We start from the raw sequence: 115343 nt of genomic DNA, 5'->3' as shown, positions 1-115343 counted from the left end.
ACCTGCCAGCTCGATGCGATCGACACCGCCTTCCGGGGCTTCCACACCGACGACATCCACGCCGATCTTCCCCATCTCGCTCTGCCCATGCGCCTCGTCGTCGCGGGGGCAGCGCCCGTGATCGGCGAGGAGGATGTCGCCGAGATCCGGTCGCTCGCCCCGAAGATCGAGGTGCGCACCGTCGAGGGGGCGGGACACATGATCCCCTGGGACGATCTCGAAGGATTTCTTTCCGCCGTCCGGGGCTTCGGGACCGCCTGAAGGCCAGCAAGCGCAGACGCCACTTATTCGGATCAAGGACGAGACAACGATGGATCAGTTCAGCTTCACCGAAATCTGCCTGCATCAGCTGAAGATGTCGGGCGTCCACGAGGGCGAGAAGCTCGTCGTCCTGACGCAGGGCTCCGAGCGCCTCGACTATGCCGACGCCTTCATGGCCGCCGGCCAGCGCCTCGGCGCGAAGATGTATCACATGCGCCTTCCCGCCCCTCCGGTTGCGGGCGCCTGGGCGGTCGGCCAGACGGGGCTCGCCGCCATGCCCGACGCGGTCGAGGCCCTGAAGCGCGCCGACATGCTGATCGACTGCATCTTCCTCCTCTTCTCGCCCGAACAGTTCGCGATCCAGGAGGCCGGCACGCGCATCCTCACCGCCGTCGAGCCGCCGGAGCTCCTCGCCCGCATGCTGCCCTCGAAGGAACTGCGCGAGAAGGTGGAGATCGGCGCCGAATATCTGGCGAAGGCCAAGGTCATGCGGATCACCTCCCCGCATGGCACCGACGTCACCTACAAGCTGAACACCTATCCGACGATCGCCGAATATGCCTGCACCGACGAGCCGGGCCGCTGGGACCACTGGCCCTCGGGCTTCGTCTTCACCGGCGCGGACGACGACGGGGTGGACGGGCAGATCGTGGTCGCCCCCGGCGACATTCTCCTGCCCCAGAACATGTATGTGCGCGATCCGATCACCTACACGATCGAGAAGGGCTGGATCACCGATATCCGGGGCGGCCTCGATGCCGAACTCGTCAAGTCGTACATGGCCGGCTTCAACGATCCGCGCGGCATGGGCATGAGCCATGTGGGCTGGGGCATGAACCCTGCCGCCAAGTGGCACGGAATGGTGCCGGGCGAATTCCCGGGCGGCATGGGCATGGAGCCGCGCTCCTTCTACGGCAATGTGATGTTCTCGACCGGCCCGAACAACGAACTCGGCGGGCCGAACGACACCGCCTGCCATCTCGACATCCCGATGCGCGGCTGTTCGCTCTTCCTCGACGACGAGCCGATCGTCCTCGATGGCGATCTCGTCGTGGACGAGATGAAGATGGCGCGCCACTGAGTAGGCGAGCGCGGCGGCTTGATGGCCGCCCGCCGCACGACCCGCTTTTGACCGGCGGACCGATGAAGGCATCGCTTGCGAATGTCCGCCGGCAGCCCGAGCGGCGTCCGAGCCCCTCGCCGAACGGGAATTGACCCAAGGGGTCGGTTCATTCGTCCGGCGGCATCAGAGATGAGACGAAAGAACCCGCGATGAGCCAGGAGAAGGTTTACGAACAGGCCGGTTTCGGCGCGAGCGTGCCGCGCGGATCGCGCCCGGCGATCCTCGTCGTCGATTTCAGCTACGGCTTCACCGATACGCGCTATCCGACGGCCGCCGAGATGGGCGCCGAGATCGCGGCGACCCGCCGGCTCACCGATTTCGCCCGCTCGGCCGGCATGCCCGTCCTCTACACGACGATCGCCTATACGCCGCTTGAGGCCCGCAGCCTGCCCTGGCTGAAGAAGGCGACCGGCATGGCCGCGCTCGAAGTCGGATCGCGCCTCGTCGAGATCGACGAGCGCTGCGGGGCGGGCGAGGAGGACGCCCTCGTCGTCAAGCACGGCGCCTCAGCCTTCTTCGGCACCAATCTCGCCGCAATCCTGACGGGGGCCGGCGTCGACACGCTGGTCGTCACCGGCGCCACCACATCGGGCTGCGTGCGCGCGAGCGTCGTCGATGCGGTGCAGTCCGGCTTCAACACCCTGGTGCCCGCCGATTGCTGCGCCGACCGCGCTCAGGCGCCGCACGAGGCAAGCCTCTACGACATGCACCAGAAATATGCCGACGTGACCGACAGCACCGACATTCTGGAATGGCTGCGATCCGTTCCGGCCCGTTGAAAGGCAGAAGTCCGCGGACGATGATTTCCGGCCGCCGCGACATCGGTCTGGCGGCAGCGCCTGAAAATCGAGATGATCATCCGAACGCGGCCGTCCCAGGCCCCGTCGGACATGCAGGAAAACGAGGAATCGAGGTCTAGGGAGACCCCTCCCGACGCCGTTCAACCGGGTCGCGGACGCTGTGTCCGCTTAGAGAGAAGAGGTCAAACCATGCTCCGCAAACTCAGTCTCGGACTGATGCTGCTCCTCATCGCCGCCTGTTACGTGGTTCCCTACGGCATGCTCGGCGAGACCGCCAGCTGGACCGGCGCCTTCCTCTTCTGGACCATTGCGGGCGTCGTCGTGATCGCCCTCAACGCCATGGCCACCGCCCGCTTCGGAGATCAGGACCAGTGACCACGACCTATATCCTCATCGGCATCGCGATCTACGTCGTCGCTTCCGTCGTCGTCGCCTACATGTCGCGCTCGGGCGAATCGGCCTCGATGTCCGAATACTTCATCGGCGGGCGCTCGATGGGCGGCCTCGTCTCCGCCCTCTCCTACTCGGCCACCACCTATTCGGCCTTCATGATGGTCGGCCTCGCCGGCCTCACCTACAAGGGCGGCGTCGGCGCCCTCGGCTTCGAGATCGTCTATTTCGCGGGCGTCTCCCTCGTCGCCATCTTCGGCCCCCGCTTCTGGGCCGTCGGCAAGGCCTACGGCTTCGTCACGCCCTCCGAGATGCTCGGCGCACGCTACGGAAGCCGCTGGGTCGCGATCTCGGCCGCGGTCGCCAGCTGCATCTTCCTCATTCCCTATTCGGCCGTGCAGCTCGCCGGCGTCGGCTATCTCCTCGCCGGCATGAGCGGCGGCGCGATCTCCTTCGGCATCGGCATCGTGGTCGCCACGGTCCTCGCGATCGCCTTCTCCTACATCGCCGGCATCCGATCGGTGATGTGGACCGACAGTCTCCAGGCTCTCCTGATGATCGTCGCCTCCGTCGCGGTCGTGGCGCTGGTCGTTGCCGAACTCGGCGGCTTCACCGCGCTCTTCGACGCGGTCGCCGAGCGCAATTCCGCAATGCTCACGGTGCCGGGTCCGGGCCTCTTCTCCTTCACCACCTTCCTCGGCCTGACGATCCCGTGGTTCTTCTTCGCGATCTCGAACCCGCAGGTCTCCCAGCGCCTCTACATGCCCGCATCGCTCGGGGCGCTCCGCCGCATGCTGATGATCTTCCTGGTCTTCGGCCTCATCTACACGCTGGTCTCGGTGATGTGGGGCTTCTCGGCCTTCGTCGCCTTCCCCGATCTCGCCCAGCCCGATCTCGCCACCTCCACGCTGCTCTCCTCCGACTTCGTGCCGCCGCTTCTCGGCGTCGCGGTGATGGTGGGCATCCTGGCGGCCGCGGTCTCGACGATCGACTCGATCCTCCTCACCCTCTCCTCCATGCTGGCGCGGGACGTCTATGCGAACGTGAAGACCGGCAGCGACGATCGCCGCCAGCTGACGATCGGCAAGATCGTCATCCCGGTGATCTCCCTTATCGCTCTCGGCTTCGCCGCCATGGAGTTCAGCCTGATCGCGGTTCTCGCCGTCGCGGCCTCCACCGGCCTCGTGGTGATCGTGCCGGTGATCGTCGGCGCCTTCTTCTGGAAGCGCGGCACGGCGGCCGGCGCCCTCGCCTCGATCCTGGGCGGCAGCGTCTTCGTGGTCGCGATGTATCTGACGGGCAATTCCCTGATGGGGCTGAATGCCGGCATCCTCGGACTCCCCGTCTCCGCGCTCCTCTTCGTCGCCGTCAGCCTCGCCACGAAGCCGCAGACGGCGGAAGCCGCACGGTTCATGGCGATCGCGAACGCTCCCCTGAGGCCGGCAGGCGAGCCTGCCCCCGCCGGCGCGAATCTCGCCGGCTGATCCCGGCGCAATCAGCATTCGAAAAGCGTGCAAGGCCCGCCGTTCCGAACCCAACGGAACGGCGGGCCTTCGTTTGCCGGATGGCATTGAGGGGCGGGGGACGTGCCGTGAATCGAGGCCGGCCCCGAAAGAAGACCGCTTCGGAAAGCCGATCGAGCGGGGCGGAAACTCTCGCCCTCGCTCGCTCTCACGTCCTGGCTAGGATCGGGTCGATGGCGACCCGGCCTAAGCGAGGCCCGGCGATCTAAGGCATCGGACCGAAACGTGGACCCGGTGTTCGGACCATCCGATGGATGCGCAAGAAAACCGGAGCCTCGAACCCGACCCTTGCATCGGGTCCGAGTCTCTAGCGGTCCACCCTCTCCGGCCGCACCGCATCGATCTTCGTCCCGATCAGGCGGTCGAGCAGCCAGTAGGCGAGGAAGGCCGCGAGGATCGCATTCACCGGCGGCACGCCCGGCGAGACGAGGCCGGCGACACAGCCGATGGCATAGGCCGCGAGACCGGGCCAGTTGAAGGCGGGGATCGCGGCCGTCGCGAGCGCCGGATAGCGGCCGCGATGCCTGACGAAGAAGTCCGCCATGATGACCCCGCCGATCGGCGGAATGAACGTCCCCAGCGCCAGGAGGAACGGGACGAGATGGAGGTCGATGCGCATGAGCGCGAGGCCTGTCCCGATCAACGCCCCGATCACGGTGACGAGGCGCCGGCGCGGCGTGGCGAAGGCCGCGCATCCGACGACCGAGAAGTTGTAGATCGTGTTGTCCTGCGTGGTCCAGAGGTTCAGGAACAGCATAGCGATGCCGAACAGGGTCAGGCCCTGGAGGACAAGAACGTCCACCACGTCCGGCTGCTGATAGACGAGGGCGCCGATCGCGCCGGTGGCCACCATCAGTCCGTTCCCGATGAAGAAGGCGAGAAACGCGCCGCCGACCGCATGGCTCGACTTGGCGGCGAAGCGCGTCCAGTTCGTCGCCTGGGTGCCGCCCGAGACGAAGGTTCCGAAGACGATCGCGATCGCAGCGCCGATACCGAGGCTGGTGGTGGGCTCGCCCGATGCCAGCCCGGCGATCCCGCCGGCATCGCGCAGGGCCAGAACGATCGACAGGGCGAGCAGGACGAGGATGGCCGGCACCGCGACGATCGAGAGAAGCTCGAGGCCGCGATAGCCGACATAGGCGGTGAGGCAGAAGGCGAGGCCGAAGAAGACGATCAGCCCGTTGAGCATCAGGGGGCTCTGGTCGGGATCGGCGCCGGCCATGCGCAGGAGAACGACGGCGATCGTCGCCGTGCCCCATCCGTACCAGGCGATCTGTGTGAAGCCGAGGAGCAGGTCCGACAGGCGGGCACCGATCCGGCCGAAGCCGAAGCGGCTGAGAAGTGCCGTGTTGAGACCGGTCTTGAAGCCGATATGGCTGAGAACGGCCACATAGAGGCCGAGAAGCAGGTTGCCCGCGAAGATGACGAGGACGAGGTCCGGCCAGAAAGGAAATGCGGTTCCGATCTGCCCACCCGCGAACATGGTCGCGGTGAAGAAGGTGAAGCCGAGAAGGATGATGGCGAGAGACCAGAAGCTCTTGCGGTCGCCCATCGGCACTTCGGAGAGGGGGTAGTCTTCGTTCGGCTTGGGAGCCGCGGGATGAGTGCTCATCGGAGCCCTTTCTTGAAAACATCCTCCCGGTCTCGTCTAAGGGCGGGGAAGCGCGCCTTGCGTCCTTCCCCGCCCCGGTTCGGCATGCGATGCGTCGTCAATCCTCCGCGATATCCTCGTTCCACAACGCGTCGTTGCCCGGCTTTGCGAGGAAACGACGCATCACATCCTTGCATCCCTCGTCGTCGAGAAGGACGACCTCCACGCCGCGCTCGCGCAGGAAATCGATATTGCCGTCGAAGTTCTCCGCCTCGCCGACGACGACCTTCGGGATGCCGAACTGCACGATCGTCCCGGAGCACATCATGCAGGGGCTGAGCGTGGTGTAGAGAACGGTGTCGCGATAGGTCTTCTGGCGCCCTGCCTTGCGCAGGCAGTCCATCTCGCCATGGGCGATCGGATCGCCCGCCTGGACGCGCTGATTGCATCCCGAAGCCACCAGTTCGCCGTCCCGAACGAGCGCCGCCCCGATCGGCAGGCCGCCATCGGCAAGGCCGGCTTCGGCCTCCCGAAGCGCGATTCCCATGAAATATTCGTCCTCTTGCGTCATCGGCTTCCTCGATCCTTTCCTTGTCTTCGGCCCGCCGCTGACTGCGGGCCTCGTCGTCTCAGCGGTTCGTCCGCTCCTGCCGGCCACGAAGACCGCCGATCACAGATCGTCGCGCTTCCAGGCGCCGGCCGGGATGCGGTCCGTGGGCACGCGGTGGAAGGCGCCGTCCTGGTAGACCCAGTTGAGGCCGACGCTCGTCGCCAGATACCTCTCGTCGTCCGGGTTCTCGATCTCGGCCTGCCGGTAGCGCGGCGCGATCCAGAAGCGCATGAGGAGATAGTAGGCGAGGAAGGCGAGCGGGAAGCCCACGAGATAGGCGTAGTCGAGGGCGAGGAGCGCCGCGCCCCCGCCGATCCCCCAGGCGATGAGCCCGGCCGGGTTGAAGCCGCCCGCATAGGCGAACTGCCCGTCCGCCCGGTAGAGATCGGGCACGTTGAGGCGCCGTTTGCGGATCACGAAGTAGTCGCAGATCATGATGCCGCCGACCGCCGACAGAAGCGCGCCGTAGAGCCCGAGATAGAAGAACAGGTTGTTGAGGATCAGCCAGGGCATCGCCAGCGTGCCGACGATGCCGGCGATGACGAGGGCCATGGTGTAGCTGATCTTCGGCGCCCCCACATTGACGAAAGTCAGCGCCGCCGGGATGAGATTGGCCGAGTTGTTGGTGGACCACTGGGCCAGAACCACCATGACGAGAAGGATGACGAGGGTCACGCCGCCGCCCTGGCTCTGGATGACGTTGATCGGGTTCCAGTCGCCGGCGACGATGAAGGAGGCCGCGCCGATCAGCGCGATCCAGGCCTGGGTCACCGGCAGGGCCACGAATTGCGCGATCCAGATATTGCGGTTGCGCCGGACATAGCTCTTCGTGCCGGCCTCCACCTTCAGGAAGCGGGTGATGTTCGGAATGTCGACGGCAAGCGTCGACCAGAAGGCCATGTTGGCGACGAAGAGGGCGACGAGATTGATGTCGGCATCGCCCGCGAAGGTCCAGATGTTCAGCCCTTGCGTGTCCGCGACCCCGGTGAGCGTGAAGTACATCCAGACCGAAATGGCGACTATGGCGGGCGCGGCGACCGCCGCGAGCTTCTCCACCGCCCTGATGCCGAGCGCGGTATTGGCGATCTGGAGAATGGCGAACAGCGCGTACCAGAGCGGCCAGCTCTCGAAGCCGGTCAGATAGCCGATGATGCCGTTGAGCGCGAGCGCGCCGAGATAGGTCTGGATGCCGAACCAGATCGCCGCCACGATCCCGCGCGAGACGGACGGAAAGTGGGTGCCCAGCACGCCGAAGGGTGCCCGCAGATAGACCGCGAAGCTCAGGCCGTGCTCGGTGCCGATATCGGCCGTCATCGCCATGATGATGCCGAGCAGGAGATTGGCGAGGAAGATCGTCACGATGGTGGTGGTGAGCGACAGGCCGGCGACGCCGCTCGCGCCCAGCTGGAAGGTGGCGATGATCACCGCCATGCCGATCCATAACCCGATATAGCCGAGGGCGCCGATCGTGCGCTGGTTCAGCCAGACCGGAAGAATCGATTCCTCAATGAGATGGGAATCGGCCCGCCGGGATGCGCCTGCCACCGTGCTCATGAAAGGCTCCTTTGCCTGATACTGACCATAGGGGTCACGCCCGGCCGAGCCCTTGATGCGGCCCGGCCGTGCGCCATCTCACATTTGCGCGCCGCGAGCCATGTCATCGGGCTCGGCGATCCTTGAGGATCAGACGCCGGCCGGAATGCCCGAGCGCTCCACCTTGCGCGGGGCGACGAGTTCCTTCCAGGTCGACAGCGCCCGGCTCGCCGGCGCATCCGCCGGCCGCTCGACGAAGCGCCCGTCGCCCGTTTCGGCGCGCACTTCTCCGTCGCGATAGGCGACGCGCCCGCGCGACAGGGTGACGACCGGAAGGCCCGTGACCTCGATCCCCTCGAAGACGTTGTATTCGATGACCGAATGCTGCCTTGCGGCGGTGATCGTCTTCGTCGCGGCCGGATCGAAGACGATCAGATCGGCCTCGGCCCCGACGAGGATCGCGCCCTTTCGCGGATAGATGTTGAGGATCTTCGCGATATTGGTGGAGGTGACGGCGACGAACTCGTTCATGGTGAGCCGTCCCGTCCGCACGCCCTTGGTCCACAGAACCGAGAGCCGGTCCTCCAGCCCGCCGGTGCCGTTCGGGATCTTGCGGAAGTCGCCGACGCCCATCCGCTTCTGCTCGTCGGTGAAGGCACAGTGATCGGTCGCGACCACCTGAAGGGAGCCCGCCGAAAGGCCGGCCCAGAGCGAATCCTGATTGGCCTTGTCGCGGAAAGGCGGCGACATCACGCGCCGGGCGGCGTGCTGCCAGTCGGGGTTCTGATACTCGCTCTCGTCGAGAACGAGATGCTGGATCAGCGGCTCGCCATAGACCCGCATGCCCTTTTGCCGCGCCCGGCGAATGGCCTCGTGCGCCTGTTCGCAGGAGGTGTGCACCACGTAGAGCGGGACGCCCGCCTGGTCGGCGAGCATGATCGCCCGGTTCACGGCCTCGCCTTCCACCTCCGGCGGCCGCGAATAGGCGTGGGCCTCGGGTCCGGTCTGTCCGACATCCATCAGCTTCTGTTGGAGCGCTGCGACCACATCGCCGTTCTCGGCATGGACGAGGGGCAGCGCGCCGATCTCGGCGCAGCGGGTGAACGAGGCGAAGAGCTCGTCGTCGTTCACCATCAGGGCGCCCTTATAGGCCATGAAGTGCTTGAACGAGTTGATCCCCTTCTCGACGACCTTCGGCATCTCGTCGAAGACCTGCTCGCCCCACCAGGTGATGCCCATGTGGAAGGAGTAGTCGGTGCGGGCCGGCCCCGCCTTCTGGAACCAGGCCTGCGCCGTGTCGACGAGCCCCTGGCCCGGCGAGGGCAGCGCGAAGTCAACCGTCATCGTCGTGCCGCCGGCGAGCGCTGCGGCCGTGCCGCTGTCGAAGTCGTCGGCCGAATGGGTGCCCATGAAGGGCATTTCCATATGGGTGTGAGGGTCGATCCCGCCCGGCATCACATAGGCGCCGGAGGCGTCGATCACCTCGTCGCCCTCGAGATCCTGTCCGATTTCGGCGATCCTCTCGCCATCGATCAGAATATCGGCCTTGTAGGTCAGGTCGGCGGTGACGATCGTGCCGCCCTTGATGACGAGAGTCATGTCTGAATCCCTAAACCAGATGCTATTGGAAGCGCCTTTTGAAGGCTGAGAACGTTGATTAAAGCGAACTTGATACGCGCAATGTCTTCCGCTTCGAGGTGACCGATCCTCGTCCCGATCCTTTCAGGCAACGCCGCAGACAATCGATCCACCATTGCCTGCGATATCTCTCGCAAGCCGTTCGTGGGCGTTGGACGAATGGTCACGCGTATCATCGAAGCATCGGCAAGTATGCTCGTCAGCGGACAAACGATGATCGGCCGCTCGGGAAGAATGAATTCGTTGGCTTGAACAACGACCGATGGTCGCGGCTTGGATGCCGTTCCTTTGATGGAAGCGATGAAAACGTCACCGCGTTTCACGCCGTGTCGCCATCCGGTAGCCCGGACTGCATATGTTCGAGCCAGCGATCGATCTCGCCGTCCTGCAGATCGGCGTCTGCCGCGTTTCGTGCCTGTCGTGCAGCTTCCGTTCGATAGGTCTCACTGTCGCGATCGATCACCCAGACTTCGATCGGGCGCCACCCTCGCGACTGCAGGCTCTCGCGTTCTTCCGATGTCAATTCCTGCGGACGTCCCATGCGCCTATCCTCATCACCGTTACTCGATCCTATTCCACGATCTCCGCCGTCTCCACCACCGCATGAAGGAGCACATCGGTGCCGGCCTTGGCCCAGTCCTTCGTGATCTCCTCGGCCTCGTTGTGGGAGAGGCCGCCGACGCAGGGGCACATGATCATGGCGGTGGGCGCGACATTGTTGATCCAGCAGGCGTCGTGGCCCGCGCCCGAGACGATGTCGATATGGCTGTAGCCGAGCCTGTCCGCGCCGTCCCGGATCGACTGCAACAGCCCGGGATCGAATGCCGGCGGGTCGAACTGGCCGACGATCTCGTGGGAGAGCTCCACGCCGAGCGCCTCGCACAGCTTCGGCGCTTCCGCCTCGAAGCGCTCGACCATGGCGTTCAGCCGGTCGAGTTCGTGGCTGCGGAAGTCGATCGTGAAGACGACCTTGCCGGGAATGATATTGCGGGAATTGGGATAGACGTCGATATGGCCGATCGCCCCGACGGCATTCGGCGCATTGTCCATGGCGATCGCGTGGACGAGCTCGGTGATCTGGGCAAGGCCGCGCCCGGCATTGCGGCGGAGCGGCATGGGCGTCGAGCCGGTATGGCTCTCCTTGCCCGTCACGATGCACTGGATCCAGCGCAGGCCCTGACCATGGGTGACGACGCCGATATCCTTGCCCTCGGCTTCGAGGATCGGACCCTGCTCGATGTGAAGCTCCAGGAAGGCATGCATCCTGCGCGCGCCGACCTCCTCCTCGCCCTTCCAGCCGATCCGCTCCAATTCGTCGCCGAAGGCGAGGCCCTTCGCATCGGTCTTGGCATAGGCCTCTTCCAGGGAAAGAACGCCGGCGAACACCGCCGAGGCCATCATTGCGGGGGGAAAGCGCGCGCCCTCCTCGTTCGTCCAGTTGGTGACGACGATCGGGTGCTTCGTCCTGATGCCGAGATCGTTGAGGGTGCGCACGACCTCCAGTCCGCCCAGAACGCCGAGCACGCCGTCATAGCGTCCGCCCGTCGGCTGGGTGTCGAGATGGCTTCCCACATAGACCGGCAGGGCATCGGGGTCCGTTCCCTCGCGCCGCGCGAACATGTTGCCCATGGCGTCGGTCGCCAGGGTAAGGCCCGCCGCCTCGCACCAGCGCTTGAAGAGATGGCGCCCCTCGCCGTCCTCGTCGGTTAGGGTCTGGCGGTTCGAGCCGCCCGCGATGCCGGGACCGATCTCCGCCATTTCATGGATCGAGGCCCACAGCCGGTCGGCGTCGATGGTGATGTTCGTGGGGCTGGGCATGGCGGATCCTTCGGCGGGTGGTCTTTGCGTGGCGGGCGGGACCTCAGCGCCTAATCGATCGAGCGAAGCACGGATCTCAGCCCCTCGACGATCCGTCCGATATCGTCCTTCGAAACGATCAGCGGCGGCGAGAGGGCGATGATATCGCCCGTCACGCGGATCAGAAGCCCGGTCTCGAAGGCCCGCACGAAGGCCGAATAGGCCCGCTTCGTCGGCCCGTCCTCATGGGGTTTCAGCTCGATCGCACCGATCAGACCAATCGTGCGGATGTCGATCACGTGGGGCTCGTCGCGCAGGGAGTGGATCGCATCGGCCCAGACCTCCTCGAGGCTCGCGGCATGCTCGAAAAGACCCTCCTCCTGATAGGTCTCGAGGGTGGCGAGCCCTGCGGCGGCGGCCACCGGATTGCCGGAATAGGTGTAGCCGTGGGCGAACTCGATCATGTGCTCGGGCCCGTTCACGATCGCGTCGTGGACCGTGTTGGAGGCGATGACCGCGCCCATGGGGATGACGCCGTTGGTGAGGCCCTTGGCGGTGACGAGGATATCCGGCGTCACGCCGAAGCGCTCGGCGGCGAAGGCCGCACCCAGACGCCCGTATCCGGTGATCACCTCGTCGAAGATGAGGAGGATGCCGTGCTGGTCGCAGATCTCGCGCAGCCGCTTCAGATAGCCCTTGGGCGGCGGCAGGACGCCCGTCGATCCGGCGACCGGCTCGACGATGACGGCGGCGATGGTCGAGGGGTCGTGCAGGGTCGCCAGCCGCACCAGATCCTCGGCGAGTTCGGCGCCATGCTCGGTCTCGCCGCGCGAGAAGCCGTTGCGGGCCGGGTCGTGGGTGTGGCGCATATGGTCGACGCCGGCCAGAAGCGTGCCGAACATCTTGCGATTGCCGACGATGCCGCCGACCGATATGCCGCCGAAATTGGTGCCGTGATAGCCGCGCTCGCGGCCGATGAGGCGGGTGCGCTGCCCCTCGCCGCACGCCCGGTGAAAAGCGAGCGCGATCTTCAGCGCGGTCTCGACCGATTCCGAACCGGAATTGGTGAAGAACACCCGGTCGAGGCCTTCCGGCGCGATCGATGCGAGGCGCGAGGCGAGTTCGAAGGCGAGCGGATGGCCCATCTGGAAGGTCGGCGCGAAGTCGAGTTCGCCCACCTGCCGCCGGATCGCCTCGGTGATCGTCTCGCGGCAATGGCCGGCATTCACGCACCACAGGCCCGCCGTCCCGTCGATCACCTCGCGTCCGTCGGTCGTGCGGTAGTGCATGTCCTTGGCCGAGGCGAACATGCGCGGCGCCGCCTTGAACTGCCGGTTGGCGGTGAACGGCATCCAGAACGCTTCGAGATCGTTCGGATTGGATCGCACGGGCTGGTTCATGGCATGAAAGCTTTCGATGGACTGCGGGGGCGGGTCGCCATATTTGACTAATTGGTCAAAACGCTAGGCCCGCGGCACGGGATGCGTCAAGGACTTTGTGCTCGTTCTAAGCACTTTTCGCAACGCACAATTTTTAACCATGTCGAGCCAGGCTCCGGGCGGTCCCTGGCCGCTGCCGGCGGCCCGGCGACGATCCACCCGCATCCGTTTTTGCGCCATCCGCCGAAAACCCGCATCCACTTTCGGCGCCAATGCTGTAGAGGCAGGCCATGACCATGCAACCGGGCAAGACGGCGGGCAAGACCGCCGAGGCGAAGAGACCGCGCACGCGGACCCAGGCAGTCAACCGGGAGATCATCCTGGAGGCCGCCCTGTCGGTCTTCGCCAAGCATGGCCTGCGCGGCTCGACCGTCGACCAGATCGCCAGCGAAGCGGAGATGTCGAAGCCCAATCTCCTCTACTATTTCCGGCGCAAGCAGGACATCTATCGCGCGCTTCTGGAGGCGACGCTCGATGCCTGGCTGGAACCCCTCGCCGCGATCGATCCGGACGGTGAGCCCGTGGAGGAACTGCGCCGCTACATCTCCGCCAAGCTCGATCTGGCAAGACGCCGGCCCGAGGCCTCGCGCCTCTTCGCCAACGAGATCCTCTCCGGCGCGCCGGTGGTCGAGGACTTCCTCAAAGGCCCTCTCAAGGCGCTCGTCGACGAGAAGGCGGCGATCGTGCGCGGCTGGGTCGGCGAGGGACGGCTCGCCCCCGTCGACCCGCATCACCTGATCTTCGCGATCTGGGCGACGACCCAGCACTATGCCGACTTCGACGTCCAGATCCGCGCGCTTCTCGGCACCCAGGTGGACGGGCCGGGCTTTTCCGACCAGGCCGCCCAGGCGGTGCTGACGATCATCCTGTCGGGCGTGCGCCCGAGAGACTAGGTTCGCCGCGTCCTACTCCGCCGCGTCCGCGACCACCGGTTCGGGCGCGAACTGCAGGCGCTCGGCGGCCGACGGGTTGTTCGGATGCTGCGTCCAGTTGGCGTAGGTCTCGGGGATCGCCTTCCCGGTGCGCGGATCGGTTCCCGAAATGCGCTCCATGGTGATGCAGTCCTCGACCGGGCAGACCTCGACGCACAGATTGCAGCCGACGCATTCCTCGTCGATCACCTCGAAATGGCGCCGCCCGTCCTTCATGGCGGTGATCGCCTGATGGGAGGTATCCTCGCAGGCGATATGGCAGCGCCCGCAGGAGATGCACTTGTCCTGGTCGATCCGCGCCTTGGTCACGTAGTTGAGGTTGAGATACTGCCAGTCGGTGACGTTCGGCGCGGCCCGGCCGCGGAAGTCCTCAATGCTGGCGTAGCCCTTCTCGTCCATCCAGCGGGCGAGCCCCGCCTTCATCTCCTCGACCACGCGGAAGCCGTAGGTCATGGCCGCCGTGCAGACCTGGACCGTGCCGCAGCCGAGCGCGATGAACTCGGCCGCGTCCCGCCATGTGGTCACCCCGCCGATGCCGGAGATCGGAATGCCGGCGGTCTGAGGGTCCCGGGCGATCTCGGCCGTCATGTTGAGGGCGATAGGCTTGACCGCCGGCCCGCAATAGCCGCCATGGCTGCCCTTGCCGTCGATCGAGGGCTGCGGGGCGAAATTGTCGAGGTCGATCGAGACGATCGAGGAGATGGTGTTGATGAGGGAGACCGCGTCCGCACCGCCGGCCTTGGCGGCCCGGGCCGGAAATCGGATATCGGTGATGTTCGGCGTCAGCTTGACGATCACCGGCAGGCGCGAATGGGTTTTGCACCAGCGGGTGACCATCTCGATATATTCGGGCACCTGACCCACGGCCGAGCCCATGCCGCGCTCGGACATGCCGTGCGGGCAGCCGAAATTGAGCTCCAGCCCGTCCGCTCCCGTCGCCTCGACCCGGGGCAGGATCGCCTTCCAGGCCTCCTCCTCGCACGGCACCATCAGCGAGACGACGACCGCATGGTCCGGATAGTCGCGCTTGACCCGCTCGATCTCGGCAAGGTTCGTCTCAAGCGAGCGGTCGGTGATGAGCTCGATATTGTTGAAGCCGAGAAGCCGGCGGCCCGCCCCGTGGATCGCGCCATAGCGCGGGCCGTTCACGTTCACCACCGCCGGATCCTGGCCGAGGGTCTTCCAGACGACGCCGCCCCAGCCGGCCTCGAAGGCGCGGCGCACGTTGTATTCCTTGTCCGTCGGTGGCGCGGAGGCGAGCCAGAACGGATTGGGCGAACGGATTCCGATGAAATTCGTCGAGAGATCGGCCATGACGTCTACTCCGCCGCCTGTTGCTGTCCGGCCGAAAGGGCCGCGTGGATGTCGTTCGCCGCGATCTTGCCGTCTTCCACGGCGGTCACGGTCAGATCCTCGCCGCCGGCCACGCAGTCGCCGCCGGCCCAGATGCCGGCGCGGCTCGTGCGCCGGGAGGCATCGACCCGGATGCGCCCGCCCTCGAGCGCGAGCCCCTCGCCCTCCCCGCCGCTGCAGCCTTCGGGCACGAAAGCCTGGCCGATCGCCTTGAACACCTGATCGGCCTCGATCGTCACGATCTCTCCCGTGGCAGCAAGGCGTCCATCGGCATCGAGACGCGTGCGTTCGAGTTCGATCGCCCGCACGGATCCGTCCTCGACGACGACGCGCCTCGGCTGGAGGTTCGTGCGGATCGTCACGCCCCGGGTCTGGGCGAGTTCCTGCTCGTAAGCCGAGGCGTTCATCGCCTCCTGACCGCGCCGATAGGCGATCGTCACCTCCTCGGCGCCCAGCGCCTTGGCCTGGATCGCGGCGTCGATCGCGGTCATGCCGCCGCCGATGACGACCACGCGCCGGCCGATCGGCAGTTCGGCGAGATCGCGGGTCTGGCGCAGATCGGCGATCCAGGCGACCGCATCGCGGCTTTCGCCATGGTCGGCGCCCTCGGCCGCAAGGGCGTTGACGGCGCCGAGACCCAGGCCGAGAAACACCCCGTCATAGTCCCGGACGAGATCGCCGAGATGGATATCCCGGCCGAGGGCGGTGCCGGTCCTCACCTCGATGCCGCCGATCGAGAGAACGAACTCCACCTCGCGCCGGGCGAACTCCTCCGTCGCCTTGTAGGCGGCGATGCCGTACTCGTTGAGCCCGCCGAGCTTGTCGCGGGCATCGAACAGGGTGACCGCATGGCCGTTGACGGCGAGGCGGTGGGCGCAGGAGAGGCCGGCGGGCCCGGCGCCGACGACCGCGACGCGCCGGCCCGTCTCGGGCGCGCGCTCGAAGGGATGCTCGCCCGTCTCGATCAGGCGATCGGTCGCGTGGCGCTGCAATTCGCCGATCTTCACCGGCTTGCCCTCCGCCACCTCGCGAACGCAGACCTCCTCGCACAGGGTCTCGGTCGGACAGACCCTCGCGCACATGCCGCCGAGGATATTGGCCTCGAAGATCGTCTCGGCTGCGCTCTGCGGCAGGCCGGTCTGGATCTGGCGGATGAAGAGGGGGATGTCGATGCCGGTCGGGCAGGCCTGAACGCAGGGCGCGTCATAGCAGAAATAGCACCGATCGGCCTCGACGACCGCCTCGTGGGCGGTCAGCGGGGGGTGGAGATCGGAGAAGTTCGCGCGCAGCCCGTCGGCACTGACGCGGCCGGCCGCGATGTCGGGGGGAGAGCGTCTCTGGGGGCTGTGCGACATGGGATGCGGTCCTTCGATGGCCTCGACGGAGCGGCTTCGCACGGGTGGCAAAGCGACCCTCTGGCAAAAGATTAGAACCATTCCGATGAAGCCGTCAAACCGTCCGGTCAAAAATTTTATCGGATGGTCAAATCGCGCATGGCCGCGGATGCGCCTTCGACGACGAAGGCCCGCGCCGGTGATCGGTGGGCGATCCTCGTGCGCGGGCCCGGACACGGCGCCGGCGTTACGCCGCAAGGTCGAGCCGCATCTCCTCCCATAGAAGGCCCGGCCGATAGCGGGCCTCGATCCCTCCCTCCTTGAGGGCGAAGAGATGCAGCCAGCCCTGGTCGAACAGGGTGCGAACCTCGGGGTGGCGGGCCAGAACATCCGCAATCGCCTCGCGCGGTGCCTCGATCATCACCGTGAGGCGCAAGGGCTCGTGCATCAGCCGTTCGCCGTCATGGACCGACTGCCAGGGCAGGCCCGGCCGCAGCCGGCCCGAATTGCCCTCGATGACGCCGATGCCGCCGACCACGTTGTGGATGAGCTTGTTACCGCCGCCGAAGACCTCCGGCATCACGGACGAGCCGTAATATTGCAGGCTGATCCAGCTCGCGACGACGACGGGCGCGGTGAGGATCAGTTGCAGGGTGGCGAAGTGATCGTCGGCCCTCCAGTCATAGGTGTGGAGGAAGGCCCGCCCGCCGAGATCCCTTCCGCAGGTCGCCTCGCGCGGGGCGGCGAGGAAGGCGGCGCAGCCGGCGAGCCCCCATTCCGGGCGCGTCTGCGCCCAGTCGAGCGCCCGTGCGGCGAGCGTCCCGGCGCTCGCCCCCGGCAGGCTCGCGGCCCGCTCGGCGCGCGCGGCAGCGCCCGCTTCGTCGAGCCAGCGGACGATACGGCCGATCCCGTGGGCCCGGCCCGGCGGCAGATCCTCGGCGTAGATCGTGACCGCGTCGGTCGTCGTGTCGTGGAGGCCTGCGACGAAGAGCGTATCTTCGGGAACCCCGATGCCCCGCTCGACAAGTCCCGTCCGCGTCTCGGGATCGTTGAGGAGGGCGGCGAGGAGCCTTGCCGAGACCTCGCCCGTATGTCCGCCGCAGGCGCCGCAGTGATAGGCGCTCTCATGGGGATTGTTCGTCACCCTGGCGCCATGGCCGAGGAGGAGGACGATCTCGCCATGGCCTTCGGTGAGGCTCATGGCGCGCAGCACCGCCGCCGCCGTATCGGCCTTGGCCTCGGCATCGAGGCCGCCGACGACCCTCGGCGCGGGCGAAGGCTTGGAGCCCTTGCCTCCCTTGCCGAGGGCATCGCGCACCAGCTTGGCCGCATAGACGAGGCCCGCCGCCTCCACGAAGGCGAAGGAGGAGACCGCCGCCTGCCGGAACCGGCCCCAGGCCCTGACGGTGCGCGCGGCGATCCGCGCTTGCCTCTCGCCGCCGCCTTCCGCATGGCTCACGGTCTCGATCGCAGGGTTCAGGAGAACCGGCAGATGCGCCTCCACGACGTCGGAGGCATGGGCCTTGTGCGCGAGAGGCAGACCGAAGAAGCCGGCAAAGCCGATGGTCTCGATGCCCGGATCGACGCTTTCCAGCGCCCGCCGGAAGACCTCCGAGCGCACATCGATGCAGAAGGCCGCCTGTAGGGCGGGACGCCCCCTCGCCGGCGCCTCGCCATCGAGAAGCGAGGCGAGCCGGCGTTGATGCGCCCGCTCGCGCGCATCCTGGAGGATCGCCAGCGCCACGTCCTCGCGCGAAGGCTCAACCGGCGCCTCTTGGGCGCGCACGGTCTCGGCCCATCTGCCGGCGATCGCGGGAACATGGGCGAAGAGCGCCTCCTCGAAGATCAGGCGGATCGCCAGGAGATCGGCGAGCGTCCGGTCCGTCCCACCCCGGAGTTCGGCCTGCCACAGGAGCCAGCGGGCGTGCTGCGACCAGCCGCCGAGATCCATGTAGAGCCGGTGGAAGGCGGTCTCGGCCCCTTGCGCGTCGATACCGAGCGTCCTTGCGGCCCGCAGGATCGCGCGTTCGGCGGTATCGGGAACCTCCGTCACGAAGCTGCAGAAGCCGGAAAGGCCCGCGATCTCCGGCGTCAGGTCGCTCGTCGCCCAGGCCCGCCAGGAGGCGAAGGCCTCGATGCCCGGCCGCGGCGACCAGAGGGCCTGCCCCCGGTCGAAGTGACCGGCCGCCCAGACGCCGACGGTCTTCTCGATGATCGAGGGCCAGTCGACGCCCGTCGCCTCCAGGGCGAGATCGGCGATGGTCGGCAGGGCCCGGGATGCCGGGCCTGCCCCGGTCGCGGCGAAGGCGGCGAGGAGGATGGGGCTTGCGGGCTTGAGCGGCGAGGACGAGGCGGCGAGCGCCTCTTCGAGATCGGCATGGGCGATCTCGCCCCTCTCGATCGCCTCGGCGTAGTCCGAACCCGGAAGCGTCGCCGAGACGCCCGCGACCCGCCGCAGGCGCGCGCTCGCCGCCGCGAGGTCCTCGCCGCTCTGGCCGAGGAAGGGATTGACCGCGACGGTCGCCTCCAGGGGAAAGGCCGGCGGAATGCGCCGGGCGGCGGTCTCGGCGCTCTTCAGGATCGCCGACATCAGGGACGGCGCGATCGGGGACTGGGTCGTGAACATATCGGTCTCCTCGATGTCAGGGAGTTGCGGGATCAGTTCGTTGCGGGTCTGCGAAAGCCGCCGATCGCCCGGTCGAGAAGGGCGTTGAGGTAGAGGCCGTTCGCCAGATGCACCCTGAGGCCGGCGGCGGCGGGGTGATGGGCCCAGAGCGGGAAGAGGGCCTGGGCGAAGGCGACGAGGCCGAAGGAGAGGAGCGCTAGCACGATCAGCGCCCATTCGAGCGGGCCCGGCACTGGCGCTGCCGGCAGGAAGGGTCCCCAGATCGCGTGAGCGCCCGCCTGGAAGACGAAATAGGCAAGGGTCGCGCCGAGCGAGGCGAGCGCGGTGCGCCGCGTCAGGTCCGCAGGGGCGAGATCGGCCATCCCCTGGGCCACGAGATAGGACACACCGAAGACGAGGATCGTGCCGAGCGCGAGCGCCTGAGGTGTCTTTGCGCCCAGAACCAGGGTGAAGAGCGCCGCGATCAGAGCGTAGAGGGCGAGAGCCAGGGCGAAAGACTTCATCACCGCCCCGATGCTCGGAACCGCGATGGGTCCCGGGCGGCGAAGCCCCGCGACGGCCTTCACCGCGCCGCCCGAGGAAAGGAAGGCATGGGCCTTGTAGAGCGAGTGGGCGAGGATGTGCAGCATGGCGAGGGCCCAAAGGCCGAGCCCGCATTGCAGGAGGAGGAAGCCCATCTGGGAGACGGTGGACCAGGCGAGCGACGTCTTCACCGCGCTCTGGGTAAGCATCACCGCCGCGCCGAAGAGCGCCGTGAAGCCGCCGACGATCACCAAAGCGGCCATGGCACCGGGGCTCAGTTGGACGAGGCCCGAAAACGAGATCAGAAGAACGCCGCCCGAATTGATGATGCCGGCGTGAAGGAGGGCCGAGACCGGCGTCGGCGCCTCCATCACCTCGGTGAGCCAGCCATGCAGGGGAAAGGCCGCCGTCTTCAGCGCGGCCGCCAGAACGATCAGCGCGACGGCGACAGAGCCTGCCCAGGTGAGGCCGGACGCTTCGGCAAGCGTCGCAATCTCGCCGAGGCGTCCGGTGCCGTAGCTCAAGGCCAGCAGAAGCGAGGCGAGAAGCAGCGCGACGTCGCCGCCATGCCAGACCAGCGCGAACTTGGTCGCCGCGCGCCGGGCCTCGGCCCGCTCGCCGTAGAAGAGAAGCAGGCGTCTCAGCCCGAGCCCCACGAGCGCGGTGGAGAGAGCGAGCACGGCAAGGCTGCCCGACTGGACGAAGACGAGCACGCAGGCGAGCGTCGCCAGCATCAGGGCGTGGAACCGCCCCTCCCTCGCCTCGCCGTCGAGATAGGTGCGGCTGTAGCGGGTCACGATCCAGCCGACGAAGCCGACGAGGAGCGCCAGCGTCACCCCCACGGGCCCGGCATTAAGAGCGAGGGCGGCCGGACCCGAGCCGAGCGAGAGAGAGGCCGGGCCTGACAGAAGAAGGCCGACAAGGCCGAGAGCGGTGAGCGCGAAGGCGCAGAGCGCCGCAGCTTCGGCGATCTTCGGCACGCCCGCCGGACGGCGGCCCGGCCTCGACGCGGCAAGGCATGCGGCCGCAAGAAGGACGCAAGGGGCGATGAACGAGAACGAAAACATGATGAGGCTTCTCCATGCCGGGTTCGCAGCCTGGATACGCCATGGCGATCATTCGGAAAATTTCATATATTTTGCAAAATCGTTCTGTTTTATGGAATTAATGCCGTGCTGAACCTCCATCATCTGCGCCTCTTCCGGGCCGTGGCACGGGACGGAACCCTGACCGGGGCCGCGAAGGCGCTGCACATCTCCCAGTCGGCGGTCTCCACGCAGATCCGGTCGCTGGAGGCTTCCCTCGGCCACGACCTCTTCGAGCGCAGCGGACGCAGTCTCGTCCTGTCGGAAGCGGGCCGGATCGCGCTCGACCATGCCGAGGAGATCTTCCGCGCGGCCGACAACCTGACCGCGACCCTGAAGCGGGCCGAGGCCAAGCGGCGCGCCCTGAGGATCGGCGCGCTCGCCACCCTGTCGCGCAATTTCCAGATCTCGTTCCTCGATCCCCTGATCGGGCGCGACGATGTGGAGGTGATCCTGCGATCGGGAAGCCAGGACACGCTCTTACGTGGGCTGGAGGCCCAGTCGCTCGACATCGTCCTCACCAATCTCGTGCCGGCGCGCGACGCATCGAGCCCCTTCCTCGTCCACACCATCGCCGACCAGCCGGTGAGCCTCATCGGCACGCCGGGCAGGCTCGCCGGGCCGATGAGCGTCGAGGAGATCCTCGCCACCCGGCCCTTGATCCTGCCGACACCCGAATCCTCCCTGCGCGCCGGCTTCGAGGCGCTTCTCGAACGTCTCGGCATCGTGCCGAAGATCGCAGCGGAGGCCGACGACATGGCGATGCTGCGCCTTCTTGCGCGCGCGGATGCCGGCATCGCAGTGATCCCGCCCATCGTCGTCCAGGACGAACTCGAGGCGGGGCTCCTGAAGGAGTTCGCGCGCCTCGACGATGTGAGGGAGACCTTCTCGGCCGTCACGATCGGCCGGAAATTCCCCAATCCGCTGATCCGCGAGGTGCTGCACGCGGTGACCCTGCCCGAGGCCGCGCTCCAGGCAAACTGAGGGCACGAGCCCCGGCGTGCAAAGCTCCTCGTGCGAGACCGCGTCCGCCCCCGATCCTGCCGGACGGGAAGCGCCGTGTCGCCGTCAGCGCTCCTGCGCCGCGCCAGCCGGTGCCCGCGGCGCTCTCTTGAGGCTCACGAGGGAGCCGGCGAGGATCAGCGGGGCGGCGAGGAGGAAGCTCCAGTTCGGCACCTCTCCGAAGAAGGTGAAGCCCGCGCCGGCCGCCCAGAGGATCGAGAGATATTCGAAGGGCGCGAGCGCGCTCGCCTCGGCATGGCGGAAGGAGAGCGTCATCAGGATATGGGCGGCGCCTCCGGCAAGGCCGGCGCCGACGAGCAGCGCCAGTTGATCGGGGTCCGGCATCACCCAGCCGAGGGGAAGGGTCGCAAGCCCCGCGATGGAGCAGACGACCGCGAACCAGAAGGCGATGGCACCGGCGTTCTCGCCGGCAAGCGTCAGCCGGCGGACCTGGATCAGCGCGCCGGCCGTGAGCACCGCCGTCGCGAGCCCGAGGATCAGTCCGAGCGTCGCGCCCTCGGGCACCTCGCCCGAAAGCGCCGGCAGGCAGAAGGCGGCACCGCCCGCAAGGCCGAGTGCCACGCCACCGATGCGCCGCGCGCTCGGCGCCTCGCGCAGCAATATCCATCCCATGAGGGCGAGCATGACCGGCGCCAGATAGGAAAGCAGCGTCGCCTCGGCCAGCGGCAGGAGGCGGATCGTGGCGAAGGAGGTGAACATGGCGACGGCGCCGAAGACGCAGCGGACGATGTGGCCGAAGGGGTTCTTCGTCGCGAGCCCCTTGGGAAACGCGCCCGACCATCTGAGGAAGAGGACCAGCGGCACGAGGGCGACGGCGGACCGGAAGAACACCACCTGGCCGAGCGGCACGCCCTCGCCGAGCGCCTTGATGCAGACGCCCATCCCCGCGAAGGCGAGCGTCGAGGCGATGCGCAGGCCGATACCCAGCGGCTCGCTCGCGCTCGGCAGGGCGCGCGCCTGCGAAACCGGTCCCGTCACAGGGCGAACCGGATGTGCGGGCGCCCGCAGGATGCCTCGCAGCTGATCTCGGCATCGACGCGGAAGACCCGGCGCAGGAGCGGCGCGGTCAGCACCTCTTCGGGCGTTCCGCAGGCGACCGCCGTCCCGCCCTGCATCACCATGATCCGGTCGCAGAACATGGCCGCCAGATTGAGATCGTGAAGCGCGACGATGCTGGTGAGGTCGAGATCGCGCACCATGCGCAGGATCTCGATCTGGTGGTGGATGTCGAGATGGTTGGTCGGCTCGTCGAGGAACATCACGTTCGGCGTCTGGGCGAGCGCGCGGGCAATGTGGACGCGCTGGCGCTCGCCGCCCGAAAGGGTCTGCCAGGCCTGGCTGCTGTGCCCCGCCATGTCGACGCGTTCGAGCGCGCCGCGAACGGCGTCCTCGTCCTCCCTCGACCAGCCGGCCAGCGCCGAGCGGTGGGGCGTGCGGCCGAGCTTGACCACGTCGCGGACCGAGACGCTGGTCTCGGTCGAGGCGCTCTGCTGGACGAAGGCGACCTCGCGGGCGAGACTGCGGCGGCTGACGCCCGAAATGTCGCGTCCGTTGATCTCCACCGTGCCCGAACGCGGACGCCTCAGCCCCGCGATCAGGCGCAGGAGCGAGGACTTGCCCGATCCGTTCGGGCCGATGAGGCCGAGCGTCTCGCCCTCCTTCACCGAAAGGGAGATGCCGGTGACGATGGTCTTCTGACCGACGCCCCAGGACAGGTCTCTGGCAAGGACACTCATGATTGCGGCCGCGAGCGATAGAGGATGAGGGCGAAGAAGGGCACGCCGACCAGTGCGGTGACGACGCCGATCGGCACGGTCTGCTGCTCGGCGACGACGCGCGAGGCGATATCGGCGAGCACCATGAAGACGGCGCCGACGGCCGCGCAGGCGGGCAGAAGGCGCAGATGCATCGGCCCCACCACATAGCGGGCCGCATGGGGCACGACGAGCCCGACGAAGCCGATCGCCCCGACCATGCTGACGATGGTCGCGGTGACGAGGGCGGTGACCGCGAAGAGGATGAGGCGGATGCGGCCGACCGGCACGCCGAGAGAGGCCGCGTCCTCGTCGCCGAAAGTGAAGGCGTCGAGCGCGCGCGCCATCATGAGGCAGACGAGGAGGCCAGCCAGAACCACGCCGAGGAGAAGGTAGAAGTCCGGCCAGCGCACGCCGCCGAAGCTGCCGAGCAGCCAGAACATGACGTCGCGCGCCTGCTGGGCGTTGCCCGAGGTGGTGACGATATAGGAGGTGAGCGCGTTGAAGAGCTGTGCCGTCGCAACGCCCGCGAGGATCGTATGGTTCGGGCCGCTGGTCGCCCCGTTGGAGAGCGCCGCCACGAGCCCGAAGGCCGCGAAGGCGCCTGCGAAGGCACCCATGGAGAGCGACAGGCCGCCCGCGCCGATGCCGAGCACGATGACGCAGACCGCGCCCGTCGAGGCGCCGGCCGAGACACCCAGCACGAAGGGCTCGGCCAGCGGATTGCGCAGGAGCGCCTGGAGGATAGCCCCGCACAGCGCGAGGCCGGCACCGGCGAGCGCCGCGACGAGGGCGCGGCTGAGACGCAGGTCCCAGACGACGCTTTCCTGAAGCGCGTTGACGTTTGCCGAGGTCAGCCCCAGGCGATTGGTGACCGCGAGGACCACCGTCCCAAGATCGATATGGAAGTCACCGATCGCGGTCGCCAGCGCGACGACGAAGGCGAGGACGACGAGAACGAGCACGAGGACCGCTGCGAGGCGGCCCGGCCGTTCCCATGCGTCGCCGGAATGCACGGTCACTTGAGGTCGCTGGCCCGCAGCTGTTCGGCCAGCTGCTCGGCCCCGTAGAGCGTCTGGATGCTGGCATTGGTTGCCGCGCCGCTCATCGTGAAGATGTGGCCTTCCTTCACCGCCCGCATCTGGCTGACGGTCGGATCGGTGGTCAGGAACTCGATCTTGTTCTTGGCCTCGTCGAGATCCCAACGCTTGCGGTCGACCTGCGTGGCGACGATGACGGTGGGATCGGCGGCGATGATGCCCTCCCATCCGAGCGAAGGCCATTCGCTGGTCGTCTTGATGGCATTGGAACCGCCGAGGAGATCGGCGATATAGCCGGACGGACCGTTTCCGCCCGCCAGATAGGCGTCGTCGGCGGGAGAGGGACTGGAGAACCAGAAGAGGAAGGTGAGGTCGTCGCGCTTGGCGAATTCCTCGCGAAGGGCGGCTTCGCGCGCCTTGAAGTCGGCGATGACCTCCTCGCCGCGATCGGCGACGTCGAAGATCTTCGCCATGTCCCGGATCTCCTTGTAGAGGAGGTCCATGTTCCACAGGGTGTCGCGCCGGCCGTAGACGTCCTTGGCGTCCTCTTCCACGCTGCAGGCGCTGGGCGAGAGATAGGTCGGGATGCCGAGGCTTTCGAAATCGTCGCGCTTGGCCACCTTGCTGTCGGGGCCCATCAGCGTCACCAGCATGGCGGCGACGAAATCGGGCTGCTTGGCGAGGACCGATTCCAGCGAGGGGAACTCGACCGACAGGGTCTCGACCTTGTCATTGGCCTCCTTCAGCTGCGGCAGAACCCGGTTCGGCCAGAAGGCGGTGCCGACCATGTGGTCCTCGAGGCCGAGGAGGTAGAGGACTTCGGCGGTGTTCTGTCCGAGCGCCACCGTGCGCTCGGGCGCCTTTTCGAAGGTGATCTCGCGTCCGCAGTTCTCGATCGTCAGCGGATACTGCGTCGGCTCGGCCTGAGCCGAGGTGCAGAACAGGGCGCCCGCGAGGGCGCACAGGGCGATCAATCTTCCGTTCGGCATGGGTCCCATCCCTCTCTTGAGTCGTGTGAAGCGGGCTTTGCCTACTGCCGCACCCGTTCAAAAACAAGATCGGAAATCTCAAGATTAATGTTTCAGCGCGAGAAGGCGCAAAAGCCTGTGTAGCTTGGGTTTAGACCGTAAGAGAGCCTGTCAATGCACCGGGCTAGGAACGGCTCCGGCGCGTGTCCACCGCAACGACAGGTGTGATCGAAAACAGCGGCCACCCTGTAGCTTGCGCGATAGTTATGTTATATCATTACGTCTCTCTTCGAAATCGCGTGCGACGGCAGACGAACGCGCAAGCAAGGGGACGAAGTCCGTGCCGCAAGAAGCCCCGTCCCTCCGCCGTCCCAAGGGCCCGCCATCACCTCGTCCGGCAGATCCTCCGCGATATTCCATGAGACGCCCCCGGATGCGCGCGCCGTCGCCATGCGAACCGCCATCGCGCATCCACCGGGTCGCACGGGTCCTTGAAGCCCCCTTCGGGCAGTGCACGGCCGCGCTGGCGAAGGCTGGGCGATGACGACCCTCCTCGCCGGCTTCGCTGCCGTCGTCCTCCTGTGGTGGCTCTCCACCGGGCTGATCCTTCTCGCGGTCAGGCGGTTTGCACCGGGCGGCCACGGCTTTGCCGGTCTCCTCTGCGCGCTCCTCGTCCTCGCCCTTCTTCTCGCCGCGCCCGCTCCCGGCCTCGACGAGGCGACCCGCGTCAAGCTCGGCTTTCTCTCGGGCCTGACGCTCTGGGGCCTGCACGAACTCCTGTTTCTCGCCGGCTGGCTCACCGGCCCGAGGCGCGAGGCCGCGCCCGGATGGCGCCATGCGACGTTTCGCGAGGCCGCGGCGACGGTAAGCGACCGGCATCTCGCCCTCGCCCTCACCGCCGCACTTCTCGCCCTTTCAACGCTTGCCGGCGCCGAGGCCATGGCGCTCTGGTCGTTCCTTCTTCTCTGGGGCCTGCGGGTGCTCGCCGAGATCAACCTCTTCCTCGGCGCGCCCCATGCGCCCACCGGCCTCGTTCCGCCCCGCCTTCGCTATCTCGCCACCTATTTCCGAAGGGATCGCGTGAGCCCGCTCTTTCCCCTGACGGTCAACCTCATCCTGCCGGCCGCGATCGTGTCGATGAACCGGAGCGTCTCGGCGACGGACGAGGCCGAAGCGGTCGCGGCCGCGCTTCTCGGCGCTCTCCTCGCGCTCGGCATTCTGGAGATGTTCTTTCTCGTCCTGCCCTTCGGCGAAGACCGGCTGTGGCGCTGGGCAGGTCCGCCGGCCACCGGGCGAACACCTCGCAAGGGGTGATACGGGTCAGACCGGCCACGCGCCCGCAGCTCCGGCGCACCTATCTGAGGAGCGGCCTCGCGCCCTTTAGGGCGAGAACGCGACCGGATCCCCGGCCCCCCTCTTCGCACGCATCCTCCGGCTCACCCCCAGGCTCATAGTCCGGCTCTCCCAAGAAACCCACGGGAGCTGCGACACCAAAGTCTGCCCCCGACCGGTCCGGCACGACCCGCCCCCCTTCCATCCGCAGGATGCGATCGCCGAATTCGTGGGCGAGATCGGGCTGGTGGAGGGTGCACAGGACGGCAAGGCCCGTCTCGCGGCCAAGCTCGCGCATCAGTCCCAGAACCCGGCGCGCGTTCGCCGGATCGAGGCTCGCCACCGGCTCGTCGGCGAGGAGAACCCGGCTCCCCTGAGCGATCGCGCGGGCGATCGCCACCCGCTGCTGCTGGCCGCCCGACAGGGTATCGGCGCGCTGATGAGCCTGCGGCAAGAGACCCACGCGATCGAGCGCAAGGGCGGCGCGCTCCCGGTCCTCCTCCGTGAAACGGCGCAAGGCGACGCGCCAGAACGGCGTCGTCGCGAGGCGTCCGGCGAGAACGTTGTCGAGGGCCGAAAGGCGGCGCACCAGGTTGAACTGCTGGAAGACGACGCCGACCGAGCGCCGGGCATCGGCGAGCCTGCGGCCGTAAAGATCGTGAAAGGGGTGCCCCGCGATGCGGATCGTGCCCTTGTCGGGTTCCTCAAGACGGGTGAGGCAGCGAAACAGCGTCGACTTGCCGGCCCCGCTCGGGCCGAGCAGAGCCACGAACTCGCCCGCCGCGACCTCGAGCGAAGCGCCGCGGAGCACCTGGCGCTCGCCGAAGCGCTTCCACAGCCCCTCGGCTTCGAGCGCCGCAGGCTCTCCCTTCCCTTTTGCCGCCGCGACCCTCATGCGAGGCGTCGGCGCGCAAACGCGCTGATCTGGTCGATGACGGTGACCATTGCGAGAATGATGAGGATGATCGCGAAGACGCGGTCGAACATCAGGAGGTCGACGCTGTTCTTCAGCTCCTGCCCGATGCCGCCGGCCCCGACGATGCCGAGCACCGTGGAGGCGCGCACGTTGAATTCCCACATGTAGAGGATCGTCGAGGCGAGACTCGGCAGAACGTCGGGGACGAGGGCGAAGGAGACGATCTTCAGACGGCTCGCCCCGCTCATGGTCGCCGCCTCGATCGGCCCCGGCGCCGCCGTCTCGATCGCCTCGGACCACAGCTTGGCGATGGAGCCGGCGGTGTGCAGGCCGACGCCGAGGACGCCGGCGAAGGGGCCAAGCCCCACGGCCGCCACGAAGATGATCGCGAAGACGAAGACGTCGATGCCGCGCAGGAGATTGAGGAGGAACCGGGCCGGGTAGTAGACCCAGCCGCCCGCCGAGGTGTTGCGCGCGGCCATCAGGCAGAGCGGCACGGCGATGAGGGCGCCGAGCGTCGTCCCGATGGTCGCCATGGCGACCGTCTCGGCCGCGCGCTGCAAAAGCACCGGATATTCGGAGAAGTCGAGCGGCCAAGCCCGGCTCGTCCAGGTCCACAACCGGGGAAGCCCCTTCCATAGAGCCGAGAGGTCGACCTGCGAATAATGCAGGCAGACCGCATAGAACAGGACGACGAGCACGAGCCCGCCCGAAAAGCGCAGACGGGCCGCAAGGCTGCGCTCCTTGCGCGGAAGGAGGCTCGAACGGGAGGTCGCGAGGCTCACCTCTTCTGGAGCTTGCCGACGGCGAGCCCGGCGTCCTCGATCATCCGGTAGCTGGAATGATCGGCCGCGACCCAGCCCGTGTAGTGCTCGGGCATGATGGTCTTCGCTTCCTCGGGCGTGATCGCGGTGACGATCTCCCGGATCTTCTGCGTCAGCGCGGGATCGAAGTCCTTGCGCACGACGAGCGGATCGTTGGGCAGCGGATCGGAGGTCCAGACAACCTTGGCGGCATCCGGATCGACGGCTCCGCTCTCCACCATCACGTTCCGGTTGCGGTCGTAATCGGTGGCGAGATCCGTCTGCCCGTCCGAGACGGCGATCTCGTTGGCGGCATGGGAGGCGCCCTCGCGGTACTGGAAGAAGGTCTTCGGATCGATGCCCTGCGTCTGGAACCAGTAGGTCGGGATCAGCCAGCCCGAGGTCGATCCCACATCGGCGAAGGAGATGCTCATGCCCTTAGCATCCGCCGGGAAGGTCCCGATCTCCTTCTCGGCATTGGCGAGGATGATCGCGTGATAGGTCGGCTTGCCGTCGTATTTCACAGTCGCGATCGCCTCCGCGCCGCCCTCGTTATTGGCCAGGACATAGCCCCACGGCCCCATCCAGGCGATATCCACCTGTTCGTTGGCGAGCGCGATCGCGATGCCGGCCCAGTCGTTCGTCACCGTCAGCTCGTAGTCCCGGCCGAGTTCGTCCGCGATATGCTTGAAGAACGGCTCGTAGGCAGTGCGTGTGTCGCTCGCGGTCGGCTGGAACGGCCCGACGGCGAAGCGCAGGGGCTCGTCCGATCCGCCGTCCTGGGCATGGGCCGAGGATGCGGGCATCAGCCCGGCCGCAAGGGTCAGAACCGACAGGCCCGTGAGGAGGCGCGCGATGCGTGTCTGGAAGGCGCGGCGGGTGAGCGGTCGGGTCATGGGCGTCCTGTGCATGGATCTCGGGTTTCGACTTGGGTCTGCCCGAAGGTTCGAACCGATGGCCGGTTTCGATAACAATCGGGACGATCACCTTCCCGTGATCGGATCGCCCATTCGATCGACCTTCGTGCGGGGCTCTGCCAGATTCGCCCGCCTGTAGCCGATCCTTCGAAGAGACGACCGGGAATGACACGAGGAATGGCAATGCCCGTCCCCGAAATCTCAGCACGCGGTCCGGTCCTCGTCTTCGGGGGGCCCTATGGCAATCTGCAGGCCACGCGAGCCGTCCTCGAAGAGGCGCGCGCCCTCGGCCTCTCCCCCGACCACATCCTGTGCACCGGCGATGTCATCGCCTATTGCGCGGAGCCGGCCGAGACCGTCGACCTCATCCGCGCGGCCGGCATTCGCGTGGTCGCCGGCAATTGCGAGGAGCAGATCGCAGGCGACGCGGACGATTGCGGCTGCGGGTTCGGCGAGGGCTCGGCCTGCGACGCGCTGTCTGCCGCCTGGTATCCCTTCGCCAAGGCGCGGATCGACGCGGACGCGAAGCGCTGGATGGCCGAGCTTCCCCGTCGCATCGACCTCGTCTTCGAGATCGGCGGGGGCCGGACCTTGCGGCTCGCAGCCGTCCATGCCGCCCCCTCCTCGATCAACCGCTTCCTGTTCGCCTCGAGCCCGGAGGCCGAGATCGCAATGACCAATGCCGATGGCGTCGTCGCCGGTCATTGCGGACTGCCGTTCACCCGCATGGCCGGCGGCCGGCTCTGGCACAATGCCGGCGTCGTCGGCATGCCCGCCAATGACGGCACGCCCCGCGTCTGGTTCAGCCTGATGACGCCCGAAGACGGCGGCCTTCGCATCGAGCACCGCGCGCTCGCCTACGACCACGAGGCGGCGGCGAGCGCCATGGCCGCGGCACGGCTTCCCGCCGGCTATCGCGAGGCGCTGTCGAGCGGGCTCTGGCCGAACATGGACATCCTGCCGAAGCGCGAACGCGAAGCGCGCGGGCAGCCGATCGCCGAAACCGGCATCGTCTGGACACCCGTACGGGACGACGGATCCCCGGGGCTTGTAATGTCCGCGAACGGGCGCGAGGACCGGGGGCTTTCCGTCAGTCCTTGACGAGGATCGTGCCGGCGACTTCGATGCCGAAGCCGGTGAGGCCCACATAGGCGCGCTCGTGGCTCGCGATCTCGCGGATCGAGCGGATCTTCAGGTCGCGCAGGATCTGGGCTCCGAGCCCGACCTCGCGCCAGCGCTTGCGCCGCGAGACGGCCGACTGGTGCTTCTCGCCATCGGCATGGTCGACGACCGTCTCGCCGCCCCCCATGCCGCCGAGAACCTGGTTGCCCACGTCGAAATCGTCGACCTCGGGCGTGCGCAGCAACATCAGCACGCCGTGCCCGATCGAGCCGATCTCGTCGACGGCGATCTCGACCCAGGTGCGCGCATTGCGCGTGCGCCCGAAGAGATCGGTCACCGGCTGCTCGCGGTGGATGCGCACGGGCACGCGCTCGCCGCCATGCACGTCGCCGAAGACGGCGACCACGTGCTGCAGGTCGTCGAAGGGCGTCTCGTAGATCCTGATCTGGCCGGTCAGCCCGCCGATCACCATGGTCTCCTCGCGCACCGCGGTCACGAAGCTCTCGCGCCTGACGCGCCAGGCGATCATGTCCTCGATGGAGACGATCCTCAGCCCGTTCCTGCGCGCGAAGGGCACGAGCTCGGGAAGGCGCATCACGGTGCCGTCGTCGTTGACCACTTCGGCAAGAACACCCAGCTCGGGAAGACCCGCGAGCCGGGCGAGATCGCAGCCCGCCTCGGTGTGGCCGGAGCGGGTGAGGACGCCGCCGTCGCGCGCGATCAGCGGGAACATGTGGCCCGGCCGCAGGAAATCGGACGCCGCGGCGTTGTCGTTGGCGAGAGCGCGCGCCGTGTTGCTGCGCTCCTCGGCCGAGATGCCCGTCGTCATGCCGTGCTTGTAGTCGACCGAGACCGTGAAGGCGGTGCGCATCGGATCGAGATTGTTCGCCACCATCGGCGGCAGGTTGAGTTCCTCCGCCCGCTCGCCCGTCATCGGCACGCAGATGATGCCGCTCGTATGGCGGATCATGAAGGCCATGGTCTCCGGCGTCGCCTTGGACGCCGCCATGATCAGATCGCCCTCGTTCTCCCGGTCCGCATCGTCCACCACGACGACGAGTTCGCCGTTGCGGATGGCCTCGATCGCATCCTCGACCCGGTCGAGAGCAAGCTCGTTTTCGCTCATGGTTGAACCGCCTTCATCACTGTGCCGATCGGGCCGGCTGCCGAACTTCGTGGTCCCGTCTCGGCCCGGATCCTCGATGAGCACCCAGGGATCGCAAGATTGGGTCCACGTTCCGGCCCGATGCTGTAACCCGTTTGACGAGGCAAATGGAAGCCGCGACACCGGGGGTTATGAGCGCTTTTCGCGGGGCGCGGCATCCGTGCTGCTCTCGCGGTTGTGAACGCATCTGCGAGATTGGACGCGATCCGACACCTTCGCGGAACCATCATGCCGTATAACGAACACGAATGTCCTGCTGGCTGACGACCGGCACATCGGCCCCGATCTCTTCAAGCAACTTCCCCGAACGGACCTGGATGATTTCGCTTCTCAAACAGCTCGTCATGACGGTGCTCGTCCTTCTCGTCGGCCTTGCCGGCCTCGTCTGGATCAAGCCCGATATCGGTCGCGAGATCCTTGCCAGCGACATCCCCATGAAGGAGGAGGTCCGCCAGGCGATCCTTCTCGTCGCACCCGAGGCGGGCGAGCCCGCGCCCGAACGGGCCGGCGCGCCGGGCCGGGGCGCCTTCGGAGCGGGCGGCGACACCCCGGTGGTCGCGGCACCCGTCACCGAGATGCGGGCCCAGAGCGAGCTGAAGGCGCTCGCCAGCGCCCAGGCCGTGCGCTCGGTCACGGTCTATGCCGACAACACCTCCGGCGTCATCGAGGAGGTGCTGGTCGCCTCCGGCGAGGCGGTCGAGGCCGGCCAGCCCCTGGTGCGCCTCGAGCGATCGAGCCAGACCGTCGCCCTCGACCGGGCGGAGCTCGCCGTGCGCTCGGCCGAGGACAAGCTCACCCGCTTCCGCCAGCTTCTCCAGCGCAATGCGGCGACGAGCGTCGAACTCTCCGATGTCGAGCGCGAGCGCGATGCCGCCATGCTCGACCTGCGCGAGGCCCGGATCGCCCTGTCCAAGCGCGAGATCCGCGCCCCGATCGACGGACGGGTCGGCATTCTCGACGTGGAACGCGGCACCCTCGTCGAGTCCTCCACGGTGATCGCGACGATCGATGCGCGCGACGAGCTGAAGCTCGTCTTCTACACCCCGGAGCGCTTCCTGTCGGATATCGACATCGGAACCACGCTCTCCGCCGTCTCGGTCGCCCGGCCCCAGGAGGTCTATTCCGGCCGAATCACCGCGATCGACAGCCGGGTGGCCGAGGACAGCCGCACGGTGCGCACCGAAGGCGTCATCGCCAACGAGGGCGACCGGTTGCGACCGGGCATGGCCTTCGCCGTCACCATGCCGCTCGAAGGCGAGACCTATCTCGCCACCGATCCTCTCGCCGTCGTCTGGGAGCGGACCGGACCCTTCGTCTGGGCGGTGCGCGAGGACAAGGCCGTCAAGGCGCCGGTGCGCATCGTGGAGCGCCAGGTCGACCACGTTCTCGTCGTCTCCGACAATCTAAAGGCCGGCGACATCGTGGTCGTGGAGGGCGTCCAGTCCATGCGCGACGGTCTCGACGTCGATGTGGAGCTGCGCGATGTCGGGGAGGCCCCGCAGACCGCGGAGCGTCCCGAAGGCACGGATGTCTCGTCCGCGGCCTCTCCCGCTCCCGCCCCCGCCCTTGCAGCCGCCGCCGCAACGTCCGACCAGTCGGCCGGTGCCTCGCCGCAAGCGGGCGGAGAGGGCGCGATGGTGCCGCTGCCCCGCAACGCCGACAGGAGCGGTTCGTGAGCGCGCGCGAAGACAAGCCGAGCGCCCTCGGCAGCTTCGCCGCCCTCGTCGTCACCCGTCCGGTGCTGACGATCGTCCTCAACCTCCTCATCGTCGTGGCGGGCCTTGCCGCCTTCAACGCCGTCGAGGTGCGCGAACTTCCGAACGTCGACCGTCCGGTCGTCACGGTCCGCGTGGATTTCGAGGGCGCCTCGCCCGAAACCGTCGACCGCCAGCTGACCAGCCTTCTCGAAAGCGCGGTCTCGCGCGTCTCCGGCATCGTCTCGATCTCGTCGAGCTCGGAATTCGGCGAATCGCGGGTGACGATCGAATTCGACGACGCCGTCGATCTCAACGTGGCGGCGAGCGACGTGCGCGACGCGGTCTCGCGCATCGCCGACAATCTGCCGGAAAACGCCGAGGCACCCCAGGTGGTGAAGGCCGATGCGGACGCCCAGGCGATCATGCGCCTTGCCGTCACCGCGCCCGGCATGGCGATCGAGGACCTGACCACGCTCGTCGAGGACCGGATCGCCGATCAGCTCGCCGCCGTTCCGGGCGTCGCGGACCTGCAGATCTACGGCGACCGCGAACGCCAGATCTTCGTCGACGTGCAGCCCGATCGCCTGGCCACGCGCGGCCTGACCGTCGGCGACATCGCGACGGCCCTCGCCAACGCCAATCTCGACGTGCCGGCGGGCCAGCTCGAATCCTCCTCACAGTCGCTCATCGTGCGCGCCGATGCCAACATCTCGCAGCCCGAAGAGTTCGAGGCGATCTATCTCAACGACCGCACCCGGCTCGGCGACGTGGCGAGCGTGCGGTTCGGCCCCGACGACGCGGCCTCCTCGCTGCGCGTCAGCGGCGTCACCGGCATCGGCATGGCCGTCATCCGCCAGGCCGGCTCCTCGACCCTCGAAATCTCCGAGCGCATCCGCGCGGAGGTCGCGAACCTCAATGCCGGCCTGCCGGGCGATGTCCGCATCCAGGTCACCAGCGACGACGCGATCTTCATCAACGGGGCGATCTCGGAGGTCCAGCACACGATCATCCTCGCCGTCCTCATCGTGACGGCGGTCATCTTCCTGTTCCTCCTCAATTTCCGCGCGACGCTGATCCCCGCGCTCACCATGCCGATCGCCCTCATCGGCGTCGTCGCCTTCATCTACATGGCGGGATTCTCGATCAACATCCTCAGCCTCCTCGCCCTCGTGCTGGCGACCGGCATGGTGGTCGACGACGCGATCATCGTCCTGGAAAACATCGTGCGGCGGCGGGACATGGGAATGAGCCCGCGCGCGGCCGCGGTCGTCGGCGCGCGCGAGATGTTCTTCGCGGTCGTCTCCACCACCGCGACGCTCGCCGCCGTCTTCGTGCCGATCTCGTTCCTGCCCGGTCAGGCGGGCGGCCTCTTCCGCGAATTCGGCTACGTGCTCGCCGCAGCCGTGACGATCTCCTCCTTCATCGCCCTCACCCTCTGCCCGATGATGGCGGCCTTCCTCCTGAAGGACGTCGCCCACAACCGGCGGCCCAATCTCGCCGCCCGCGCCGTCATGGGCCTCGGCACGTGGCTCGCCGGGCTCTATGCCGTGACCCTGCGCTGGGCGCTGAACTTCCCACTGGCGACCATCGGCATCGCCGCCATCTTCTCCTTCGCGGCCTATCTGAGCTTCCTCCAGCTTCCCCAGGAGCTGACGCCCCAGGAGGACCGGGCCGTCGCGCTGCTGCGGCTCTCGGCGCCGCAAGGGGCGAGCCTCGACTACACCTCGGCGCAGATGCGCAAGGTCGAAGCCCTGCTGATGCCCTATGTGGAGAGCGGAGAGGCGCGCAACGTCTTTGCGATCTCCGGGAACGGCGGCTCGAATTCCGGCTTCATGGTCCTGTCGCTTGCCGGCTGGGAGGAGCGGGTCCGCTCCCAGAGCGAGATCGTCGCCGAGATCAACCGCAATCTGCGCAAGGTGCCGGGCGTCCAGGCCTTCGCCATCCAGCCCAATTCGCTCGGCATCCGGGGCGGCGGCCAGGGCCTGCGCTTCGCCGTGGCCGGCCAGGACTTCCGCACCCTCGACGAGACGGGCGACGCGATCGTCACCGCCATGAAGGAGGACGGCCGCTTCGGCCGCGTGACCCTCGGCTCCGAATCCACCCAGCCCCAGCTCTCGGTCTCGATCGACCGGGAACGGGCCTCCGATCTCGGCATCCCGATCGATGGGCTCGCCGTCGCCATCCAGGCGCTTCTCGACGGCCGGCAGATCGGCCAGACCTATGTCGGCGACAAGGAGGTGCCGATCCGGCTCATCGCCTCCACCGATCCGATCAACGATCCGGGCGATCTGCAGAACGTCTTCGTGAAGGCCGCCGGAGACCGCATCGTGCCGATCTCCACCATCGCCAGCATATCGGAAGAGGCCGTCGCACCGGAGCTTGCGCGCGAGAACCGGACGCGGGCGGTCTCGATCACGGCCGACCTGCCGCCCAATCTTGCCATGCAGGATGCCTGGATCGAGGTGCAGGCGCTCGCCACCGACTATCTGGAGCCCGGCCAGCGCCTCATCCCCCTCGGCGAGCTTGCGACCATCGGCGAGACCAATTCCGGCCTCGGCCTCGTCTTCGCCTTCGCGATCGTGGTGATTCTCCTGGTGCTCGCGGCCCAGTTCGAGAGCTTCGTCTCGGCGCTGATCATCATCGCGACAGTGCCGCTCGGCGTCGCCTGCGCGGTCTTCGCCCTCGAATTCTTCGGCGCGACCCTCAATCTCTACAGCCAGATCGGCCTCGTCCTCCTCGTCGGCATCATGGCCAAGAACGGCATCCTGGTGGTCGAGTTCGCCAACCAGCTGCGCGAGGAGGGACAGGGCGTGCGCGAGGCGGCGGAGGGCGCGGCGATCATCCGCCTTCGTCCGGTGATGATGACCATGGTCGCGACCGTGGTCGGCGGCGTGCCGCTGATCCTGTCTTCGGGCGCGGGCTCGGAAGCGCGCGAGGCTCTCGGCATCGTCATCGTCGGCGGACTGGGTCTTGCCACCCTCTCCACCCTCTATCTCACGCCCGTGGTCTATCTTCTCCTCGGCCGCTTCTCCGCGCCCAATGCCGAACGGCTGGCAAAGCTGGAACGGGATCTTCGGGCGGCCGAGGGTCAGGTCACGCCGGCCGAATAGGGCAGGCCGGCGGACCCGGACAAAAGCCGCGAAGGCGGCAGGGGCACTCGCAGAGGGTCCGGCGTCAGCCTTCGGGCGCGCCGGGCGTCAGTCCTTTTCGAGCTTGTCGAGGGGACAGGGAGCCTCCTTCTTCTCGCAGCGCCGCCGGTAGACATGCTTCCAGCGGGCGAGCCGGCCGGTCTCGTCGAGCCGCGCCATGATGGTGCGGAAGAGCTTCTTGCGCTCGCCCTTCTTGCGGCTCTTCTTGAAGTCCTTCTTCTCGCGCTTGGTCATGCCGCAGCCGATGCAGGCTCCCCCGCCCGGACGCTTGCAGATGCTGATGCAGGGAGACGGCGCCTTGCGCCACACACTCGCCATGAACTGTCCCTTCTTGCGCGCTTCGCCCGCCCGGTCCGCTCAGCGGAACCAGTCGGACGCGCCCTTGTCTATCCTTGCCGGCGCGTGCCGGGTTTTGCCTTTACTGTCGCCGGTGCCTGCCGGCCCGCTCGTCCGAAATTCGAGCTTCGCCGGCCTGAAGCCCACACGCCCGCTCCATAAGTCCGCAAGCGCTCCCGCCGGGCAATGGGGTCCTCGTCCAGGCGGGCGAAATGGCCGCATCCCGGGGGCGCGGCAAGCCGGTCCACCGATTGCCGCCGCGAACGCGATTTGCTATGTTTCATGATAGTGACTGTCAAGTTTAGAATTGTTCGAAACTTGCAGACGTCCATACCGAGCTCCGTGGAGCGTGCCGTTCATGACCGCATCTTCCCTCCGCATCGATTCTCACGGCCCCGATACGGGCGCTGCCGGTGCGACCGTCATCCCCTTCACCCGCCAGGGATGTCCCACCAGCGCCCGCATGCGGCCCGATCTGCCCGCCGGCGATCTCGACCGCCTCAACCGCCTGCGCTGGCTGGCGCTGAAGAGCCGCCTCGCGCCCCGGCCCGATATCGAGCGGGCCTGCTATCTTCTCGCCGCCGACCGGGTCAAGGCGATCGAGCCCGTGGCGAACGCCTTCTTCCGGGGGCTCGACCATCACGGCTCCATGGCGATCGAACTCTACCGGCCCGGCACGGCGCACCCCTCCCCCGACGAGATCTGGATGCTGCGTCTTCTCGCAGCCTTCGAGGAGGGGCGCGAGAAGGAAGCCGCCGCCCTCGTCTCCTGGCGCATCCGCCCCATGGGTCGGCGCTGGATGCGCTTCCTCGCCGCCACCCTCGGCGAACTGATCGTAAACGATACCGCCCCTGACTATCGCGACCCGGCCAGCGCCTGAAATCGTTTTCTGCCGGGCGGCTCGCACGTACAGCTTGCGCCGCTTGAACCGATGAGATACCAGCCTACCTACAGTTTGGAATAATTCTAAAGAAGCAGGAGCACATCATGGGTCTCGTAGCCGCGAAGATGGAACCGAACGCCAAGGAAGAGATCGTCGAGGGTTTGACCCAGGCGCTAGCCGAGACGACGGTCGAAACGATGAAGGCGCAGAACTTCCACTGGAACGTCACCGGCATGGCCTTCGGACCGCTGCACGAGCTGTTCCAGAAGATCTACGAGGATCATTTCGAGGGTCAGGACTTCCTCGCCGAGCGCATCAAGGCGTTCGACGCCCATGCCGAAGGCCGCTACTCGGTCTTCCTCGAGCGCAGCGTCATCGAGGAGCATGACGGCCATGCCGATGCCAAGACGATGATCGAGATCCTCATGAAGGATCAGGAGACGCTCTCCTCGACGCTGTCGGCTCTCGCCGAGGTCGCCGAGCAGCATGGCGACTGGGCGACCAACGACATGGCGACCAACCGCATCGAGATCCACGACAAGTTCGCCTGGATGCTGCGCGCCCACCTCAAGGGCTGAAGCGTATAAGCCAGAAGGCTCGGGCTCGCGCTGCGAAACGACCCTGACCCCGGCGACGGGGTCGCGGTCTTCAGCGGACACCCCGTTCGCCTCCGACGCGATATGTTCGAAAGGCCGTCTCTTCCATTCGGGAGAGGCGGCCTTTTCGCGTCGGGCCACACAAACGGCGAGGCCCACGATGGTTCGCATCACATGGGACTTCAGGCGGCGGAGCCTGGACGCTCACACCTCTCTCGGATCGACCGCCTCAGCGGCCTTCGCCGACCGAGCGGCGGATCGCCGTCATGTTCGCGGCGTAATGGTCCGGCGTGCCGCCCTTGAAGACGGCCGAGCCCGCGACCAGCACATCGGCACCGGCCTCCACCACCAGCGGTGCGGTCTCGGGCGTCACGCCCCCGTCGATCTCGATATGGATGTCGCGGTCGCCGATCATCCGCTTCACCCGGCGCACCTTCTCCACCACCGGATGGATGAACTTCTGGCCCCCGAAGCCCGGATTGACGGTCATCAGGAGGATGAGGTCGAGCCGGTCGAGAACGTATTCGATGACGCTTTCCGGCGTCGAGGGGTTGAGCGAGACGCCCGCCTTCTTGCCCAGCGCCCGGATCGCCTGGAGCGAGCGGTCGAGATGGGTCGTGGCTTCCGCATGGACCGTGATGATGTCGCATCCGGCCTTGGCGAAGGCTTCCAGATACGGGTCGCACGGCTCGATCATCAGGTGGCAGTCGAACACCTTCTTCGAATGGCCGCGCACCGCCGCGACGATCGGCGGACCGAAGGTGATGTTCGGCACGAAATGGCCGTCCATCACGTCGAGATGGATCCAGTCGGCCCCCGCCTCGTCCACGGCGCGGATCTCTTCGCCCAGACGCGAGAAGTCCGCGGACAGGATCGAGGGAGCGATCAGAAGGGGTTTCATGGGTCTCAACCGTCCGTATGATGAACTGGAACGGGCTGGGTGGGCCCCGCAGCCGGCCCCGCCTCGCCTCTCAGCGCCAGGGCCGCCCTCGCTTCGAGTGGGCCCTGTGCGCTCGCACTGTCTCCTCACCTCAGGCGACGAGGTCCTTGGCCGCCGCGACGACGGCGTCCGGCGTGATGCCGAAATGCTCGAAGAGCTTGGGCGCGGGGCCCGAGGCGCCGAAGCCCGTCATGCCGACGAAGCGGCCGCGATCGCCGAGGAACCGGTCCCAGCTCATGCCGATCGCCGCCTCGACGGCGACGCGCGGCGCCGAGCCGAGCACCGATGCGCGATAGCTCTCGTCCTGTTCGAGGAAGAGTTCCATCGACGGCATCGAGACCACGGCGGCGTTGAGGCCGTCCGCCTTCAGCGTCTCGGCGGCCTTCAGAGCGATCTCGATTTCCGAGCCGGACGCCATCAGCGTCACGTCGCGGTTTCCGGATGCTTCCCTCAGGACGTAGCCGCCGCGAAGGGTGAGATTTTCGGAAGCCTCCTCGCGCACCACCGGCAGGCCCTGGCGGGTGAGCGCCAGAACCGAGGGACGATGGGTCTCGGCGAGCGCGGCCTCCCAGGCCTCCGCCGTCTCCACCGCATCGGCCGGACGGAAGACGAGCATGTTCGGAATGGCGCGCAGGGCCGTCAGATGCTCCACCGGCTGATGGGTCGGGCCGTCCTCGCCGAGCCCGATCGAATCATGGGTGAGCACGTAGACGACGCGCAGGCCCATCAGCGCCGACAGGCGCATGGCGCCGCGCGCATAGTCGGAGAAGACGAGGAAGGTGCCGCCATAGGGGATCAGCCCGCCGTAGAGGGCAAGGCCGTTCATGGCCGCGGCCATGCCGTGCTCGCGCACGCCGTAATGGAGATAGCGGCCGGAGAAGTCCTCGGCGGTGACCGGGCGCATCTCCTTGGTCTTGGTGTTGTTCGACCCGGTGAGGTCGGCCGAGCCGCCGATCGTCGTCTCGACGACGGCATTGATCACTTCGAGCGCCATTTCCGAGGACTTGCGGGTCGCGACCTTCGGCTTGTCCTGAACGAGGGCGTTGCGATAATTCTGCATCTCGCCGGCAAGGCCCGACGGCAGGACGCCGGAGGTGAAGGCCTCGAAATGGTCGCGCTCGGAATGGGCCGCGAGCCGCTTCTCCCAGGCCTCGCGCGCCTCGCGCCCCTTGGCCGCCACCTCACGCCAGCCCTTGACCACGGCCTCCGGCAGTTCGAACGGCTCTGATTCCCAGATCAGCTGCTTGCGGGTGAGCGCGATTTCCTCGTCGCCCAGCGCCTCGCCATGCACCTTGTGGGTACCGGCCTTGTTGGGCGAGCCGTAGCCGATGATCGTGCGGCAGGCGATGAAGGCCGGCTTGTCGCTGGCGCGCGCCGCCTCGATGGCCTCTCGAACCGCGTCCGCGTCGTGGCCGTCCACGGACCAGGTGTTCCAGCCGGCCGCCTCGAAACGGGCGACCTGATCGGTCTTCGAGGCGATCTCCACCTTGCCGTCGATCGAGATGCCGTTGTCGTCCCACAGGACGACGAGCTTGTTGAGCTTCAGCGTGCCGGCGAGATCGATCGCCTCGTGGCTGATGCCCTCCATCAGGCAGCCGTCGCCGGCGATGACATAGGTGTGATGGTCGACGAGATCGTCGCCGAAGCGGGCATTGGCGAGGCGCTCGCCGATCGCCATTCCGACGGCGGTCGACAGGCCCTGGCCGAGCGGCCCGGTGGTGGTCTCGATGCCGGCCGCATGTCCGTATTCGGGATGGCCGGCGGTGCGGCTGCCGAGCTGGCGGAAATTCCTCAGCTGGTCGATGCCCATGTCCTCGTAGCCGAGAAGGTGGTGCAGGGCGTAGAGCAGCATCGAGCCGTGGCCGGCCGAGAGCACGAACCGGTCGCGATTGGGCCAGGAGGGCTTGGACGGATCGACCCGCAGGAAGTCCCGGAACAGCACCGTTGCGACATCGGCCATTCCCATCGGCATGCCGGGATGGCCGGAATTGGCCGCTTGGACCGCATCCATCGCAAGCGCGCGGATCGCGTTCGCCATATCGTTCGCATTGCGGTCGGTGGTCTTCGGGGAGGGTCGTTCGGACATGGGGCCTCGGTTCGTCTGACGGGCTTGGGTTTCGATCAGGATGCGCGTCGTTTGCGCTCCATCAGCTTGAGAATCAATGGCGTGAGGATCAATTGCATCGCAAGATCCAGCTTTCCGCCCGGCGCGACGATGCAGTTGGCCCGCGACATGAAGGAGTGCGGGATCATCGACATCAGATAGGGAAAGTCGATGCCGCGCGGATTGGCGAAGCGGATCACGATCATCGATTCGTCCGGGGTGGGGATCCACCTCGCGATGAACGGGTTCGACGTATCGACGATCGGAACGCGCTGGAAGTTGATGTCGGTGAGCGCGAATTGCGGGCAGATATACTTCACGTAGTCGGGCATGCGCCTGAGGATCGTGTCCATCACGGCCTCGGTGGAATAGCCCCTCGTCGAGCGGTCGCGGTGGATCTTCTGGATCCATTCCAGATTGATCACCGGCACCACGCCGATCTTCAGGTCCGCATGGCGGGCAAGATCGATCCGGTCGGTCTTCACGCAGCCGTGCAGCCCCTCGTAGAACAGGAGGTCGGACCCCTCCTTGAAGGGGCGCCAGTCGGTGAACTTGCCCTCGGCCAGCCCGTGCTCGCTCATCTCCGTCTCGTTGTGCACGTAGTGCCGGGTGCGGCCCGTGCCCTTGCGCCCGTATTCCTCGAACACGGCCTCGAGATCCTCGAGGAGATTGGCCTCGGGCGAGAAATGGGAGAAGTCGGGAATGCCCTCGGCCGCAGCGCTCGCCATCTTCAGGCGCATCGCGTCCCGGTCGTAGCGATGGAACGCGTCCCCCTCGATATAGGCCGCCTCCACCTGCTCGCGCCGGAAGATCTGGTCGAAGATGTCCTTGACCGAGGTCGTTCCGGCGCCGGACGATCCGGTGATGGCGATGATGGGGTGCTTGGCGGACATGGGCTCGAAGGCTCGCTGGGTCCCTCTGGCTGTCAGGAGCTGAAGAGCGAGCGCTTGCCGAACAGCGGCGAGCGCTCGGCGAGCGCGTCGGAATCGGCGATGTAGCGGGCGATGCGCTCCACCTCGCGCTTGGAGCCGAAGACGAAGGGCACGCGCTCGTGCAGGCTTTCGGGCTCGATGTCGAGAATGCGCCGCGTCCCGTCGCTCGCCGCGCCGCCGGCCTGCTCGACCAGCATGGCGACGGGATTGGCCTCGTACATCAGGCGCAGACGACCCTTCTGATAGCCCTTGCGCTCGTCGCCCGGATAGAGGAACACGCCGCCGCGCGTCAGGATGCGATAGGCGTCGGCCACCAGAGAGCCCACATAGCGCATGCCGAATTCGCGCTCGCGCGGGCCTTCCGCGCCGGCCAGCAGATCGTCGATATAGTTCCGGATATGGGTGTCCCAGTGCCGGTAGTTCGACATGTTCGCCGAGAATTCCTTGGCGCGCGGCTCGATCGAGACCGAGGCGGTCTGTTCGACGAAGCCGCCGAACTTCGGCGAGAACAGGAAGACGTGGGTGCCGTCGCCGACGGTGAGGACCAGATGCAGCTGCGGGCCGTAGGTGAAGAAGCCGGCCGCGAGCTGGTTCGCTCCCTTCTGCCGGAACACCGTGTCCGGGTTCGCCTTCTGCTCGGCCGACACCGGCAGGATCGAGAAGATGGTGCCGATCGAGACATTGGTGGAGATGTTCGACGATCCGTCGAGGGGATCGATCGCGATCGCAAGGTCCCCGTCCTCCGACAGGCGCACCGGCCCCTCCTGCTCCTCGGAGCCGAAGAAGGCGAAGCCGGAATCCTTCGCGGCCTTGAGGAAGGCCTTGTCGGCGAGGACGTCGAGTTCCTTCTGGATGTCGCCGTCGGAATTGGTCTCGCCGCGCTGGCCGCCCAGATCGCCGGAGGTGCCGCCCTCGATGATGGTGTTGCGAACCTTCACCGCCGCCGTGCACAGATGCCGGATGGCGTCCGCGATCGGCCGCCCGCTCGCCGCGCCCTCGAGCGCGGAGGTGAGATAGGCGTCGAGCGACGATGGCATGGTGGTTCCTCCCGGATGAGACATGCTGGTTTCCGCCTTCTCTAGACACCAGGGGCGCGCAGGAAATCAAGTGCGCCACCGGCTCGAACGGGCCTTCCTCCTCATCCCGCGCCGCTCTCGGGCGAAGGGGTCAGAGCGCGAAGTCCGGCGGATCGATCAGCCGGGCCCGCCTCAGATCGGCGACCGAGGCAGAGCCGGTGCAGAAGCAGGCGATTCGCAGGGTCTCGATCACATCCTCGAAATGGGCGACGACCGCCTCGCCCGACGTCTCGGCCGCCTCGAGGGTCGCGGCCGCCTGACCGGCGATATCGGCCCCGAGCCGGATCGCCCTCGCCACGTCGAGCCCGGTTCTGATGCCGCCAGAGCCGATCAGCGGCACCGTCGGACAGGCCACACGGACCTCGGCGATCGCGCGCGCGGTCGGGATGCCCCAGCCCGCGAACTGCCGGGCGATCGCCGCCCGGCGCGCGTCCCCTGCTCTTTCGGCCTCGACGCCGGCCCAGCTCGTGCCCCCGGCGCCCGCCACGTCGATCGCCGCGACCCCCGCCTCCACCAGCCTCCGCGCGGCGCCGGGCGAGATCCCCGCGCCGACCTCCTTGACGACGACCGGAACGCGCAGCCGCGAGCACAGGGATGCAATCGCGGACAGGACGCCGCGCCAGTCGGTGTCGCCGCCGGTCTGCACCGCCTCCTGCAAGGGATTGAGATGGACGATGAGGGCGTCGGCGCCGATCATCTCGACCGCACGCATGGCCTCGTCCTCGCCGTAGCCGAGGACGAACTGGGCCCCGCCGATATTGGCAAGGAGCGGCACGGAGGGGGCGAGATCGCGCAGGCGCCGGTCGAGGCCACCACCGCCCCGGCCCTCGATCGCCACGCGCTGGGAGCCGACGCCGAGCGCGATCTTCAGATGCTCGGCAGCTTCCGCGAGGTGCCGGTTGATGCGGCTCGCCCGGTCGGGCCCGCCGGTCATCGAGGAGATGAGAAGCGGCGCGGCGAGACGCCGGCCGAGGAACGGGACCGAAAGATCGATGTCCGCAAGCGAGATCTCGGGCAGGGCCACGTGCTCGAACACGATCCGGTCGAGGCCGGTCGCGCTCGCGCCGGGCTCGGCGTCCTGCCTCAGGACGATGTCCAGGTGATCGATCTTGCGCGTGGCGATGTCGCTCGCCGGCCGTGTGTCGCTTCCATCGGTCACATTCAAATCGTCCCGCCTTTCACGTCAAACCCGGCATCCGGGGGTGTTTCCGGATCGTAATTCGCTGTAACCGTGTTAGCATTGGATTTGAACAGGTCGCCAGCGGCTTCGCGTCGCTGCGCCGAGGCCCGGCTCTTGCAGGGTTTGAGGCGTGCCGGCCCCGTTCGCTGAAAAACCTGATGGCCTTGAACCGAGGGAACGTGATCAGCTTGCCTATCCGTTGCGTTGACGCCGCATGAGTTCGCCGACGTCCGAAGACATGGGTCGCCTGCTCGAGCGGATCGAGGATCGCCTCGGCTCGCTCCTGCCGCCTTGCCTGGAGGGCCAGGAGCCCTTGCGCGGGGCGATCGAGACCAGCGTTCTCGCGCCCGGCAAGCGGCTGCGCCCGATGCTCGCGGTTCTCACCGCGCTCGATCTCGACGGCAATGTCGAGGCAGCCCTCGACGGCGGCTGCGCGATCGAACTCGTCCACACCGCCTCCCTCGTCCTCGACGACCTTCCCTGCATGGACGATGCCACCTTGCGGCGTGGACGCAAGCCGACCCATGTGGAATACGGCGAGGACACCGCGCTTCTCGCCGTCATCGCCATGCTCTCGCGCGCCTTCGAGATCGTCGCGGCGACGCCGAGCCTCGAGGCCGAGCAGCGCACACGCTGCGTGGCGGCGCTCGGCAAGGCGGTCGGCACCAGCGGCCTCGTCGCCGGCCAGTTCGCCGATCTCAGCGGCGCGAGCGAGACCCGCTCGGCCGACGATGTCGCGCGCACCAACGCCCTGAAGACCGGCGCGCTGTTCCTCGCCGCGATCGAGATCGGCATGATCGGCTCGGGCGCGGCCCCGACGATCCGCCGCGAGCTCGAGGCCTTCGCGCGCGAACTCGGCCTCGCCTTCCAGCTTCTCGATGATCTCCTCGACGACGGCCCGAATGCGGGCGCGATCGGCAAGGATGTCGGCCAGGACACCGGCAAGTCGACCATCGTCTCCATGATCGGGCGCGCCTCGACCGAGGAGCAGATCGATCGCCATATGCGGACCGCGCTGTCCCATCTGGAAACCGGGCTCGGCCCGGACAGCCGGCTGTCCCATCTCCTCCACGTCATCTGGACGAGCGCGCGCAAGGAGGCCGCCCGCGCCAAGTCCGCAAGGACCATGGGCGAGGCGAGGATCGACACCCAGGCCTGCATGCCGTGAGCACGGTATGGCGGAGATCGCGGGGCACGGCCCTCCTATCATCCGCCGCCGGCCTCTTTCGGGTCGCGGGCTGTTGAGAACCGGCCCTTGCGCGCAAAGCCCCATTGATCGGAGCCGAGGGAGGCGCCAAGACGAAACCATGGCCGACCCGATCTATAAAATCATGACGCTCGACGAGTGGGACGAAACGCGGCGAACCGGCGTCTTCGCCGGCGCGCCGGTCGATCTTGCCGATGGATACGTGCATTTCTCGACCGCCGGACAGGTGCGCGAGACCGCCGCCAAGCATTTTACGGGCCGGCAGGATCTGCGGCTCGTCGCGGTCGATCCGGGCGCCCTCGGCGATGCCCTGCGCTGGGAGCCCTCGCGCGGCGGCGCCCTGTTTCCCCATCTTTACGGCACGCTTCCTGTCTCGGCGGTCCTGTGGGACCGGCCCCTGCCGCTCGATGCCGGGGGCGTCCACCTGTTCCCGGACGATCTCGGCCAAGGCCCGCGATGAGCGCGCTCTACCGCCTTCTGCGAAGCGCCCTCTTCCGCATGGATGCCGAGCGCGCCCACGACCTGTCGATCGCCGCGCTGAAGCGCGGCCTCGTGCGCGGCGGCAAGGTGCCGGTCAACGACCGGCTTCGGGTCTCGGCGGCCGGGCTTTCCTTTCCCAACCCCCTCGGCCTTGCGGCAGGCTACGACAAGAACGGCGAGGCTCCGGACGCGCTTCTTCGCCTCGGCTTCGGCTTCGTCGAGGTCGGAACCCTGACGCCGCGCCCGCAGGACGGCAATCCGAAGCCGCGCCTCTTCCGCCTTCCCGAGCACGAGGCGGTGATCAATCGCTTCGGCTTCAACAATTGCGGTCATGCCGACGCTCTCGAGCGTCTGACGGCCCGGCGCCGCCGGCCGGGCATGGTCGGCGTCAATGTCGGTGCCAACAAGGATGCCGAGGACCGGGTCGCCGACTATGTCGAGGGCATCGCGAATTTCGCGCCGCTCGCCACCTATCTGACGATCAACGTCTCCTCGCCCAATACGCCGGGCCTTCGCGACCTGCAGGCGAGCAAGGAACTCGACCGGCTGCTCGAGCACGTCATCGCGGCGCGCAACGGCGAAGCCGCCGTCTCGGCGACGAAGCGGGTCCCGGTCTTCCTCAAGGTCGCGCCGGACCTGACACAGACGCAGATCGCCGAGATCGCCGAGGTCGCGCAGAAGCGCAAGGTGGACGGGCTGATCGTCTCCAACACGACCCTGTCGCGCGAGGGCGTCGAGATGGCGGCGAAGGCCGGCGAGACGGGCGGCCTGTCGGGCCGGCCGCTGAAGGCGCGCTCGACGGCGGTGCTCGCGAACTTCCGCAAGGCGCTCGGGCCCCAGATGGCGCTGATCGGCGTCGGCGGCGTGTCGGATGCGGCGAGCCTCGTCGAGAAGATCGAGGCGGGCGCCGATCTCGTCCAGCTCTACACCGCCTTCGTCTATGGCGGCCCGGCGCTTCCCGCGCGCATTCTCCAGGGTCTTCTCGACCATCTCGAACGCGGTGAAATCGCCAATCTCCGCGCCCTGCGCGACCGGCGGACCGAGGAACTGGCAGAGAGTTTCGCCCTCCCCGCCTGATGCCGCCTGAAACCACCCGATGCCGTTTGCCGGCACCGCTCGATGCTTCTGGAGGAAGGACGGACCGCCCGCGCGAGATTTCGGCGGCCGCATACCCCATTTGGGCGATGCGCCGGGGCGTTCGTTCGTCGTCTTCTCAATCGTGCCTCCGGGCCCCCTCCCGAGGACGGATAGGCCGGGCGACGTCGCAAACGCCCCAACTGACGTTCGCTCCAGCTTTTCCGCCTCGCGCCGGCACGATCGGTGTGCTCCCCCTCGGGAGGGGCGGCAGGCCTCGTCGAACAGGACGGGTTTGCGCGGCGAACGTTGCGATGATCTCACCCTTGCGGGCGCACAGCCGCACGGTGTCCGCCCTATTCGTCAGGCGAAGGCGGCCTGTCCCTCGCGCTCGCGACGCACCTGCCGACGCTTGTTGAGGAGGGTCGCCGTCAGGACGCCGGCCGTCACGATGGCGATGAGAATGGTGCAGACCGCGTTGATCTCCGGCGTCACGCCGAGCCGCACCTGGCTGTAGATCTTCATCGGCAGGGTCGTCGCCGAGGGGCCGGTCGTGAAGCTCGCGACGACGAGATCGTCGAGGGAAAGCGTGAAGGCCAGCAGCCAGCCGGCCGCGACCGCCGGCCAGATCACCGGAAGCGTGACGGCGAAGAAGGTCTTTGCCGGCGTCGCGCCGAGATCCATCGCGGCCTCTTCCAGCGAACGGTCGAAGGAGAGAAGCTTCGATTGCACGACCACGGCGACGAAGCACATGGAGAAGGTGATATGGGCGAGCGTCACCGTCCAGAAGCCGCGATCGAAGTCGACCGCGACGAAGAGGAGGAGGAGCGAGAGCCCGGTGATCACCTCCGGCATCACGAGCGGCGCATAGACCATGCCCGTGAACAGGACCCGGCCCCGAAAGCGCGTATAGCGCGTCAGCGCGATCGCCGCGAAGGTGCCGAGGATCGTCGCCATCGTCGCCGAGATCAGGCCGACGCGCAGGGTGACCCATGCCGCGTCGAGGAGGCCCTGGTTCTGGAAGAGCTGCGTATACCAGCGCGTGGAAAAGCCCGACCAGACCGTGACGAGGGGCGAGGCGTTGAACGAGAAGATCACCAGGATGACGATCGGCAGGTAGAGGAAGCCGAAGCCGAGAACCAGCGAGACGAGGTTGAAGCCGCTGAGCCGATGTCTCATTTCGCCGCCTCCCGGTCCTGGATGCGCTGGAAGACGACGATCGGCACCACGAGGATGAGGAGAAGGATGATCGCCACCGCCGAGGAGACCGGCCAGTCGCGATTGTTGAAGAACTCCATCCACAAGGTCTTGCCGATCATCAGCGTCGAGGAGCCGCCGAGAAGATCGGGGATGACGAATTCGCCCACCGCCGGGATGAAGACGAGGAAGCAGCCGGCGACGACGCCGGGAAGCGAGAGCGGGAAGGTGATCGACCAGAAGCTCTTCAGGGGCGGCGAGCCGAGATCGGAGGCAGCCTCCAGGAGGCGCGGATCCATCCGGTCGAGGCTGGCGAAGATCGGCATCACCATGAAGGGCAGATAGGAATAGACGATGCCGATGAAGATCGCCGTCTCGGTATTGGTGATCACCAGCGGCTGGTCGATCACGCAGAGGAAGAGGAGGAACTGGTTGAGAAGCCCCTCGGGCTTCAGGATGCCGATCCAGGCATAGACGCGGATGAGGAAGCTCGTCCAGAAGGGCAGGATCACCAGCATCAGGAGGAACGGCTTCCAGCCCTCGGGCGCCCGCGCCATCGCATAGGCGAGCGGATAGCCGATCATGAAGGTGAAGACCGTCGAGAAGAAGGCGATCCTCAGGCTGATCAGGTAGGAGTTGAGATAGAGCGGATCATCGGCGATCCACGCATAGTTCTCGAAGGTCAGCTGTCGCAGCGAGTCCCACCAGGTCGCCGGATCGTCGAAGGTGGGCGTATAGGGCGGGATCGCCGTCGCGATCTGCGAGAGCGACAGCTTGAGGACGATGAGGAAGGGCACGAGGAAGAGGACGGCGAGCCAGAGATAGGGCAAGCCGATCGCGATCCTCCGGAATCCCCCGCTTCTGACGACCGTCATTGTTCCATCGCCCCCTTACGCGCTCAGGACCAGCCCGGCATTCGGCTCGAACGACACCCAGGCCCGCTCGCCCCAGGTCATCTGCACGGCGCTCTCCCGGCTGGAATTGAGCATGGAGACGCGCACGATCCGCTCGCTGTCGAGCTTCAGGTGGAAGGAGGTCATGTCGCCGATATAGGCGATCTCCCAGACCTCGCCGGACATCACGTTCGGGCCGTCGAGCGGGCTTGCCGAGATGCGCAGCTTTTCGGGCCGCACCGCATAGGCCGTCTTCGCGCCGATCTGGAGCGCCCCGCCCCGCTCCTCGTTCCCATCGACCTCGATCGGGTGTCCGTCCGCCGTCTCGATGGTCAGCCGGTCGCCGTCGCGGGCGACGAGCGTGCCGTCGAAGATGTTCACGGTGCCGATGAAGTCGGCGACGAAACGCGAGCGCGGCGCCTCGTAGATTTCCGGGGGCGTTCCCACCTGCAGGATCTTGCCGTCGCCCATCACCGCGATGCGGTCGGCCATGGTCATGGCCTCTTCCTGGTCGTGCGTGACCATGATGAAGGTCATGCCGAGCTCGTATTGCAGGTCCGTCAGCTCGAACTGGGTCTCCTCGCGCAGCTTCTTGTCGAGCGCCCCGAGCGGCTCGTCGAGGAGCAGGACCTTGGGCCGCTTGACGAGGGAGCGGGCGAGCGCCACGCGCTGCTGCTGGCCGCCGGAGAGCTGATGGGGCTTGCGACGGCCGTAATTCTCGAGCTTCACGAGCTTCAGGGCATCGGCCACCCGGTCCTCGCGCTCGGACTTCGCCATCCCGTCCTGCTTCAGACCGAAGGCGATGTTCTTGGCGACGCTCATATGGGGAAAGAGCGCATAGGACTGGAACATCATGTTGACCGGCCGCCGATAGGGCGGAATGCCGGTCATGTCCTCGCCGTCGAGGACGATCCGGCCCCGGGTCGGCACCTCGAAGCCGGCAAGGAGGCGCAGGAGCGTCGACTTGCCCGAGCCCGAGGCTCCGAGAAGCGCGAAGAATTCACGGTGGAAGATATCGGCGTTGAGATCGTCGATCGCCGCCGTGCCGTCGAACACCTTGGTCAGGCCCTCGAAGCGGATGAAGGGCTTGGCGGCAGGATCGGCCCAGGGTGCGAAACTCTTGCGAACCGATCCGAGAGACTGTGCTTTCAAGACCCTGTGACCCCCACGAGCGCCTGAGGAGACCGCCGCCCGGCCGAGGAGCCGGACGCGGCTTTGAGAGAGACCAGGCCGGCTACTGGCCGGTGACCACCCGGGTCCAGAGCCGGGTCTCCAGGCGCTGCTCGCGCGGGCCCTTGCTGGTCACGGCGAACAGACGCTTGCGCGTCTCGGCATCGGGATAGATGCTCGGATCGTTGAGGATCTCCGGTTCGACGAATTCGTCCGCCGCCGCGTTGCCGTTGGCGTATTTGACGAAGTTCGTCGCCTTGGCGATCACCTCCGGGCGCATCATGTAGTTCATGAACTCGTAGGCTTCCTCCGAATGCGGCGCATCGGCCGGGATCGCCATGTTGTCGAGCCAGATCACCGCGCCTTCCTTCGGGATCTCGTATTCGATCGTCACGCCCTGGCCGGCCTCCGCCGCCCGGTCGCGCGCCTGCAGGATATCGCCGGACCAGCCATGGGCCATGCAGATGTCGCCATTGGCAAGCGCCGAGATGTATTCGGAGGAATCGAACTTGCGGACATAGGGCTTGATCGCGAGCAGCAGGTCCTCGGCCTTCTGCAGATCCTCGGGATTGGAGGAGTTCGGATCGAGACCGAGATAGTTGAGCGCGGCCGGAACCACCTCCTCGGAGGTGTTCAGCACGTAGACGCCGCAATCTGCGAGCTTTGCGACGAGTTCGGGATCGAAGAGGAGATCGTAGGTGTTGAGCGGCTGGTCCTCGCCCAGACGCTTCTTCACTTCGGCCACGTTGATGCCGAGGCCCGTCGTGCCCCACATGTAGTTCACGGCATGTTCGTTGCCCGGATCGTAGCGGGCGAGGCGCTCCAGCACGTCCTTGTCGAGATTGTCCCAGTTGGTGAGCTTGGACTTGTCGAGGGTCTGGAAGACGCCCGCATTGATCTGGCGTTCCAGGAAGGTCCCCGTCGGAACCACGATGTCGTAGCCCGAACCGCCCGCGAGAAGCTTCGTCTCGAGGATCTCGTTGGAATCGAACACGTCGTAATTGACGGTGATCCCGGTCTCCTTGGTGAAGTCGGCAAGGATCGACTCGTCGATATAGTCCGACCAGTTGTAGACGTTGACGACGCGGTTCTGCGCGCTCGCCTGTCCGATGCCGCCGGCGGCCAGGGCCGCGCTCAGTGCCAGGAGGATGGTCCGTTTCATCAACAGCTGCCCCGTGTTCGATCACAGAAGAAGGCCCGTTCGCGCGAAGACGGATCAAAGGCGCGAAGGCGTCGCGTTCCTGTATATGGACCCGCTTTGCGCACGTCCATGGCCGGGGCGGCGAAAGGCGCGGCGTTGGTGATGAAAAACTGCGCACGGTTTGCGCATGGAGTGCGGGCGGGCAGCGCGCCTTCGCTGCACCGCACGCCTGAACCCTTTTGACCCGTCAGAGCCTACGCGTCATGAAGACCGCATCCGGACCGTAGCTTGCGAGCTTTCCCGCCGGCAGACGCCCGGTCTCGGGCCGAAATCCGAAGCGCGACCAAAACCCCGCCGTCCCGTAGACCGAGACGAGACAGGCCTCTTTCAGCGGAACGGCGGCGCCGAGGAGAAGCTCCACCACCGGGGCCGCAAGCCCGCGGCCGCGCATCTGCGGCAGAAGCGCCACGTCGTGGATCAGAAAGGCGTCGGCACCGACAGGCAGCGCGCCGAGGATCTGGCCGAGGGCCGGAAGCTCCGGCAGGCGAACCGGATGACCGATCGCATAGCCGGCAAGCTCTTCGTCGCCGCCGCCATCCGGACGCGCGCCCGTCGAAAGCACGAAGGCGCCGCCCGGACAGATCCGCAGCCGGTCGGCGAAGACCTCGGGCGGCTCGGGAAGATCGGGATGGACGATCTCGCCGATCGCATCGAGGCGCGGAATGTCGCTCTCGCGAAGGGGCCGCCAGAGCGGCTGCGAAACGGATGCACTCATCTCAGGCGCGGGAGACACCGCGCGGCGCCTCGTTCGCCTGTGCATCCTCCCCGCCGATCGCACCGCGCAGTTTCGTCAGCCGCGACTTGACCCGCTCGACCTCCGACTGCATCTCGCGGCCCTCCTTGACCGAACGGATCCGGGCGGAGAGGCGGCGCGTGGCAGGCGTCGGCGCATCGAAAGCTGCCTGTTCGTCCGGCGCGGTGCTAATGTTTGCGGGCGTCACCTCGCTTGCCGAGGCCTCGCGCATGGCCGCAAGCCGCCGCGACAGCATCCGGCGTGGCTGGTCGTTCGATCCTGCGCCGGCCGAAGCCGAACCGGTTTCGGATTTGTTGGCAGGCGATGCGTCCGCATGGTCCGTTCCGCGAAGCGTCCAGCCCTTAACCGTCGTCGCTGCGGCAGGTAGGGGTGCCGGAGCGCTCGCCTCCGTCTCGGGATCGCTGCGATCCGCTGCCGATGTCGATGTCGATGTCGATGTCGATGGGATCGCCGATGCCGTCGCCGTACGAAGTGCGCGCTCGGGCATGGCCGTGTCGCTCGCCCGAAGGCCCGGCAGCATGGAAGCGACGGGCGCCATCCCGCGCTTGCCACGACCCTCGCCTCCGCCACCCGGGCCCGCATCCGGATCGGTCGAGGCCGTGGTCCGCGCCGCTGCAAGCCCGCCCGCCGGCGCATATCGCGCCTCGTTCTCGGCGAACAGCCGGCGCATCGGAGCCCAGAGGGCCTGGATCAGGACGAGGCCGAGACCTGCGAGAAGACCGGCCACGAAGCCGATCATCACCACGACGCGGCGCGACATGCTGGAGGGGTCGAGAGGCGGCGTCGCGGCGGAGATGACGCGGACATTGGCCGTGTTCAGCCGCTCCTGCTCGCCCGTTTCGCGCGCCCTGAGGAGAAAGGCCTCGTAGATCGCACGCGAGGCCTCGACCTCACGCTCGAGTTCGCGCAGCTTGACGAAGGAGCCGCTGGTCGCGAGCCGTCTGGACTTCAATTCGTCGAGCTGGGCGTTGAGGTCGCGGTCCGTCGATTCGGCGCGGGCAAGCTCCGTCCGGTTCGCCGCCACGATGCGACCGATCTCGCCGCGGATCGCCGAGCGGGCGGCGCTCATGGCCTCCTCGTTGGCGATGCGGCGCGGATGCCGCGGCCCGAGCGATGCCGAGAGCACCGCCTGCTCCTGGGCAAGGGCGGAATAGTTGTCCCGCAGCCGGTTGAGCGCCTCGGAGGTCAGCTCCTCGGGAAACGAGCCCTCGACCACGTCGTCGACGCTGGCCGCATCCATCTGCTCGACCCGGTTGCGCAGGGTGGTCACGTCGCCGCTGGAGCGGGCGAGCTGGTCGTTGATGCGCAGGATGTAGTCGTCGCCGACGAGACGGCCGCCGACGCCCACGAGCCCGTTCTCGGCCTTGTAGGTCTCCACCGCCCGTTCGGCCTCGCTCACCCGCGCCCGCAATTCGTCGAGCCGGCTCGACAGGGCGTCGCTCGCACGGCGCGCGGTCGAGGACTGGACCTCGCCCAGTTCGGTGATGAAGGTCTCGGCGAGGAGATTGGCGAGCATCGCCGACTTCTCGGGCGAGGTCGAGGTGATGGAGAGGTTGAGGACGAAGCTCTTGGTCTCGCGCACCGCGCTCATATTGCGGCGCAGATTGCGCAGGGTGACGAGTTCCTCATGGGTGAGCGGAGCGCCCTCGGCGGACGGCTCGGCACGCTCGGACAGGCCCAGCGCGTCCCGGATCGAGCCGATGATCGAGAAGCCCTTGCCGTTGAAATCGGTGTCGTTGAGAAGGTCCGCCTTGGCGATGACCGTGCGCAGGACCTCGTTGGAATGGACGACCGCGGTCTGGCTTTCGATCAGCGCGAGAGTGGCATCGCTCGGCAGGCCGTTCGGCGTCACCTCGTTCTGGACGACCTTGATGTCGCGCGGATCGACGAGGACCTGGGCGGTCGCGGTGTATTGCTTCGGCGTCGCCATGGCGATGGCCGCTGCGATGCCGGCCCCCAGGATCGCGCACAGAAGGATGAGGAAGCGTGCCTTCCAGAGCCGCCCGATCACATAGACCGGATCGATCAGCGATGCGCTGCGGAAGACGTCGCGTTCGGCCTCGGCCTCCGCCTCGCGTCTGCTGCTTCGGTTCGGCACGAGGCCCTGATCGCTGCGTGAGGTAAACATCGGCGCCTGGACACAATCTCAAGGTCTGGTGGCGCCGTCCCGGACGAACGGCGCACGCTAAGGCAGACTATCGTTCGTCGTGCTCAACAAAGAATTAACGGACCGCGTCCCCGGGGCACCGAAGGCCCTCATCGATCGTGTCCCACCACGTGGTGGAGCTGACATCTGGCCTCGCTGATCGCGGGAGCGTCGAGCTGATCAGCCTGTCATGCAGCGGGCAGGCTGACGATGGGATCATCCCAGACGGGGGCGAGAGTTTTCACCGTCATATATCGCGAGCGCTGAACGGCCCATTCCTCGTTCTGCGCCATGAGAATGGCGCCGGCGAGCCGGGTAACGGCCTTCTCGTTTGGAAGTGAGGCGGTGAACGAAAAGAGGCCGGTGACTGTTTTGCCGCCGAACCCGACCACGCCGGTGCGCGGCTTGATTTCGCCGTTGAGTCGCTCGATCGGGTTCGTCGAGTGCAACTTCGCCCGGTGCTGCGGCGGGAAGCTCATATAGGCAAGGACGTCCCCTTCGGCATTCGCCATCGGGCTCGAACGCGGTGGCGATGAAGGCAGCGACCCTTGGGAGGCGGTCCGGGCTGGCCCGAATGAATTCGTCCAGTGGACGCATCCAAGGCGTAAAAGGCCCGGCAGGGCGCCAGCTGTTCTTTCCGGCATGGGCCAGGGCGTTTCGTCGAAAGTGAATCCGGCAGCGCTGCCAGGTCGTGCCCAGGACACGAGCGACGGCGGCTTTGATACCCTCATGAGCATCGGAGATCACCAGTTTGACGCCGATGAGGCCGCGACGAACCAAGCTCCGAAGAAACTCCGTCCAGAACGGTTCTGCTTCAGACGGGCCGATCGCCATACCCAGGACTTCGCGCCGCCCGTCGCGGTCGACATCAACGGCGATCGTCACGGCGACGTCTATTTCTGCCCGGTTCCGACCTCGTCGGCGAGGTCCTCAACGGAATAGGCGCAGATTCGCCGCTCAAGCGCCTTCCGTGTGGACGGGTATTTAAGTGCGATAATTTTCTTCATCGCATATTCAGTTGGCTAGCACCGCGCTCAGTCCCTTACCGAAAAGCGGTCATCCAGCCGAGCGTGTCCCCGGTTTTTCCTGAGGGCTTGTATTCGGCTCCGAAGGCACCGTTCCAGCCCGCATCGTGGAGCGCCGGCAGGAGGCGGTCATAGGCGACCTCGCCCCGGTCCGGTTCGCCCCGATCGGGAACTCCGGCGAACTGCACGTGGCCGACCATATCCTTCACGAGCCGGAAACGCCGCAGGAGATCGCCGCCGGTGATCTGCAGGTGGTAGCAGTCGAACATGATCTTCAGTTCGGGCCGCGCGACGCGTTCGATCATCGACACGGCCTTGTCGAGGCCGATCAGAACATAGTCCGGATTGTCGTAAGGGTTCAGCGGCTCGATGAGCGCGATCATGCCTGCCGCCTTCGCCCGGTCGGCCGCATGGGCAAGGTTTCCGGCGAAGACCGCCGCGCAGGCTTCCTCGTCCTGGCCCTTCAGCGTTCCCGCCATCACATGGACGGCCTTTGCGCCGATGGCCTGCCCGTAGTCGAAGGCCTGGTCGATCGCGGCACGGGCCTCGACCTCGCGGCCGACTTGAGCGGCAAGGCCCACATCGCCTTCGCGCAGGCCTTTCGCGGTGTTGAGGCCGAGCATGGAAAGCCCCGTCTCCTCGAGAGCGGATTTCACGAGGGCTGCCTCCTCTCCATAGGGCCAGTGACATTCGACCGCGTCGAAGCCGGCGGCCTTCGCCGCGCGGATGCGGTCGGTCAGTAAGAGATCGGTCCAAAGAAAGCCGAGATTGGCCGAAAGCATCACATGACTCATGCGTCCCACTCCACATCGAAGGTCTCGACGAGCTGCCTCACCTGATCGCCGGACAGCGCTTTGGGGCCCAGGCCGCGCGTCATCATGGCGAGCTGGGCCGAGGCCTCCAGCTCCTCGATCGCATAGACGGCGGCTTCCAGATCCTTGCCCGCGACCACGGGGCCGTGATTGGCGAGCATCACGGCGGACCGCTTGCCGGCAAGGCCCCGGATCGCCTCGCCGATCGCCGCGTCGCCGGGCATGAAATAGGGCAACAGCTTCACGCGGCCGAGCTTCATGATCGGATAGGGCGTCAGATGCGGCAGGAAGTCGTCCTCGTTCGCATCGGGCATCATCGACAGGGCGACGGAATGGCACGAATGGAGATGGACGATCGCGCCCGCCGTCGACCGGGTGTCGTAGAAGGCACGGTGAAGCGGCATCTCCTTGGTCGGCCTGTCGCCGCCAACGAGGTTCATTGCGGCATCGAACTGGCTGAGCCTTGCCGGATCGAGGGTCATGAAGGACGAGCCGGTGGGCGTGACGAGAAGCCCGCCATCGGGGGTGCGCGCCGAGATATTGCCGGTCGAGCCGTGGGTCAGGCCGCGCTCATGAAGCGAGCGGGCGAACATGCAGATGCTTTCGCGCAGGTCGCTCGACGCGCTCATGGCTTTCCTCCAAGAACGCGAAGCGCCGTTTCGAAGAAATCCGCGTCGCCGAAATTGCCGGATTTGAGCGCGAGGACCAGATCCCGGTCCTCGGCTTTGACGGCCGGAACGCCGGGCGCGATTTCGGGGCCGATGCGCAGGGCCGAAAGGTCGAGACCCTCGACCACTGCCCCGGAGGTCTCGCCGCCCGCCGTCACGAGCCGCGTCACGCCGCCGGCGACCAACTGGCGCGCGGTCTCGGCGAAGAAGTCCTCGAGCCGTCCGGCGACCGTCTCGCGGCCATATCTCGCCTGGGCGGCCTTCACCGTGCCGGGATCGGCGGAGGAATAAAGCAGCGCCGTGCCGTCCGCTTCGAAAGCGAACCGCGCGGCCTCTTCGGGGCTCGTCTCGCCCTCCATCACCATCTCGGCGGTGATCTCCATTGCCGGATTGGAGGCGGCATAGCGCTCGACCTGTGCGCGGGTCATCTTCGAGGCCGAGCCCGCGATGATCGCGGCGGGGCCTTCGAGACCCGACCAGTCGGCCGCCACATCGATCCTGTCGCTCTTGTCGAGAAGGTTCGCAGGAATGCCGAGAGAGACGCCCGAACCACCGGTGATCAGCGTCATGTCCTTCACCGCCCGGCCGATCTCGCGCAGGTCCGCGTCGCGGATGGCGTCGACGACGATCACCGGGCGCCCTGCCGCGACTTCCTCGCCGATCGCCGCGCGGATCGCATCGGCTCCCTCAAAGACGGTGGTCGCGGCCACGTGGCCGACCGCGTGCTTCGTCTGGTGGCCCATCCATCGCCTTATATCGGCATCGGTCATCGGCGTCAGGGGATGGTTCTCCATGCCGGACTCCGACAGGAGCACCCCGTTCACGAAGAGATGGCCCTGATAGAGACTGCGCCCGGTTGCCGGAAAGGCCGGGCAGACGATGGTGCGGTCCGCACCGAGCGCCTCCATCAAAGCATCCGTCACCGGGCCGACATTGCCCTCTCTCGTCGAATCGAATGTGTAGCAGTACTTGAAGAAGAACTGTGTGCAGCCCTGCGCCTTCAGCCATTCGAGCGCTTCGAGGGACAGGCGGACGGCATCCTCGGCGGGAAGCGTGCGCGACTTCAGCGCGACGACGCCGGCATCCACGTCCGGGCTCGCATCCTCTGACGGCGTTCCCGTGAACTGGGTGACGCGCATGCCCTCCTTGGCGAGCATGTTGGCAAGATCCGACGATCCGGTAAAATCGTCGCCGATGCAGCCGAGCTTCATGACGCACCTTTCGGGAGTTCGATCCCGGCATTGCGGGCATAGACCTTGGCGACCGCCGCATCGTCCTCGGACCCGAGACCAGAGCCGGAGGCGGCGAGAAACTGCTGCAGGGCGGCGGCCGTCAGCGGCGCACCGAACTTCGCCCTCTTGGCGATGTCGAGAACGATGCCGAGATCCTTCGGCCAGATATCGACCATCGAATTCGGCGAATAGTCGCCCTCGACGATGTGCGGGCCCCGGTTCTCGAACATCCAGGAGGTGCCCGCGCATTTCGGGATCACCTCCATCACCTGCCTCGGCTCGACCCCTTGGGTAATGCCGAAGGTCATCGCCTCGGCGAGAGCGGCGATGTGGACGCCGGCGAGCATCTGGTTGATCGCCTTCATGGCGCTCCCCTGGCCCGGCTCCTCGGAGAGTTCGAACACGGTCTCGGCGCAGGCATCGAGCATCGACCGCGCCGCCTTAAAGGCCTCGCGCGAGCCCGAGGCCATGACCGAGAGCCGCCCTTCGGCCGACTTCGTGGCCCCGCCGGAGATCGGCGCGTCGAGATAGAGAAGGCCCTTCTCCTCGCAGCGCTTCGCCATCTCGCGGGCAAATTCTGGCGGAACGGTTGCGCAGGAGACGATAACCTTGCCCTTGCCGAGCTTGTCGGCCCAGCCGTTCGGTCCGAACAGGACCGCTTCCGTCTGGACGTCGTTGAGGACGACGAGGACGAGAACATCGATCTCCGCGGCCTTGTCCAGCGCCTCGCCGGGCGCGCCACCGGTCTCGAGGAAGGTGGCCATCCGCGTTGTGTCGAGGTCGACACCGTAGACGGTGTGACCGGCCCGAAGCAGAGACTTCGCCATGCCTTCTCCCATGGAGCCGAGGCCCACCACAGCCATCGTCTGGTGTTCACGCATTGGTGTTCTTCCTTCCTGCCTCATGGCCATCGTTTGATCGGTCACGCTGTAAGCGAGCACCGTTTAATCTCGCTGTCTCCAGCGCGTTTGCATGTGAAATCGCCTTTCCTCCGCGAACGAGCGGAGGCAGTTCCCACCTCCGTTCCCGATGTCATGACTGGGTCCGAAGCCGGACCGGCCAACAAACGGACGGCATCAGGCATTCCGAAGCCTCGTGGTTCCGCCTTGGCGCAGTTCCAGGGCCAATTCTCGCCTTTGCTGCGGGCCTTTGTTTTCGCCGGTCCTGAACGTGTCGGCGATGATCTTTCCGGCTAAGCAGCCGACCTCGAAGCGGGGCGTGACGATCGTCGTCAAATGGGGGCGGACGACATCGCAGACATCGAGACCGTTGAAACCTGCGAAAGCCATGTCGTCGGGAATGGAGAGACCACGATCGAGCGCGTTCGACATGGCGCCGAGGGCCAGATCGTCATTGGCAAAGAAGATCGCTTCGAGATCGGAATGCTCCTCGATCAACCGGTCGAAGCTCTCTGCGCCGACCGACACGGATGAGGGATCGGGATGAATGAAGCGGCCCACGAGCTCTACTCCGTTGCGTCGCAACTCCTCCTCGAACGATATGCGTCGCTTGCGTGACCGTAAGGGCTGCTCGCCCCATGCTCCGATATAGCCAATCCGTCGATAGCCGCATTTGAGGAAATGGTCGGCCATCATGCGACCCGCCTCTAAATGGGACAGTCCGACCTGGCTCCGTTCGGTTTCACCGTCGATATCCATGACCTCGACGATCGGCCCGTCGAACTCCGCCAGCATGGCCTCGGTATCGTCCGTATGCTCCGAACCACTCAGAACTAGGCCCGCTGGCGACCAGGCGAGCATGTTACGCAGAACCCTCTCCTCGCTTTCGATCCCATAGCCCGTCAGGCCGAGAACGACGCCGAGCCCGGTTTGTGAAAGACCCGCATAGATACCATCCACAACGGCCGGAAAGACATTGTTGGTCATGGCCGGAACGAGCACCACGACGAGGTCGCTGCTTTGGCCCCTTAGCGAGCCCGCGATCGGATTTCGGCTGTAGCCGAGGGCATCGGCCGCCGCCTCCACCTTCGCCCTCAACTCCGGGGAGACGTTTTCGAGCCCGCGAAGGGCCCGCGATGCGGAAATGATGCTAACCTGGCTGTAGGCAGCGACATCTTTCAATGTCGGTCGCTTCTGCATCTTCCTCACCAACAGCTCCCCCAGAACAAAAATACGAATTTCATCAGTTGACAACGTTGTCATACGCATGACAACGATACCAAACAAGCTTCTGGGAGGAAAGCCACATGTTTGAGAGATTCAAGACCACATCTTGCCTCGCCGCCATCGTTTGCGCCGGGATGGCGAGTTCCGCCGCTGCGCAGGAATTTCCGCAACAGCCGGTGAACCTCGTCGTTCCCTTCAACGCCGGCGGCGGCACCGATCTTCTGATTCGCGGGTTCGCACCCGCCTTTGCCGAAGCCCTCGGCGGGAACGTCTACGTCTCGAACATGGCCGGCGGCTCCGGCACGGTGGCAGCCGGATCGCTCGCCGAAGAGGATCCCGATGGCTATCGCCTCGGCTACTGGTCGATGACGGTCGCAACGGTGCAACCGCAGATCAAGGATGTCCCATACGACAAGGACAGCTGGACGCCGATCTGCTCGATCGCGGCCTCGCCCATGATCCTTTTCACCAATGCGGGCAGTCCGTTCAAAACCATCGATGACGCCGTCGAGGCTGTGAAGGACGAGCCCGGCCGATATCTTTTCGGATCGTCCGGCCCGGGGGCGATGACCCATCTGGCCGCAGTCGCGGCATTCGAAGGGCTGGGCGTCTTGAAGGACGTCCGGCATCTGCCATTCCAGGGTTCGGGCCCCGCGCTTCAGGCCATGGCGGCGGGAACGATCCAATTCTACGCCGATACGGAAATCCTCATGAATTCCGGGGATTTCCGGCCACTGGTCGTCTTTGCGCCCGAGAGGCTCGAGAGCTATCCAGAGGTCCCCACTGCCGCCGAAGCCGGCATCGAGCCGCCACTTGCCGAGCTCGATCTCTGGGGCGGGCTCTTCGCGCCTCACGATCTCGATCCGAAAATTCGCGATCAACTCAGTGAAGCCTGCGGCAAGGCGGTTGCCTCGGACGAATTTCAGGCGTTCGCCGAGCGAACGGCGACGGTTCTCAACTATCGCGATGCCGAGAGCTTCGACGTCTTTTTCAGGAAGCAGTACGACGACAACAAGGTCCTGATCGAAGCCGCTGGTCTTTGATCCGCCGAGCGCCGGTTAAAAGGAGTCGTCATGGGATCTCTGACGCGTGGCGGGCCCATCGTTGCCATTCTTCTGTTGGCTGCAATATCCGGACTGATTTTGTCGACCTTCGGCGCAGCATTCGCAGATCTTGGCGACGCCTTCAGCCCGATCTTCTTTCCTCGCATCATTCTGACGGTGCTTCTCGCCCTGTCGGTTCTCAATGTCGTCGCCGAACTTCGGGCGTCTTCGGCTCCAAGGACCTTTCTTTGGCGACCGGTGATCGTTCTCGTCATCGGTCTGCCGATTTACGTGCTGGCCGTCGATGTCGTGGGCTTCTTCCTCGCTTCGGTCCCGATGGGCGCGGCGATGCTGCTCTCGCTCGGCATCCGCAGACCCACTGCGTTCTTGGGAATGCCGATCGCCGCCGCCGGCACGATCGTCATTCTCTTCAACCACCTCCTCGTCATGCCTCTGCCCGCTTCACCCTTCACTTGGTGGTTCTAGGATCCGCTCATGCTGAACACCCTCCCTGAAGCGCTTTCGATCATCTTTACGCTCGAAGGTCTGTTGGTTCTGGTCCTCGGTACTTTTCTCGGCATCGTTCTTGGCGCCCTGCCGGGAATCGGCTCGACAGTCGCGGTTGCAATGGTCATGCCATTCACCCTGACGATGGGGCAGGCTCCGGCCATTCTTCTTCTGCTCGCGATCTACGCAGGTTCCGTTTATGGGGGCTCCGTTTCGGCGATCCTCATCAACACGCCCGGTACACCGCAATCGGCCGCGACCTGTTTCGACGGGTTCCCAATGGCGCAACGGGGCGAAGCCGGCCTGGCGCTCGGCTGGGCGACCGTCGCCTCGATCATAGGGGGCGTGGTGTCGGCGATCGTCCTCATTCTCGCCGCTCCGACACTGGCCGCTTTCGCCCTGAATTTCGGACCGATCGAGACATTCGCGCTCGTACTTCTCGGATTGACCTGCATCGTCTCCGTATCGGAGGGCTCGATGCTGAAGGGACTGATCGCCGGCACGATCGGGCTCTTTCTGGCCGTCGTAGGCGGCGATCCGATAACCGGTGAGGCGCGCTTCACCTTTGGTCAGTTCCAGCTTTTGGCCGGCTTCGACCTTCTAGCCGTGGTCATCGGGGTCTTTGCCATCACGGAAGTCCTGATGCGCGTCTCAGGGCCGCTCGACAGTTCCAACAGGCTGACCGATTTCAAGGGCGTCGTTCTTCCGAGGTTTCGCGACTGGTCCGGCCGGGTGAAGGTGCTGGTGAAATCCGTTCTCATCGGCAATGGCATCGGTATCCTGCCGGGGACGGGTGCCGCGACGGCAGCCTTCATCAGCTATGCGGAGGCGAAACGGTCGTCCCCCAACCGCGCTGCTTTCGGTCGGGGCGAGCCCGACGGAATCATCGCGTCGGAAGCTGCCAACAACGCCGTCACGGGAGGAGCATTGGTTCCGACGATGGCGCTTGGCATTCCAGGCGATGCCGTCACTGCCGTCATGCTTGCGACCCTGACGCTGCACGGCATTACGCCGGGCGTGCGGTTGATGTCCGACAACCCGGTGCTCATGGGGGCCATTTTCACCGGCTTCCTGCTGATCAATCTCATTCTTCTGCCGCTCGGCATGGCCGTCGGCAAGATAGCAGCCCCGATTCTCCGTCTGCCGGAGGCCTTCATGCTCGTGGGCATTGTCCTTCTCAGCACCGTCGGCGTCTATTTCGTTCGCGGGAACCCGTTCGATCTTCTGGTCATGGTTACAGCCGGCATCTTCGGCTTCATCCTTCGGAGACAGGGCTACCCCATGGCGCCGCTCGTCATCGGCATGGTGCTAGGCCCAACCCTCGAGATCAGCCTGCGTCAGGGCCTTATCCTGACCAACGGAAGCTTCGGCGCCTTCTATGCGGGCCACCCGATCGCTCTCGTCCTCGGAATGATCACGATCGTCATGCTCGCTCTTCCTGCCGTGAACCGGATGCGCGCTCGGCAGGGGGCAGATTCCTGATGGATGGACACTCGATTCTATCGCTTGGCGGACTGCTTCTGGTCCTCCTGGTAACCGGCGCGTTCACCGGCGTCATCGCCGGACTCCTGGGGGTCGGTGGCGGTATCGTCGTCGTACCGGTCCTCGTCATCGTTGTCGGACTGTTCGCGTTACCGGAAGACATCGACATGCTGATGATCGTGGGCACCTCCCTTGCCACGATCGTTCCGACATCGATCGCGTCGTCGCGCGCGCATCATCGCAAGGGGTCCGTCGATGTCGCTCTCCTGAAAGGCTGGTTGCCCGCCATCGTCTGCGGCGCCCTCATAGGCGGATTTGCATCGAAAATCTTCGGCGCCAACGGTCTGGCTCTGATCTTCGGTGTGGTCGGTCTCCTGGTTGCGGCGAATCTCCTGAAGCGCAAGACGATCGTCTTGAGAACGTCGCCGCCGGAATCGATCCTGGCGCGCAGCGCCATCGGGTTCCCCATCGGTTTTCTATCATCTCTCATGGGAATTGGTGGCGGGACGCTTTCTGTTCCGACGCTGACGATGCTTTCCGTGCCGGTCCACCGAGCGGTCGGAACCGCTGCCGTTTTCGGTCTCGGCATCGCGATCCCGGCACTGATCGGTTTTGTGTGGTCGGGCCTCGGCGTGCCCGGTCGTCCGGTGGGATCTCTCGGTTTCGTCAACCTGCCGACCGCGATCGCCATCGCCAGCGTCAGCATCTTTACGGCGCCAATCGGCGCCAGACTGGCTCACAGGCTGGAACCACGTGTCCTCAAGATCGCCTTTGCCGTCTTCCTGTCGATCTCGTCGGTTAATCTTCTCCTCGATGTGTTTTCATGATCGCGCTTCGGGGGAACGGCTCGTTCGAGATCAATCTTCGAGTGGAAGGCAGTGGTCCACCGCTTCTCTTCCTTGGCGGCTCCAATTTCGATCTCAGCCTCTCGGCCCCCGTGTTTGATAGCCGTTTGACGGAGTGCTTCACCGTCGCAGCTTACGATCCGAGGGGATTGGGACACTCCTTCGCACCCGCCGGGCGCTGGACGATGAAGCACTACGCAGACGACGCTTTGCGCGTTCTCGATCATCTCGGCTGGGAAACGGCTTATGTTCTCGGCGAGAGTTTCGGCGGCATGTCCGCGCTCCACCTCGCCGTGAACTCTCCCGAACGAATTGCCAAGCTCGCCGTCTCGGCAACGACGGCTGGTGGACAAGGCGGCGGCCCTTATCCGATCCACGAATTGGTAGCGATAGAGGATGCCCGGGAACGGGCAGCCTCAGTGCTGACCATTCTCGACCGGCGTTTTTCCCTCTTGTGCGAAAATGACCCTGCGGCGGCCGAGGCGCGCATTGTCGGTCGCCTGCGTCGAGAGGCGCTCTTTCTGAACCATGCGAACAATCGCAGCGGATATGATCGCCTTTTGCAGGCGCGACGGCATCATGATTGCTGGATGCATCTTCCGAGCTTGAAGCTTCCGGTCATCGTGATCGCCGGCGAATTCGATGACCAGGCTCCTCTCCACCGGATAGAAGCCATGAGCGATGCCCTTCCCGACGCTCGGCTGCATGTTTTTCCGGACGGGCACGATGTGCTGTTTGCGAGCGAACATCCGGTCGAAACGATTATCGACGCGTGGACATAGGGGCGGCTCGTCTTTCAGCATCCTGCGGAAGAAAGCTTCGTTGGGTCGTCATCACGGTTCGCTATTGGGAAAGCTGGAGCCTTCCGCGGAATTTGTGATCGATGAAGTCGGTTACGGATCGGACGTCGCGATGTCGGACCTGGCAGCCCCGCTTCTGAACCCTCTCTGAGTGAAGACCGATCCGACCGTGTTGTCGCGCTTTCCTTGATGGGGCAGCTTCACAGATAAAAATTTGCCGATGGTCGCGGAGAGCGCACGCGCGGATATCCGTGACAAACGGTGGATCTGGATCGAAACCCTCCTCAGCGCTTACGAACGTCCGCTTTGACAGGACCCTTGAGTGTGGAAAGGGGAATGGCTGCTGCGTAAGCGTCGCCGTTCAGCTAGCATGTCCCTACCGGCCTGCCCCGACCGGATGGTCCGGGGTGAATCTTCGTGCAGGGTCGGCCTCTGCGCCAAAGTTGGCGTAGCCGGCGACGCCGATCCGATGAGCGGCGACGGCCATTGCACGGCCTGCGGTGCGGGTGGCCGGTAGCCGAGCGATGAGTGCGGATGCGCCGTGTTCTAGTGGCGTCGCCAGTTTTCGATCACGACCGTGGCTTCTGCGAGCGAGTACACGACGCCGTCATCCACGTCCGGGCTCGCATCCTCCATCGGCGGTCCCGTGAACCGGGTGACGCGCACGCCCTCCTTGGCGAGCATGTTGGCAAGATCCAGCGATCCGGTGAAATCGTCGCCGATGCAGCCGAGCTTCATGATCTGCCCCCTGTCGGGTCCGGCTTGCTGCGCTCCATGTGCTCGCGCACGATCTCCTCGAACGAAGTTTCGGCCGTGAAGCCGAGACGCTCGGCGCGTGGGGCTGCGACCCGGCCAGGCCATGTGGAGACGATGGTGGAAATCGCCGCATCCTCTTGATCGGTGACGAGACCGGCAGTCTCGGGACCGGCCACCCGTTCCAGCGTGTCGAGCATTTCGGCGACGGTCACCGAAAGCCCGGGCAGCGTGATCGTCGTCTCCTGGCCGATCTCGGACCGCTCGAGCGACAGGGTCCGGATGACGGCGGCGACCGCATTCGACGGCGAGGCGAGATGCAGGCGCGTGTCGCGTGAAACGGGCAGGATCGACGTCTCGCCCTTCAGCGGTTCGCGTACGATCCCGCTCGCAAAGCTCGAGGCCGCCTTGTTCGGCGCTCCCGGCCTGATCGAGATCGTCGGGAAGCGAATCGTGCGGCCGTCGATGATTCCGCGCCGGGCCGCATCGCGCACGAGAAGTTCCCCAATCACCTTCTGAGTGCCGTAGGACGATAGGGGCCGAGGCTCCAGGTCCTCGTCGATATCGGCATTGCCTTGCGCCGAGAATACCGCGACCGACGAGGCGAAGACGAAGACGGGTGCCTGATCGAGGCGCTGGACGGCCGACAGAAGGTCCATGAGCGAACGGACGTTGACAGCGAGACCGAGATCGAAATCGGCTTCCGCCGCGCTGCTGACGACTGCTGCGAGATGAATGATTGCGTCCGGCTTCGAAGCAAGGATCGCCTCGCGGATGCCCTCGTCGGCGAGATCCCCCGCGATGCTCTCGACCTTCGCTTGACGGCGGGCCAGATCATCGAGCGGCCCCTCGGCGATATCAAGCGCGACGATCCGGCCGATGGTCCTGTCCCGCCCGCCGATCGTCACGGTTCCACGTGAAGCGAGGTCCTCCACGACCATTGCGCCTATGAACCCGCCTGCGCCCGTTACTACGATCGTTGCGCCTTCGTCATGCATCGTCTTCTTCCTCATGCTGGGTGGTTGGGTGTCCTCGTTAGATGCCGAGGTCGGGTCGTCTTTCAAAGGCCGGCTCATATGATCCGGCCTTCCTCAAGGATCGAGTCGGGCAATACGCTCGCATTGGGGCCGTCGGACCCGCAGCTGAGAGGGCGGTTTCCATCATCGGCGCCCGCCTGCGACGTTTCCGCTGTCCTTCCGGGCCCTCGTGTGGTTTCTGCTCCAAAGCGCAGGTGACCGGCGCACATCGGTAAGCCCGCGCTCGCCACTCCGGATCGGCACGGAAAGCGAAAGACGGTGGACAGCTTCAATCTCAACGCGATGAGTACCTTTGAGGCGGTCGCGCGTCTCGGCGGGGTCAGCCGCGCCGCAGAGGAACTCGGCGTCTCCCCGTCGGCCGTCAGCCAGCAGCTTCGGCTCCTGGAAGAACAGTTCGGCGTTTTGCTGTTCCGGCGCGAGAAGCGGCGCCTGTCGCTGACCGACGACGGCGAACGGCTCTACCAAACGACGAGCCAGGCCCTCAGGATGATCCGCGACGTGCGCTCGGCGATCGTGCGCAAGCGCGAGGGACGCCGGTTCGTGATGCGGGTGTCGCCATCCTTCGGCGTGCGCTGGCTCGGGCCGAGGCTGAAGCGCTTTCTCGACACCAATTCCGGTTGGGATCTCAGGATCGATGCGACTCCGGACTTCTCGCGCTTCGAGACCGAGATCACGGACATCGACCTGCGCTATGGACCGGGCGCCTGGAGCGGACTTCATTCCGAAGCCGTCCTCAACGACCTGGTACTGCCGATGTGCTCGCCGGCCTATCGCGACGAGTTGACGAGAATCTCCGAAGATCCGCGGCAGCAGCTTGCGAGCGCGCGGCTGATAGACAGTGTCAAGGCCCTTTACAGATGGGATTTCTGGCTGACGGAACAGGGCATCGACACCATTCCGTCGGTCTTCCCGATCCAGCTCGATCGTTCCTCCATGGCGATCCAGCTGGCGGTCGACGACGGGGGCGTCGTTCTCGAAAGCTCGACGCTCGCGATCCGCGAGCTGGTCAACGGCGATCTCGTTCCGTTGTCGCCGTCCCTGCCGGTGATCGAATTTCCGGCTTACTGGATCGTCTGTCCGGCGCGCCATCGTAACCGGCGGATCGTCGCAAATTTCTCGAACTGGATCCGAGAGGAGGCCACCGAGCACGACCGGCTCGCCCGCAATCTCCTCACCCGCCTCGGATGCACGTTCAGTCCGCCCGCCGGCATGGACATCGCCTGAGTTCCGGATCGACGAGTTGTCCACGCGTTCCCCCTTTGCGTTCACGCCTTCGAAACGGTCCGCCGGACGGTTTCCGCCACCCGTTCGGGCGTGATTCCGAAGTGATCGTAGAGGGTTTCGGCTGCAGCCGATGCGCCGTATCCTGTCATGCCGACGAAACCGCCTTCGGTGCCAATCCATTGATCCCAACCGAAGCGTACCGCGGCTTCGACGGCAAATCGCGGCGCTTGCCCGAGCACCTGTGCGCGATAGTCGGCGTCCTGCTCGGCAAAGAGCTCCCAGCATGGCATGGAGACGACAGCGGCGCAGATTCCCTCGTCTGCGAGTATCGACTGGGCACGCAACGCGACGAAAACCTCAGATCCGGTCGCGAGGATGGTCGCGTCACGGTCGCCAGTCGCCGGCTCGACAAGGACGTAGGCGCCGCGGCGCGAACGGTTTTCCGACGCCTCGTTGCGCACCGGCGGCACGGCCTGCTTTGTCAGGGCGAGGAGCACCGGACCGGTCCGGCGCTCGAGTGCGATTTCCCAGGCTTCCGCGGTTTCGACGCCGTCGGCTGGGCGCATCATCAGAACGTTCGGCATGGCCCTGAAGCCTGCAAGGGTCTCCACCGGCTGGTGGGTCGGACCGTTCCGTCCAACCCCGATCGAGTCGTGGCTGAGGACGAAAAGGCCGGGCAGCCCCATCAGCCCTGCCATGCGGATCGCGGCGCGCATGTAGTCGGTGAAGGCGAAATAGGTAACGGGGACCGGGTAGAGCCCGCCATGGCTCGCGATCCCGTTCGCCATGGCGGCCATCAGATGCTCGCGCACACCGCAATGAACGTAGGAGCCCGATCGGTCGTCGGCCGTGAAGGCATCGCGTCCTCGCTTGTGATCGGTCGGCGCCTCGAGATCGGCGCAGAGGATCTGGAGCCCGTCGAAATCCTCTCGCATCGCCTCGCAGACCTCTCCGGACGAGTGGACGGTGGATTGCTCGCGTCCGACGAGCGCGCGCGCGCTCGCCTCCAGCGGCATCCGCCACGTCTCGCCGGTTCCGCTGAGAGCTGCAAGGAACATGTCGGCTTGCGGATCGCTCGACAGCGCTTCGCGCCATGCCGCATTGGTCCGCGCGCCGCGCCGTCCGCTTGCTCGCCAGGCGTCGAGCACGTCGTCCGGCACCTCGAACGCCGGCGCAGACCAACCGAGGGCCGTTCGCGCTGCGTCGGTGTCCTCCCGGGTGATCCTTCCCGAATGGCCCGCACGCCGGCCCTCGATGCGGGCAATGCCGCGAGCGATCGACGTCCGGCACGCGATCATCGAGGGGCGTGGATCGGCCTTCGCGGCTCCCATCGCCGCTGAGACCGCCTCGATGTCGTGACCGTCGACGCTCTGCACGTGCCAGTGCGCAGCCTCGAAGCGAGCCGGTATGTCCTCCGAGATCGCAAGCGAGGTCGCACCGTCGTCGGTGATCGCGTTGTCGTCCCAGAGAAGTGTCAGCTTGCCGAGCTTCAAGTGGCCGGCGAGACTGATCGCCTCCTGACCCATACCCTCCTCAAGGCATCCGTCACCGAGAAAGACCCAGGTCCGATGGTTGACGAGGCCCGGATAGCGCGTCGCCAGGCGCGCCTCCGCGACCGCCATCCCGACGGCCGAAGCGACACCCTGTCCGAGAAGGCCGGTCGTCATTTCGATGCCGGCCGTCTGATCGATCTCGGGATGGCCCGCACAATGGGAGTTGAGCTCGCGGAAGGTCCGGACCGCGTCGATGTCGATCTTCGTGTAGCCGCTCAGATAATTGAGCGCATAGAGGAGCATCGATCCGTGACCGTTCGACAGGACGACGCGATCGCGGTCCAGCCAAGTCGGATCGGACGGATCGAACTTCAGGTGACGGGCGTAGAGCGCCGTCGCGATCTCCGCCATGCCGAGCGGGACGCCCTGATGCCCCTCCCCCACCCGCTCGATCGCGTCCATCGCAAGGAAACGGATCGCGTGGGCCATGGATTGAAGATCGCTCATGGGCACCTTTCGCATGTTGGAAACCTCACGCTCCTTCGCTTAAGGCGGAATCGAGATCCTGCCGATCGCAAGGACGTGTCGGCCGGATGGCGGCGATTCAGCCTGTTCAGTAGATCGTCAGCGCCGGAACGTAGGAGATGAGGGCGAGGACTAAGATCGCGACCAGATAGAACGGCAGGAGCGAGCGCGTGACCTCCCAGATGCCCACCCGCGCGATCGCGGCGGAGATGAACAGCGTCGTCCCGACGGGTGGCGTATAGAGTCCGATCGCGAGATTCACGACCATCATCAAGCCGAGCTGAACCACGTCGAGCCCGATCGTTTGTGCGATAACGACGAAGATCGGACCGAGCAGGAGGACGGCCGCCGGAAGGTCGAGGAAGGCGCCGACGACGAGCATCACCACGTTGAGCGCGAGGATCACCATCCAGGGCTCGGCGAAGGTGATCTCGACCCAGTTGGCAAGGTTCTGCGGCACCTGCTCGGCCGTCAGCACCCATTGCAGCACGGAGGAGCCCATGATGATCAGCATCACCGCGCCGGTCATCAGTCCGGTCTCGACGCAGGTGCGCCAGAGCATGGCAAGCGTCAGGTCGCGATAGATGAGGCCTGCGACGAGCAGCGCATAGGCGACCGCCATGACCGATACCTCGGTTGGCGTTGCGATGCCGAAGCGCAATGTGCCGATGATGAAGACCGGCATCATCAGGGCGGGCGTTGCGACCAGCAACTGCTTCTTCATCGTCTGGAAGCCGCCCTCGAGCGGAGAGCGTGGCAGGTTGCGCTTGCGGGCGACCCACCAGACCGCCGTGCACATGCCGATGCCGAGCATCAGGCCGGGCAGGATGCCGGCGACGAAGAGGTCGATGATCGAGGTGTTCGCAACGAGCCCGAAGAGGATGAGCGGGATGGAGGGCGGGATCAGCACCGCGACCGTCGAGGAGGCCGAGTTGATCGCCGCGGCGAAGCCGCCGGAATAGCCCTCCTTCTTCTGCACCGGTATCAGCGCATTGCCGAGTGCCGAGGCATCTGCGACGGCCGATCCCGAGACCCCGCCGAACATCACCGAGCCGATGATCGACACCTGGCCGAGACCGCCGCGGAAGCGGCCGACCGCGAAGCGGGCGATATTGACGAGATAGACGCCGAACTTGCCGCTCATCATCAAGCTTCCCGCCATGATGAAGAACGGGATCGCGAGCATCGGGAAGCTTTGGGTGGGCGTGTAAAGCCGCTGTGCGAGAACGGCGAGCGTTCGTCCCTCGAGGAGAAGCGCGACGGCTGCTCCGCCGACCATCGCGTGAGCGATGGGAACGGCGAGCGCGATCAGCACGAAGAAGGCTGCGATCATAAAGCCGGTCAACGTCAGCTCTCCTCAGCTCAGGCTTTCGGTGGAAGGATCGGGCGCCGCTTCGCGGCCGCCGAGGATCAGGCGCAGGAGTTCGAGTGCCGAAACCAGCGCCATGACGCCGAACGCCGCAGGGATGCTGGCATAGCCCCATACCTGCTTGATCCCGAGCGAGGCGAGCGACTGAAACTGGGAGGCCCTGAGGATCGGCTGGCTCGACAGGACGACTTCGACCGAGATCGCGATCACCGCGAGATGGACGGCCACGTAGACCGCGTAGCGGGCCCAGCCGGAGACCATCGCCGGCATGAGCGTCACGGCGATGTGCCGCCCGCGCGTCGAGGCGATCGTGACGCCGCCTGCGACGAGCCATGGCAGGAGCAACGCATGGATCTCGTAAGCCCAGACGATACCGGTGCCGAACAGATAGCGCAGGATGACGTTGATGAGGATCGCTGCGAAGAGGAAGGCAAGCGTGCCGGCGCAGATCGCGCAACCGACGAAGTCGATCGCGCGGATCACGTATTCGACGAAGCGGGGGACGCCGCGCGGCGTCTCCCCATGCTGGTCCGGAAGACCGTCGGTGGCCTGGCCGGTCATTGCGCCGGAGCGCCGTCCCCGCTTGCCTGCGGAGCCTCTCCCGAGGACGAGCCTTCGCCCGAGCCGGACGACTGACCGGCGGCCTCGCGAAGAGCCTTGACGAGATCCGGATAGCGCTCGGCATAGGTATCGTAGACCGAAGCGGTCGCATCGACATAGGCCTGGCGATCAGCCTCCACGAAAGTGACGCCCTCCTTCTCCATCATCGGCTTGAGCTTCTCGTCGGCCTCGAACGAGAGCTGGCGCTGCATCTTGCCCGCCTCCGCGGTCGCATCGAGTGCACACTGCTTCGTTGCGTCGTCGAGACCCTCCCACCAGGAAAGACCGGCGAGTACCGGTGTGGCCTCATAGGCATGGTTCGTCAGAGTGATGAACGGGGTGATCTCATGGATTTTCGACGAGTAGATGTTGGTGAGCGGGTTCTCCTGGCCGTCGAATACGCCAGCCTGCAGCGCGCTCGGCAGTTCCGAGAAGGCGAGCGGCGCGGGTGAGGTGCCGAGCGCTTCGAAGATCGCGAGACGCAGCTCGTCGGGCGGCGTGCGGATCTTCATTCCCTTGATGTCGGCCGGTTCCGGCACGTTCTTCGACACGTGCGTCACCTGGCGGATGCCGTTGTCCCAGAAGCCGAGCACCTTGAGGCCCGCTTCCTGGGAGCGCTCGTCTATCATCTTGCCCACGTCGCCATCGAGCACCTTCCAGGCAGTCGGCAGATCCTTGAACAGGAAAGGCAGACCGAGAAGGCCGACCTCGGGAACGATCTGGCTCATCGCGCCCTGGCTGTTGGCGGTCACTTGGATGACGCCGGCCTGAGCCGAGGTGAGCATTTCGGCATCGTCGCCCATGGTCGCCGACGGCGCGACATTGACGGTCGCGTCCGAAGAACACGCCTTGAAAAGTTCGGCCCACTTCTCCGCCGCGACGAAGCGCGGATTGCCCGGATTGGCGCCGTGGCCGAACGTCACCTCCTGAGCCTCAGCGGCGGTCCCGGCCATTATGGTCGCGCCGATGAGCGCGGTCAGTAGAGCTTTCATGATTTCCTCCCTGGATTGACTTCACCTGAACATTCCGAGCGACGCCGAACTCCCATCGGCGCTGCCCGAACGTCAGTGGATCAACGAACCTCCGTTCACGTCGACCTCGGTTCCCGTGCAGTATGCCGAGAGGTCCGAGGCAAGGAACAGCGCGCAACCTGCCACGTCGGACGCCTCGCCGGCCCGTCCCATCGGGATGCCGGCAAGAACCTGCGCCCGCATCTCATCGGTCAGTTTGCCCGCGGTGATGTCGGTCGCGATGAAGCCTGGACAGATTGCGTTGACCCTGACGCCGCTCGGTGCGAGTTCCCGGGCCATCGCCTTGGTCAGTCCGAGAATCCCGGCTTTGGCCGCCGAATAATGGGGGCCACCGAAGATCCCGCCGCCGCGTTGCGCGGATACTGAAGAGAGATTGACGATCGAGCCCGATCCGACCTCCCGCATGCCCGGAATGACGGCCTGACTCATATAAAGCGTACCTCGCAGATTGACGTCGAGCACAGCCTCGTAGTTCTGCGGCTCGATTTCCATCAGCTTCAACGGCTGTGTGATTCCGGCATTGTTGACAAGAACATCGATCCGGCCCCACCGGGCCTTGAGTTCGGAGGCAACGGAGGCACAGGCCGTCTTGTCTGTCACATCGCAGGCAAAGCCCACGTGGTCTTCGCCGAGATCGGCGGCGGCCGCCTTCGCGGCGTTCGCATCGAGATCGAGGATCGCGATCGTCGCGCCATGGTCGGCGAAAAGTTTCGCGGTCGCCTTGCCGAGACCGCGCGCGCTCGCCGCGCCCGTCACGATCGCATACCGTCCTTCGAGCAGTCCTTGAGCCATCGTCTCCCCCTAGAGCCAAGCCTTGATGCGCTCGGCGACCTTGTCAACCGAGATGCCGTACATGTCGTGAAGCGTCGGCAGGGCGCCGGCCTCCAGAAATTCGTCCGGCAGGCCGATCATCCTGAAGGTCGGCGCGATGCCGCGCGTCAGAAGGGCGGCGGCGACAGCCTCGCCGAGGCCGCCGACCACCGTGTGGTTCTCCGCCGTCACGACGAGCCGGCCGCCCTTCGCCGCCTCGGCGGCGATCGTTTCCACGTCGAGCGGCTTGATGGTCGGGACATGCAGGACCCCGACATCCACGTTTTCGGCTTCGAGCTTCACCGCAGCGTCGAGCGCGCGCATGGTCATGAAGCCGGTCGAGATGACGAGGACGTCGCGACCCTCGCGGATCGTCTGGGCCTTGCCGAGCTCGAAGCGATAGTCCGGCTTGTGCTTCGTCAGGACCTTCGGGACATTGCCGCGCGGGAGGCGGGAATAGGTCGGCCCATCGTGAGCCGCGAGCGCAGGCACCATGCCCATGACGTCGTCGGCATCGCAGGGATCGACGATCGTCATGTTCGGCAGGCCCCGGAAGATCGCGAGATCCTCCGTCGCCTGGTGGCTCGGACCGTAGCCGGTCGTCAGCCCCGGCAGCGCGCATACGATGCGAACCGGAAGATTCTCCTCCGCAATCGCCATCGCAATGAAATCGTAGGCGCGGCGAGAGGCGAAGACCGCATAGGTGGTCGCGAAGGGCATGAACCCCTCCCGGGCGAGACCGGCAGCAGCCGATAGCATCACCTGCTCGGCCATTCCCATCTGATAGAACCGGTCCGGCATCGCTTCGGCGAAGACGTGCAGATCGGTGTATTTCGAAAGGTCGGCCGTGATGCCGACGACTTTGTCATTGGTCTTCGCAAGGTCCACGAGAGCGTTGCCGAACGGTGCCCTGACGCTCTCGTAGCCTTCCGCCTCCAGCGAGGCGATCATCGCCGATGTCGTGAGCTTCTGGCCGTCCGCACGCCGGAGAACCTGGCGCGGCTCGTACTTGCGGGCCATGGAATTCGCAGTCATGCCGGCGCCCTCTCGTCGAGTTCTGCGAGCGCCTTTTCCCACTCGTCGGCCTCGACGCGCACGAAGTGGTTCTTGTCGCGGGCTTCCAGGAACGGCACGCCTTTGCACATCTTGGTGTCGAAGACGATGCAGCGCGGCCGGGGCTCCTTGAGCGCCCGTGCGGCGTCGAAGGCGGCTGTGACCGCGTCGAGATCGTTCCCGTCGACCCGCTGGCAGTGCCAGCCGAACGCCTGCCACTTTTCAGGAAGCGGCTCGAGTGCGCTCATTTCTGTCGAGCGTCCGTCCGCCTGCTGGTTGTTGAAATCGACGAGGCAGACGAGATTGTCGAGACCATGATGGGCTCCAGCCATCGCGGCTTCCCAGGTCGAACCCTCGTCGAGTTCGCCATCGCTCATCAGGTTGTAGACGAAGGCGTCCGAGGCCTTTCGCTTCAGGCCCATCGCCATCCCGACGGCGATCCCCAGGCCCTGACCGAGCGAGCCGCCCGTGATCTCCATGCCCGGCGTATAGGAGGCCATGCCCGACATCGGCATGCGGCTGTCGTCCATGCCGTAGGTTTCGAGTTCGTCTTCCGGCAGGATGCCCGCCTCCATCAGGACGGCATAGAGCGCGATCGCATAGTGGCCGATCGACAGGAGGAAGCGGTCGCGCCCCTCCCATTCCGGGTCGTCGGATCGATAGCTCATCGTATGGAAGTAGCTGGCGGCGAGAACATCGGCGACGCCGAGCGCCTGTCCGATATAGCCTTGGCCCTGCACCTCGCCCATGCGGAGCGCCTTACGCCGAATGTTATAGGCGCGTCGGGCGAGGGACACGTTGTCCCCGATCCCGCGCGGATGATCCGCGTTCATCGCTTTCCTCCCAGATTGCAGAAACGAAACTAGGCGGGGAAGAAAAACGCGTCCATAATCAGAAATTAAATAGTTCGTTAGTTCTCCTTCACAGGAGCATAATGGGATCTGCAACGCATGATGCACTCTGGAGATCGCCAAAACCGTCCAGTTTCGAAGATTCGCGCCGCGATCTGTTCGAAAAGCCGCCTTTCTTCATTTCGAGCATGTTCATATGCAGACCACCGAGAACCAGCTCGGCGAGATCCGCGCGGCAGGGTTCGATCTTCAGGCGCGCCGTGTCGTCTCCGAGACGGTGTCGGGCTCCCACACCGCGATGGAGCGGCCGGGCTTTGCTAAGCTGGTCGACCGGCTGAAGGCGGGGGACGTCCTCGTCGTCACCAAGCTCGACCGGCTCGGACGCAATGCCATGGACGTGCGCCGGACGGTGGATCATCTCGCTGAGCAGGGCATCCGGGTCCATTGCCTGGCGCTGGGCGGTGTCGATCTGACGAGTGCGGCGGGCCGCATGACCATGGGCGTCATCAACGCGGTCGCCGAGTTCGAGCGCGATCTTCTGATCGAGCGCACCCATGCAGGGCTGAAGCGGGCGCGGGAGGAGGGCAAGGGCCAGCGTCTGCGGATCGTATCCAGAATATGCTGTGCACCAGCGCGGCCAGAGATATCGGCAGACGTCAGATTGACCATCAGCATGCGCCCGTCCGTGTCCACGACGATATGGCGCTTGCGACCGGCAACCCTCTTTGCGCCGTCGAACCCATGTTTTGCGCTGGGTGCCGGTGCCTTCACGCTCTCGCTCTTAACGACGCACGCTGTCGGGCTGGCCTCCCGCGCCTGCCGCTCACGGTCAAGCATCAGCGCCAGGTTGTAGATCGACTTGGACCGCATCAGCCGGACGAAACGTCGAAAGCACTAGTAGACCGTCTGCCAGGCTGGGAGGTTCTCCGGGAGAATGCGCCAGTCCACGCCCGTTGCGTCTAGTAGCGGATCGCATTCACCACCTCCCGCAGATCAACCTTCGCCTTGCGCCTGCGCTAGAAGAGATTGAAGAAGCTTTCGGCCACGGTGTTATCGTGACAGTTGCCACGACGGCTCATCGAGGGCTCGAGATTGTGGTGCTTGAGGAACGTTGCCCAATCTATCCCGGGAACTGGGAGCCCTGGTCGGAATGGATCAGGACCGCGTTCTTCGGTTTTCCACACCAGACCGCCATGAGCAATGCCTGCAGCACGACGTCGGTCGTCTGCGGGCTCTGCATCGACCATCCGATAATACGGCGGGAAAACAGGTCGATCACCACGGCCAGATAGGCAGAGCCTTCCTGGGTTCGGGTGGAAGTGATGTCTGTCACCCATGCCTTGCCCGGCGAATCGACATCGAACTGCCGGGCAAGGGCGTCGTCGACCACGACCGACGGTTTGCCACCGTAGGAACCAGGTCGACGCCTGTAGCCGATCTGCGCTTTGATGCCGGCCAACTTTGCAAGACGAGCGACCCGATTGGCGCAACTGGTCTCGCCTTGGTCGAGAAGATCGTCGTACAGTTTGCGGTAGCCCTAGACCCTGCCGCTATGCTTCCAGGCCTTCCTGATCAGATCGATCTGTCGGGCATCCTCCCGAGCCCGCCTGCTCAACGGCTTCTTCACCAATGAATAGAACCCGCCGGGTCGGATATGCAGACAACGCCACATCGCCCACACCGTGAACTGTTGGCGATCCTCTCATCGCCCGGCCGCGAGCCGGCGCTGGAGGAGATGCAGCCAGTTCTTCTCGGCATAATCCGCCGTCAGCGGCAGCGGCCGGTGCGGCGTTCCGTCGTAGCGGGGCATCACGTCCGGTATCCAGGAATAGCGGTCGGTGAGACCCCAGGTGACGACCATGGCCGGCGGCTTGTGGGCGAAGACGCCATCGAGGAAATCATCGACGAGATCGTAGGCGAGTGCGTCCATGCTCTCCGGATCCGGCGGGCTCTCCCGGTTGATCACGTCGAGTTCGGTGACGAGGAGCTCGATGCCCATCTCGTCGAGGGTGCGGTGGAAGGCTTCGAGTGCGTCCTTGTCGATCGTCCGGTCGCCGTAGAGATGGCCCTGGATGCCGAGCCCGTCGACGCGCACGCCGCCGTCCTGGAGCTGGCGCAGGAGGTCGATCATCACCGAGCGCCGGGCGTCGTAGAGGGGGCCTTCGAATTCCAGATCGTAGTCGTTGACGACGATCCGGGCCTGAGGATCGACCCGCGCCGTCGTCGAGAGCGCCAGCGGGATGTGCCGGGGACCGAGAACCCTCAGCCAGTGCGTGTCGCGCAAGGGACCCTCCTCGCGCGGATCGTAGGCCAGCGGCTCGTTGACCACGTCCCATCCGGTCAGCTTGCCGCGATAGCGGTCGCCCACCCGTTCGATATGCTCCACCAGCACCCGTTCGGCCTCCCGCTCGGAGGTGATCGCCTCCACCCAGGCCGGCGTCGAGCCCCACCACACATGGCAGGTGCCCCGCGAGAGCTTCCCGTTCGAAAGCGCCAGTTCGACGAGCCGGTCCGCCGGCTCGAAGCGCCAGACATCGCGTTCGGGATGGATCTGATCGAATTTCAGCTCGTTCATCGGCATCACGAGGTCGCAATAGCGCAGGAAAGCGGGCCCGTAGAGCGGATCGCTGTCGAGAAACTCGCTCTGGATCGCTGCGCCGAAGGGGATTTTTCGCAGAGGTTCCGCCCGCGCCCGGCCCGCGCCCGCCGCAAATGTCGAGAAGGCCGCGCCCGCGCCGGCGAGCAGCACGGAACGCCGCGTTAACGGCTCGCTCCTAAGCTGCGCGAACGGTCCGTCCCCGTCAGGATGGGACCGGGGAAGTGCGGTATCGCGACCGTCTGCCATCTGCGCATCCTTCGAACGAAGCGGAGCATCCTGCCCCATGAACACCGTGCGAGTGTTGCGCGAGAGGCTTAAGGGCGACCTAAGCGTCGTTGCCGACTACGCGTCTCTCGTCTCCGGATCGGCCGGGCGGCTGGTCCTGTCGCTGCTCTATTTCGTCTGCGTGGCGAACAGCCTGTCGATCGGCGATTTCGGCCTGTTCGCGACGGCCTCTGCCGCCGGCGTCATGCTGTCGCGGGTGTTCGGCCTCGGTTTCTATTCACCGCTCTACCGCACGGCGACCGTGCGCCCGCGCCTCATCGGCACCTATACGGCGGGCCTCCTCATCGCCTCCGCCGCCTCGCTTCCCCTCGTCGCGGTGATGGCCGCGATCTTCTATCTCCTCGCCTTCGCAGGCGAGATGAGCGCGCTGGCCTTCTCGCTGATCCTTCTTGCCGAAATCGTCGGCTGGCGCACGCTTGAGATCGTCATCGTCGTCAACAACGGCCTCGGCCGGTTCGGGCGCGGCGCGATCCTGACGATCGCGGGCACGCTTCTGAAGGCTTTGGCCGCAGTCCTGTTCTTCGCCCTTTCGGACGGCTCGCTCCTCGTCTGGTGCGCGCTCTATCTCGCCGGCAATCTCGTCGCCGCGGCCGGCTCGGTGCTTCTGTGGTATCCGCGCCAGCGGCTTAAATTCAGGCCGCGTCTCTGGCTCGCGCGCTGGCGCGACAGCGTCTCGGTCTGCGGCGCGGACGTGGTGTTCTATCTCCAGTCCGATCTCGACAAGCTTCTCGTCCTCGCCGTCGGCGGGCCGACCGCCGCCGGCATCTACGCCATCGTCATGCGCCTCGTGGACCTCACGGCCCTGCCGGTGCGCTCCTTCAACACGCTGATCGTGCAGAAGATCATGAAGGCGCCCGGCTTCCTCGACTCCTGGAAGCGGCGGATCGGCATCGAGGCGCTCGTGGCGGCCGTCTCCATCGCCGGGATCGCGGGCCTCGGCGGCATTCTCCGGTTCTTCCCGAGGGCGCTCGGCGACAATGTGGCCGATGCCGCCCCCCTCGTCCTTCTCGCGCTTCTCGTTCCCGCCTTCCGCAATCTCGTCGAATACGAGAGCGAACTCCTCTACGCGGCAGGGCGCACCGGGGTGCGGGTCGCGATGCTGGCCGGGCTTGCCGCCGCGAAGGCCGGGCTCCTCACCCTCCTCCTCCTGCAGTTCACCGAGATCGGCGAGATTCTCCTCGCCCTCAACATCTGCTTCGCGATCCTCTGGCTGGGCGCGGCGGTGACCGCCTACACCACCCTCGACCGGCATCGCCGCAGGCAGGCGGGATCCGAGCGGTTCAGCCTTCCAGTCCTGCAACCCGGCGAATGAGCCCGGTATCGGTTCCGGTGAAGGACTGGACGCCGAGGGCGATCTCCTTCGGCCTCATCGCCGAAACGAAGCGGTCGAGCGCCGCCTCGTCCAGCCGCTCGTGGTCCCAATAGGTCGCGGCGAAGGGCTCGTTGGTCTCCTCGTGGCGCTTCGTCACGCCCTCGACCTCCTCCACGAAGCGGCCGAAGATCGTGCATTCGGAGAGGATGCGCGTCGCCGCCAGCGTGCGGAAGGCGTCCTTGCCGCTCACCGCCTCGATGCGCGCATTCATGTCGCGCACGCTGTCGGTCGCCCAGGTGACGAGATTGTAGATATAGCCGGTATCGGTGTGGGGCGGCGTCTCGATGCCGAGAAGCTCGCCGGCCTTTTTCGACCAGCGCCGGTGTTCGTCCCGGTATTGCGGCAAGGCTTCGGCGACCCCGCCGGGCTTGCGATAGAAATAGGTCTTGCCGGACGCCGTCTCGAACTGGCTCGTATGGACGGGGCGCAGGAAGACCACGTCGGAATCCACCGTCACCATGGTCGTCTCCCTGAGCCGCGAGCCGAGCACGATCCGGCGCAGCTGCTGCGTGTGCCAGCCGTGCATGATCGGCCCCTTCAGGGAGAGCCAGATGCTGCGGCGGCCCCGATGGGTGAGATCTGGAACGGCGCGCAGCCACCAGGGGAAGAGGTCCCGCTCGTCGACGATCTCGCGCTTTGAGCCCTCCAGCACCTTGAACATGGCGACGTCGCGCGCCTCCACGGCGATGATGTGCCGGCTATGGCCGGTCACGCGCGCATCGATCGAATCGCACAACAGGCGGCACCGCTCGAAGTCTCCACGATAGCTTGACGTGACGATGACCTGGGACACGCGGGCTCTCATACCTTCCGTTCGTTCGTGACGGCACCGGACCGAAACATGGCCCCGGTTTTCGGACCATCCGATGCGTCGGCAGGAAACCGGAGCCTCGAACCCGATTTTCGGATCGGCTCCGAGGCTTCAAGTCCTTGGAAAAGACCCGAGGGGAACTGTCAAGCTGCCTTATTCTTCACGCATGCGGAACCGGTCGGCGAGGATACCGGCGACGAAGCTCGGATTTCCGAGGACGTAGCGCCGCCAGAGCCGGCCGGGTTCCTGCATCAGCCGCCAGACCCATTCGAGGCGTAGGCGCCGGATCACGGGCGGGGCGCGGGACACCTCACCGGCCAGGAAATCGAACAAAGCGCCGACGCCCATGGCGACACGGCCGTGGCGCGCGTCGAGATGCCGTGTCAGGAACAGCTCCTGGGCCGGAACCCCCATGGCGACGAGAACAACGTCGAAGCCGCCGGTCTGAAGATCGGCGAGCACCCGCTCCCGTCCCGCCTCGCCGAAGAAGCCGTCCGAGACCGCTGCGAAGGCGTGCCTCGGCTGGGCGGCTGCCAAGGCCGCCGCCGCCCGTTCGGCGATCCCGGGCGCACCGCCCACCAGCGCGACCCGCAAGGGCCTGCCGACCGTCTTCAGGAAGAGCGGCACGAAGTCGGTGCCATTGAGATTGGCGACGAAGGGCGCGCCGTGGAGCATCCGGGCCGCCAGATCGACGCCGATGCCGTCGGCGAGCACCGTGCACTCGCCGAGCGCGGCCCGATAGGCCTCGTCCTTGCGCGAGACATTGACGCAATGGGCGTTGAGGAAGGCGACGCGGAGCAGAGGACCGGGCAGAGCGCCGGGCATGGAGCCTGTCGCGATCGCCCGTTCGAGCCGGTCGACGATCCGCTCCGCCATGGCGTTCTCGACGGCGATGCCGGCGATCGTCAGGCGGGCGGGACCGGGCGCCGGGCCTGCCCCGATGGATGGCGAAGGCGAGCTGCCGACATCCTCGAGATCGGCGCGCATCAGGCGCAGGCCTTCTGCGGCGAGGCGGGGTGGGTCGCGGCGGCCGCAGGCTTCAGTGAGGCCGAAAGGCGCTCCAACCCTTCCGCGACCGCCTCGTCCAGAAGCGCGCGCTGGTCGCCGGCGAACCGGCTCCCGTCGAGGCGGCCGAGCCGGCCGGCCCGTTCCCGCTCCACGAGGTCGATGAGGGCCTTGGCGAAATCGCCCGGCCGGTCCGCCCGCCGCACATTGTCCGGCAGGAAGGAGACGCCACGAAGGGCTCGACCGGTGGCGACGGCCGGCATGCCCTCCTCGAAGGTCTCGAGGGTCTTCAGCTGGATGCCCGTCCCGGCCCGGGTCGCGAGCGCGAGAACCCGCGAGGCGTGAACGAAGGCCTGCGCATCCTCGACCCGGCCGAGAAAGGAGAGATTGGGTGTCGCCTTCGGGGGCTCGCCATCGAACCGCCCCGCGACGGCGATCTTGAAGTCGAGCGGGAGGAGCGGCGCCACCTCGCCCACGAACCAGTCGAGGCCCACCCGGTTCGGCGCCCAGCTCCAGGTGCCGATCAGGCCGACATCGTGGCTGCGCACGCCGTCGTCGTCCACCGGGCTGCGCCCCACCACCAGCGGCAGGGTGATGGCGCGCCGGTCGCCGGCAAGGCCGAGGCCGATCCGGTCGTCTTCGGCGAGGGTATGGATCGTCCCGGCCCTCGCACAGGTCTCGATCTCCGCACGCTCCAGAAGCTGCGCCTCGCGCCGGTAGAGCATCCGGTCGACGGCGCTGCGGGCGTTCTCGGCATTCTCCAGCGCCGAGCGATGCTCCACATTGTGGGCGATGAAGATCGTCGGATAGGCGTCGAGGAGAAACGGATAGGCCGCGGCCATCGCCATGGAGGAGAGGACGAGACCGTCGGCGGGGCCGGCGCTATCGAGGCGCTCGCGCAGTTCGCGCTCGCCGAGACGCGCGACCTTCGCCGCCATCACCGGGAGCCGGCGCCGCAGGGCGGCCGCCACCCAGGCGGCCTTCTGGAAGGGCGAGGCCGAGGCGTTCTCGATGGCGAGATCCCCGAGGCAGATCGCATTCTCCGGAATGGTCGCGCCCGGCCGCCTGTAGCCGACGAGGGTGAGGCGCACGCCGGCGCGCCGATAGGCGTCGAGAATGGACTGATTGGCGATCTCGTAGCCGGTCGAGGGATTGCCGTCGGGCAGGAGGGAGACGAGAACCAGAAGATGCATGACGAGGGCCTTTCGGCTCGCTGAGGGGAAACGAGACGAAAGAGAGAATGGCCGAAAAGGTTTGAGGGAAGGCTAAGGCGCCAGACGAGCCGGCGATTCCCGGAAACGGTTCGAGGCACGGACGGGCGAAGGCAGCCGGTTTCAAGCCCATGCATGGAGGGATGACAGGCCGGGCCCGTGAAGCCCAACCCTGGAACTCAGGCTTTCGTCCGCTCCGCGAACCGGGTCTCGAACCTGTCGGCGAGATCGCCATCCTCCTCGCAGCGCCGCCGCGTCTTCGAGCGCACGAGGCAGGCTTCGGAGCGCAGGATCGGCGCGTCCGACAGCACCTTCAGATGATTGGCCTTGAGCGTCGCGCCCGTCGAGGTGATGTCGACGATGACGTCCGCAGACCCTGCCGCCGGCGCGCCTTCCGTGGCACCGAGGCTTTCGACGATGCGATAGCTCTGGATGCCGTGATTGCGCGTGAAATGGCTCTGGGTGAGGCGCCAGTATTTCGTGGCGATGCGCAGGCGGCGCCCGTGCTTTGCGCGAAAGGCGCCGGCGACGTCGCCGAGATCGTCCATGGTCTCCACGTCCACCCAGGCCTCGGGCACCGCGACGATCACGTCGGCATGGCCGAAGCCGAGCCGCGCGACGATCGCAACGGCCGTCTCGGGCTCGGGGATCGATTCGCGGATCAGGTCCTCGCCGGTGACGCCGAAATCGATCGCGCCGTCGCGCAGCTGCCGCGCGATCTCCGAGGCCGAAAGGAGGAGGACGTCGAGACCGTCGAAGCCGGAGACCGTCGTTCGGTAGGAGCGCGCGTCGGCGGCCGGCTCGACGCGGATGCCCGCCTCGGCCAGCGTCTCGATCGCCTTGTCCTTGAGGCGGCCCTTGGAGGGGATCGCGAGGGTGATCGTCATGCGCTCTCTCCGCCGGTCACGGCCGCGCGCCGATCGGCCAGCCGCTCCATCCAGAGCGAGAAGCCGACGGCCGGAACGACCTCGCGCGCGCCCAGCAGCGTCAACAGCCGGTCGTAGCGTCCGCCGCCCGCCACCGGCTCGCCGCCGCCCACCGGGCGCATTTCGAAGACCATGCCGGTATAATAGTCGATCGGCCGGCCGAAGGCGGCCCGATAGGCGATGAGCGCGGGATCGACGCCGGCCGCCTTCAGGGCGAGGATGCGGGCCTCGAAGAAGCCGAGGGCCCGGCCGAGATCGAGAGCCGCCTCGCCTGCGAGCTGGCGCACCTTCGCACCCGCCTCCGACAGGGGGCAATGGATCGAAAGAAAGCGGCGCAACAGGTCGATCGAGGCCGCATTCAGCTTGCCGTCGGCGGCGCGCACCTTCTCGATCAGGCGCTGGGCCACCTCCTGCGGGCTGCGGCCGGAATGGGGCGGCAGGCCCGCCTCCTCCATGCGCTCGCGGATGGCGCGGATGAGAGCGCCTTCCTCGCCGGCCCGGGCAAGGTCCAGAAGCTCCGGCGTCACGTCGCCGAGGGGAATGGCCGAGGGGTCGGAGAGCGCGTCCAGAACCTGGTCGAGCTGGCGATCCTCGCCGAAGGTGCGCACCAGCCGCTTCTGCCAGCCGACCGGCAGGCCGACGGCCGAAAGCACCGCCTCGAACAGGCCCTGATCGCCGAGCACCACGTCGAGATCGCCGGTAGAGACGCCCAGCGTCTCGCAGGCCGCGAGCGCATCGGCGAGCGCTCTCGCATCGGCCTCGGCGAGCCCGGGATCGCCGAGATCCTCGATGCCGGCCTGTTCGAGTTCGCGTGGACCGTCCGGGCTCCTGGGCTGGCGGAAGACGAGGCCGCGATAGGAGTAACGGCGCGGCAGCGGCTCGTCCTTCGCGATGTGATGCAGGCAGACGGGAATGGTGAAGTCGGGGCGCAGGCACAGGTTCTCGCCCGCCTCGCCCCGCGTCAGGTAGATGCGGCGGCGCAGCGCCTCCCCCGCCGTGTCGAGATAGGGCTCGGCCGGCTGCACGATGTCCATGGCGATCGGCACCGCACCGCGCAGGGCGAAGAGATCGGCGAGCCCGTCCGTCTGCGGCGACAGGCTCATCGCGCGCGCGTTCCGGCCTGGCGGGCGAGGATCGCTTTTACCGCGTCCACCATCTGCGCCTCGTCGACGAGTTCCTGGCCGGCCCGCGCCTCGCGCCATTCGGCATTGTCGGTGATCTCGGCGGACAGCTCCTTGCCGAGCGCCAGATCCTTCACCTGCACCTTGCCGGCCGCCTTCTCGTCCTCGCCCTGGATGACGACGCAAGGAGAGTTGCGGCGATCGGCATATTGCAGCTGCTTGCCGAACTGCTTCGGATTGCCCTGGAAGACCTCGACGGGAACCGGCGGCGCCGACGGATCGGCGTTGAGAGCGCTGCGCAGCCTGGTCGCCATGGCCTGATAATCGGCCATGCGGGTCTTATCCATCACGGTGACGACCACCGGCCCGGCGCGTTCCTCGGTTTCCAGGCGGCCGAGATTCTTCAGCGCCGTCATCAGCCGGGAGACGCCGATGGAAAAGCCCGTCGCCGGCACCGGCTGGCTCATGAAGCGCGAGACCAGCCCGTCATAGCGCCCGCCACCGCCGACCGAGCCGAACTGGACCTTCTGGCCCTTCTCGTTGACGACATCGAAGAGGAGTTCGGCCTCGAAGACCGGGCCCGTGTAGTATTCGAGGCCACGGACGACGGAGGGGTCAATGTAGATTCGCTTCGAGTCGTAGCCTGCAGACTCGACGAAAGACGTGATAGTTACCAACTCCTCAACGCCCGCAGCGAATGTGGACACAGTCATGAACTTAGAGTTCTGAAGCGTATATGCGGCTGTGTTAGACCCAACCCCGCGGAACTCTAGCTCAGTGAACTGAAGAACCGAAAGTAGATCTGCGATTTGCTCGCGAGACAAACCCGCACCCGGCGTGAAATCTCCGCTCTCGTCCTTCCGGCCTTCGCCCAGCAGCAGCCGCACGCCCTCGACGCCAAACTTGTCCAGCTTGTCGATCGCACGCAGCACCGTCAGGCGCCGGCCCGCATTCTCCTCGCCGCCGAGGCCGATCGCCTCCAGCACCCCGTCCAGGACTTTCCGGTTGTTCACCCGGATCACGTACTGGCCGCGCGGAATGCCCAGCGCCTCCATCGTGTCGGCCATCATCATCGCCATCTCGGCATCGGCCGAGACGTTCGGCGCCCCGACGATATCGGCGTCGAACTGCATGAACTGGCGGAAGCGGCCCGGTCCCGGCTTCTCGTTGCGGAAGACATAGCCCGCACGATAGGAACGATAGGGCTTCGGCAGCGCCTCGTAGTTCTCAGCCACGAACCGGGCGAGCGGCGCCGTCAGGTCGTAGCGCAGGCTCATCCACTGTTCGTCGTCGTCCTGCAGCGAGAACACGCCCTCGTTCGGGCGGTCCGAATCGGGCAGGAACTTGCCGAGCGCGTCGGTAAATTCGAAGACCGGCGTCTCCACCGGCTCGAACCCGTAGCTTTCATAGACGCGCCGAATGGTGGCGAGCATCGCCTCCTGGGCGCGCAGGTCCCCCGCCTCCCGGTCGACGAAGCCGCGCGGCAGGCGCGGGGCGACGCGCTTGGGCTTCTTGTCCTTGGCCATGGGATAGGTTCCGTCCGTTCGTCATCGTGAGTTCGCGGCAGGCTCTAGCCGATGGATTTTGGACCGACAAGTTTTGCGGGTGATCGCCATGCGGGGCGGAGGGCGGAAGCGTGCCCCTCAGGCCGCCTCGCGCCGAGCCTCGCCGATGGCCCGCATGGCCTCGGCCGCGATCCGGTGGCTCTCCTTGCGCTTGGCGTGATCGTGGATCTGGCTGGTCAGGATGATCTCGTCCGGCCGGTAGCGGCCGATCAGCCCCTCCAGCGCCGTCCTGACGCTCTCGGGCGAGCCGACCGCCGAGACGCGCAGCGCCTCGTGCACCCCGGCGAGGATGCCCGGATGGGCGCTTGCCTCGAAATCCTCGATCGGGCGCGGCAGCTTGCCGGGCCGTCCCGAGCGCAGATTGGCGAAGGCCTGCTGCATCGAACTCATCAGGAAGCGCGCCTCCGCGTCGCTCGCCGCCCCGAAGACGTTCGCCGCCAGGATGAAATAGGGCTCGGGGAAGCGCTCGGACGGCCGATAGGTGCTGCGATAGACATCGATCGCCTGCTCCAGCGCCCCCGGCGCGAAATGCGAGGCGAAAGCATAGGGAAGGCCGAGATAGGCGGCGAGCTGCGCGCCATAGAGGCTCGAGCCGAGAATGGTGATCGGGATCTCCGTGCCCTCGCCCGGGATCGCCCGCACCCGGCCCGGCGTGCCGTCGTCCTTGGCGAAATAGCCCATCAGATCCACCACGTCCTGGGGGAAGCTGTCGGTAGCGCTCATCGCCCGGCGAAGGGCCATCGCCGTCTTCTGGTCGGTGCCCGGCGCCCGGCCGAGGCCGAGATCGACGCGCCCCGGATAGAGTTCGGCGAGCGTGCCGAAGGCTTCCGCCACCATCAGCGGCGAGTGATTGGGCAGCATGATGCCGCCCGAGCCGATGCGGATCGTCTTCGTTTTCGAGGCCACATATCCGAGCGCGACCGCCGTCGCGGCGCTGGCGATCCCCTCCATGTTGTGATGCTCCGCCATCCAGTAGCGCTTGTAGCCGAGCGCCTCCGCATGGGCCGCGAGATCGGCCGAATTGCGCAGGGCCTCGCCGGTGGTCGAACCTTCCGGAACGGGCGAGAGATCGAGAACGGAATAGGGAATGGACATGGGGCTTGCCTCGAGGGGTCTGTTCGGCGTCTTGATCCCGATATGGGAAGCCTGCTTGCCGTGCGAAAGCGGGCGGCGTTGAACACGGCCTTCACCCCCCGCCTTCCCTCGGCCATCCATCCCCGTTAGAAGCGCGCCAATCCTTAACGGTCATTCTGAAATCGCGGACCCTCTCATGCGCCCATCCAAACGCCCCGCCGACGCCCTGCGCGAGGTGAGCCTCGAAACCGGCGTCAACCGCCATGCGGAAGGCTCCTGCCTCGTCAAGTTCGGCGAGACCCATGTCCTCTGCCTCGCCTCCCTCGAAGAGCGCGTGCCGCCCTTCCTCAGGAATTCCGGCAAGGGCTGGGTGACGGCCGAATACGGCATGCTGCCCCGCGCCACCGGCGACCGGATGCGCCGCGAGGCTTCCGCCGGCAAGCAGTCCGGCCGCACCCAGGAAATCCAGCGCCTCATCGGCCGCTCCCTGCGCGCCGTCGTCGACATGGGCGCTCTCGGCGAGCGCCAGATCACGGTCGATTGCGACGTGATCCAGGCCGATGGCGGCACCCGCACGGCCGCCATCACGGGTGGCTATGTGGCACTCGCCGAATGCCTGAAATGGATGGAGACGCGGGGCATGGTCACCCGCAAGAACGTCCTGAAGGGCCATGTGGCGGCCATCTCCTGCGGCATCTACAAGAACGAGCCGGTGCTCGATCTCGACTATGCCGAGGATTCGACGGCCGAGACGGATGCGAACTTCGTCATGACGGGCGCCGGCGGTATCGTGGAGATCCAGGGCACGGCGGAGGGCGCCCCCTTCTCCCAGGACGAGTTCCTGAAGCTCCTCGATCTGGCACGCAAGGGCATCGGCGAACTGGTCGAAGCCCAGGCCAAGGCCCTCGGCGACGCCTGATCGGCCGCCGGACGACGCGAAAGGACAGGTGATGGCGCTTTTGAAACCCGAGGACGGCCCGCTTCTCGTCGCGAGCCACAATCGCGGCAAGATCTGGGAAATCCGCGAGCTCATGGAGCCGTTCGGCTTCGAGGTCACCTCGGCGGCCGAGAAGAACCTCGCCGATCCCGAGGAAACCGGCACCACCTACGAGGCGAATGCCGAAATCAAGGCGCTCGCCTCCCATGCGGCCACCGGCCTTGCCTGCCTGTCGGACGATTCCGGGCTCTCGATCGAGGCGCTGAACGGCGATCCGGGCATCTATTCGGCGCGCTGGGCGGGCGAGCCGCGCGACTTCGACCAGGCCATGCGCCTGGTGGAGGAGAAGCTCCAGGCCGCCGGCGCGACGACGCCGGACAAGCGCCGGGCCACCTTCGTCGCGGTCCTCTGCCTGGCGATGCCCTCGGGCGAGACCCATCTCTTCAGGGGAGAGGTCGAGGGCGAGATCGTCTGGCCGCCGCGCGGCGATCTCGGCTTCGGCTACGATCCGATCTTCCTGCCGGACGGCCTCGGCAAGACCTTCGGCGAGATGATGTCGGCCGAGAAGCACGCCTGGAAGCCGGGGCAGCCCGATGCCCTGTCCCACCGCGCCCGGGCCTTCCAGAAGTTCGCGCGCGCGGCACTCGGAACACAGTAGAGACCCGTTCATTCCATGAGCCTCCTCGCAGAACGTCAGCCCAACGTACTCGACTTCAAGCCGGTCTCCCCCGAGCCCGGCTTCGGGGTCTACGTGCATTGGCCGTTCTGCGCGGCCAAGTGCCCCTATTGCGACTTCAACAGCCATGTCCGCATGAAGCCGATCGATCAGGCGCGCTATGCCGCCGCCTTCGAGCGGGAGCTTGCGGAGATGGGCCGGCGCTCGAAGGGCGAACGCGTCACCTCGATCTTCCTGGGCGGCGGCACGCCCTCCCTGATGGAGCCGGCGACGGTCGGCATCATCCTCAACGCCATCGCCAATATCTGGACCGTCGCCCCCGATGCCGAGATCACGCTGGAGGCGAACCCTTCCAGCGTCGAGGCGACGCGCTTTCGCGGCTATCGCTCGGCCGGCGTCAACCGGGTCTCCCTCGGCGTCCAGGCCCTCAACGATCGCGACCTGAAGCGGCTCGGCCGCCTGCACGACGTGGACGAGGCGCTGCGCGCCATCGGCCTTGCCCGCGAGATCTTCCCGCGCCTGTCCTTCGACCTCATCTATGCAAGGCCCGACCAGACCGTGGCGGCATGGGAGGCCGAACTTGCCCGCGCCATCGATCTGGCGGCCGATCACCTGTCGCTCTACCAGCTCACAATCGAGGAGGGCACGGCCTTCCACGCCCTGCACGCGGCGGGCAAGCTGATCGTGCCGGACGGCGATCTGTCCGCCGATCTCTACGAGGCGACGCAGGTCCTCACCCGCTCGCGCGGCCTGCCGGCCTACGAGATATCGAACCACGCGGTTCCAGGCGCCGAGAGCCGGCACAATCTCACCTATTGGCGCTATGGCCTCTATGCCGGCGTCGGTCCCGGCGCCCATGGCCGCCTGTGCTACGACGGTCATCGCTTCGCCACCGCCAACGAGACCCTGCCCGAGACCTGGCTGCAGATGGTCGAGGACTGGGACCACGGCATGGTGGTCGAGGAGGCGCTGAGCCTCTCCGAACAGGCCGACGAACTCCTGCTGATGGGCCTGCGCCTCGTGGAAGGCATCGACGTCAAACGCTGGAGCCGCCTGTCCGGCCGCCCGATCGACGAGCGCGCCGAGCGCGATCTCACCGAACACGGCATGATCGAGCGCATCGGCAGCGACCGCCTGCGCTGCACGCCGGCTGGCATGCTGGTTCTCGACGCCGTGGTCGCCGACCTCGCCTGAACCGGCCGACCCGGGACGCCTAGAGCATCGGACCGAAAAGTGGACCCGGTTTTCGGCCCATCCGATCCGTCAGCAAGAAACTGGAGCCTCGGACCCGATTCTTAAATCGGGTCCGAGGCTCCAGGGCAAAAGCGCCCGGCATCCCTGCATCATGTGTGCTTCGCCGGGCACAAGCCCCGCTCGGAATCGCGCCCGATGGCGGGCTCGTCGTTTCCCGTCTTGCCATGATCGCGCGAACGCGGTTCGCTCTCGCCTAGGCTCGGGGGGAGTTCATCATGACCATCATTCGAAATCTAATTCTGGCGACGACGGCGATCGTCTCGCTCGGCGCGGCTGCAACGGCGAGCGCCCAGGAGATCGGCACCGTCATCGCCTTCGGCGACAGTCTCAGCGACAACGGCAATCTCTTCGCCGTCAGCGGCACGCCGAACTCGCCGCCCTATTTCGCCGGCCGCTTTTCCAACGGCCCGGTCCTCACCGAACGCCTGAACGGGCCGATGCAGCGCGCCGGCGCGGCAAGCCTGGGCGGCGTGCGGATCGACCCCAACGCCAACCAGAACTACGCCTTCGGCGGGGCGCGGGCCAATCCGAACGCGAACACGCCGCCCGACATCTACGACCAGATCGGCTTCTTCACCGTCCAGGACGGACGCTTCGCGCCGAACGACGTGGTCACGCTCTATGCCGGTGCGAACGACATCTTCGCCACGCTCCAGACGCCCGGCATCACGCCTGCCGGCATCGCGTCCGGCTCGGCCGCAGCGGCCCGCGACGTCGCCGGTGCGGCGAGCCTTCTCGGGCGCATCGGCGCGCCGCGCGTGGTTGTTCCGAACCTGCCGAATCTCGGCGCGATCCCGCGCCTCAATTCCGATCCGCTCGCATCCTTCGCCGGCACCTCGGCGACGGGCGTCTTCAACGAGCGGCTCGGGGCCAATCTCGAAGGCGTCGCCGCGGCCAATCCGGGCAGCGACTACTACTATGTGGACGTCCGCCGCCTCGCCGACGCCATCGTCGCCGACCCCCAGCGCTTCGGCTTCACGAACGTCACCACGGCCTGCCTCGCGGTCCCCTCCTGCCGCACGGCGCCGGCCGCCCAGCAGAACCAGTTTCTCTATTTCGACGACGTCCATCCGACGACGGCCGGCCATGCCCTCTACTCGGCGCTGATCCTCGACTATCTGACGGCCGCCGATCAGGCAGCGGCGGCGGGAGCCATGTCGGAGACCGCCTTTGCGGACCGTCTGCGACAGGTCCGGTCGACCTATGAGCGCGGCGCCGATTTCGCCGCGGCCTCGCGTGCCGGAACCGCGCGGGCCGGCGCCTATGCGAACGTCGACGGCCTCGTCTACGACCGGGACGCCGGTGGCGGCATCGGGTCCTACGACTATTCCTCGGGCGGCGTGACGATCGGCTACGAGACCCCCATCGGCGAACGGGTCCTTGCCGGCGTCTCGGCCTCCTTCGCGGCCGGCAGCGCGGACGACAGCCGGTTCGAATTCGACACGCGGAGCTTTGCGGCCGACGTCTACGCGACGATGCTCTTCGGCCCGGCCCATCTCACCGCATCGGCCGGCATCGCCCATGTGGATTTCGACGATATCGAGCGCCGGACCCTCCTGCCGATGGTGACCAACCAGGGCGGCAACACCAATGCGGCCCTTGCCGATATCGGTCTTTCGGCAGGCTACGACATCCTCCTCGGGCAGCTCGTCGTCACCCCGAACGCCTCGCTCACCTATGCCCATTTCGATGTGGACGGCTTTACCGAAACGGGCCTTGCCGCCCGGATCGCCTATGGCGGATACGACCGCGACGCGCTCTACGGTTCGGCCGGCATCGATCTGTCCTACGATGCGAGCCTAGGCGGGCGCATGGCGACCCTCACCGGCACCATCGCCTACGAGGACGAACTCCTCTCCAACGACGACGGACTGGTCTCGCGCATCGACGGCAGCCCGAACCGGGCGCGCGTGACGGGCTTCGGCGACCTGCCGGGTCGAGGCTTCGTTCTCGGCGCGGGGGCCAAGACCGCTCTCGGCGATGCGACCAGCATCGCGGCCTCCTATTCGGTCGGCTTCGGCGACGAGATCGACCAGAGCCACGAAGGGCGCATCTCCCTCGGCATCGCCTTCTGAGGGTACGGGACTTTTCCCCGCTCCGTCTTCCAAACAGCGAGCCGGCCGCCTCGACGGCCGGTTTTTGCGTTGCGCCGCGAAAATTGAGGTGGCCCTCGGCCCGATCCGGCGCATATGGTGGTAGCCAACCATCCATCACGCAACAGGCACGCCGCAGGGCGTTCCGAAATCCCCGCTGAAGAACAGACGACGCCGGACGAACCCATCCGGTGCGAACGGTTGTGGAAAGCGCATCGATGCTCGACGAGCTCTACATCATCATTCTCGTGGGCACGGTCCTCGTCCTTCTTGCGGCCTTTTCCAGCCTGCTCGCGTCGCGTTTCGGCACGCCCCTCCTGCTTCTCTTCCTGTCCGTGGGCCTGTTCGCGGGAACGGACGGTCTCGGCCTCGAATTCAACGATGCCGCGCTCGCCTATTTCATCGGCAATCTGGCGCTGGCGGTCATTCTCTTCGATTCCGGCTTTCAGACCCCCATCGCCACCTTCCGGCAGGCGGCGGGTCCCGCGATCACGCTCGCGACCGTCGGAGTCATGGGAACGTCCCTGCTCTTCGGTCTCTTCGCCGAATGGCTGCTCGGCGTCGGCCTTCTCGAAGGCATGCTCCTCGGCGCCATCGTCGGCTCGACCGATGCGGCCGCCGTCTTCTTCCTCCTGAAGACCAGCGGCATCATCCTGCGCGACCGGGTGAAATCGCTGCTCGAGATCGAATCCGGGACCAACGACCCGATGGCGATCTTCCTGACCATCGCCCTCGTCGAGGCGGTGCGCCAGGGCGGCGGCGTGGAGACGCTCGGCGCCGATGTCGTGCTCGGCTTCTTCGAGCAGATGGGCCTCGGCCTCATCCTCGGCCTTGCCGGCGGCTACGGCATCTCGTTCTTCATCGAGAAGCTGAGCGTCGATCGCGGCCTTCTGCCGATCCTCATCATCGCCCTTGCCATCGCGCTCTTCGCGCTCACCGGCGCCATTGGCGGATCCGGCTTCCTCGCCGTCTACGTGGCCGGGCTCTATGCCGGCAATCGGGGCCTCAAGCGTGCCGCCACGCTGAAGCGCTTCCAGGACGGCATGACCTGGCTCGCCCAAATCGTGATGTTCCTCATCCTCGGCCTCCTCGCAACGCCGCGCGATTTCGACACGATCCTGGTGCCGGGCATCCTGCTCGCCCTCTTCCTGATCTTCGTCGCCCGCCCGATCGCGGTCTCGCTCTGCCTCATCCCGTTCGGCTTCCGCCGGCGCGAGACCGTGTTCGTCTCATGGGTGGGCCTTCGCGGCGCGGTCTCGATCCTGCTTGCGATCCTGCCGATCCTCGCGGGCCTCCAGGTCTCGGGGCAGTTCTTCAACATCGCCTTCGTCATCGTCCTCACCTCCCTCCTCCTTCAGGGCTGGACGCTGGCCAGCGTCTCGCGCTGGCTGAAGCTGACGGTGCCCAAGCGCATCGGGCCGATCGAGAAATACGAGCTGGAGCTTCCCGGCGGCGCCCAGCACGAGCTTCTCTCCTACAGGGTCGTGGAAGGCTCGCCGGTCGCGACGGGCGCGCGGGTGCCGCGCTGGGCGCGGCCATCCCTCGTCATCCGCGACGGGCGGTCCATGCGCTACCAGTATGCCGGCCGCCTCCAGCCGGGCGACTACGTCTTCCTGTTCATCTCGCCGCGCTTTCCGCCCCTTCTAGACCGTCTCTTCGCGAGCCCCGCCCCGGTCGCCGAGGACGACGAGGAGTTCTTCGGCGAGTTCACGATCAATCCCGCCTCGCCCGCCCAGTCGCTCGCCGAGGCCTACGGGTTTCAGCTGCCGGAAGAGGAGCGTGACCTCAAGGTCTCCGAACTCATCGGCAAGCGCCTCGGCGGCCATCCGTCCTATGGCGACCGCACCCTCGTCGGCACGGTCGAGATGATCGTGCGCGAGACCAACGAGGAGGGCGAGGTGACGAGCGCCGGTCTCTCGCTGACGCCGACGCCGGATACCTTCCTTCCCTTCCCCGTTCCGAAAGGCCCCAAGGACGCGCTCGATCTCCTGAAAAAGGGCGCCCGCCGCATTCTCGGGAAGAGTTGAGCGCCGCAAGCATCGGACCGAAAGCTGCGACCGGCTTCCTGCCGCCGGTCCGACGCACGCTTTCGCTTGCCCGAGAGCCCGTCGCCGCCCTAGAAGATTGGAACGACACCAGGTGATCTGCGGCAGCACGCCCTCCCGCCGGATCCTTCACTCAACGCCCGGATACGCGACATATGGCTTTCACCTTCAGAACCCTCGACGATGCGGACGTGACCGGCAAGAGGGTGCTTCTTCGCGTCGACTTCAACCTTCCCATGAAGGACGGCCGGGTCACCGACGCGACCCGGATCGACCGGGCGCTGCCGACCATCAAGGAGCTGTCCGACAAGGGCGCCCGGGTGATCCTTCTCGCCCATTTCGGCAGGCCCAAGGGCAAGCCCAATGCCGAGATGACGCTCGCGCCGATCGCGCCGGTCCTGTCCGAGCGGCTCGGCCGACCCGTGGGCTTTGCCGACGACTGCATCGGCACCGTCGCGGCCGGGATCGTCGAGGTCCTGAAGGACGGCGACGTGGTGCTTCTGGAAAACACCCGCTTCCACGCCGGTGAGGAGGCCAACGAGGCAGAGTTCTGCGAGAGCCTCGCCTCGCTCGGCGATCTCTACGTCAACGACGCCTTCTCCGCCGCCCACCGCGCCCATGCCTCGACGGAGGGCCTCGCCCATCATCTGCCGTCCTATGCCGGACGCACCATGCAGGCCGAGATCGAGGCCCTGCAGAAGGGCCTGGAATCCCCCGAGCCACCGGTGCTCGCCATTGTCGGCGGCTCCAAGGTCTCCACCAAGATCGACGTTCTCACCAATCTGATCGACCGGGTGGACATTCTCGTCATCGGCGGCGGCATGGCGAACACCTTCCTGGCGGCCAAGGGGATCGATGTCGGCAAGTCTCTCTGCGAGCACGATCTCGGCGACACCGCCCGCTCCATCATGACCCGCGCCGAGGAGAAGGGCTGCGAGATCGTCCTGCCGGTCGACGTCGTTCTCGCGCGCGGCCTGCGCTCGGGCGCGCCCACCGAGACCGTTCCGGTCGAAGAGACGCCGGAGGACATGATGATCCTCGATGCCGGCCCGAAATCGCTGGAGATGGTCAAGCAGCGCATGGACGGAGCGAAGACCCTCGTCTGGAACGGCCCGCTCGGCGCCTTCGAGACCGAGCCCTTCGACGTCGCGACCATGGGAGCCGCCCACCATGCGGCGGAGCTGTCGCGCGCGGGCAGGCTCGTCTCGATCGCTGGCGGCGGCGATACGGTCGCCGCCCTCAACCAGGCCGGCGTCAGCGAGGACTTCACCTATATTTCGACCGCCGGCGGCGCCTTCCTCGAATGGATGGAAGGCAAGGCCCTGCCGGGCGTGGAGGTCTTGAAGGAATGAGCCAGGGACACCTCCAGAACCTGTCTCCGGTGTTCGATCCGTTCGGAGCCGGCGGCGTCGCGGCATCGTCGAAGACGGCGCTGATCTCTTGGCTTCTCTTGCCGGTTTATATCTGGCAGGGCCTCAGGGCGCGCCGCTCGATCCTGCGCATGGGGCCGCCCATCGGCTCGCTGTCGGGCCTCGTCGGAACCGACCAGATCCGCGAGGCGGCCGTACGCCTTCTCGTTCTCGGCGATTCCAGCGCCGCAGGCGTCGGCGTCGGCCGGATGGAGGATTCTCTCGGCCCGAAGCTCGCCGAGCGCATCCATGCGCTGACCGGACGATCGGTGTTCTGGCGCAATGCCGGCTGCAACTCTGCCGTCAGCGCAGATGTCCGCGATCACGTGGTCCCCAATCTCGCCCGCGAGGCCTTCACGCATATCGTCCTGATGGTCGGCACCAACGATGCCAAGAACTTCCACGGTGCGCGCCGCTTCAAGAAGAGCTTCGGAACGCTTCTTTACGCCTTGAGGACGAAATGGCCCGAGGCACGCATCGTCTGGGCGCCGCCCGTGGACTTCAAGCGCGTGCCGGCGCTGCCCAAGGGGCTCGCGCATGTCCTGGAACTGCGGGCCCGGATCATCCGCCGGATGGGAACGAGCCTGTGCTACGAGCGCGGCGCCGTCACCGCCACCACCTTGCCGAGGGTCGAGCCGCACGGCTTTGCCCGTGACGGCTTCCATGCCTCCGAGGCCGGCTATGTCTACTATGCCGATCACCTCCTCGACTATGTGGTGCCGGGTCGCTGAGCGCCTTCCTCGGCACCGGCGGCCCTGAAATTGTCCGGTGGAGGCCGCTTCGCCGCCCGCCGGTCCTCGCGCACGTTTCCCTTTTCGATCAACGGGTTGGCGGCGAGGCGAACGGCTTGGCTCCACTGGCGGCGCACCGGCATGCGCGAACCTTGTCGGGCTCGCCCCTTTCTAGCCGAAATCCTGTCCTATTTTCATCACCGATATCGGGCCTTCCGGCCAGTGGCGATGCTCGCGCTCGCGTGCACTCCAAAGGCCGTATGTTTCGACCGAAAGCCCAGGGGATGGGCGGGCGGTCGAATGGGAACGGGCCGATGATGCTGAAACGAGTGGGGACCCCTTGCCAATGAGCCGTTGGAATCCGGTTTGTCGCGCGCGGCAGTTGAAGACCTTGGTCGGTGACGATCACGGCGGCGGCGATCTCCTCATTCGGTTCTGCGGCAGCACCTCCTTCCGCTTCATGCTGCTGGCATTCGCCGTCTGCGGCGCGACCTTCGCGGTGCGAACGAGCGATGCCTTCCAGACCGCACAGATCCGTGCGATCGACGCGCAGACCGCAGGGGACGTCGCAAAGGCTGCCACCATCGCCTCGGCCGAGATCAAACCGGCGACCGAGATCAACGCAGCCGAGCCGCGTCTCCTGAAGACCGCCTCCCTCGAACGTATCCAGCCCGAACCCGTTTCAGCGCCCGAACCGGCGCGGATCGCGAGCGACATTCCGGGGCTGGCGGATGCAGCCTCCCTCTGCAAGTCCTTCGGCGATGCCGTCTGGGCCGAAAGCGCCCTCTTTGCCGGACACAAGGAATGCGCCTCGCGCGAGACGAGCGAGGGCTTCGCCATCGATCGCGTGGCGCGCGGCAGCGAAGCAGGCCGGATCGACGAGATCCGTCTGAAGCTCGACGTCGAGGACGAGACGGCGTCCGCCTATGCCGGCGTCACCCTCGGATCTGAACTCGGCGACGCCCTCGCGCTCGCCGAACTCCAGGCCCCCTCGGGCTTCCTGAAGAGCGTGACCAGCCTCGAGGACGCAAGGGCGGAGACCGAAAAGGCCGACTTCCGGCTGGAGCGGGAGGTCGCGAGCCCCGATCGCTACACCCTCGTCGTGGCGACGAAAACCGCCGACGACGAGACCGTTCCGGTGCGTCACCGTCCGTGACATCGGATATGAGGGCGGGCTGAGGCGGCCGCCCTGGGGCGAAGGCCAACCCTTGGCAAAATGCCGCCGCCCCTCTCCTTCGGAAACATTGCCGCTCCATATTGGTTGACATCGGATGGGGAGGCGGCAGTCGCCTGATCTCTCCGCCCGGCCGATCGCAGGCCCCGAAAGCGCACGAAAGCGTTGCGCTGCAGGTCGTGTGCGAGGCCCGACGAAACCGCACGAAGTGTGCCCAAGGAGAACGGACCGAACCGAATGGCTGAAAAATTGAAACCGGACGAAGCCAGGCAAGGACGCGCCGGAAAGCCGATCCTCATCGTCCTGATCGTCGGCATCGTCCTGGTCGTCCTCGGTTATGTGATCATCGGCGGAATCGGGGTCGCGACGGAGCCGGACGGGTCCCTCGAGCAGACCGAGACCCTCGACGCTCCCGATCCGGCGACCACCGCCGTCGAGGGCAACACGGTGACGCCGTCCGAGGCCGAGCCGCAAGAGAACGAAGGCGTTCGCGTTCCCCAGTAGTTCGGGTTTTTGAGGAAGCGGGTGCTCCCGCGCACGGGCCGGGCACACCGTTCATCGAATTGCACTTCGAACCCGCACCCTCTCCCGGGCTGCGGGTTCGTTTCGTTTCCGGTCCCGCGCAAGCTTTCGGGCGCGTGCCGCAGCTCTCGCCTTTGCGTCGCGACGATCCGGCCGATCCGGCCGATCCGGGCCATCCGGCGGCTCAATCGGTCTCGTCTTCGTATCCCACCAGATGCAAGGGTCTTGCCCTGACGCCGGCGAGTTCGCACCAGCGCACCAGTGCCTCCTCGCGGCCATGGGTCACCCAGACCTCGCTCGCCTCCACATCCCGGATGGTCTGCGTCAACTCGTCCCAGTCGGCATGGTCGGAGAGGATGAGCGGCAGTTCCACGCCGCGCTGTCGCGCCCGCTGACGCACCCGCATCCAGCCGGAGGCGAAGCAGGCGACCGGATCGGGAAACCGCCGGGCCCACTTGTCCGCGAAGGCCGACGGCGTTCCGACCACGAGAGCGCCGGCAAAATCGCCCTTCCGCCCCCCTTCCACGGTCGCCGGCTCCAGAATGCCGAGATCGACGCCCTCTCGCTGATAGTAATCGCACAGCTTGCGAAGCGCCCCGTGGATATAGATCGGGGCGTCGTAGCCCGTCTCGCGCACGTGCCGGATGACGCGCTGCGCCTTTCCGAGCGCATAGGCGCCGACGATATGCGCCCGCTCCGGAAAGCGGATCATCGAAGCCATCAGCTTGTCCACCTCCGAGGCCGTGTCCGGGTGCCTGAAGACCGGGAGCGCGAAGGTCGCCTCGGTGATGAACACGTCGCACCGGACCGGTTCGAACCGCGCGCAGGTCGGATCGCGCCGTCGCTTGTAGTCCCCGGAGGCGACGATCTTCAGCCCTTTCCATTCGACGGCGATCTGGGCCGAGCCGAAGACGTGGCCGGCCGGATGGAAGCTGACGCTCACATCGCCGATCGAGACCGGCCTGCCGGGTTCGGCGACCTGCCGTGTCTCGCAGAAGTCCTCCCCGTAGCGGATCGCCATGATGTCCAGCGTCTCGCGCGTCGCCATCACGGCCCGGTTGCCCGGCCTTGCATGGTCGGCGTGACCATGGGTGACGAGCGCGCGGTCGACCCGGCCGACCGGGTCGATGTAGAAGTCTCCGGGCGGGCAGTAGAGGCCCTTGGGCGTCGGATGGAGGAGATCGTCGGGTTTCATGCCCCGCATCTAGGGCGGCCTTGGAGCGGGGCGAAACGGTCCCGCCGGGCGTTTCGTCCCACCGGCGCGAGACGCCAGGACCCGCAGGTCCCGCGAGTGTCTGCGGCGTCTGGCCCCGTCGCCGTCGCTGCGCTCCCGCAAAGGCACCGCGGCTCGCCAGAGACCTGCCTCGCATCGGGGTGAGACATGCGAAAACCCGATACGCTTCGCCCGGTCGATGCCCTATGATCGCGCCTCATGAGCGACGATATCGACAGGCCCATCCCAATGGACGAGGAGCGGACAATGGGCCGGCGCCCGTTCCACGACCCCAAGACGGCCGAAGGTCTTTCGGCGGCGGCCTCACGGCCCATTCGCTGGCGTTTCGGCGACTGGCACGCGACGCCCACCCATCACACACCCCTCGAAGACGCCCAGGCGATCGTCACCGGCATGGTGCTCGCGACCCTCGGCATCGCGATCCTCGCCCATCTCGGTTTCCTCACCAGCGGCGTTGCGGGTCTGGCGCTGATCGCCTCCTACGCCTTCGGCGTGAATGTCGGCCTCGCCTTCTTCGTCATCAACATGCCCTTCTATCTCCTCGCCGCCCTGCGCATGGGCCCGGCCTTCACCATCAAGACCTTTCTCGCCGTCGCGGGGCTCTCGGTGATGACCGCCGTCCAGCCGGACTACCTCACCTTCGGCTCCATACATCCGGCCGTCGGCGCGGTCGTCGCGGGCCTCCTTCTCGGTTTCGCCCTTCTCGCACTCTTTCGCCATCGCACCAGCCTCGGCGGCGCGGGCATCCTTGCGATCTATCTTCAGGACAAGCTCGGCTGGCGCGCGGGCCTCACCCAGCTCGCCATCGACCTCACGATCCTCGGCCTCGCCTTCGCCGTCGTCGACTGGGACAAGGTCCTCTACTCGATCCTCGGCGCCGTCTGCCTCAACGGCTTTCTTGCGATCAACCACCGCACCGATCGCTACCTCGCCCGGTGAGCGGGCCGGAGCCGGCGGTCGGATGCAGGTCCGCGTCCGTATCGAGGCCCGGTCACGAAACCGCGTTCCGCCGGTCCTTGACCCACCGCAAGGCCGCCGTTACGCTTTCTCTCGTCCAAGGGGAGTTCCAGCATAGGAACTGAGAGGCCGCTGATGCGCGGCGACCCGTCGAACCTGATCCAGCTCGTACTGGCGTAGGGATGGAAGACGGCCGGGAGTTCTCTCCCCGCGCGGCCTCGGTGATCGGAGATGTGTATCTTCCGACGGATCACGGAGCCCCGCATATCGAGGGCCGCATTCGATCACCGATGACAGCTCTGGATCTCCAACGCGATGATCGCCGGGAGACCCGACATGAATGCCATCACCCCTACCGTGACCGCCGGCCCGCTTCAGGCCTCGCGCAAGATCCATCTGGCCGGCACGGCCTATCCCGAGATCCGCGTGCCCCTGCGGGAGGTCTCGGTTCATCCCACCGCCGGCGAGCCGCCGGTGACGGTCTACGACGCCTCCGGCCCCTATACCGACCCGGCCGCCGGGATCGACATCGCGAACGGCCTTGCCCGCCACCGCACCGCCTGGGCGCTCGATCGCGGCGATGTGGAGGCCTATGACGGCCGGCCCGTGAAGCCCGAGGACAACGGCAATTTGCCGGCCGACAAGATCACCCCCGCCTTCCCGGTCGCGCACCGGCCTCTGCGCGCGAAGGCGGGCCGCGCGGTCACCCAGCTCGCCTATGCCAGGGCCGGCATCGTCACGCCCGAGATGGAATTCGTCGCCATCCGCGAGAACCTCGGCCGCATGGCAGGGACGCAAGCCCTCCTCCGCGACGGCGAACCCTTCGAGGCCGAGATCCCCGACCACATCACCGCCGAATGGGTGCGGGAGGAAGTCGCCTCGGGCCGCGCGATCATCCCCGCCAATATCAATCATCCCGAACTCGAGCCGATGGCGATCGGCCGAAACTTCCTGACCAAGATCAATGCCAATATCGGCAATTCGGCCGTCACCTCCTCCATGGCCGAGGAGGTGGAGAAGATGGTCTGGGCGATCCGCTGGGGCGCCGATACGGTGATGGACCTTTCGACCGGCCGCAACATCCACAACATCCGCGACTGGATCATCCGCAATGCGCCGGTTCCGATCGGCACCGTGCCGCTCTATCAGGCGCTGGAGAAAGTGGATGGCATTGCCGAGAACCTCACCTTCGACGTCTATCGGGACACCCTTATAGAACAGGCCGAACAGGGGGTGGATTACTTCACGATCCATGCGGGCCTGAGGCTTCACCACATTCCGCTCACCGTCGACCGGGTGACCGGCATCGTCTCGCGCGGCGGCTCGATCATGGCCAAATGGTGCCTGCACCATCACCGGGAATCGTTCCTCTACGAGCATTTCGAGGAGATCTGCGACATTTGCCGCGCCTATGACGTCTCCTTCTCCCTCGGCGACGGGCTGCGGCCCGGCTCCATCGCCGATGCCAACGACGCCGCCCAGTTCGCCGAGCTCGAAACCCTGGGCGAGTTGACGAAGATCGCGCGCGCCAGGGACTGCCAGGTGATGATCGAGGGCCCCGGCCATGTGCCGATGCACAAGATCAAGGTGAATGTGGAAAAGCAGCAGAAGCTCTGCGGCGACGCGCCCTTCTATACGCTCGGGCCGCTCGTCACCGACATCGCGCCGGGCTACGACCACATCACCTCCGGCATCGGCGCGGCGATGATCGGCTGGTTCGGAACGGCCATGCTCTGCTACGTGACGCCGAAGGAGCATCTGGGCCTGCCCGACCGGGACGACGTGAAGACCGGCGTCATCACCTATAAGATCGCGGCCCACGCCGCCGATCTCGCCAAGGGCCATCCGGCCGCGCAAGTTCGCGACGACGCCCTCTCGCGGGCCCGCTTCGAATTTCGGTGGGAGGACCAGTTCAACCTCTCCCTCGACCCGGATACCGCGAGGCTCTTCCACGATGAGACCCTGCCCAAGGAGGCGCACAAGACGGCGCATTTCTGCTCCATGTGCGGGCCGAAGTTCTGCTCCATGCGCATCTCCCACGATATCCGGGCCGAGGCGCAGAAGGAGGGGATGGAGAAGATGGCCGAGAAGTATCGCGAGGGCGGCAACCTCTACATGCCGGCGCAGGAGATCGCGCACCGGGCCGGGCCGGCGGAATAGCTGCATGCATGTCGCCGTCATCGGAGCCGGTGTCGCGGGGCTGGCCTCGGCCGTGACCCTTGCCGAGCGGGGCGCGCGGGTGATCCTGCACGAGCGCTCGGCCAGCCTCGGAGGCGAGGCTGCCTCCTGGCTCGCCGGCGGCATGCTCGCGCCGTTCTGCGAGAGCGAGAGTGCCGATACGGCGATCATCGGGCCGGGGCTCGGGGGCATCGCCTGGTGGCGGGACCGCGTGCCGGATGTGACGACCGGGGGGACGCTCGTTCTCGCCCCGCCCCGGGATGCTGCGGAGCTCGACCGTTTCGCCGCGCGGACGAAGGGCGCCGGATCGCGGCTCGATGCGGAGGGGGTGGCGGCGCTGGAGCCGCAGCTCGGCGGGCGCTTCCGGCGCGGGCTGCATTATCCCGGCGAGGCCCATCTCGATCCGCGCCGGGCGATGGAGGCGCTGGCGGAGCGCTTCGTCTCGCTCGGCGGTGCGATGCGGTTTTCGAGCGCGGCCGATCCCGAGATGGCGGAGGGCGACCATGTGGTCGACTGCCGGGGCATCGCGGCCGGGGCCGCAGGCCTTCGGAGCGTTCGCGGGGAGATGCTGATCCTTTCCAGCCGGGAGGTGAGCCTGTCGCGGCCGGTGCGGCTGCTGCATCCGCGCAGCCCGATCTATGTGGTGCCGCGCGGCGGGGGCCGGTTCATGGTGGGGGCCACCATGATCGAGAGCTCGGACCCCGGCGGCGTCACTTTGCGCTCGGCGGTGGAGCTGATGAATGCCGCCTATGCGCTGCACCCGGCCTTTGCGGAGGCGGAGGTGCTGGAGATGCGGGCCGGGCTGCGGCCTGCCTTCGCCGACAACCTGCCGCGCGTGACGCAAGCGGGCCGCGTGGTGACCCTGGCCGGGCTCTACCGGCACGGGTTTCTGCTGGCGCCGGACTGCGCCAGGAAAGCTGCGGACCTGATCCTCGGCCCTGAAGAAGGGCCAGAAAGCGAGACCCCATGAAGATCATCGTCAACGGCGAGAGCGCCGAGGTGGAGGCCGCGACGCTCGCCGGCGCGCTGGAAGAACTCGGCTATGGCGAGGCGCTGGTCGCCACCGCCCTCAACCGGGAGTTCGTGCCCGCGCCCCTCAGGGGAGAAACCCGGCTGTCCGAGAACGACCGGATCGAGATCATCGCGCCCATGCAGGGAGGCTAACCCGGATGGACATCTACGGGGAGACATTCGAAAGCCGGCTGATGCTCGGCACCGCCCGCTATCCCTCGCCCGACGTGCTGAAGGCGGCGATCGCCGCTTCGGGGGCGCAGATCGTCACCGTTTCCTTGCGCCGCGAGAGCGCGGGGGAGAGGGCGGGGCAGGCCTTCTGGGACATCATCCGCGAGACCGGATGCCGGGTTCTACCCAACACCGCCGGATGCCATTCCGTCTCCGAGGCGGTGACCACGGCGCAGATGGCCCGCGAGGTGTTCGGCACCGACTGGGTGAAGATCGAGGTGATCGGCGATGCGGACACGCTGCAGCCGGACCTTTTCGGCCTGGTGGAGGCGACGCGCGTGCTGTCGGAGGAGGGGTTCAAGGTGCTCGCCTATACGACGGAGGATCTGGTGGCGGCGGACCGGCTGGTGGAGGCGGGGTGCCGGGTGCTGATGCCCTGGGGCTCGCCCATCGGCTCGGCGCGCGGGCTGAACAATGTCTATGGCCTGCGCGCGATGCGCGCCCGCTTTCCCGATCTGACGCTCATCGTGGATGCCGGGCTGGGGGTCCCCTCCCATGCGGCCCATGCCATGGAACTCGGCTATGACGGGGTGCTGCTCTCCTCGGCCGTGGCGCTTGCCGGCGATCCGGTGGGGATGGCGAAGGGCTTTCGCCTCGCGGTGGAGGCCGGGCGGCTCGGCTTCACATCGGGCCCCCTCGCCCCGCGCGACATGGCGGAGCCCTCGACGCCCGTTCTCGGCCTTGCGAGCTTCGCATGAGCGCGCCGCTTACCCTCGACCCGTTCTATCTCATCGTCGACACGGCCCACTGGGTGGCGCGGCTGGTGCCGCTGGGCGTGAAGCTGGTGCAGCTGCGCGCCAAAAACCTGCCCGAGGCGGAGCTGCGCCGCCAGATCCGCCGCGCCCGCGAGACCTGCGCCGCCCATCGCTGCCGGCTGGTGGTGAACGACCACTGGCGGCTCGCGATCGAGGAGGGCTGCGATCTCGTCCATCTCGGCCAGGAGGATCTGGCGGCGGCCGATCGCGGCGCGATCGCCCGCGCCGGCGTGAAGCTCGGCCTCTCCACCCATGACGAGCGCGAGCTTGCGACGGCGCTCGAAGCCGAGCCCGATTACGTCGCCCTCGGCCCGATCTGGCCGACCATTCTGAAGGCCATGGCCTGGGCGCCCCAGACGCCCGACCGGCTCGCCCTCTGGCGCGCGGCGATCGGCCCCCTCCCCCTCGTCGCCATCGGCGGGGTGACGGTGGAGCGCCTGCCCGAGGTGTTCGCCCAGGGCGCCGACAGCGCGGCGGTGGTGACCGACATCACCCGCCATGCCGACCCCGAGGCCCGCACCCGCGAATGGATCGCGGCGACGGAGACGTGGCGGCGGGAGCCGGACTGAGGATCGACCCGGCGCGCCGGGTCGATTGCGTAGGACCGATCACGCCGGGTCGGACACGCAGGGGCAGTCAGGCTTGGACGATCACGCAGGCTTCGCCGCCCCGTGCCGCTTGCGGCCGGGGGTGAGGCAGGACGGGCCGGGGCGTGTGGGCCGGCGAACTCGAAACCCGCCCGGCCCGATGAGGGGAAGGGCGGCGGTGCGCCGGGGCGAACCCGGCTGAGGTGGTAAAGAACGGCTCGCTTCCGGCGCACCGCGCGGGATTTGCCGTCTCGCTTCGCCTCGGATTCCCGCCTCGCCCCCTCGAAGTGTCCGCCGGGAAACGCCCATCTTCCCCCCGCTTGACAGGGGCAGGCGTGCCGGACGGGACCTCGAAGGGTCTCGGCTCAAATCCTCGGCGGCTGCCGACGCTTCACGGAAAGCCTTGCCGGCCTTCCGTTCAAGCGGACCGATCCGCACCCGCGCCGTATTACGCGAGGGGTCGGCGGAGCCGCGAGACGTCCGGGGCGCGATCCCTCCGGAAGAGACCCCGCCGCAGACCCGCACCATCCACCCGAACGATCCCGGCGATCACCCGTGCCCTTGGGGCGAATGGTGAGCGGAGTATGGGGGTGGGGTGATGGGGCGGGGATAAGATTTCCATGTCGGCTAGGGCCGTTGACTTCCGGCTGTCGTCATCCCGAGCTCGCTCCGGGAGTCTTGCCCAGCAACCCTCACTGCTGGCGCGGTTTTCGCGTTGGGGCGGATCATGCGTCCATTCGATCAGCTTGCGAATTACGAAGCATTCAGGCCACATAAAAATGGCCGGTTTGATCCCCTCATTTGAGGGGTGCTCAGAAATAAGCACAAACGCGTTTTGCGCCTGTTCGGTCTATGACCGGACGGCTTTGAGCAGGCTGAAACAGCATACAGTGAAAGTGGTTCGAAAACGAGCGTTCGAAGGCCTAGGATGGATGGAAAGCAGGACGGTAGCGTTAAGAAGGCAGGCGTTAAAAAGCTCAAACATGCAACTGTTGGAATTCGGACAATTTAGAGCCGCCGTCGAAGGATCGCAGACACTGCATAAAGGGGATGACCCGATATGCCCGCGGCGCCAACAGCGATGCGCGGTCCTGTCATTGGTTCTTGATAGCGGTGTAGTTCTACATCAACAACGTCGAACGGCCCGTGCTGCGTCAGCGACTGCATAGTGTTCGTGGTTTCATCGATGAGCCTAGACTCATCATTGGTCGTGCCGCGGCTAACTATCTGGAGCAGGCCGCCCACTCGCAAGACACTTCCAGCTAGATCCATGGCGGCCAGATCATTTGCCATACGGTGATTGCTGTCGCTGTCGACCGATAGCTCCTGGATGAATTTGTCATACTGGCGGGCCGGATGAACACCGCTGAACCACAACGTCACGGCATCAAATGGCGCAAGAGTTCCAATCCAATCTTCGAATTCTAAATCAGGCCTAAGCATGTCAGCCTGAACGAGGACGACAGGTGCCATCTGCGGAAGCATTCCAGATACCATCTGAACATCATAGGCACGCCCATGCGCAGGTGTTCGGACGATGCGAGTAGCCGGACTCGTTAAGTGAAGCAGTTGAGCCGCGGCTCTAAGGCAGTGCGGATTCTCGTCGATACCGACGAGAAGTCCAGTTTCTCCAGTCAGTTTTCGGAGATCAACAAGACCTTGCCCACGACCGCAGCCAACATCGATCACGCGACGCGCTCGGCCGAATTTCAGGATATGCGCGGACAGATGTCCATAGAGTCCTTGAGCCTCGTAAAATGAGGCATTGCCTTCCCATCGGCGAGCGTATTCGCGTTGCGATACGTCCAGCAGTTCGGCATCACTGGCGTCAAGAATCGGCTTGTGGCATTCCCGGTAAGGTAAGCCGCTAGAGCAAGGGCAAGGAGCCGTAGGGTCAGCTGGCATCTGCATGGCCGCAAGATAGTCATGGCAGCGACTTTGTGCAACCAACAGCATTCACCACGGCCAAGCGTTAGCGAACAATAGCTTTGAAAGCAGTCGTTTCGTCGAACGAAGGGCAAAACATGTCGGAAGCCACCGATCGCCTATCTAGCCTTACCTTGAAACAGAATTGTCAATTCTGTTTCAAGTGGCGGATCGATACAGACCATGGAAGCGGAGCTGTTCAAATTATGTCAAATGGTTTGAATCATTTTCGCAAACGTCGAGAAGCTACTGGCGGCTTCGGAGATTTTAGATCGCTTTAGGAGCGTCAGGTACTCAGCGAATGCACGTGCTTGGCAGTTCACTTGCTTTGCTGGATTGAACTCGATGTCTGTGAAGGCATCATAGTGAACCTTGCGTTCTATCCAGTCGGCGTGATCTTTCAACGAACGAATGTAAAGCCAGTCGTAAAACGCATTCATAGGTGAGAGAGGGTATGATCTACCCTCAAGCTCAAACCTAACTAAATTTCCAAAATTGGCTTCGCGTATAAAACGCTTGGCATCTCTCGGACTAAATTCAAAAACTTCTCGGAACGGCCCGCCCTGCTCGAAAACCTTGGCCCCCTGATACACGCTCTCTAAAGGGTATTTTTGCCCATCAATGTCGATCTTGAGGCTGAAAGCGCTGAGCTTTCTTCCCAATTCTTCAGACGATTTAGAAGAAATCTCCAATATGTCCCGGACACCATTTTCTCGAGCTACAGAATGCAGGGCGTTTATGTTTTTCTTCTTCTGAATTTCAGCAAAACCAGACGACCACTGGAATTCAAACAATCTCTCATGGACTAGCTGGGTACCATCTGTACTAGGAAAGAAGACAGGACGGGTTGCCATTAAAATACTCCGGCGAGGAGTTCTACTGGCACCGTATGTGGCACAAGGACCTCGAGTTTCTCGGCTGCCTGAAGGCGTTGCTGAACAGTTGGGTCGGACCATTCCGTGCGCTCATATAGGACTTCCACATCAAGTTTCAGTATAGCTTCTTCTACTGGCAAGATTTCGACGTCATTCGCGTTTGCTACGCCAAACGCGATCCGCGTTCCCTCAATTTTTAGCACCTCCGGGCGAATTGCCAAGTAGCGAGGGTTTGGGAGGCGACCATCCTTCTGAGCCAAAAATTTCATGCGGTGGTTTCTGGTCATGCATAGACTAACGTAAGGATCAATACCTCGATACGTGTCTAAATCATGGCTCAGAGGATTACCCCCGGTTGCTAGTGGAGGCCACCAACCTTCCGCACGCATGCGTTCCTTCGAAATGAGCCCCTTAGCGCTAATGGAAGGGAAATTTGCTTCGTCCGTAAAATGATACAAATATTTATGTTGATTGCTTCTGTTCATCATATTAATTAACTTATCTAAGTTCATATCCAATACCCTATCTTTCTATACCATAGTAATCATATATAAATTGCCTCGATTATTCTACACTCCTCCGCGTCTTACGGCAATTCAATAAGACGGCGCCGATGTTGTAAAGTGGGGGTGTGGCCCGTGCTTGTCATTCCATAATGGCCCTTATGCACCTGATGGAAAGGATGCTCGCTTTCGCGCGTCGTAAGCGATAATATGAACGACCGTCGATAGGCGTAGTGCTGACGGTTCTCTCACCATCACCGCCCCGGCCGCCCCGTCTTCGTCGGCCTTCGCTTCCGTCGCTTCTCATCCCCCTCGTCCTCATAACTTCCCCGCCCGATGCGTTCGCGGCGGATGGGGGCGGCGTCGTTTTCGGGGGTGGGGCGCTTGGGGGGCTCCGGCTTTTTCGGCGGGGTCTTGCCGGTGGGCTTTTCCGTGCGGCCGACGGTCATCTCGTCCAGCGAGTTCTTGCGGAACAGGGAGCGGTCGCCTGAGGGGTCGGTTTCGCCCTTGATGCGCGAGGCGATGGGTTCGCCGCCGGGGCCGAAGACCGGGTTGCGGTGGTTTGAGGCCGGGACGGCGGTGTCCGTGCCGGGGCCCATGTCGCCGAGGCTCGGCTTGCGGAACAGGGAGGCCGGGGCTGCGCCTTCGCCGGTGCCTCGGGGTTTCAGGGGTTCGCCCTTGGGGCCGAAGCGGTCGCCGCCGGCGGGGGAGCGGTCGCGCTTCGCCTTCTTGTTGTATTTGGAGCGGCCGGAGACGGGGGACATGGTCTCCTCCTCCATGGCGATGGCGGCAGACATGGGGTCGGCCTCCTCCACCGCGTTGCGGGCGCCGGACTTGCCGCCCTTGGCCGAACCCGAGCCGGCATCACCGCCATATTCCAGCTCCTTGGCCTGGAGCTTCTTGATCTCGTCGCGGAGCTTCGCGGCCTTCTCGAAATCGAGATCGGCGGCGGCGGCGCGCATCTCCTTTTCCAGATGCTCGATATGGGCGCGCAGATTGTTGCCGACGAAGGCGCCGGAATCCTCGGCGAAGCCGCCGGTGTCCACGCGCACATGGTCCTTCTCGTAATAGCTGTCGAGAATATCAGCGATCCTGGCCTTCACGCTGGCCGGCGTGATGCCGTGCTCGGTGTTGTAGGCGATCTGCTTCTCGCGCCGGCGATCGGTCTCGGCGATGGCGCGCTCCATGGAGCCGGTCTTGTTGTCGGCATAGAGGATGACCTTGCCGTCGACGTTTCGCGCCGCGCGTCCGATGGTCTGGATGAGGGAGGTTTCCGAGCGCAGGAAGCCTTCCTTGTCGGCATCGAGAATGGCGACGAGGCCGCATTCGGGAATGTCGAGACCCTCGCGCAACAGGTTGATGCCCACCAGCACGTCGAAGGCGCCGAGGCGCAGGTCGCGGATGATCTCGATGCGCTCGAGCGTGTCGATGTCCGAATGCATGTAGCGCACGCGGATGCCCTGCTCGTGGAGATATTCCGTGAGATCTTCGGCCATGCGCTTGGTGAGGACGGTGCACAGGACCCGGTAGCCCTTCTCCACGGTCTCGCGGATCTCGCCGAGGAGATCGTCCACCTGGGAGCGGGCGGGGCGGATCTCGACGGGCGGATCGGTGAGGCCGGTGGGGCGGATGACCTGTTCGGCGAAGACGCCGCCGGACTGCTCCATCTCCCAGGTGGAGGGGGTGGCCGAGACCGCGACGGTCTGGGGGCGCATCGCGTCCCATTCCTCGAAGCGAAGCGGGCGGTTGTCCATGCAGGAGGGCAGGCGGAAGCCGTATTCGGCGAGCGTCGCCTTGCGGCGGAAGTCGCCGCGATACATGGCGCCGATCTGGGGCACGGTGACGTGGCTCTCGTCGATGAAGACGAGGGCGTTGTCGGGCAGGTATTCGAAGAGGGTCGGCGGCGGGTGGCCGGGCTGGCGGCCGGTGAGATAGCGCGAATAGTTCTCGATGCCGGGGCAGGAGCCGGTGGCCTCGATCATCTCGATATCGAATCTCGTGCGCTGTTCGAGGCGCTGGGCTTCGAGGAGGCGGCCGGCCTTTTCGAGCTCCACGAGACGGTGCTTGAGCTCCTCCTTGATGGATTTGACCGCCTGGTTCAGGGTCGGGCGCGGGGTGACGTAGTGGGAGTTGGCGTAGATCTTCACCGACTTCAGGTCGTCGGTCTTCCGGCCGGTGAGCGGATCGAATTCGTGGATCGCCTCGATCTCGTCGCCGAAGAGGGAGATGCGCCAGGCGGCATCCTCCAGATGGGCGGGGAAGATCTCGATCGTGTCGCCTTTCACGCGGAAGGAGCCGCGCTGGAAATCCATGTCGCGGCGCTTGTATTGCTGGGCGACGAGATCGGCGAGGAGCTGGCGCTGGTCGAGCCGGTCGCCGACGGACATCTGGAAGGTCATCGCCGTATAGGTCTCGACCGAGCCGATACCGTAGATGCAGGAGACGGAGGCGACGATGATGCAGTCGTCGCGCTCCAGAAGCGCGCGGGTGGCGGCGTGGCGCATCCGGTCGATCTGCTCGTTGATCGAGGACTCCTTCTCGATGAAGGTGTCGGAGCGCGGGACGTAGGCCTCGGGCTGGTAGTAGTCGTAATAGGAGACGAAGTATTCGACCGCGTTGTCCGGGAAGAAGGACTTGAACTCGCCGTAGAGCTGGGCGGCGAGGGTCTTGTTCGGCGCGAGGATCAGGGCCGGGCGCTGGGTGCGCTCGATGACGTTGGCGACGGTGAAGGTCTTGCCCGAGCCGGTGACGCCGAGGAGGACCTGGGTCTTGTCCTGATCGGAAATGCCCGAGACGAGATCCTCGATCGCCGTCGGCTGGTCGCCCATGGGGGTGTAGTCGGAGGCGATGCGAAACGGCACGCCGCCTTCCGACTTGTCCGGCCGGGCCGGGCGATGGGGCAGCCAGACCTCGCCGTTCTTGATGAGGGGATTGCCCTCGGAGATGAGCTTGGTGAGGGCGTCGACGGTGGCGGTGACGCCGCCTTCGGGCAGGCTTTTCGCCTCCTCCAGCGACACGTCCATGCCGGCGACGGGATTGAGGCCGGCGGCGGCGCGTTGCTTGGGATCGGAGGTCGCGCCGATGGATGTGCCGCGTGCCGATTTCATCGGCTTCTGTTTCTGGTTCGCGCTGTCGGCGCTGGGCGCCTTCGCTCCACCGGGGCGGGCTGACCGCCCGACGGCCGTTCGGCCTTTCCTCGCTTCGCTCGGGGCGTCGGTGCCAACATCCCGTGCGGAGGTCCGGGGTTTGGCGGCGGCGTCCTCGGGCGAGGCGCCCGGATCGTCGGCCGTGCGCTGGCTCCGCGTCTCGGCATTGCGCGCGATCTCCTCGGCCCAGGAGCCGATCGGCCCGGACAGGGTCTCGGAGGCGTCGAACCCGGCCTGGGGCGCCTCGCCGAAGCCTTTGGGATCGAGGCGTTCGGAGGCATCCGCGAAATCGGTCAGCGGGCCGCGGCGCGCCGGGCGCGTCGGATCGAACGCCGCGTCCTCGCCGCTCGTCGCCGTGTCGGAAACCGCCTTCTGCGGCGCGGGTCTGCGGGGTCTCGAAGCCATGTCCGCGATATAGAGGAGGCAGGGGGGCTTTTGAAGCGCGGCCAAGCGACCGGCGCCGGCCCATGAGCGGGTGCCGGCGGAAAAAGCGACGTTCCGAGCAATGCCGTTAAGCCTTCGTTTACGCTGCCATCCGATCCTTCAGGCAACGCCAACCCCATGGAAGGACGTTTCGCATGCACAGGATCAAGCAGTCCCCGAGCCTCGGGATCACCGTGGCCTTCGTCTTCGCCGCCCTGCCCGTCGCCCTCCTGATGCTCGTCGCCGGCTGACGATTTCACCGACCGGACCCGTCGATCGGGCCGATGACAGGCAGGTCCCCGGGACCGACATTCGCCGCCGTCCCGCCGCATCCGGCCGGGCGGCGGCTTTCGTTTCGGCCGGGCCGAACCTGCGCCCGCGCCCCCGCCAGCGCCCGCGCCCGCGCCCGCGCCATGAGCGCAAAGGTCGCAGGACGACACTCCGTTCGCAGCGCCCGCTCGTCGATCCGGCAACCAATGCGGCCCCGCGCCCCTTATGCCCCGACACGACGAACAGGCAAAATCGCGAGGAGATTCCCCATGGCCCGTTTCACCGGTAAAGTGGTCATCGTGACCGGCGCCGCATCCGGCATCGGACGCGCGACCGCGCTTCATTTCGGGCGGGAGGGGGCAAAGCTCGTCCTTGCCGATCTCGACGAGGAGAAGCTGACGAACGTCGCTGGGGAGATCGGCGCGGAGGCGGCGGCGAAGATCACCGATGTCGGCGACTATTCGGCCTGCGAGGCCCTCGTCGCCTTCGCCATCGAGCGCTTCGGTAGGGTGGACGTCCTCGTCAACAATGCCGGGCGCGACCATCTCGGCCGTCTCGACGAGGGCGATCTCTCCGACTTCACCAAGATCATCGAGGCCGATCTCTACGGCGTGGTGCATATGAGCCGGGCGGCGATCAAGGCCCTGCGCGAGACGAAGGGCTGCATCGTCAACACCTCCTCGGTCTCGGGGATCGGCGGCGACTGGAACCACTCGTTCTACTGCGCGGCCAAGGGCGGGGTGACGAACTTCACCCGCGCGCTCGCCATGGACGAGGCGGCGGGCGGCGTGCGCGTCAACGCGGTCAATCCCTCGCTCGTCTATACGCCCTTCACCAAGGGCATGCAGGACCAGCCGGACCTCGTCGAGGCCTTCGAGACCCGCATTCCCATGGGCCGGGGCGCAAAGCCCGAGGACATCACCGGGCCGATCCTGTTCCTCGCCAGCGAGGACGCGCATTTCGTGACGGGGGTGAACCTGCCGGTGGATGGCGGGCTGTCGGCCTCCAACGGGCAGCCGAAGCTCAGCTGACCGCAAGGCGAAACCGCCGCCCGGCGTGTCGCCGGGGCGGCGGTTCCGCAGGAGAGTGACGATCGGTCGGCGATCAGGCGGCCCGGCGGATGCCGGCCGGGCGGGCCGGTGAGGCGGAGCCGCGATTCTCCGGCATATCTGCGGCGTCGAACTGGAACGACTGGGTGAGGCGCAGCATGCGGCTCGTCTCGTCGACGAGGGCCAGATTGGCCGCCGTCAGTTCCTCCGCCATGGCCGCGTCGCGCTGGGTGTTGGCATCCATCCTCTGGGCGGCATCGGTGACGGTGCGCAGCCCCGCGGCCTGTTCGCTCGCCGCGCTCGCGATCGTCTCGATGCGGGTGCGCATATCGGTCATCCGCTCGGCGATCTCCCCGAGCGAGCCGGCCGAACGCCCGACCAGGGACACGCCCTCGCTCACCTCGGCGCGCGAGGACTCGATGAGCTGCTTGATCTCCTTGGCCGCTTCCGCCGAGCGCTGGGCGAGGCTGCGGACCTCCTGGGCGACGACCGCGAAGCCCCGGCCCGCCTCCCCCGCCCGCGCCGCCTCGACACCGGCATTGAGCGCGAGAAGGTTGGTCTGGAACGCGATCTCGTCTATCACCCCGATGATCGAGGCGATGCGGCCCGAGGACTGCTCGATCTTGTTCATGGCGGCGATGGCGGTGCGGGCGATCTCGCCGCCCTCGTTCGCGGTCTTCGCGACGGCCAGCGTCGCGCCCTGGGCCTGCCTCGCGCCCTGCGCCGTCTCGTCGATTCTGCGGCTCACATCGGTGAGGGCCGCCACGGTCTCTTCCACGCTCGCGGCCTGGTTTTCGGTGCGCTCGCCGAGATCGGTGATCGCGGTCGCGATTTCGCCGATCCCGCCTTCCAGCGCATGGGCGGAGCTGACCACCTGGCCGATCGCCGCCTCGAGCCGGCCGACGGCGCTGTTGAACTGGCGCTGGATCGCGACATAGTCCGAGCCTTCGCGCTCGACGAGACGCGTGCGCAGATCCCCCGATGCCAGGCGATCGAACCCCGATCCGATCTCTTCCACGAAACCGTCGAGCGCCGCGACGAGGGCCCGGCTCTTGCGCTCGCTCTCCTCGCGCAGGGCCAGAAGTTCGGCCTGGGTCTCGGCCTCCGTGTTGAGGCGCTCGGCGCGGGTTTCGGAGGCCGTCGCCTCCCCGATCGCCTTTTCGGTGGCGGCGAAGGCGGTCTGGAGCGAGTGGACGATGGCGACGAGCGCGCCGGTCTCCAGGACGAGGATCACCGCGTGGAGGACGACGCGGGCCAGCGAGGTTTCCCCGAAGAAGACCGCCGAGGGCAGAATATAGCTGAGGCCGAGATGGTGGACGGCGGTGAGACCGGCGAAGACGAGGAGCGGGCGCCAGTCCACCCAGGCGGCGAGGACGGCCAGCACCGCGAAGAAGTACATGTGCATGTCCATCTGCAGCGCATTGCCGGTGAAGTCGTAGACCAGCAGCGCGACGAGGGCGGCATGGGCGCCGCCGGTGGCCATGCGGGTG

At 66.3% G+C, this 115343-nt stretch carries 98 protein-coding genes, 6 pseudogenes and 1 riboswitch (2 of these 105 only partly in view); of the genes and pseudogenes, 40 read left to right on the top strand and 64 right to left on the bottom strand.

Annotated elements, in window-relative coordinates; all coding sequences use genetic code 11:
- The 5 genes from DYI37_RS09110 to DYI37_RS09090 all read left to right on the top strand — a co-directional run.
- Positions 1-261, top strand: the end of a protein-coding gene (locus tag DYI37_RS09110) for an alpha/beta fold hydrolase (protein ID WP_116682871.1). Its footprint begins 525 nt before the window's first position; only the last 261 of its 786 coding nucleotides appear in the window; the start codon falls outside the window, past its left edge; the stop codon is at positions 259-261.
- 49 nt (positions 262-310) lie between these two features.
- The gene (locus tag DYI37_RS09105; RefSeq protein ID WP_116682870.1) at positions 311-1342 is read left to right on the top strand and encodes a 2,5-dihydroxypyridine 5,6-dioxygenase NicX family protein; all 1032 of its coding nucleotides are present in this window, start codon (positions 311-313) and stop codon (positions 1340-1342) included.
- 191 nt (positions 1343-1533) lie between these two features.
- Positions 1534-2163 carry an isochorismatase family protein gene (locus DYI37_RS09100; RefSeq protein WP_116682869.1) on the top strand — a complete coding sequence of 210 codons (630 nt, stop codon included), beginning with the start codon at positions 1534-1536 and terminating at the stop codon, positions 2161-2163.
- A gap of 210 nt (positions 2164-2373) precedes the next feature.
- Complete coding sequence (locus DYI37_RS09095; protein ID WP_116682868.1) at positions 2374-2559, top strand: hypothetical protein; 186 nt, start codon at positions 2374-2376, stop codon at positions 2557-2559.
- Positions 2556-4058, top strand: coding sequence for a sodium:solute symporter family protein (locus DYI37_RS09090; protein ID WP_199520115.1), 1503 nt, complete (start codon positions 2556-2558; stop codon positions 4056-4058). Before DYI37_RS09095 ends, DYI37_RS09090 begins: the two co-directional genes overlap by 4 nt.
- Before the next feature lie 346 nt (positions 4059-4404).
- Here DYI37_RS09090 and codB read toward each other — a convergent pair whose 3' ends face one another.
- The 8 genes from codB to aptA form a co-directional block, all read right to left on the bottom strand.
- Entirely contained in the window at positions 4405-5709 is a 1305-nt protein-coding gene (gene codB, locus DYI37_RS09085) for a cytosine permease (RefSeq protein ID WP_116682867.1), read from the bottom strand.
- Between the two features lie 97 nt (positions 5710-5806).
- A complete protein-coding gene (locus DYI37_RS09080) occupies positions 5807-6259 on the bottom strand; it encodes a nucleoside deaminase (RefSeq protein WP_116682866.1) in 453 nt (150 codons plus the stop codon).
- A gap of 99 nt (positions 6260-6358) precedes the next feature.
- A complete protein-coding gene (locus DYI37_RS09075; RefSeq protein WP_116682865.1) occupies positions 6359-7852 on the bottom strand; it encodes an NCS1 family transporter in 1494 nt (497 codons plus the stop codon).
- A 129-nt stretch (positions 7853-7981) separates the two neighbouring features.
- Positions 7982-9430 carry a dihydropyrimidinase gene (hydA, locus tag DYI37_RS09070; RefSeq protein ID WP_116682864.1) on the bottom strand — a complete coding sequence of 483 codons (1449 nt, stop codon included), beginning with the start codon at positions 9428-9430 and terminating at the stop codon, positions 7982-7984.
- On the bottom strand, positions 9427-9792 hold the full coding sequence (locus DYI37_RS09065; protein WP_158555119.1) for a type II toxin-antitoxin system PemK/MazF family toxin: 366 nt from the start codon (positions 9790-9792) through the stop codon (positions 9427-9429). The genes hydA and DYI37_RS09065 overlap by 4 nt, the downstream gene beginning before the upstream one ends.
- Complete coding sequence (locus tag DYI37_RS09060) at positions 9789-10010, bottom strand: antitoxin MazE-like protein (protein ID WP_116682862.1); 222 nt, start codon at positions 10008-10010, stop codon at positions 9789-9791. The genes DYI37_RS09065 and DYI37_RS09060 overlap by 4 nt, the downstream gene beginning before the upstream one ends.
- A gap of 29 nt (positions 10011-10039) precedes the next feature.
- Positions 10040-11287, bottom strand: a complete 1248-nt coding sequence (locus DYI37_RS09055; protein ID WP_116682861.1) for a Zn-dependent hydrolase — start codon at positions 11285-11287, stop codon at positions 10040-10042.
- 50 nt (positions 11288-11337) lie between these two features.
- Entirely contained in the window at positions 11338-12666 is a 1329-nt protein-coding gene (gene aptA / locus DYI37_RS09050) for an omega-aminotransferase AptA (RefSeq protein WP_116682860.1), read from the bottom strand.
- A gap of 269 nt (positions 12667-12935) precedes the next feature.
- Between aptA and DYI37_RS09045 the strand changes: the two genes are divergently transcribed.
- Complete coding sequence (locus DYI37_RS09045; protein ID WP_199520114.1) at positions 12936-13598, top strand: TetR family transcriptional regulator C-terminal domain-containing protein; 663 nt, start codon at positions 12936-12938, stop codon at positions 13596-13598.
- 12 nt (positions 13599-13610) lie between these two features.
- On the opposite strand, the gene preA is transcribed toward DYI37_RS09045, so the two are convergent.
- The 4 genes from preA to DYI37_RS09025 form a co-directional block, all read right to left on the bottom strand.
- Positions 13611-14951, bottom strand: a complete 1341-nt coding sequence (gene preA / locus DYI37_RS09040; protein WP_116682859.1) for an NAD-dependent dihydropyrimidine dehydrogenase subunit PreA — start codon at positions 14949-14951, stop codon at positions 13611-13613.
- Between the two features lie 5 nt (positions 14952-14956).
- Complete coding sequence (locus DYI37_RS09035; protein ID WP_116682858.1) at positions 14957-16345, bottom strand: NAD(P)-dependent oxidoreductase; 1389 nt, start codon at positions 16343-16345, stop codon at positions 14957-14959.
- Between the two features lie 226 nt (positions 16346-16571).
- The gene (locus tag DYI37_RS09030) at positions 16572-18950 is read right to left on the bottom strand and encodes a YbcC family protein (RefSeq protein WP_116682857.1); all 2379 of its coding nucleotides are present in this window, start codon (positions 18948-18950) and stop codon (positions 16572-16574) included.
- Positions 18951-18982: 32 nt separating this feature from the next.
- Positions 18983-20539, bottom strand: coding sequence for a proton-conducting transporter transmembrane domain-containing protein (locus DYI37_RS09025; RefSeq protein ID WP_116682856.1), 1557 nt, complete (start codon positions 20537-20539; stop codon positions 18983-18985).
- Between the two features lie 105 nt (positions 20540-20644).
- Between DYI37_RS09025 and DYI37_RS09020 the strand changes: the two genes are divergently transcribed.
- Complete coding sequence (locus DYI37_RS09020; RefSeq protein ID WP_116682855.1) at positions 20645-21541, top strand: LysR family transcriptional regulator; 897 nt, start codon at positions 20645-20647, stop codon at positions 21539-21541.
- 84 nt (positions 21542-21625) lie between these two features.
- Here DYI37_RS09020 and DYI37_RS09015 read toward each other — a convergent pair whose 3' ends face one another.
- From DYI37_RS09015 to DYI37_RS20285, 4 genes are read right to left on the bottom strand one after another with little or no spacing between them, the layout of a single operon-like run.
- Positions 21626-22558, bottom strand: coding sequence for a DMT family transporter (locus DYI37_RS09015; protein ID WP_245413842.1), 933 nt, complete (start codon positions 22556-22558; stop codon positions 21626-21628).
- Positions 22555-23316, bottom strand: coding sequence for an ABC transporter ATP-binding protein (locus tag DYI37_RS09010; protein ID WP_116682854.1), 762 nt, complete (start codon positions 23314-23316; stop codon positions 22555-22557). Before DYI37_RS09010 ends, DYI37_RS09015 begins: the two co-directional genes overlap by 4 nt.
- Positions 23313-24299 carry a FecCD family ABC transporter permease gene (locus DYI37_RS09005; RefSeq protein WP_425365038.1) on the bottom strand — a complete coding sequence of 329 codons (987 nt, stop codon included), beginning with the start codon at positions 24297-24299 and terminating at the stop codon, positions 23313-23315. Before DYI37_RS09005 ends, DYI37_RS09010 begins: the two co-directional genes overlap by 4 nt.
- 53 nt (positions 24300-24352) lie before the next feature.
- A complete protein-coding gene (locus tag DYI37_RS20285; protein ID WP_116682853.1) occupies positions 24353-25363 on the bottom strand; it encodes an ABC transporter substrate-binding protein in 1011 nt (336 codons plus the stop codon).
- Between the two features lie 519 nt (positions 25364-25882).
- Here DYI37_RS20285 and DYI37_RS08995 point away from each other — a divergent pair.
- A complete protein-coding gene (locus tag DYI37_RS08995) occupies positions 25883-26656 on the top strand; it encodes a DUF3623 family protein (protein ID WP_116682852.1) in 774 nt (257 codons plus the stop codon).
- Between the two features lie 40 nt (positions 26657-26696).
- Here the strand turns inward: DYI37_RS08995 and phnC are convergent, their stop codons facing one another.
- Genes phnC through DYI37_RS08980 form a run of 3 tightly spaced genes read right to left on the bottom strand, consistent with a single transcriptional unit; the run spans position 26697 to position 29289 of the window.
- Positions 26697-27569 carry a phosphonate ABC transporter ATP-binding protein gene (phnC, locus tag DYI37_RS08990; RefSeq protein WP_116682851.1) on the bottom strand — a complete coding sequence of 291 codons (873 nt, stop codon included), beginning with the start codon at positions 27567-27569 and terminating at the stop codon, positions 26697-26699.
- Positions 27566-28375 carry a phosphonate ABC transporter, permease protein PhnE gene (phnE, locus tag DYI37_RS08985; RefSeq protein ID WP_245413841.1) on the bottom strand — a complete coding sequence of 270 codons (810 nt, stop codon included), beginning with the start codon at positions 28373-28375 and terminating at the stop codon, positions 27566-27568. Before phnE ends, phnC begins: the two co-directional genes overlap by 4 nt.
- A complete protein-coding gene (locus DYI37_RS08980; RefSeq protein ID WP_116682850.1) occupies positions 28372-29289 on the bottom strand; it encodes a phosphate/phosphite/phosphonate ABC transporter substrate-binding protein in 918 nt (305 codons plus the stop codon). The genes phnE and DYI37_RS08980 overlap by 4 nt, the downstream gene beginning before the upstream one ends.
- Positions 29290-29493: 204 nt before the next feature.
- Here DYI37_RS08980 and DYI37_RS08975 point away from each other — a divergent pair, with 204 nt between their 5' ends.
- A complete protein-coding gene (locus DYI37_RS08975) occupies positions 29494-30411 on the top strand; it encodes a metallophosphoesterase family protein (RefSeq protein WP_199520123.1) in 918 nt (305 codons plus the stop codon).
- Here the strand turns inward: DYI37_RS08975 and ribB are convergent.
- Positions 30401-31558 (bottom strand): 3,4-dihydroxy-2-butanone-4-phosphate synthase, encoded by a 1158-nt coding sequence (gene ribB / locus DYI37_RS08970; protein ID WP_116682848.1) that lies wholly within the window; start codon positions 31556-31558, stop codon positions 30401-30403. The genes DYI37_RS08975 and ribB overlap by 11 nt on opposite strands.
- A gap of 356 nt (positions 31559-31914) precedes the next feature.
- Here ribB and DYI37_RS08965 point away from each other — a divergent pair, with 356 nt between their 5' ends.
- Positions 31915-33273 (top strand): efflux RND transporter periplasmic adaptor subunit, encoded by a 1359-nt coding sequence (locus tag DYI37_RS08965; protein ID WP_116682998.1) that lies wholly within the window; start codon positions 31915-31917, stop codon positions 33271-33273.
- Positions 33270-36404, top strand: coding sequence for an efflux RND transporter permease subunit (locus tag DYI37_RS08960; RefSeq protein ID WP_116682847.1), 3135 nt, complete (start codon positions 33270-33272; stop codon positions 36402-36404). The genes DYI37_RS08965 and DYI37_RS08960 overlap by 4 nt, the downstream gene beginning before the upstream one ends.
- A gap of 87 nt (positions 36405-36491) precedes the next feature.
- Here DYI37_RS08960 and DYI37_RS08955 read toward each other — a convergent pair whose 3' ends face one another.
- Positions 36492-36761 carry a DUF1289 domain-containing protein gene (locus DYI37_RS08955; RefSeq protein ID WP_116682846.1) on the bottom strand — a complete coding sequence of 90 codons (270 nt, stop codon included), beginning with the start codon at positions 36759-36761 and terminating at the stop codon, positions 36492-36494.
- Positions 36762-37137: 376 nt separating this feature from the next.
- On the opposite strand from DYI37_RS08955, the gene DYI37_RS08950 reads away from it, so the two are divergent.
- Together DYI37_RS08950 and DYI37_RS08945 are read left to right on the top strand one after the other, a co-directional pair.
- Positions 37138-37659, top strand: a complete 522-nt coding sequence (locus DYI37_RS08950; protein WP_147307905.1) for a hypothetical protein — start codon at positions 37138-37140, stop codon at positions 37657-37659.
- A 107-nt stretch (positions 37660-37766) separates the two neighbouring features.
- The gene (locus DYI37_RS08945) at positions 37767-38240 is read left to right on the top strand and encodes a Dps family protein (RefSeq protein ID WP_116682844.1); all 474 of its coding nucleotides are present in this window, start codon (positions 37767-37769) and stop codon (positions 38238-38240) included.
- Between the two features lie 247 nt (positions 38241-38487).
- On the opposite strand, the gene rpe is transcribed toward DYI37_RS08945, so the two are convergent.
- The 5 genes from rpe to fni form a co-directional block, all read right to left on the bottom strand.
- A complete protein-coding gene (rpe, locus tag DYI37_RS08940) occupies positions 38488-39159 on the bottom strand; it encodes a ribulose-phosphate 3-epimerase (protein ID WP_116682843.1) in 672 nt (223 codons plus the stop codon).
- A 130-nt stretch (positions 39160-39289) separates the two neighbouring features.
- Positions 39290-41284, bottom strand: coding sequence for a transketolase (gene tkt / locus DYI37_RS08935; RefSeq protein WP_116682842.1), 1995 nt, complete (start codon positions 41282-41284; stop codon positions 39290-39292).
- A gap of 35 nt (positions 41285-41319) precedes the next feature.
- Positions 41320-42195 carry a phosphoribulokinase gene (locus DYI37_RS08930; RefSeq protein WP_116682841.1) on the bottom strand — a complete coding sequence of 292 codons (876 nt, stop codon included), beginning with the start codon at positions 42193-42195 and terminating at the stop codon, positions 41320-41322.
- A 32-nt stretch (positions 42196-42227) separates the two neighbouring features.
- The gene (locus DYI37_RS08925) at positions 42228-43271 is read right to left on the bottom strand and encodes a class 1 fructose-bisphosphatase (protein WP_116682840.1); all 1044 of its coding nucleotides are present in this window, start codon (positions 43269-43271) and stop codon (positions 42228-42230) included.
- Between the two features lie 130 nt (positions 43272-43401).
- Positions 43402-44469, bottom strand: coding sequence for a type 2 isopentenyl-diphosphate Delta-isomerase (gene fni, locus DYI37_RS08920; protein ID WP_116682997.1), 1068 nt, complete (start codon positions 44467-44469; stop codon positions 43402-43404).
- Positions 44470-44728: 259 nt separating this feature from the next.
- Here fni and DYI37_RS08915 point away from each other — a divergent pair, with 259 nt between their 5' ends.
- From DYI37_RS08915 to DYI37_RS08905, 3 genes are all read left to right on the top strand, one after another.
- On the top strand, positions 44729-45658 hold the full coding sequence (locus tag DYI37_RS08915) for a polyprenyl synthetase family protein (protein ID WP_245413840.1): 930 nt from the start codon (positions 44729-44731) through the stop codon (positions 45656-45658).
- Positions 45659-45797: 139 nt separating this feature from the next.
- Positions 45798-46157, top strand: a complete 360-nt coding sequence (locus DYI37_RS08910; RefSeq protein WP_116682838.1) for a DUF952 domain-containing protein — start codon at positions 45798-45800, stop codon at positions 46155-46157.
- Positions 46154-47254 carry a quinone-dependent dihydroorotate dehydrogenase gene (locus DYI37_RS08905; protein ID WP_116682837.1) on the top strand — a complete coding sequence of 367 codons (1101 nt, stop codon included), beginning with the start codon at positions 46154-46156 and terminating at the stop codon, positions 47252-47254. Before DYI37_RS08910 ends, DYI37_RS08905 begins: the two co-directional genes overlap by 4 nt.
- Before the next feature lie 360 nt (positions 47255-47614).
- On the opposite strand, the gene DYI37_RS08900 is transcribed toward DYI37_RS08905, so the two are convergent.
- The 12 genes and pseudogenes from DYI37_RS08900 to DYI37_RS08840 form a co-directional block, all read right to left on the bottom strand.
- Positions 47615-48430 (bottom strand): ABC transporter permease, encoded by an 816-nt coding sequence (locus tag DYI37_RS08900; protein WP_116682836.1) that lies wholly within the window; start codon positions 48428-48430, stop codon positions 47615-47617.
- Positions 48427-49323, bottom strand: coding sequence for an ABC transporter permease subunit (locus DYI37_RS08895; protein ID WP_116682835.1), 897 nt, complete (start codon positions 49321-49323; stop codon positions 48427-48429). The genes DYI37_RS08900 and DYI37_RS08895 overlap by 4 nt, the downstream gene beginning before the upstream one ends.
- 15 nt (positions 49324-49338) lie before the next feature.
- Entirely contained in the window at positions 49339-50493 is a 1155-nt protein-coding gene (locus DYI37_RS08890) for an ABC transporter ATP-binding protein (protein WP_116682834.1), read from the bottom strand.
- A gap of 82 nt (positions 50494-50575) precedes the next feature.
- Positions 50576-51673, bottom strand: coding sequence for a polyamine ABC transporter substrate-binding protein (locus DYI37_RS08885; RefSeq protein WP_116682833.1), 1098 nt, complete (start codon positions 51671-51673; stop codon positions 50576-50578).
- Positions 51674-51899: 226 nt separating this feature from the next.
- Positions 51900-52427 (bottom strand): GNAT family N-acetyltransferase, encoded by a 528-nt coding sequence (locus DYI37_RS08880; RefSeq protein WP_116682832.1) that lies wholly within the window; start codon positions 52425-52427, stop codon positions 51900-51902.
- 1 nt (position 52428) lies between these two features.
- Complete coding sequence (locus DYI37_RS08875; protein WP_116682831.1) at positions 52429-54594, bottom strand: GumC family protein; 2166 nt, start codon at positions 54592-54594, stop codon at positions 52429-52431.
- Positions 54595-54800: 206 nt separating this feature from the next.
- A pseudogene (locus tag DYI37_RS20280) lies at positions 54801-55509 on the bottom strand (transposase); the annotation flags it as partial.
- Between the two features lie 145 nt (positions 55510-55654).
- Positions 55655-56431 carry a hydroxypyruvate isomerase family protein gene (locus DYI37_RS08860; protein ID WP_116682830.1) on the bottom strand — a complete coding sequence of 259 codons (777 nt, stop codon included), beginning with the start codon at positions 56429-56431 and terminating at the stop codon, positions 55655-55657.
- Positions 56428-57078 carry a 3-oxo-tetronate 4-phosphate decarboxylase gene (otnC, locus tag DYI37_RS08855; RefSeq protein WP_116682829.1) on the bottom strand — a complete coding sequence of 217 codons (651 nt, stop codon included), beginning with the start codon at positions 57076-57078 and terminating at the stop codon, positions 56428-56430. The genes DYI37_RS08860 and otnC overlap by 4 nt, the downstream gene beginning before the upstream one ends.
- On the bottom strand, positions 57075-58328 hold the full coding sequence (gene otnK, locus DYI37_RS08850) for a 3-oxo-tetronate kinase (RefSeq protein WP_116682828.1): 1254 nt from the start codon (positions 58326-58328) through the stop codon (positions 57075-57077). Before otnK ends, otnC begins: the two co-directional genes overlap by 4 nt.
- On the bottom strand, positions 58325-59230 hold the full coding sequence (gene ltnD / locus DYI37_RS08845; RefSeq protein WP_116682827.1) for an L-threonate dehydrogenase: 906 nt from the start codon (positions 59228-59230) through the stop codon (positions 58325-58327). The genes otnK and ltnD overlap by 4 nt, the downstream gene beginning before the upstream one ends.
- Before the next feature lie 195 nt (positions 59231-59425).
- Positions 59426-60535 carry a LacI family DNA-binding transcriptional regulator gene (locus DYI37_RS08840; protein ID WP_147307904.1) on the bottom strand — a complete coding sequence of 370 codons (1110 nt, stop codon included), beginning with the start codon at positions 60533-60535 and terminating at the stop codon, positions 59426-59428.
- Positions 60536-60555: 20 nt separating this feature from the next.
- On the opposite strand from DYI37_RS08840, the gene DYI37_RS08835 reads away from it, so the two are divergent.
- The 5 genes from DYI37_RS08835 to DYI37_RS08815 are packed head-to-tail and all read left to right on the top strand — an operon-like array spanning position 60556 to position 65134.
- Positions 60556-61518, top strand: coding sequence for a Bug family tripartite tricarboxylate transporter substrate binding protein (locus DYI37_RS08835; protein ID WP_116682825.1), 963 nt, complete (start codon positions 60556-60558; stop codon positions 61516-61518).
- A 30-nt stretch (positions 61519-61548) separates the two neighbouring features.
- Entirely contained in the window at positions 61549-62004 is a 456-nt protein-coding gene (locus DYI37_RS08830) for a tripartite tricarboxylate transporter TctB family protein (RefSeq protein ID WP_116682824.1), read from the top strand.
- 9 nt (positions 62005-62013) lie between these two features.
- Positions 62014-63507, top strand: coding sequence for a tripartite tricarboxylate transporter permease (locus DYI37_RS08825; protein ID WP_116682823.1), 1494 nt, complete (start codon positions 62014-62016; stop codon positions 63505-63507).
- Complete coding sequence (locus DYI37_RS08820; RefSeq protein ID WP_116682822.1) at positions 63507-64334, top strand: sulfite exporter TauE/SafE family protein; 828 nt, start codon at positions 63507-63509, stop codon at positions 64332-64334. The genes DYI37_RS08825 and DYI37_RS08820 overlap by 1 nt, the downstream gene beginning before the upstream one ends.
- A complete protein-coding gene (locus DYI37_RS08815; protein WP_116682821.1) occupies positions 64331-65134 on the top strand; it encodes an alpha/beta fold hydrolase in 804 nt (267 codons plus the stop codon). Before DYI37_RS08820 ends, DYI37_RS08815 begins: the two co-directional genes overlap by 4 nt.
- A gap of 435 nt (positions 65135-65569) precedes the next feature.
- Here the strand turns inward: DYI37_RS08815 and DYI37_RS20560 are convergent.
- From DYI37_RS20560 to denD, 3 genes and pseudogenes are all read right to left on the bottom strand, one after another.
- A pseudogene (locus DYI37_RS20560) lies at positions 65570-65755 on the bottom strand (integrase core domain-containing protein); the annotation flags it as partial.
- A gap of 3 nt (positions 65756-65758) precedes the next feature.
- Positions 65759-65890: pseudogene (locus tag DYI37_RS20555) on the bottom strand (four-carbon acid sugar kinase family protein); the annotation flags it as partial.
- Positions 65887-66903, bottom strand: coding sequence for a D-erythronate dehydrogenase (gene denD, locus DYI37_RS08805; protein ID WP_116682996.1), 1017 nt, complete (start codon positions 66901-66903; stop codon positions 65887-65889). The pseudogene DYI37_RS20555 and the gene denD, both read right to left, overlap by 4 nt.
- A 297-nt stretch (positions 66904-67200) precedes the next feature.
- Here denD and DYI37_RS08800 point away from each other — a divergent pair, with 297 nt between their 5' ends.
- Positions 67201-68166 (top strand): LysR family transcriptional regulator, encoded by a 966-nt coding sequence (locus tag DYI37_RS08800; RefSeq protein WP_245413839.1) that lies wholly within the window; start codon positions 67201-67203, stop codon positions 68164-68166.
- Positions 68167-68207: 41 nt separating this feature from the next.
- On the opposite strand, the gene DYI37_RS08795 is transcribed toward DYI37_RS08800, so the two are convergent.
- The 7 genes from DYI37_RS08795 to DYI37_RS08765 all read right to left on the bottom strand — a co-directional run bounded on the left by DYI37_RS08795 (position 68208) and on the right by DYI37_RS08765 (position 75880).
- Positions 68208-70181, bottom strand: a complete 1974-nt coding sequence (locus DYI37_RS08795; protein ID WP_116682820.1) for a transketolase family protein — start codon at positions 70179-70181, stop codon at positions 68208-68210.
- A gap of 91 nt (positions 70182-70272) precedes the next feature.
- Positions 70273-71529, bottom strand: a complete 1257-nt coding sequence (locus DYI37_RS08790; RefSeq protein ID WP_116682819.1) for a TRAP transporter large permease — start codon at positions 71527-71529, stop codon at positions 70273-70275.
- Between the two features lie 12 nt (positions 71530-71541).
- The gene (locus tag DYI37_RS08785; RefSeq protein WP_116682818.1) at positions 71542-72114 is read right to left on the bottom strand and encodes a TRAP transporter small permease; all 573 of its coding nucleotides are present in this window, start codon (positions 72112-72114) and stop codon (positions 71542-71544) included.
- Positions 72111-73145 carry a TRAP transporter substrate-binding protein gene (locus DYI37_RS08780; protein WP_116682817.1) on the bottom strand — a complete coding sequence of 345 codons (1035 nt, stop codon included), beginning with the start codon at positions 73143-73145 and terminating at the stop codon, positions 72111-72113. The genes DYI37_RS08785 and DYI37_RS08780 overlap by 4 nt, the downstream gene beginning before the upstream one ends.
- A 72-nt stretch (positions 73146-73217) precedes the next feature.
- Entirely contained in the window at positions 73218-73976 is a 759-nt protein-coding gene (locus DYI37_RS08775) for an SDR family NAD(P)-dependent oxidoreductase (RefSeq protein ID WP_116682816.1), read from the bottom strand.
- A 9-nt stretch (positions 73977-73985) separates the two neighbouring features.
- Positions 73986-75029, bottom strand: a complete 1044-nt coding sequence (locus tag DYI37_RS08770) for a transketolase family protein (RefSeq protein WP_116682815.1) — start codon at positions 75027-75029, stop codon at positions 73986-73988.
- Positions 75026-75880, bottom strand: coding sequence for a transketolase (locus DYI37_RS08765; RefSeq protein ID WP_116682814.1), 855 nt, complete (start codon positions 75878-75880; stop codon positions 75026-75028). The genes DYI37_RS08770 and DYI37_RS08765 overlap by 4 nt, the downstream gene beginning before the upstream one ends.
- 214 nt (positions 75881-76094) lie before the next feature.
- Here DYI37_RS08765 and DYI37_RS20550 point away from each other — a divergent pair.
- Positions 76095-76487 (top strand): annotated as a pseudogene (locus DYI37_RS20550) (recombinase family protein); the annotation flags it as partial.
- 65 nt (positions 76488-76552) lie between these two features.
- On the opposite strand, the pseudogene DYI37_RS20545 reads toward DYI37_RS20550, so the two are convergent.
- The 3 genes and pseudogenes from DYI37_RS20545 to DYI37_RS08745 all read right to left on the bottom strand — a co-directional run.
- A pseudogene (locus DYI37_RS20545) lies at positions 76553-76735 on the bottom strand (IS5/IS1182 family transposase); the annotation flags it as partial.
- A gap of 185 nt (positions 76736-76920) precedes the next feature.
- Positions 76921-77600: pseudogene (locus tag DYI37_RS08750) on the bottom strand (IS3 family transposase); the annotation flags it as partial.
- Positions 77601-78743 carry an endo-1,4-beta-xylanase gene (locus DYI37_RS08745; RefSeq protein WP_116682812.1) on the bottom strand — a complete coding sequence of 381 codons (1143 nt, stop codon included), beginning with the start codon at positions 78741-78743 and terminating at the stop codon, positions 77601-77603. It abuts the pseudogene before it with no gap.
- A 37-nt stretch (positions 78744-78780) separates the two neighbouring features.
- Between DYI37_RS08745 and DYI37_RS08740 the strand changes: the two genes are divergently transcribed.
- Positions 78781-80094, top strand: a complete 1314-nt coding sequence (locus DYI37_RS08740; RefSeq protein ID WP_116682811.1) for a lipopolysaccharide biosynthesis protein — start codon at positions 78781-78783, stop codon at positions 80092-80094.
- Here the strand turns inward: DYI37_RS08740 and DYI37_RS08735 are convergent.
- The 7 genes from DYI37_RS08735 to DYI37_RS08705 form a co-directional block, all read right to left on the bottom strand.
- Complete coding sequence (locus DYI37_RS08735) at positions 80063-80959, bottom strand: DUF6492 family protein (protein WP_245413837.1); 897 nt, start codon at positions 80957-80959, stop codon at positions 80063-80065. The genes DYI37_RS08740 and DYI37_RS08735 overlap by 32 nt on opposite strands.
- Before the next feature lie 159 nt (positions 80960-81118).
- On the bottom strand, positions 81119-81952 hold the full coding sequence (locus DYI37_RS08730) for a WecB/TagA/CpsF family glycosyltransferase (RefSeq protein WP_116682810.1): 834 nt from the start codon (positions 81950-81952) through the stop codon (positions 81119-81121).
- On the bottom strand, positions 81952-83163 hold the full coding sequence (locus DYI37_RS08725) for a glycosyltransferase family 4 protein (RefSeq protein ID WP_116682809.1): 1212 nt from the start codon (positions 83161-83163) through the stop codon (positions 81952-81954). Before DYI37_RS08725 ends, DYI37_RS08730 begins: the two co-directional genes overlap by 1 nt.
- 197 nt (positions 83164-83360) lie before the next feature.
- Positions 83361-84068, bottom strand: coding sequence for an ATP phosphoribosyltransferase (hisG, locus tag DYI37_RS08720; protein WP_116682808.1), 708 nt, complete (start codon positions 84066-84068; stop codon positions 83361-83363).
- Positions 84065-85210: an ATP phosphoribosyltransferase regulatory subunit gene (locus tag DYI37_RS08715; RefSeq protein WP_116682807.1), complete on the bottom strand. Its 1146-nt coding sequence runs from the start codon at positions 85208-85210 to the stop codon at positions 84065-84067. Before DYI37_RS08715 ends, hisG begins: the two co-directional genes overlap by 4 nt.
- A complete protein-coding gene (gene hisS / locus DYI37_RS08710; protein WP_116682806.1) occupies positions 85207-86754 on the bottom strand; it encodes a histidine--tRNA ligase in 1548 nt (515 codons plus the stop codon). Before hisS ends, DYI37_RS08715 begins: the two co-directional genes overlap by 4 nt.
- 117 nt (positions 86755-86871) lie before the next feature.
- Positions 86872-87888, bottom strand: a complete 1017-nt coding sequence (locus tag DYI37_RS08705) for an LLM class flavin-dependent oxidoreductase (protein WP_116682805.1) — start codon at positions 87886-87888, stop codon at positions 86872-86874.
- A gap of 175 nt (positions 87889-88063) precedes the next feature.
- Between DYI37_RS08705 and rph the strand changes: the two genes are divergently transcribed.
- The 9 genes from rph to DYI37_RS08660 all read left to right on the top strand — a co-directional run bounded on the left by rph (position 88064) and on the right by DYI37_RS08660 (position 98690).
- Entirely contained in the window at positions 88064-88786 is a 723-nt protein-coding gene (rph, locus tag DYI37_RS08700) for a ribonuclease PH (RefSeq protein ID WP_116682804.1), read from the top strand.
- A 31-nt stretch (positions 88787-88817) separates the two neighbouring features.
- Positions 88818-89462 (top strand): RdgB/HAM1 family non-canonical purine NTP pyrophosphatase, encoded by a 645-nt coding sequence (gene rdgB / locus DYI37_RS08695; RefSeq protein ID WP_116682803.1) that lies wholly within the window; start codon positions 88818-88820, stop codon positions 89460-89462.
- A gap of 15 nt (positions 89463-89477) precedes the next feature.
- A complete protein-coding gene (gene hemW / locus DYI37_RS08690) occupies positions 89478-90674 on the top strand; it encodes a radical SAM family heme chaperone HemW (protein WP_116682802.1) in 1197 nt (398 codons plus the stop codon).
- A 275-nt stretch (positions 90675-90949) separates the two neighbouring features.
- Positions 90950-92809, top strand: coding sequence for an autotransporter domain-containing protein (locus tag DYI37_RS08685; protein ID WP_116682801.1), 1860 nt, complete (start codon positions 90950-90952; stop codon positions 92807-92809).
- Positions 92810-93045: 236 nt separating this feature from the next.
- Positions 93046-94854: a potassium/proton antiporter gene (locus DYI37_RS08680; RefSeq protein ID WP_116682800.1), complete on the top strand. Its 1809-nt coding sequence runs from the start codon at positions 93046-93048 to the stop codon at positions 94852-94854.
- 173 nt (positions 94855-95027) lie between these two features.
- Entirely contained in the window at positions 95028-96224 is a 1197-nt protein-coding gene (locus DYI37_RS08675) for a phosphoglycerate kinase (RefSeq protein WP_116682799.1), read from the top strand.
- The gene (locus DYI37_RS08670) at positions 96221-97012 is read left to right on the top strand and encodes an SGNH/GDSL hydrolase family protein (protein WP_116682798.1); all 792 of its coding nucleotides are present in this window, start codon (positions 96221-96223) and stop codon (positions 97010-97012) included. The genes DYI37_RS08675 and DYI37_RS08670 overlap by 4 nt, the downstream gene beginning before the upstream one ends.
- Before the next feature lie 382 nt (positions 97013-97394).
- The gene (locus tag DYI37_RS08665) at positions 97395-98168 is read left to right on the top strand and encodes a DUF6030 family protein (RefSeq protein ID WP_147307903.1); all 774 of its coding nucleotides are present in this window, start codon (positions 97395-97397) and stop codon (positions 98166-98168) included.
- Positions 98169-98423: 255 nt separating this feature from the next.
- Entirely contained in the window at positions 98424-98690 is a 267-nt protein-coding gene (locus DYI37_RS08660) for a hypothetical protein (protein WP_116682796.1), read from the top strand.
- Positions 98691-98892: 202 nt separating this feature from the next.
- On the opposite strand, the gene DYI37_RS08655 is transcribed toward DYI37_RS08660, so the two are convergent.
- The gene (locus tag DYI37_RS08655) at positions 98893-99903 is read right to left on the bottom strand and encodes a ligase-associated DNA damage response exonuclease (protein WP_116682795.1); all 1011 of its coding nucleotides are present in this window, start codon (positions 99901-99903) and stop codon (positions 98893-98895) included.
- A gap of 237 nt (positions 99904-100140) precedes the next feature.
- Between DYI37_RS08655 and DYI37_RS08650 the strand changes: the two genes are divergently transcribed.
- The 6 genes from DYI37_RS08650 (at position 100141) to DYI37_RS08625 (ending at position 105643) form a co-directional block, all read left to right on the top strand.
- Positions 100141-100881 (top strand): YitT family protein, encoded by a 741-nt coding sequence (locus DYI37_RS08650; protein ID WP_245413836.1) that lies wholly within the window; start codon positions 100141-100143, stop codon positions 100879-100881.
- Positions 100882-100989: 108 nt separating this feature from the next.
- Positions 100990-101099: riboswitch (TPP riboswitch) on the top strand.
- 136 nt (positions 101100-101235) lie between these two features.
- Positions 101236-103059: a phosphomethylpyrimidine synthase ThiC gene (gene thiC / locus DYI37_RS08645; RefSeq protein ID WP_116682991.1), complete on the top strand. Its 1824-nt coding sequence runs from the start codon at positions 101236-101238 to the stop codon at positions 103057-103059.
- A gap of 4 nt (positions 103060-103063) precedes the next feature.
- Positions 103064-104047, top strand: coding sequence for a glycine oxidase ThiO (gene thiO / locus DYI37_RS08640; protein WP_116682794.1), 984 nt, complete (start codon positions 103064-103066; stop codon positions 104045-104047).
- Positions 104044-104241 carry a sulfur carrier protein ThiS gene (thiS, locus tag DYI37_RS08635; protein ID WP_116682793.1) on the top strand — a complete coding sequence of 66 codons (198 nt, stop codon included), beginning with the start codon at positions 104044-104046 and terminating at the stop codon, positions 104239-104241. Before thiO ends, thiS begins: the two co-directional genes overlap by 4 nt.
- A gap of 5 nt (positions 104242-104246) precedes the next feature.
- The gene (locus DYI37_RS08630) at positions 104247-105017 is read left to right on the top strand and encodes a thiazole synthase (protein WP_116682792.1); all 771 of its coding nucleotides are present in this window, start codon (positions 104247-104249) and stop codon (positions 105015-105017) included.
- Positions 105014-105643: a thiamine phosphate synthase gene (locus DYI37_RS08625; protein ID WP_116682791.1), complete on the top strand. Its 630-nt coding sequence runs from the start codon at positions 105014-105016 to the stop codon at positions 105641-105643. The genes DYI37_RS08630 and DYI37_RS08625 overlap by 4 nt, the downstream gene beginning before the upstream one ends.
- A gap of 1026 nt (positions 105644-106669) precedes the next feature.
- Here DYI37_RS08625 and DYI37_RS08620 read toward each other — a convergent pair.
- The 4 genes from DYI37_RS08620 to uvrB all read right to left on the bottom strand — a co-directional run bounded on the left by DYI37_RS08620 (position 106670) and on the right by uvrB (position 112516).
- A complete protein-coding gene (locus DYI37_RS08620; protein ID WP_116682790.1) occupies positions 106670-107617 on the bottom strand; it encodes a class I SAM-dependent methyltransferase in 948 nt (315 codons plus the stop codon).
- 179 nt (positions 107618-107796) lie between these two features.
- Positions 107797-108441 (bottom strand): DarT1-associated NADAR antitoxin family protein, encoded by a 645-nt coding sequence (locus DYI37_RS08615; protein WP_116682789.1) that lies wholly within the window; start codon positions 108439-108441, stop codon positions 107797-107799.
- Positions 108441-108974, bottom strand: a complete 534-nt coding sequence (locus tag DYI37_RS08610) for a DarT ssDNA thymidine ADP-ribosyltransferase family protein (RefSeq protein WP_116682788.1) — start codon at positions 108972-108974, stop codon at positions 108441-108443. The genes DYI37_RS08615 and DYI37_RS08610 overlap by 1 nt, the downstream gene beginning before the upstream one ends.
- A 245-nt stretch (positions 108975-109219) precedes the next feature.
- On the bottom strand, positions 109220-112516 hold the full coding sequence (gene uvrB / locus DYI37_RS08605) for an excinuclease ABC subunit UvrB (protein ID WP_116682787.1): 3297 nt from the start codon (positions 112514-112516) through the stop codon (positions 109220-109222).
- Between the two features lie 557 nt (positions 112517-113073).
- Between uvrB and budC the strand changes: the two genes are divergently transcribed.
- Positions 113074-113835 (top strand): meso-2,3-butanediol dehydrogenase, encoded by a 762-nt coding sequence (gene budC, locus DYI37_RS08600; RefSeq protein ID WP_116682786.1) that lies wholly within the window; start codon positions 113074-113076, stop codon positions 113833-113835.
- Positions 113836-113908: 73 nt separating this feature from the next.
- Here the strand turns inward: budC and DYI37_RS08595 are convergent, their stop codons facing one another.
- Positions 113909-115343 carry the 3' portion of a methyl-accepting chemotaxis protein gene (locus DYI37_RS08595; protein WP_116682785.1) on the bottom strand. The gene runs 191 nt beyond the window's last position, so only the last 1435 of its 1626 coding nucleotides appear in the window; the start codon falls outside the window, past its right edge; it ends in the stop codon at positions 113909-113911.

The sequence above is a fragment of the Fulvimarina endophytica genome (assembly GCF_003403015.1).
GTDB lineage: Bacteria > Pseudomonadota > Alphaproteobacteria > Rhizobiales > Rhizobiaceae > Fulvimarina > Fulvimarina endophytica.
This window is presented reverse-complemented; position numbering and strand designations above follow the sequence as displayed.

Excerpts from the sequence above, each read along its gene's own strand:
- DYI37_RS09105 (WP_116682870.1), top strand. The coding sequence starts at position 311 with ATGGATCAGTTCAGCTTCACCGAAATCTGCCTGCATCAGCTGAAGATG.
- DYI37_RS09100 (WP_116682869.1), top strand. The coding sequence starts at position 1,534 with ATGAGCCAGGAGAAGGTTTACGAACAGGCCGGTTTCGGCGCGAGCGTG.
- DYI37_RS09095 (WP_116682868.1), top strand. The coding sequence starts at position 2,374 with ATGCTCCGCAAACTCAGTCTCGGACTGATGCTGCTCCTCATCGCCGCC.
- codB (WP_116682867.1), bottom strand. The coding sequence starts at position 5,709 with ATGAGCACTCATCCCGCGGCTCCCAAGCCGAACGAAGACTACCCCCTC.
- DYI37_RS09080 (WP_116682866.1), bottom strand. The coding sequence starts at position 6,259 with ATGACGCAAGAGGACGAATATTTCATGGGAATCGCGCTTCGGGAGGCC.
- DYI37_RS09075 (WP_116682865.1), bottom strand. The coding sequence starts at position 7,852 with ATGAGCACGGTGGCAGGCGCATCCCGGCGGGCCGATTCCCATCTCATT.
- hydA (WP_116682864.1), bottom strand. The coding sequence starts at position 9,430 with ATGACTCTCGTCATCAAGGGCGGCACGATCGTCACCGCCGACCTGACC.
- DYI37_RS09060 (WP_116682862.1), bottom strand. The coding sequence starts at position 10,010 with ATGGGACGTCCGCAGGAATTGACATCGGAAGAACGCGAGAGCCTGCAG.
- DYI37_RS09055 (WP_116682861.1), bottom strand. The coding sequence starts at position 11,287 with ATGCCCAGCCCCACGAACATCACCATCGACGCCGACCGGCTGTGGGCC.
- aptA (WP_116682860.1), bottom strand. The coding sequence starts at position 12,666 with ATGAACCAGCCCGTGCGATCCAATCCGAACGATCTCGAAGCGTTCTGG.
- DYI37_RS09045 (WP_199520114.1), top strand. The coding sequence starts at position 12,936 with ATGACCATGCAACCGGGCAAGACGGCGGGCAAGACCGCCGAGGCGAAG.
- preA (WP_116682859.1), bottom strand. The coding sequence starts at position 14,951 with ATGGCCGATCTCTCGACGAATTTCATCGGAATCCGTTCGCCCAATCCG.
- DYI37_RS09035 (WP_116682858.1), bottom strand. The coding sequence starts at position 16,345 with ATGTCGCACAGCCCCCAGAGACGCTCTCCCCCCGACATCGCGGCCGGC.
- DYI37_RS09030 (WP_116682857.1), bottom strand. The coding sequence starts at position 18,950 with ATGTTCACGACCCAGTCCCCGATCGCGCCGTCCCTGATGTCGGCGATC.
- DYI37_RS09025 (WP_116682856.1), bottom strand. The coding sequence starts at position 20,539 with ATGTTTTCGTTCTCGTTCATCGCCCCTTGCGTCCTTCTTGCGGCCGCA.
- DYI37_RS09010 (WP_116682854.1), bottom strand. The coding sequence starts at position 23,316 with ATGAGTGTCCTTGCCAGAGACCTGTCCTGGGGCGTCGGTCAGAAGACC.
- DYI37_RS20285 (WP_116682853.1), bottom strand. The coding sequence starts at position 25,363 with ATGCCGAACGGAAGATTGATCGCCCTGTGCGCCCTCGCGGGCGCCCTG.
- DYI37_RS08995 (WP_116682852.1), top strand. The coding sequence starts at position 25,883 with ATGACGACCCTCCTCGCCGGCTTCGCTGCCGTCGTCCTCCTGTGGTGG.
- phnC (WP_116682851.1), bottom strand. The coding sequence starts at position 27,569 with ATGAGGGTCGCGGCGGCAAAAGGGAAGGGAGAGCCTGCGGCGCTCGAA.
- DYI37_RS08980 (WP_116682850.1), bottom strand. The coding sequence starts at position 29,289 with ATGACCCGACCGCTCACCCGCCGCGCCTTCCAGACACGCATCGCGCGC.
- DYI37_RS08975 (WP_199520123.1), top strand. The coding sequence starts at position 29,494 with ATGCCCGTCCCCGAAATCTCAGCACGCGGTCCGGTCCTCGTCTTCGGG.
- ribB (WP_116682848.1), bottom strand. The coding sequence starts at position 31,558 with ATGAGCGAAAACGAGCTTGCTCTCGACCGGGTCGAGGATGCGATCGAG.
- DYI37_RS08965 (WP_116682998.1), top strand. The coding sequence starts at position 31,915 with ATGATTTCGCTTCTCAAACAGCTCGTCATGACGGTGCTCGTCCTTCTC.
- DYI37_RS08955 (WP_116682846.1), bottom strand. The coding sequence starts at position 36,761 with ATGGCGAGTGTGTGGCGCAAGGCGCCGTCTCCCTGCATCAGCATCTGC.
- DYI37_RS08950 (WP_147307905.1), top strand. The coding sequence starts at position 37,138 with ATGACCGCATCTTCCCTCCGCATCGATTCTCACGGCCCCGATACGGGC.
- DYI37_RS08945 (WP_116682844.1), top strand. The coding sequence starts at position 37,767 with ATGGGTCTCGTAGCCGCGAAGATGGAACCGAACGCCAAGGAAGAGATC.
- rpe (WP_116682843.1), bottom strand. The coding sequence starts at position 39,159 with ATGAAACCCCTTCTGATCGCTCCCTCGATCCTGTCCGCGGACTTCTCG.
- tkt (WP_116682842.1), bottom strand. The coding sequence starts at position 41,284 with ATGTCCGAACGACCCTCCCCGAAGACCACCGACCGCAATGCGAACGAT.
- DYI37_RS08930 (WP_116682841.1), bottom strand. The coding sequence starts at position 42,195 with ATGTCCGCCAAGCACCCCATCATCGCCATCACCGGATCGTCCGGCGCC.
- DYI37_RS08925 (WP_116682840.1), bottom strand. The coding sequence starts at position 43,271 with ATGCCATCGTCGCTCGACGCCTATCTCACCTCCGCGCTCGAGGGCGCG.
- DYI37_RS08915 (WP_245413840.1), top strand. The coding sequence starts at position 44,729 with ATGGGTCGCCTGCTCGAGCGGATCGAGGATCGCCTCGGCTCGCTCCTG.
- DYI37_RS08910 (WP_116682838.1), top strand. The coding sequence starts at position 45,798 with ATGGCCGACCCGATCTATAAAATCATGACGCTCGACGAGTGGGACGAA.
- DYI37_RS08905 (WP_116682837.1), top strand. The coding sequence starts at position 46,154 with ATGAGCGCGCTCTACCGCCTTCTGCGAAGCGCCCTCTTCCGCATGGAT.
- DYI37_RS08900 (WP_116682836.1), bottom strand. The coding sequence starts at position 48,430 with ATGAGACATCGGCTCAGCGGCTTCAACCTCGTCTCGCTGGTTCTCGGC.
- DYI37_RS08895 (WP_116682835.1), bottom strand. The coding sequence starts at position 49,323 with ATGACGGTCGTCAGAAGCGGGGGATTCCGGAGGATCGCGATCGGCTTG.
- DYI37_RS08885 (WP_116682833.1), bottom strand. The coding sequence starts at position 51,673 with ATGAAACGGACCATCCTCCTGGCACTGAGCGCGGCCCTGGCCGCCGGC.
- DYI37_RS08880 (WP_116682832.1), bottom strand. The coding sequence starts at position 52,427 with ATGAGTGCATCCGTTTCGCAGCCGCTCTGGCGGCCCCTTCGCGAGAGC.
- DYI37_RS08875 (WP_116682831.1), bottom strand. The coding sequence starts at position 54,594 with ATGTTTACCTCACGCAGCGATCAGGGCCTCGTGCCGAACCGAAGCAGC.
- DYI37_RS08860 (WP_116682830.1), bottom strand. The coding sequence starts at position 56,431 with ATGAGTCATGTGATGCTTTCGGCCAATCTCGGCTTTCTTTGGACCGAT.
- otnC (WP_116682829.1), bottom strand. The coding sequence starts at position 57,078 with ATGAGCGCGTCGAGCGACCTGCGCGAAAGCATCTGCATGTTCGCCCGC.
- otnK (WP_116682828.1), bottom strand. The coding sequence starts at position 58,328 with ATGAAGCTCGGCTGCATCGGCGACGATTTTACCGGATCGTCGGATCTT.
- ltnD (WP_116682827.1), bottom strand. The coding sequence starts at position 59,230 with ATGCGTGAACACCAGACGATGGCTGTGGTGGGCCTCGGCTCCATGGGA.
- DYI37_RS08835 (WP_116682825.1), top strand. The coding sequence starts at position 60,556 with ATGTTTGAGAGATTCAAGACCACATCTTGCCTCGCCGCCATCGTTTGC.
- DYI37_RS08830 (WP_116682824.1), top strand. The coding sequence starts at position 61,549 with ATGGGATCTCTGACGCGTGGCGGGCCCATCGTTGCCATTCTTCTGTTG.
- DYI37_RS08825 (WP_116682823.1), top strand. The coding sequence starts at position 62,014 with ATGCTGAACACCCTCCCTGAAGCGCTTTCGATCATCTTTACGCTCGAA.
- DYI37_RS08820 (WP_116682822.1), top strand. The coding sequence starts at position 63,507 with ATGGATGGACACTCGATTCTATCGCTTGGCGGACTGCTTCTGGTCCTC.
- DYI37_RS08815 (WP_116682821.1), top strand. The coding sequence starts at position 64,331 with ATGATCGCGCTTCGGGGGAACGGCTCGTTCGAGATCAATCTTCGAGTG.
- denD (WP_116682996.1), bottom strand. The coding sequence starts at position 66,903 with ATGCATGACGAAGGCGCAACGATCGTAGTAACGGGCGCAGGCGGGTTC.
- DYI37_RS08795 (WP_116682820.1), bottom strand. The coding sequence starts at position 70,181 with ATGCGAAAGGTGCCCATGAGCGATCTTCAATCCATGGCCCACGCGATC.
- DYI37_RS08785 (WP_116682818.1), bottom strand. The coding sequence starts at position 72,114 with ATGACCGGCCAGGCCACCGACGGTCTTCCGGACCAGCATGGGGAGACG.
- DYI37_RS08780 (WP_116682817.1), bottom strand. The coding sequence starts at position 73,145 with ATGAAAGCTCTACTGACCGCGCTCATCGGCGCGACCATAATGGCCGGG.
- DYI37_RS08775 (WP_116682816.1), bottom strand. The coding sequence starts at position 73,976 with ATGGCTCAAGGACTGCTCGAAGGACGGTATGCGATCGTGACGGGCGCG.
- DYI37_RS08770 (WP_116682815.1), bottom strand. The coding sequence starts at position 75,029 with ATGACTGCGAATTCCATGGCCCGCAAGTACGAGCCGCGCCAGGTTCTC.
- DYI37_RS08765 (WP_116682814.1), bottom strand. The coding sequence starts at position 75,880 with ATGAACGCGGATCATCCGCGCGGGATCGGGGACAACGTGTCCCTCGCC.
- DYI37_RS08745 (WP_116682812.1), bottom strand. The coding sequence starts at position 78,743 with ATGGCAGACGGTCGCGATACCGCACTTCCCCGGTCCCATCCTGACGGG.
- DYI37_RS08740 (WP_116682811.1), top strand. The coding sequence starts at position 78,781 with ATGAACACCGTGCGAGTGTTGCGCGAGAGGCTTAAGGGCGACCTAAGC.
- DYI37_RS08735 (WP_245413837.1), bottom strand. The coding sequence starts at position 80,959 with ATGAGAGCCCGCGTGTCCCAGGTCATCGTCACGTCAAGCTATCGTGGA.
- DYI37_RS08730 (WP_116682810.1), bottom strand. The coding sequence starts at position 81,952 with ATGCGCGCCGATCTCGAGGATGTCGGCAGCTCGCCTTCGCCATCCATC.
- DYI37_RS08725 (WP_116682809.1), bottom strand. The coding sequence starts at position 83,163 with ATGCATCTTCTGGTTCTCGTCTCCCTCCTGCCCGACGGCAATCCCTCG.
- hisG (WP_116682808.1), bottom strand. The coding sequence starts at position 84,068 with ATGACGATCACCCTCGCGATCCCCTCCAAGGGCCGCCTCAAGGACAAG.
- DYI37_RS08715 (WP_116682807.1), bottom strand. The coding sequence starts at position 85,210 with ATGAGCCTGTCGCCGCAGACGGACGGGCTCGCCGATCTCTTCGCCCTG.
- hisS (WP_116682806.1), bottom strand. The coding sequence starts at position 86,754 with ATGGCCAAGGACAAGAAGCCCAAGCGCGTCGCCCCGCGCCTGCCGCGC.
- DYI37_RS08705 (WP_116682805.1), bottom strand. The coding sequence starts at position 87,888 with ATGTCCATTCCCTATTCCGTTCTCGATCTCTCGCCCGTTCCGGAAGGT.
- rph (WP_116682804.1), top strand. The coding sequence starts at position 88,064 with ATGCGCCCATCCAAACGCCCCGCCGACGCCCTGCGCGAGGTGAGCCTC.
- rdgB (WP_116682803.1), top strand. The coding sequence starts at position 88,818 with ATGGCGCTTTTGAAACCCGAGGACGGCCCGCTTCTCGTCGCGAGCCAC.
- hemW (WP_116682802.1), top strand. The coding sequence starts at position 89,478 with ATGAGCCTCCTCGCAGAACGTCAGCCCAACGTACTCGACTTCAAGCCG.
- DYI37_RS08685 (WP_116682801.1), top strand. The coding sequence starts at position 90,950 with ATGACCATCATTCGAAATCTAATTCTGGCGACGACGGCGATCGTCTCG.
- DYI37_RS08680 (WP_116682800.1), top strand. The coding sequence starts at position 93,046 with ATGCTCGACGAGCTCTACATCATCATTCTCGTGGGCACGGTCCTCGTC.
- DYI37_RS08675 (WP_116682799.1), top strand. The coding sequence starts at position 95,028 with ATGGCTTTCACCTTCAGAACCCTCGACGATGCGGACGTGACCGGCAAG.
- DYI37_RS08670 (WP_116682798.1), top strand. The coding sequence starts at position 96,221 with ATGAGCCAGGGACACCTCCAGAACCTGTCTCCGGTGTTCGATCCGTTC.
- DYI37_RS08660 (WP_116682796.1), top strand. The coding sequence starts at position 98,424 with ATGGCTGAAAAATTGAAACCGGACGAAGCCAGGCAAGGACGCGCCGGA.
- DYI37_RS08655 (WP_116682795.1), bottom strand. The coding sequence starts at position 99,903 with ATGAAACCCGACGATCTCCTCCATCCGACGCCCAAGGGCCTCTACTGC.
- DYI37_RS08650 (WP_245413836.1), top strand. The coding sequence starts at position 100,141 with ATGAGCGACGATATCGACAGGCCCATCCCAATGGACGAGGAGCGGACA.
- thiC (WP_116682991.1), top strand. The coding sequence starts at position 101,236 with ATGAATGCCATCACCCCTACCGTGACCGCCGGCCCGCTTCAGGCCTCG.
- thiO (WP_116682794.1), top strand. The coding sequence starts at position 103,064 with ATGCATGTCGCCGTCATCGGAGCCGGTGTCGCGGGGCTGGCCTCGGCC.
- thiS (WP_116682793.1), top strand. The coding sequence starts at position 104,044 with ATGAAGATCATCGTCAACGGCGAGAGCGCCGAGGTGGAGGCCGCGACG.
- DYI37_RS08630 (WP_116682792.1), top strand. The coding sequence starts at position 104,247 with ATGGACATCTACGGGGAGACATTCGAAAGCCGGCTGATGCTCGGCACC.
- DYI37_RS08625 (WP_116682791.1), top strand. The coding sequence starts at position 105,014 with ATGAGCGCGCCGCTTACCCTCGACCCGTTCTATCTCATCGTCGACACG.
- DYI37_RS08620 (WP_116682790.1), bottom strand. The coding sequence starts at position 107,617 with ATGCTGTTGGTTGCACAAAGTCGCTGCCATGACTATCTTGCGGCCATG.
- DYI37_RS08615 (WP_116682789.1), bottom strand. The coding sequence starts at position 108,441 with ATGGCAACCCGTCCTGTCTTCTTTCCTAGTACAGATGGTACCCAGCTA.
- DYI37_RS08610 (WP_116682788.1), bottom strand. The coding sequence starts at position 108,974 with ATGAACTTAGATAAGTTAATTAATATGATGAACAGAAGCAATCAACAT.
- uvrB (WP_116682787.1), bottom strand. The coding sequence starts at position 112,516 with ATGGCTTCGAGACCCCGCAGACCCGCGCCGCAGAAGGCGGTTTCCGAC.
- budC (WP_116682786.1), top strand. The coding sequence starts at position 113,074 with ATGGCCCGTTTCACCGGTAAAGTGGTCATCGTGACCGGCGCCGCATCC.